This is a genomic window from Seonamhaeicola sp. ML3, assembly GCF_023273855.1.
GTDB lineage: Bacteria > Bacteroidota > Bacteroidia > Flavobacteriales > Flavobacteriaceae > Seonamhaeicola.
Map to the genome: position 1 here is coordinate 1,095,758 of NZ_CP096884.1, position 115,343 is coordinate 1,211,100.

A 115,343-nucleotide genomic window follows, 5' to 3' on the forward strand; every position below is an offset into this window, starting at 1 on the left:
TTTGCAGGATTTGGAATCGCTCCACCTGAAGGAGGAATGACTCCTGAATATGCAGATGGTGGTTATACCTGGTGGACAGATTTCCTTTTTCAAGGTATGTTTGCTGCAACCGCAGCAACCATTGTATCTGGAGCTGTTGCTGAACGTATGAAAATTGGACCATTTATGTTATTTACTGTTCTTTATGTAGGTATCGTATATCCGCTTGCCGGTTCTTGGAAATGGGGTGGTGGTTTCTTAGATATGAGAGAAACTCCTTTTTATGACTTTGCTGGCTCTACTTTAGTACACTCTGTTGGAGGTTGGGCTGCTTTAGTAGCTGTTTGGTTATTAGGATCTAGAATTGGAAAATTCAAAGACGGTAAACCTCAGGCTATACCAGGACATAGTATTCCTATGGCGACTGCTGGTGTACTAATACTTTGGTTAGGATGGTTTGGTTTTAATGGAGGTTCTGTACTATCTGCAGATCCAGAATTGACTTCATTAACCTTAGTAACAACATGTTTAGCTGCTGCCGCAGGTGGTGTTGTATCTGCTTTTGTTTCTTTCCTAAAATATAAAAACCTGGACCTTACCATGTTCTTAAATGGTATTTTGGGAGGATTAGTTGGAATCACGGCTGGAGCAGATCAAATGAGCCCTGAAAATGCTATTGTAATTGGTGCCATTGCAGGTGCTCTAATTGTATTCGCAGTAGCTTTTATTGATGCTATTAAACTAGATGATCCTGTTGGTGCTATTGCTGTACACCTAATTTGTGGAATCTGGGGTACTTTAGCAGTAGGTCTATTTGGAAAATTAGCTGGTGTAGACCAATTTGTAAGCCAGTTGGTAGGCGTTTTATCTTATGCTGCTATTTGCGTGCCTTCTGCTTTTATCATTTTCTTTTTAATGAAGAAAACAGTAGGAATACGTGTTTCTGAAAAAGAAGAACTAGAAGGTTTAGATGCACACGAACATGGTATGGATGCATATCCTGATTTCCGTTTGAATGAGCATTAAAATATAAAACAAATACTTTTAAGTAAAGTTTTAAAGGGCGTCTGATTTAGACGCCCTTTTTTTATACAAAGCCAACGTCCAATTGAACTTCTATAAACTTTCATGAAGTCGGTTTACCTTTTACAATACCATAATTTAAAGTGAGTTAGATCTAATTTTTTTATTGAACTTTAGGCTATTCTTTGATATGGATTTATACTGAACTCACGCTAATTTATTTGCTCCTGAAAACTAAAACACATAAAAAAACCAGTTATACATTATATAACTGGTTTTAAGTATATCGATAAAATATATTTTAAGCCGAGTTTCGACTCGCATTGATATTTCCAAATAACGAACGTGTTACTATCTTTTCAAAAATCAATCGTTCTGGATCATCTTTCGCCACGCCTGCTTTATCAAATTCCTGAACCTTTTTAAGGGCGTATTGCTGGATAGTCAATAATGGCAACACTATAGATTCTCTAACTTGAATAGACGCTTTGCCAGCTGGCTCGTTTTCCATTAACTCTTTGTAACCTGTTAGTTTAAGAAGCAGTCTTTGCGTTACTTCATATTCATTGAAAATAATCTGCCAGAACTCACCAAATTCTTCGTCTTTCGCCATGTATTTGGTTAAATCGAAGAACGATTTAGTCAAGGACATCATACTATTTTCCAGTAATGTTTTAAAGAACTTAGAATTGTTGTAAAGTTGAACAACTTTGTCCCACTCTCCTCTATCCTCATACATCTTTAATGCTGTACCTACACCATAGAAACCAGGAACGTTTTGCTTTAACTGACTCCAAGATCCTACAAAAGGAATCGCTCTTAAATCTGAAAATACTAGTTTATCAGATTTACCACGCTTAGATGGTCTACTTCCAATATTGGTTTTAGCATAGTATTTCAAGGTACTCATGCGTTCCAAATATGGAATAAAGCATTCATGACTCTTAAAATCTTTATACGTTTGGTAACTGGTTTCAGCCAAATCATTCATTACCGCTCTATCTTCATCAGACAATAGATTCTTTTCGCCATCAATTCTGTTTTTTATTCCAGAACTAATTAATTGCTCTAAGTTATATTGCGAAGAATCGTTGGTTCCAAAATTAGAACTTACGGTCTGACCTTGAATAGTAATTTGTACTTCCTTGTCTTCTATTGTTGGCCCTAAAGAAGAATAGAAGTTATGTGTTTTTCCACCGCCACGTGCTGGTGGTCCACCACGACCATCAAAGAATATTACTGTGATATCATATTTTCTAGACATCGCTGTAAGCAATTCCTTTGCCTTGTATATTCCCCAGTTAGCCATTAAGTAACCACCATCTTTTGTTCCATCTGAAAACCCTAACATGATGTGTTGTTTGTTACCTCTAGCTTCTAAATGGGCTCTATATTGTGGGTTTTGGTACAACTGTTCCATAACACCGGGAGCATTTTCTAAATCTGGAATGGTCTCAAATAGCGGTGCGATATCAACGGTTAAATCGTCTTTAAAAGACACCATTTTTAGCATACCATACAACTGCATTACGTTTAATGCTGTTTGGTTATTACTAATTATGTAACGATTCGCTCCACGTTCTCCGTTAGCTTTTTGAATATCCTTGATAATAGAAATAGTCTTAAGGGTATTCCTTACCATTTCATCTTCAAAATCATCTAAATCGCCAACATCATCGGTTGCTTTAGAAAGAATCTCAATTTGCTCTGCTTCGCTTAAATCATGGTAATTATCTGGGAAGGACGAACCCCCTTTAGCAATTAAAGAGTCTATTACCGTTGTAAAAACACTATGGTGTATTCTACTGTCTTGTCTAATATCTAAAGACGCAAATCTGTAATCGAAAAGGTGAATTCTGTTAATTAAATCATTTATTTCGTTTACATATAAAGACTGGTGTTGTTCTATAATAAGATCCCTAATACTTAAAAGCTCTTTTCTAAGCTCTCTAGCACTAATAGCCTTTTTGGTCTTTAAGTTTATACTGTAATCGTACATCATGGTTTCAAGACGAATAATACGATCTTCAACACCTCTAAAAGTCAATTTCTTTCTTAAATCCCTTAAATCTTGATAGTATTTTTTAAGAATGGCCTTTTTAAGTTTTTTAGCAACTTTTAAAGTTGTTTCTGGCTTAACAAATGGGTTTCCATCTCGGTCTCCTCCAGGCCAGAATCCGATATTTATAATATCGTTATGTCTTTTGCCATCATCAAAAATATTAGACTGAATGTAATTGTATATATCGCCAAACGTTTTGTAGAATACATTCTCTAAATACCAGATTAAACTTTTCGCTTCTTGGTAAGGCGTTGGTTTCTTGTGTTTAAAGAACGGAGTTTTACCTAATTGGCCAAATAGATTATTAATGCCATTAAGGTCGTTTTTCTTAATCGCTTCTGTTAAATTGGTAATGATACCTAAAACCGATCCAGGATAAAACTGTGTAGGGTGCGCCGTTAAAACAATACGAACCTTAAATTCTTCAAGAAATTCTTTAAGTTCATCTAATTTACCTTCAGATCTTGCATTACCCTTAAGGTTTCTTAAAGTACCTACACCATCCATATTATTCACAATAGGGAAGGCGGCATCTTCTATAGCATCAAACAATACAACTTGTCTTTCGATGTATTGAATAAATCTGAATAATAAATTTATTTGACTTTGTTTATTTCGACGTGCCTGATATTTTTCAAAAAATGTATTTACAATGGTTGTTGGGTCATCTCCGTTTTCAAATCCTTTTTCACATGTTTCATGAAACAACGGAAGTAAAACTCCAGTTTTAGTAACAGCATCAAAAGGCAAAGTCATGAATATACTATTGTATATTTGGTATTTTGACAAAACCGTTTGATTGAATCGAGTTAACTTAGGTTCTACAGACATAATTTTGCTTTAGTATAAATTAGACGTAAAAATACTAAAGGATTATGAAAGCCCCTAAGCAGTTTAAAGATTTATTAATTTTTGTGCTTTGCTAAGTCCTAATTATGAAAAATTAAAGAAACCACAGGTATCGTTCAATTATTATAACCTTACACCTTGCCAAATCAACATCGTAACTTTTAGAGTCAAACAAACAATCTTTAATTCACTATGATAAATGTCATGTTCTAAAAAGTACATTAAAGATATGTTTACCCTTTTTTTATGCAACAACCTCATTCTTTTCACATCCCGGTAATGGGTATTGGATTCACCATAGACACGCCATTAAAAGTAGCACAATACGGTATTGATTCAGCAATTTCTTTAGTAGATGATATTTTAATTGAAAAACTACGGAAAATGTACTGCGATAAATTTGAAATCCCGTATACCGAAATCACCAATAAAATAGAAGATTTTAGGTCAAAACGAATTACTTCTTACCTAAACTTATTACAAGATTTAGCACACGAAAAGTTCGAGGCGCTTAAAAATATTTCTATTGATAAAGGTGATGCAATTAAAGCCTATCTCCATATGCTACCCAATGGGGAATTTCTAAAAAAGGAGTTCATCAAACTTACAGAAAACGGTTTTAATACGTTTGAAATTAAGAACTGGCTTAACAAAACATTGCGTATGGGCAATATTGATGTTAACATTATGACCAAGGTGGACAAGGACAACTATTTTAAAAAAGAAAAGTTGCCAACCGAGTATAATGATGCTCATGCAGCGCTTAGAGGCTTTGCAGAAAGTAATGTAAATGCATCGGTCATTCTTTCGGCAGGATTAAACCCTAGGTTATATTCTTATATGGCAGAATTCGATGACTTTTATCCTGATGAAAATGGAACTTTTAAAAAGAAAATTATCTTAAAAGTAAGCGATTATAGGTCGGCATTAATTCAGGGTAAATTTCTTGCCAAACGCGGATTATGGGTTTCGGAATACCGTATAGAATCTGGATTAAATTGCGGTGGACACGCCTTTGCCACAGAAGGACATCTTTTGGGCCCCGTTTTAGCTGAATTTAAAGACAAACGAGAGGAATTAAGAAAATCTATTGAATCTTTATTAATCAAAGCACTTGAAAGTTCCGACAAAGTTATTCCACGTGAACCATTAGAACTAAAGATTTCGGCTCAAGGTGGTGTTGGCACAAACGAAGAACACGATTTTCTGTTAAATACATTTAGTCTAGACTCTGTGGGTTGGGGCAGCCCTTTTTTATTGGTTCCAGAAGCTACCACCGTAGACGAGGATACTTTAAAAACACTAGTTAAAGCAAAAGAACAGGATTTATATCTCAGTAATATTTCTCCCCTGGGCGTTCCTTTTAACAGTATAAAAAACAATACCAAAGACCTTGAAAAAGAGGTGTACATTAAAAAAGGAAGACCGGGCAGTTCTTGTCCCAAAAAGTTTGTTGCACTCAATAAAGAATTTAATGATAAAGGCATGTGTACTGCCTCTAGAGAATATCAACACTTAAAACTAAAGGAACTCGAATTAAAAAACCTGCCTAAAGAAGAATATCAAAATCAATTCAATATTATAACCGAGAAATCCTGCACCTGTGTTGGTTTGGGTACTTCGGCATTGCTCAAGTATAATTTAGACACCAAAACAGAGGGCGAGGGTGTTTCTGTATGCCCAGGGCCAAATATGGCTTATTACTCTAAAATAATGACTCTTAAAAATATCACTGACCATATTTATGGTAGGGATAACGTGATATCTCGAACAGACAGACCAAACATGTTTGTAAAGGAACTTAATATCTACATCGATCATTTAAAAAATAAAATAGATGGCCTAAAACTTCCCTTTAGTGAAAGAGACATAAAACAACTCTTTTCATTTTCAAAAAATATGCTTTCGGGAATAGACTTCTACACAAACCTTTTCAGTGAAACCTATGATTTTTTCAATGATACAAAAACAGAAATCTTAAATCATTTAAAACAAGGAGAAGCTCGAATTAAAAGTCTTCAAACAAGAATAGAATATCTCTCAATACCTGTTGGCGTTTAATTTCTTGCATCTTGGCGTTTCCTTTTTGTTAATTAATTAAGTAATTGCTTAACAAAAGTTTAATGAATTAATAAAAAGATTATTGGTTTTCAATTCGGTTTCTTTTTTTAAGGTAATCCTATTTCAATAATAATTTTAATTAGGATATTTGTACGGCAAAAATTGTGTTGAATATAACCAATAGTTGCTTTTTGATTATTTAAAAGACGGGAGTTGTAATGGATTTAGTAAAAGAAATAAACCGATTAAGAAAAGAAAAGAACGCTGTGATTTTGGCCCACTACTACCAAGAGGGTGCCATTCAGGATATTGCAGACTATGTTGGTGATAGTTTAGGTTTATCTCAAAAAGCTGCTGAAACCGATGCCGACATTATTGTATTTGCCGGTGTTCATTTTATGGCAGAAACAGCAAAAATTTTAAATCCAACCAAAAAAGTAGTTTTACCAGATTTAGACGCAGGATGCTCATTAGCAGACTCCTGTCCTCCAGAGTCATTCAAAGCCTTTAGAGAACAACATCCAGACCACGTGGTGATTACCTATGTAAACTGTTCTGCCGAGATAAAAGCCTTGAGCGATATAGTTTGTACATCATCTAATGCCTTAAAAATTGTAAACTCTATCCCAAAGGAAACACCTATCATTTTTGCTCCTGACAAAAACTTAGGACGATACATCATAAAAGAAACCGGAAGGGATATGTTATTATGGGACGGTAGTTGTGTGGTTCATGAAGCCTTCTCTATGGATAAGTTAATTGAGCTTCATAAAAAACACCCCGAATACAAGATTATTGCGCACCCAGAGTCTGAAGAACACATTTTAAATACGGCTACGTACATAGGGTCTACTTCGGGAATGATCAATTACGTAAAGGAGCATCAGGATGAGAAATTCATTGTTGCAACCGAAGCTGGTATTCTTCACAAAATGCAATTGGAAATGCCAAATACAGAATTGATTCCTGCTCCTGCGGTAGAAGACAATACCTGTGCCTGTAGCGAATGCCATTTCATGAAAATGAACACCATGCAAAAACTTTATGAGTGTTTATTAAATGAAAGTCCAAGCATAGATGTACCTGAGCCATTACGATCTAAAGCGTTATTACCAATAGAGCGTATGTTAGAATTATCTAAGTAAGACATGCTAGATACCAATTACTTAGTTATAGGATCGGGTGTCGCTGGTTTAACCTTCGCTGTTAAAATAGCCGAAACCTTTCCCGAACGTAATGTTGTTATTGTAACTAAGGACAGTGAAGACGAATCTAACACCAAATACGCCCAAGGCGGTATGGCGGTGGTTCTCAACAAAGAAGAAGATTCTTTTAAAAAACACATTCAGGACACTTTAATCGCCGGTGATGGTTTATGCGATAAAGACGTTGTAGAAATGGTTATAGAAGAAGGTCCGCAACGCCTTAGCGAACTTATCGAGTGGGGTGCAAATTTTGACGAAGACCATGATGGAAATTTAGACCTCGGGAAAGAAGGCGGTCACTCAGAATATCGTATTGTACACCATAAAGATTTAACGGGAGCAGAAATTGAACGCACGCTTATAAAACGTGTTCATCAACTCCAAAATATCACTTTATTACCGCATCATTTTGCCATAGACTTAGTAACTAATCACCATATTGAAGGTGTAGATGAAACCGAGTTGGTATGTTATGGTGCCTACGTTCTTAATGAAAAATCGGGTGATATTTTTACCATAAAAGCAGATGCGACCCTGCTGGCATCTGGTGGTATTGGCTGTGTATATGGACATACTACAAATCCAATTATTGCCACTGGAGATGGTATTGCTATGGCTTACAGAGCCAAAGCAAGAATTAGAGATATGGAATTTGTGCAATTCCACCCAACAGCGCTTTATCAAAGAAAAGGAGAATCGGCATTTTTAATCTCTGAAGCCGTGAGGGGCTATGGTGCATACCTTAGAACTAGAAAAGGTAAACGCTTTATGCTAGATTACGACGATAGAGCAGAATTGGCCTCGAGAGATATTGTATCTCAAAGTATAGATGCCGAAATGAAAAAGGCTGGAGATAGCCATGTATTTCTAGACTGCACCCATTTAGATATTGAAGGATTTAAAAAACACTTTCCAACAATCTACAATAAGTGTTTATCCCTTCATATAGATGTTGAAAAAGATTGGATACCAGTAGTACCAGCTTCACATTATTTATGTGGTGGTGTTGAAGTTGATAAAAACGGAAAAACTACCGTAGAAAACCTATTTGCTTGTGGGGAATGTTCTAAAACAGGTTTACATGGTGCCAATAGGCTTGCTTCGAATTCGTTGTTAGAAGCCTTGGTCTATGCCCACAATATTTACAAGCACCTATCTTTAAACAACTACAAAAAGCAAGATGTGGTTATTCCAGAATGGAATGATGAAGGTACGACCATTACCGAAGAGCATATTCTTATAAGACATAGTCTTAAAAGTTTACAAGCCTTAATGCGCGATTATGTGGGTATTGTACGCAGCAATAAACGTTTAAAGCGCGCTATAAGACACCTAGACCTCATCTATAAAGAAGTTGAAGATTTATATCGCGAATCTAAGATTACGGCATCGCTCTGCGAACTTCGCAATATGGTAAATATCGCTCACCTTATCATTGGCCAATCTTTAGAACGCAAAGAAAATAAGGGTGGGTATTTTAACAAGGATAATGTTAAAAAACATTAATATAATTAAAATTATTCTTTTAGAATATAAAGTTCCTACAATCAAAAGATAATAAACTACAAATAATCTGGTATTTCAATTTTTTACTTAAAATTAAAATCAGAAATTTAAAAATATGACCATTTATTACATCAATCTAGTCAAACAATTATAAATAAAGCACTTTTAGTCCTTAAGAAATAAGGATGACAATACATAATAAAATTTTTTTGAGACTTTTATCAACTTATAGTACCTTTTTGATTTTCAGTTGCACACCAAAGAATATTCAAGCGAATGATGAATATAGTATCAATCTGTCTTTAACAAAAGAGAATGACTGGAAAATGTCTAGAGGAGTATTCGAATTGATTAATGATTACCGAAACAGTAAGAATAAATTACAGCTTAAAATAGATAGTTCTTATGCCTCTGCACTAGCTGTAAAACATAGCAAATATATGATGTCTAATAATATAGTCAATCATAATAACTTCTTTTGGAGAAAAGAAATTCTACAAGAAAAAGGAGCTATTAAAATAGCAGAAAACATCGCATACGGATATACAACGCCAAACACAGTTGTAGAAGCTTGGCTTAAAAGCGAAGAACACGTATCAGTTATCCTTGGGGATTATACACACATTGGCTTCGGAATATTAACCAATGCTAATAATAATCGAAAATATTACACTACTATTTATTACAAATAAAGTTATCTGAATTTTTAATAAGAACACTTTTTCTTTGTCAAATTAATTTCATACAATATACCATCCCATAGCTCCACTCTCTTAATCAGAGCTTGCTTTGAGACTTCTAAAGCTTCATCCCATTTTTTATCAGAACTCCCACATAGTTCAGAAAGTAATTCTATTGCGATAGGTCCGTGAAAATCTCCGTCTAACTCAACATGACGCTCCAAGTAATATTGGAATTTTGGATAGGAAACACCTCTTTGCCTTTTAATTTTATCAAGAACATGTAAAAAAATATCAGGCAATAAATCTTCCCTACCAAATGTAAAAATGGCGGCTATTTTATGAATTTCATTAGTATTGATAACATTAAAAGTAAAATTAAGAAAGCTCTTTAACCAATTTCTTAACTTTGATTTATTAATATGGGCATGTATACTATTCATGTCTGATACACCATTTACAAATCTTAAAATTTTCGTAGTATCAGCCCCAACCTCAAGCATAGCTTCAATGTACATTTCGTAATGACTTAATGGAGTTGATTTATTCCCAATATCACTTTCTTCTGCTAGAACCAATTCATTTATAAATCGTACTGTTTTTGCGTTTGATAAAGGTTTCCAGGGAACTACAATATTAGTAAGGTTTGTTTGTAGTCCCTTCAATATCGACATGAAGTCCCACACAGAAAAAACATGATTTTCCATAAATATTTTAACATTGTTGACATCATCTAGCATTGAGTATACCGGGTGATTTTTCAATGTCATTTTCAGACCCTTTAGTTCTTCATGTATTAACTCAATTTTTGCTTTCTTTTCCAAAATAATTATTTAAATGTTTAAATCGAACAGCTTTAAAAAAGACAGTTCTAAATCAATATAAAAACTTAATATTTTTTTTTTAAATTCTAATCTTACATTCTCGGCATCATATATATTATCAAGACTTTTTATTTCCTCAATTATGCAACTTGAATGCTTACTTAATGTTTTTTTATTGGTGACATTATCTAAATCTAGTGCAGATAGATAGTGAATATTAAAAAAAAAAATCGCAGAGTTAAAACTATTTTCAGCTCTACAAAAACCCTTTACTTTTGTCTCAATAGTTTTATATCCGTCTTTAAAATAAGATGATTTATTACTCACAAAAAACTGGTTATCTTCTTGTAATTTTTGATATAAACAGGAAAAATAAGCTTCTCCTATTCTATTGGTCTTTTTGAAATTCATATTTTGATTTGACTCTTTCAAAAAACTACATAGAATGTTTTGTACTTCATAATATGATAAACCACCTTTGTTTTTTAGAATATTATATAATCTTTTACCATATTTGTCGGCGTTTCGCTTTATACTTAAATGAAGAAAATCTTGCATTTTAAGAATTCCCAAATCAAAAGACTTTATTAAAGCCTGATATAAAGTTTTGACATTTAATTCACAATTTATTCTGTTGGCCAGAAAATCGTAAGCAGACAAATCTAAATTAAGAAATTCCTCTACTTCAGATTTGGAGTAATTTAGGGCATGTAACCTTAAAAAGTATATAGATTCATTACAAAGGCTAATAGTATTCTTGTAATTTGATACTTTTTTAGTCTGTTTAAACTCATTGCTTATCATAAACACCAAACTTTAGGAATTCTAATTTTATAACCATTTCTAATATTTCATGATATATAGACAGTTTTATATCTGAATTTACTGCTTGCTTATCAGACAGAAATTCAAAAAGTTTTGCTTTAGCTTCATTGATATGTAACTGTATTAGATTCCCACCACTCTTTTTGTCTGCTATTAATTTATACTGCAATGCCTTCCTTAAAGTACCAAACCAATTATTTGCTCCTACTTTCCCAAATATACTGTACTCCATAATCTTGAAAGCCTGAAAAGGGAAAGCTCGTTCTAGCTCTTTTGTTGAAATTTCTCCAAGCACATAATCATAATGTAGTTGGATTAATTCTAATTCAGAATCGCTCAAAACATCTTTATCTAAGCAATCGTAGTACTTGTGAAAAGCTGTTATTTCATTAGAAAAATGAAAATTCCTCAATAAATCTGAAATCTTTTCATCTCTTAAATTCAAATCCTTATCAGCTTCTATAGCTTGAAAAAAAGAATCGATAAATTGGACAGTTTTTGATTTAAGGTTACAGTTTACATAGTCCTCATACTTTATCAACCCCCTAGCAGTTAAAACCTCAAATAATTTAAACCAATTATTTGTTCCAAAGAGGGCGTGGATTCGATTTTTGATTTCATGCAACTGGGGCTCACTAACATTTAGAAATCTTAATATCTCAGCATCGCTAAAATCGAGTAGATATATTCTTGCATATATGATGTCAATATTGTGGGGTGTAATTATTTCACTCTCATTGTTCTTTTCTGTAAATGTCCTTGGCATTTTTTTTTGTAAATTTCACAGTTGCAAATTCAAAAACCAATTATTATGTAATAAGTGAAAAAAATTTGATAATAGTGTGCTCTAGACACGATAAGTGGATTAATAATGTTTTTTTCTTAAATGGATAAGGCGCTACTTGATTTGCTTTAGCCTAGAAATAAGTGTTTGAGTTTAATAAGATAGACAAAGTAAATCTTGTAATTTTCTTAGCCTTCGCTTTGCGACTGGAAGAGTAATGTTATTAACAATTAACTCGCAATAAAACCCACTTGATTTATTAATAGCTTTAATATAAACTACATTAACTAAATACTTATGGTGTATTCTAAAAAAAACATTGGAGCCTTCTAACCTTTTCTCATATTCTCCAATATTTGTAGAAGCTACCTTTTTTTGTTTGTTTCTAAGATGAAAAGTTGTATACCTGCCTTCGGCCTCTAAGTAAAGTATGTCTACGAATTTAATAAGTTCAATCTTTTCCATTCCAACAACAGCAATAGCTTCAATATTCAATTGCTCATATCCCCCCTTAATATTCGTGTTTGTCTCAACGCACTTCTTAACTGCTCTTACTAAATCAACATAACCAATTGGCTTTACTAAATAACTTGAAATATTGTAATTATTTACCGCTGGAATAGCATATTGGGGATATGCAGTACAGAAGATTATTTTCGTATTGGATGGTTTTATAATATCTAAAAAATCAAACGTTGTATCTTTCCCCTCCAAATGTATATCTAATATGAATATGTCTACTTGGGTTTTTAAATGATAACTTAAAGCCTGCTCAATATTCACAGCTTTAAAAATCTCTCCAATAGTGTCGCAGTATTTTTTTATGTAAAGACTTAATAAATCTAAATTATCTAAGTCGTCATCTAAAATCAAAACATTAAACTTTTTCATTTACCAAACAAATTTTGTTAACATTTAAATTGTTCTCTTGTATAGTCATGGAGTTGTTTTATTAATTCGGATTTCTACCTGATGGATTCGATTTTCAATATTTTTGAAGACAAATTTGACTTTTAGTGTTTGCAAGAGTTTCTTTGATATACCAATACCAAAGCCATAACTTTCTTGATTTAAAATGTTACTCTTGGAGTTTTCTTTGTTAGAATATGGTAAGATATTTTTACTTCCAAATGTATTACTTATCACTAACAAATGGTGACTAGGATTATCACAAACAATTATTTCTATTGTACCACCAGGGTTTGTATATTTCATGGCGTTTTCAATAAGATTTTTTATTATGATTCTGAAAAAATTCAAATCAGAAAAAACGACAGTATTGATATCTCCTGAAATTTTAAGATTTTGATTGTTTTTTTTAATGAATATTTGTAGAGAATCAACAACCTCATGAACAAGTTTTACAATATGAAAAAAATTATTTTCGACTTCATAACCTTCTCGATTCAATTTAACCCACACCAATACATTGTTCAATAAATTATGACTTTTTGTTAACTTGTATAGTAAAATCTCCAGATACTCCAGTCTTTCTTCATCTTTGAGAGTATGATAATTTTCTAAAAACTCATTACCAAAACCTAACATAACACTATATGGGCCTATTAAGTCGTGTGCTAGCACGGTTAACAATTCATTTTTTACTGCAGATTCCTTTTTAGCATTAATCTCACTTTTTTTTGATATTGAAAATACAACAGCATTAAGTACAATACAAATAGCAAAAAGAATAACCAGTATATCCATTAAGTTTTTTGGTTTTTAGGCTTAGGAAACAAAATAGATTTTGAGGAGGTAAATGAACGCACGAAATTAGGTTTTTAAATTTTTCATTTCAATTGGTGTAGACCATACCCTTATAAGTATAGATGAACTGCAATTACATATCGACTTCAGGTCTTTTAAGAAAATAGGGGCAATAAATGCCCCTATCAGTCCCCAAATCTTAAATCAATAGTATAAGTAAGCTATTAATCATTTTAAGATGAAACAAATGTATTTAAAGAAAGTCTGTATGCAAGAACTCATTAAATAAGTGGTAACAATTTATACATAAACGTAGTTCATTAAGCAATACTAAAAGTAACTATGTGAATTTTAAAATTTTCTATCTTTAATTGTAAGACTTATACTAAATACTTACCACTTTTAATCAAAAAACACCAATTATTACATAAAGATTTACACACAGTAACGGTTTTTGTTATTTGTGTTGTGAAGATAAATAGTTTGCACATTTTGTTCCTCAAACCAAGATCCTGAGCAAACAATAACAACAAATAAGTAATAATGAAAATAAAAAGAAATAAACTTGAACACTGCTGGCAAGTTTCTTGCAGTATAACTGAATTGATTGTTTTTCTCTTATCTGTAGCAGCCCTTACTCTAGTATTATTTGCTTTCTGTTATTAATGCTGTTAAGTAAACAATCTCTCTACTCGACAATGTTGTTATGTTTGTAACAAATTTGTCTTTATTTTTCATTGTAATAACAAGTAAATCTTTACCAATAGTTTCACAGTTCTCAATATCACACCTTCTTAATTTTATACATTTTTCATCTATTAGTTTTAAATAGATAGCTCTTCTAGAGAAAGTTATTACATTGGGCAACCTAAAATTTACTGCTTTTGTGTAAAAAAAAAGATATAAAATTAACAGGATGAACATATATCCTATGAAAATTAATCTTGACGGAAGTAGCAGATAACCAATAATTGAATTAAGCAGAAAAATAATCAAATTAAAGGGAGATATTTCCTTAACTATAAGTTTTTTCATTTAATGAAATTAACTTAGTTATTCGCAATAAACAGAAAAGACGTAATAACTGGTTGGTTTTGTCAATAAATGAATAATAATTTTTTATTTCACAAGGACTTTCCTCTTATTTCCTTTAAGGTTCAATAATTCAAAAAATCTATAACTTAGAAAATTCGCTATTACAATCCTTTGAATATTAACTTAGTTTAAGATTCGTAAAAACACATGCATATTGTTTATTATCAATATCCTTTTGTAATGATCATAAAGATGTTTAAACTTAAGGTTACTAAGAATTTCTAACAACATTTTGTTAATGATATTAATACAGAATTACAGCAGTCGCAAAAATTTCGGTAAGGTTAATATCCCATACATAAACATCATAATAATTACTCACATATTATAGCCTTACTGTTTTCTTAATAAAAAATCTATTCAATACCCGAAATATATTAAATTAACAATCTAGTTGTGAGAAACTATAAAGTGAACCACAGCACTGTAATGTTATGTTAAAAAATAAGCTCTCGAGGTTTTTTTCAAATTGATTTTAAGAATAGTAGTCTGCTAAAAAGGATTTACCACATAAATAAGATACTCTCTTTTTTTAATCACTTACTAAGCATTAATAATTCATTACAAAGTATTTCGGTTACATAGCGCTTCTCTCCTGCTTTGGTTTCGTAACTTCTATTGGTCAATTTACCTTCTACAGCAATTTCTTTTCCTTTGGAAATATAGTTTTCCACGACATTTACCAATCCGCCTTTAACGATAATGTTGTGCCAATAGGCGCGTTCTACTTTATTACCGTTTTTGTCTTTGTAACTATCGTCTGTGGCAAGTGTAAATTTTGCCATTTTGTTACCATCAGAGAAGTTAATAATTTCTGGGTCTTGCCCTAATCTACCAATCAACTGTACTTTGTTTCTAAGTGCGTTCATAATTTTAAATTTTTGTGTTAAACAATTGATACTATCGAGTTCTTTATTACTGAAACGAGTCCAGCATTAATTCGACACTGCAAATATGAAACAGCTTCCAAATATTATTCGGTTATTACTTATTTAAAATCGTTTGTAAATGTTTGTAGTCGTTTGTAAATGGATAAATTCTTATATTAGCATTCTAACATGTTTGAATAAATGAAGAAATTCATATTAATAATTACAATTCTATTTTTCAATCTGACTTTCGGACAGGATAAAAATGACCCAACGGAATCAATAATCACAGAATTTAAGTCAAAAATGAAAGAGAATAATGTTACTGACTTTTTTATGGTTAAACACGTAACTTATGGAACTGCTAGAGTAATTGACTTGAAAGACCCTGATAGCTGTATCGGTAATGGAAATTATTTCTGGATGTACGGATTTTGGAAAAATGGTAATGAAACTTGGGTTAAGAAATATGATAATTGTGGTGGATTCAACGCCGTAAAGCTGACCAATTCAAAACCTATAAAATTTTTCAAAAAAAATATTGAGACTTTAAAAAAAGACAAAGTTGAGATATATAAGGTTAAACCAGATAGAATTGTAAACGGAAGAAAATTATCATACTTCTCAGGTCAGTCTCATACTCCTCAAAGGTATTTTTGGTTTTTCCAAAATTATACTCTGTTTGAGAACTATTTTGACAAATATAATTTGGAAACAGAAGAGGACAATAAAAACCTTAATTACACATCAAATAATAATCTATCAATCGTGAAATTAAATTCTCTTTGTGAAGAGATAATTTATGAATTGGAAGAAAAGAAAAGTTTTAACCGATTGAAATAAAAAGCCTGATAGAACCAGAAATTACTTTTGTACGAACCAACATGAATACTTTAGAAATAATAAACAAACTGAATCAAAACCAATCCGTTTTCAAATCTCTTTTAGAAAGTAAAACAGAATCCGAATATTCTTGGCGACCAAGTCCAGAGAAATGGAATCTAAAAGAAATTGTCTGCCATTTGTTAGATGAAGAAATTCTCGATTTCGGGTTTAGAACCAATCACACCTTAGATACTCCTCTTGAGACCTTACCACCTATAGACCCCGAAGGTTGGGTTATCTCCCATGATTATGCTTCAAAAGATTATCATAAAACGCTAAGCGAATTTTTAGAAGCCCGTTCAAAATCGGTATCATGGTTAAAACATCAAACTCATAGTAATTGGAATAACGTATGCAAACATCCTACACTAGGCGATATTTCTGCAAAAGCATTTTTAAATAATTGGTTAGCGCACGATTACTTACACCTTAGACAAATAATACGATATGAATACCAGTATTTACAAACTAAAACAGATACAAGTTTAAATTACGCTGGGAACTGGTAAAACATAAAACTATGGAAAAACAATGTTTAGAATGCGGTGCAAAAATTGTTGGTAGAATAGATAAAAAGTTCTGTAGCGATGCCTGCCGAAATGCTTACAACAATAAAATAAATAAGGATAGTAAAAATTTAATACGAAACACCAATAACAGGCTCAGGAAAAATTACAGGATTTTAGAAAGCCTCAATCCCAATGAAAAAACAAAAGTTTCTCGGGCTAAACTTATAGAAAAAGGTTTCGACTTTAATTATTTCACCAGTATTTACAAAACTAAAGTCGGTACTGTTTATTATTTCATTTACGACCAAGGTTACCTCCCTTTAGAAGGTGATTTTTATGCACTGGTAAAACGAAAAAGTTAGACTGTAACAAAATACATATTTTGTAAACTCATATTATACACCTAATTATTCTTATCACACTCAACTTAATGGATACACTCATTCCCTTTCTTATTATTGCTGGACTTATAATCTTCGGAATATCAAGTTATTACTTTGGCAGAAAACAAACCTTGCTAAGAAAACTTTCGAAGTTTAATTTTAAACATATCACACAATTCCGTTCTAATGAGTTAACAAAAATTACTGGTAAAGTACTCCATGTTCATGAGCCTTTTGTAGCTCCCTTTAGCAAAAGAAAATGCGTAGCTTATGTTATTAAAATAGAACAGAAGAAAAGCACAGGTAAAAACTCCTACTGGAAAACCCTGGTGGAACAAGAAAACATTCAAGATTTCTTTATCGAAGACAAAGGCGAAGTAGCTATTATAAAACCTGTTAAAGTACCCAAAAACTATTTTAACTATTTTGAGGAAGATAAAAGTGTGTCATCAGGATTTTTAAACGACCCCTCACCTGAATTTAAAAAAGTATTGGACTACTATAATATCAATAGCGAAAACTTTTTGGGTTTTAATAAAAAACTGCGCTATTCTGAGCGTATAATTGAAGTAGGCGAAACCATTACAGTAGCAGGCATAGCCAAATGGAAATCGGTTAAAGAACCCATTTCTGGCTATAACTATTCTAAGATTGCGGCGCTAGAAAGTAGTCCGGAACACAAACTTATAATTACAGATTTACCCAAAGCTAGAAGAAGCAGGGCTTAAATTACTTCCACCAATTCCTGCCCTTTAAAGTCATTGCAGCTTTAAGAACATCTTTTTGGCTAATTTGCCCTACCAACTTACCATTTTCTATAATTGGAAAACGACGGCGTTTGGCATTTAAGAATTTGTTGGCCGCATCAAAAATATTCATGTTTCCATCTATAGTTTCGATATCTGTAGCCATATGTTTGCCTATAGTCTTATCCTGCATAGGCATATTGTAGTATCGGCTTTCGCTTATTTGCTTAATACAATCTCCTTCAGAAATAATACCTACCAACTCATGCTTTTCATTGACCACCGGGCCACCCGAAATTCTGTTTTTTATCAAAGCCTGCATAACGCTTTCTATCGTTTGGTCTGGAGTAAACGTTATTAAGTTTCGGGTCATATAGTCACTTACCTTTAATGGTGTACTGTCTGCTGTATTTGCTTGCTGCCTTCTGGCTCCTTGAAAACTCTTTATTCCCATAGTTCTTTCGTTTAGTTTAAACTAAATGTAAAAATTTTTTTTGAGTTTTCCTAAAAGTAACAACGGTAACCAAGCAATAATCTGTCACATAGTTTTGGCTCGATTTATGTATTAATGCAAAACAACTACGGTCTGAACATAAAATAATTAGCATTCTTTTAAGACTTTAGATGTTAATTTTTTATAGTTTTAGGCCCATTAAAATTTAAGATAATGCAAAGATTACTTTTAGGATTGGTTTTATTGTGCAGCGGTTTTGCTGTGCACGCTCAAACCAACGAGACATTAATTGCTCATTACGAAGCGTATTATAAACAAATGAAAAAACAAGGGGATGTTCAGGGCATCATAAATGCCATGACACACCTAAATGTCTTAGCGCCTTCGCAAGCAAGAAAAGACACCCTTGCCTATTTATACCTAGACCAAGGCAGAAATAACCAAGCTATAAACACTATAGGTTTCGAACAAAATGCTAACGATTCTGACGTTGCCATACAAGTAAAGGCTTTAGGACTAAAAGCGTTGAAGCAACCTGCAATGGCCATTCCCTTTTTCGAGGAAATGTTTAAAAGAACACCTAGTCCGCATATTGCTTACGAGCTGGCCGAACTAAACTTGCAAACCTCAAAATTAGCAGAAGCAGAGAAACATATTATATATGGTCTTGCAAATTCTAAAGAAGATATGAAGAAAGCATTTTTTGAAAGACAGACCCCTTATGAGGTTGCTCTAAAATCTGCTTTTATGTATCTAAATGCCCTTACCATTTACAACAAAGACCCTAAAGCGAATATCGACGCCGCTGTTGATATTTTAGACGCTGCCTTAAAAGCTTCGCCTAACTTTAATATGATTCAAATTACCAAAACCGAGTTATTAAGACAAAAACAGGCATTGCAACAAGTAGAAGCCTCACAAACAAAAAACTAAAAAAAAAGCGCTTAAAGCGCTTTTTTTAGTTTTTAAGGTTTATTGACATTTTGATTGTCGAATTCTACTTTCTTGTTGATTTGAAGATTGAGATAAGAAAATGCCACCAAAACATCTTTGGTTAATTGTAATAGCTCCTCTTTTGATGGGGCGTTTAAGTTATAGTAGCTTTCAAGTTTAAGAAACTTGGTTTCAAAGGCTAACATCCTAGCTTGTATTGCGGGCGAATTTATCACTTCTGGTATCTCTTCCTTAAGATTTTCTAAGGTTAGTTTTGTAGCTTCCTTATTGTCGATAAGATAACTAAAATCACCTTTTCTCATATTACCCAATTCCTCGCTCAATTCTTTGTATTCTGGCCAATCGGAAACATAGGTCTCACTCTTTTCGTCTAGCAAGAACTCGGTATAATCAATTTTAGAAATATCTTTTTCTGTTATCTGTTGCGCTTCACTACCCTTAGTCTCTGTACTGTCGTTTTCTACTTTTTTACAAGAAATCACTAGGAATGAAAAACATAAAAGCCCTAAAAACAATCTTTTCATAAAATGGTTTTTATTGTAACGCAAATATATGCGAATAGTTTATTTTTTAATGAACTAATAAAAAAATCCTGTACTTTTGGTAACACCCCTAAAACCTAATTTAAATGCTAGAAGATTTTTGGTTTAACGTTGAGTACGGCATGAATCACGTACTTGATATTAACGCTTACGACCATGTTTTATTTCTAATTGTTTTAACTGTTCCTTATCTTTTCAATAACTGGAAAAGGGTATTAATATTAGTGTCTACCTTTACCTTAGGGCATACTTTATCACTGGTTTTGGCTGCTTACGGCGTTGTAAAAGTTAATCCTCAAATTGTTGAATTCTTAATTCCTGTTACCATTTTAATTGTTGCTGTTTTTAATGTTTTTACTGCAGGAAAAAATAGCCAAAAAGAAAAAATCGGAATCGTATTTCTATCAACCTTAAGTTTTGGTTTAATACATGGGCTGGGTTTTGCCCGCGAATTCCATATGATGTTTGGAGACTCTGATAACAAATTATTGTTACTGTTGGAATTTGCACTGGGAATAGAAGTTGCACAGGTGGTTGTTGTTTTCGTTGTACTCTTCCTAGGATACCTATCGCAAACCATATTCAGGTTTTCTAAAAGAGATTGGGTTATGGTAGTTTCTGCTATAGTTATTGGTTTGGTTATTCCTATGATACTTAATAGTGATCTGCTGGCTTATTAAGCCTTAACTTTTATAAAACTTTTAACTTCCAACGGTTGTAATTAAAATACCAAGCAATTATCTTCGTTAATAGGTTTTAGCGTGATATTAAGCTCTTGAAACATAAGAATAGAATGAATGCGTAGATTCTTTCCTTAAATTTATTAGCCCATATTATTATCCAATACATTAAAATGCCAAAAGAAAAACAACTAAAATACGACAAAGCCTATCTAAGAATGGCTCAAGAATGGGGCAAACTATCTTATTGTAAACGTAGGCAGGTAGGTGCTATTATTGTTAAGGATAGGATGATTATATCTGATGGATATAATGGTACACCAACGGGTTTTGAAAATTTTTGCGAAGACGACGAGGGTTACACAAAATGGTATGTGTTACATGCCGAGGCCAATGCCATATTAAAGGTTGCCGCATCTACACAGTCTTGCAAAGGCGCTACCCTTTATGTTACACTTTCCCCTTGTAAGGAGTGTAGCAAATTAATTCACCAATCTGGTATAGTTAGGGTTGTTTTTTTAACCCGCTACAAAGATGACTCTGGACTTAAATTTCTCGAAAAGGCCGGAGTTAAAGTTGAACACATTGAGAATCTAACAGCCTAGTGTCTTATCAAAAAAAATATCTGCCATTAATTTTGGGCGTAGCTATAGCCGCAGGTATTTTTATTGGCGGTAAATTAAATTTTAGCGATACACCAGACCGATTGTTTTCTACAAATAGCAAAAAAGACAAACTCAACAGACTTATAGACTACATAGATTACGATTATGTTGAAGATATAAATACCGATAGTATTGTTGATGTAACCGTTAATGGTATTTTAAATAATCTAGACCCACATTCGGTTTACATCCCCAAGGAAGACCTACAGCGTGTAACCGAAAATATGAAGGGGGACTTTGTTGGTATTGGAGTAAGTTTCTATACTTATAGAGATACCATTACGGTAATTAAAACTATAGAGGGTGGTCCTAGCGAAAAAGCGGGCATAAAAGGTGGCGATAGAATATTAATGGCCAACGGAGACTCCCTTTACGGAAAAGGTTTTAATGATAACGAACTCGTAAAAAGCCTAAAGGGTCCAATAAATTCTAAAGTAGATTTAACCATTTACAGAAAAGGAGAGCCTAAGCTCTTAAACTTTACGCTAAAACGCGGCATTATTCCTATAAAAAGTGTGGATGCTTGCTACATGTTAACCGAAAAATTGGGTTACATTAAAGTAAATCGATTTGCCGAATCCACCTATAAAGAATTTAAAAAAGGTTTGGATAAATTAGTGGATTTAGGAGCCACCGAAATCGCCCTTGACTTAAGGGGCAACCCCGGAGGTTTTTTATCTATAGCCGAACAAATAGTAGATGAATTTTTAGGCAAAGGCAAACTCATATTATTCACAAAAAACAAACGCGGTGATATTGAGGAAAGTTATGCCACTCGAAAAGGAGATTTTGAAGACAACAAAGTCTATGTCTTAATAGACGAAAACTCGGCCTCTGCAAGTGAGATTGTTGCTGGAGCACTTCAAGATAATGATAAAGGTACTATTGTAGGTAGACGTTCTTACGGCAAAGGACTCGTACAACGCGAAATGGATTTAGGCGATGGCAGTGCTGTTCGACTAACCGTATCTCGTTACTTTACCCCTACAGGGCGTTCCATACAGCGTCCCTATAAAAAGAATGGGCATAAAGATTATTACGACGAGTATTCCGATAGGCTAGATAGCGGTGAGCTACTAGACCCATCTAAAATAGAAGTTGCTGATTCTCTCAAATTTACAACGCCAAATGGAAAGGTTGTTTACGGTGGTGGCGGTATAATACCAGATGTTTTTGTTCCAATAGATAATAGCCTTCATAATGAAACATTACGCTATATAGAACAATATCAATTCTTCGATAATTTTATTTTCAGACAATTAGATTTCGACCGCCATGCTTACGACGGTATTTCTAGAAGAGAATTCATAGACAGTTTTGAACTCGACGATAGTATGGTCATTCAGTTTCAAGATTACGTAAACACACAAACACGCTCTCAAGTTACCTTTGTGGCTTACCACGACGAAGTAAAACAATACCTTAAAGCAAGTCTGGCCGATCAACTTTTTGGCAATGGCGCTTTCGAAGAAGTCTTTAACCAAACCGATATCATGATTGATGAGGTTATTAAGTTGAGTGACGGCAGGTAGTCTTTTCTTTCATTTTTATGAGATTTGTCATTTTTTATTTCGAAAGAAAAAAATTACCTTGCTATGCGTTTTTTTCTTAAAGACATCAATATGAAGGACAAAATCTTATTATTTTTAGCCATATTATCTTCAATTTATCTAGTCCACTCTCAAAACTTTATAAAAGATTTTTATTCCATTACAGATTTCACTTCCTCAAATAATCAAGTTTTTTTTGTTGCCAATGATGTTACACACGGTGATGAAATTTGGGTTTCAGATGGAACAAAACAAGGCACCCATATTGTTAAGGATATATTCACTGGCCCCTTCAGTAGTAGCCCTAAGAATTTATTTGTGTTTAAAAACGAACTTTATTTTTCAGCTAATAATGGATTTACAGGAAATGAATTATGGAAAACTGATGGTACACAAGCGGGCACAAGTTTAGTTAAGAATATTTATGAGAAATTAAGAGCTAGTTCGTCAATTAATAGTTTTACTATATTTAATGATGAGTTATTTTTCTTGGCTTCAAATAATAGAGGTAATAGTACGCAAATTTGGAAAACAAATGGAACAGCCGAAGGAACTTTAATGGTTTATGATGCTAATACTCAGATAAAAAATCTAATTGTAGCTAACGATAAAATGTATTTCGTTGCTTCAAATAAGTTATGGGAATTTGAAAATTCGAATAACGTTAACCAACTTAATATAGACGAGTATTATTTCATAGACGAACTTAATTCGTTTAACAATGAATTGTATTTTATAACAAACACCTCTTCCCGTCAAAGTATTAGATTTTATAGGAGAGATGTTAGCGGAAATAATATTATGCTTAAAGAGTTTAATCAACCGCAATATGGAGATATAGATATCCATAATTTTACTCAAGTAGGAAGTCTAGTTTACTTTTCAATCACTACAGACTTTAATTCTGATAATGACACAGACGTTTTATGGAAAACAGATGGAACGCCATCGGGAACTGTACCCGTTAAGAGTTTCTACTGGGATAGACATTGGTCTAAATCCAATATTTCAGACTTCATTGACTTCAACGGAAATCTTTACTTCAATGGAGGGAGACAAAATGAATCTAAGCTATGGAAATCTGACGGCTCAGAACAAGGGACAATACAAGCACTCAATATTTCAGAAAGCGGATTAACCAATTTAATGAAACTAGAAGGTTTGCTTTATTTTTTTAGTAACGAGAAACTATGGATTTTTAATGGTTCTGACAGTAACCCTCAAGAATTTTCAGAATTTATGGTTACTAGTAAAGAGTCGCAAGATTTATTTAACGCTGAAAAGGGTCTAGGAAAAATATTCTATGAGGGAGTAAAAGGAGACAAAAAAGGATTATACACATCAGATTTAAAACCTGTTTTAGAGGTTAAGTATGATAATTATAGTGTAGGAAATAATAAAAAAATATATTTAGAAGCAAAAAAAGATAGTGTTCTAAGAACAACTGTAAAGCTAAAAAATTCAGGTAATTCAAATCTGTTTTTCACTAAGATTTCAATTTCTGGTAAAGACTATTATTTAGATGGTGTTCAGGATAATAACATTAATATTGAAAACCCTGGTGGAAATTTTCAACAAGTATTATCTCCCAATGAAGAGTCGGAGTTTGAAATTTTATTCTTCCCAAGTTCATTAGAAACAAAATCTTCCCAACTTGAAATTTTAAGTAATGATGTGTTTTCTTCAATATTTAATTTAGAATTTCTTGGTAGTGTAGAGGAAGAGGCCATCCCACTGCTTGAAGAAGATGTGGTTCTTAGTAAAGAAATTTTGTTTACAAATGAAAGTTATTCGATTGTATTGGATAAAAATACGATAGTTGAGAACCAAAGCATAAACGAAATAATTGGAAATTTAAGAGTAGAAGGTAGTATCTTGAGTTACAACTTTGAGTTAGTTCCAGGAGAAGGCGATACAAATAATAAAGATTTTAAAATTGAAGATAATAAAGTTGTCGCTAATGCAATTTTTGATTATGAAACAGCAAATAGCTTTTCGATAAGAATAAGAGCTACAAATAATGAGAGTAGTGAAGTTGTGGAAAATCAGGTTTTTATTTCTGTTCTAAATGAAACCGAAAACAAACCACTAGTTTCATGTCGAGCTGAAGTTTTCAGTATGCCAATAGGATTTTTAGATGTAGAATTTATAAATGACGACACTGCTATTGCGGTAGGTACACATGGTGTAATTTTAAAATCTTCTGATAAAGGTAAAAATTGGAAAATAATTAGGCGTGAATCTGTCAACAGGCCAATTTATTATTCAAACGTGCAATTCATTACTTCAGAAATAGGTTATGTTACTGGTTACAAAGACCTATTAAAGACCGAAGACGGAGGAGTAACATGGTTTTCGTTATCTCTTCCAGATGAATCATACCCATTTCCAAATAATTTATTATTTCTAAATGAAGAGGTTGGTTTTGTTTTTGGGGAAGATGGTAAAATATTTAAAACTAAAGATGGTGGTGTTTTTTGGGAAAAACAGGTATTAAGTTTTGATGATATTAGCGATGCGCATTTTTTTGACGACTTAAATGGTATTATTTCACTAGATGAAACACTATGGCAAACTAATGATGGTGGAGAAACTTGGACAGAAAGAAGTTTAGGTGTAGATGGTCTTAGGTACAGTTTTAAAATAACTAATATTGAGTTTATAAGTACTGAAATAGGATTTTTAACAGGTAATAGAGGTGAAATCATAAAAACTGAAGATGGTGGAGATACTTGGAACTTAATTTCGACTATTGAAACAAATTATTCACTAAATGACATACTTTTTATAGATACTAATCATGGCTATGTTACAGCAAATGGTATTTATGAGACGGTTGATGGTGGGGTGAATTGGACTCGCCTACAATCTTCAATTCCTTTAGAAAACTATAATAGTATCAAAAAGAATAATAACGGTGATTTAATAGTTGTGGGGATGGTAGATTATGGGGCATTGTTTGATAAAGGCGGTATTATAAAAACAAAAGAAGCAAACGGTAATTGGGAATTGATATCTTCATTTAATGGCGGTAATTATACTAAACACGATTTTTATTTTAAAGGGGATATAGGCTATGTTTTTGGGGAAAACGAGTCTAAAAAAACGATTGATGGAGGTATTACTTGGCAAAATTTTAGTATTCCCGATATAACCGTAAAACAATTTGAAGTTGTAGACAATAGTATGTTTCTATTTGGCATAAATACCCAATATCAGAATGTGCTTTTTAAAAGTATAGATAACGGTACTACATGGCAAAACATAACTAATTTAGAATATGTCAATAATATTTATTTTGTAAATGATTTAATAATGTTCACTACTAAAGAAACTGGAATATTCAAATCTGTAGATGGTGGTGTAAACTGGAAAAATGTGGACACGAGCCATAACCCTTATGATTTGTTCATTATAAACGAAAGTAAATTATTTGCAGCAGGTGTATTTGGTGTCATTAAAACAGAAGACGGAGGAGAGACTTGGGAATCTGCCGATTTAGAATTGGAAAACGGAAATTCTTTTGTGTATTCGATAAGTTTTTTTGACGACAAAATAGGTTTGGCCGGTTCAAATGATGGAATAATTTATAAAACAACAAACGGAGGAGAGACTTGGGAAAAAATATACACATTAATTCATAGAAATGTAAAACACATACATGCTATTAGTGAAGAGGAATGGTTTGCCACAGGAGATGGTTATTTTTTGTACAAAAGTTATGATGCAGGAAATACATGGAACATAATTAGTTCTAGTTCAAATGATTTGAAGATTGTCCATAAGGACAACAATACTTTTTACGGCTTAGGTAATGGAAGTTTTATAAAACTAGATTTCAAAGACATCAGAGGTATTATCCCATCAAAGGTTTCTGGCAATGAATACCCCAATAGCAAAAATAAAGAAAGATATAAGGTTTTAAATGAATCAGGTGTTCATTATAAATGGAGTGTTTCTGGAGATAATGAGATAAATTACAATAATGAATCAGCAGAAGTATTTTGGAAAACCCCTGGGAATTATACGCTTTCGGTCACAGCATATAATGAATGTAGCCAAGGCAAAACCAGGACAATAAATGTTATTGTTGAGGATGTTGAAGAATCGCCTGTAATCATCGAAGGTAATACTGAAGTTTCTGAGTATAGTTTGAATAATTCCTATACTACTATTCTAGAATCTAATTATAGTTATAATTGGTTTCTACAAGGTCATCAAAGCGCTAGCGCCAATAACAATAATATCAAAATTGATTGGGATAAATCCGGAAACGGAATAGTGAAAGTCATTAAAACCAATACAGTAACTGGTCAAAGAAGAACAGGAAATCTTGACATAACCATTTCTCCTATTGCTGTCTCTCATAATAATTTTACAATTCAGGCTGTTGGTGAGACCTGCCCTGATACAAATAATGCAAAGATTTTGATTTCAGCATTAGAAAATCATAATTATACAGTAACTATAAATGGACAAGATTACGAATTTTCTTCTGATTTAGTTATTGAGAACTTAACTCCTGATTCATATGATTTTTGTGTAGAGATTTTAGATTCTTCATTCAGTCAATGTTTTTCGGTTAACTTGGCAGAAAGCACTACCATTTCAGGAAAAACATCAAATGACAGGAAAGGAAAAGTCTCTGTAAACATACAAGAAGGAACTGCACCTTATTCTGTCTATAGAAACGGTAAAGAAGTCCTAAAAACATCTTCAAAATCATTTGAGGTTGTCGCTTCTCATGGCGATTTAATTGATGTAACTACAAGTAAATCATGTGAAGGTAAACTATCCAATAGGATTGATACCATAAACAATATAGTTGCTTACCCCAATCCAACCAGTGGTCGTTTTGAAATTGCTTTACCCATTTTAGATGAGGAAATAAAATTAGAGGTTTTTACTATTCAGTCTCAACTAATTTCTTCTTCTATTTACAAAGCTAATAATGGCAAAATAGAACTGGACTTTCAAGAACAACCCAACGGTGTTTATTTCTTAAAAGTCAACTTAAAAAAACCTATTACCGTTAAAATAATTAAGAATTAGTTATAAAATCCAAGTTGAAAGAGATTAATCGCTGTAAGGCAAACCTACGATTAATCATGTTTTTAGCTGTTATTATCCATATTTAATTTCTTAAATACACATTAGTTTTGCTTCTGTTAAATTCAAACAAAACCAATCTATGGAAGCCAAAACCATCGAATTAGTACAAGGAACATTTAAAGAAGTTGTTCCTATCGCAGATAAAGCTGCAGAAATATTTTATGATAAACTATTTGATTTAGACCCAAGCCTTAAGCCTTTATTTAAAGGGGACATGAAAGAACAGGGAAAAAAATTAATGACCATGATAGGCACCGCCGTAAATGGCTTAAATAACTTGGATGCTATTGTTCCAGCCGTTCAAAACCTTGGAAGAAACCACGTAGGTTATGGTGTTAAAGACAGCCATTACGATACTGTTGGTTCTGCCCTTATTTATACATTAGAAACTGGACTAGGAAAACTTTTTACTCCTGATGTAAAAGCGGCCTGGGTAGAAGTATACACTGTCTTAGCAACCACTATGAAAGACGCTGCAAACCAAGCAGAAGCTGTAGCTGTAGCTGATGAAAAGCCGTGGTGGAAATTTTGGTAAAATCCATTTACATGGTCTTAAGAACATGAAGAAGCAGGTTTAACAGACCTGCTTTTTTATTGTATTTTATCATGTACCTTGGTATGCTTCCCTTTGTTCCAAAGGGTAAGAATATCGGTCGCAACATGAGCACCACTTCCCGATGCAATTGCAAACTGGCTTCGCCATCCCGCCAAAGTTCCAGCTACGTATAGGTTGTCACGTATTAAATGATTAGTGTTTTTTAACCAAATACGTTCCTTTTCGGGAACATCTCTTGGGTGTGGTTCAATATAATTCTCGAGGCCTTTTATCCGCATTAAATTGGTGTAACCAACAGCTATAACCACAAGTTTTGATTTGTAGGTGTTTTTATTAGTTTTCACCTCAAACCCATAATCTGTTTCATTAATTTCAGAGACCTTTTCCTTATTAATCTGTTCCACATGTGGGTATAGATCCGATAACTGCTTTTTACCAGTTTCCAGAATAGAGGCTCCTGTGGTTCCTGGGGCTAAACCCAGAACATTATTGAATAAAGCAGTCTGTAAATGCGAGGTTTTTTGATGCGCTATAATACCAATGTACTTGTCTTTAGCAAAAGCCTTGTCTTTGGCCGACCCAAGAACTAAAGCACAAGATAAGCCCGCAGCACCTCCACCTACTATCAATGCATCGAACATACTATTTTCCCTTTTTTACTTTTTCCTCAATACGCTTAGATACTCTTAAAATAGCCATTAACAATATGGCACACAGCGCTGCTACAACCGTGATAACAGCAACCATACTTTCACCTTCTAAAGGTGCCTTAAAATCTATCTTAGTGAAATTGAAAATGGCCATAATCACAGCCAGAACAATAATTACAACAGAAGCAATTTTCATTTTTTAAAAATTTTTGTTTTTGGATTTAGCTCCATTCAACTACTCAAATAATCAAACAACTTTGTGTTTTAGTTAATTGAACAAAACTTTAATGTTTTCGGCAAATAATTTAACCGCAATAGCAAGGAGTACAACTCCAAATACCTTTCGTATTATACTTATCCCGTTCGAACCTAAAAAACTTTCAATCCTTTTAGATGTTTTGAGAACAATATAAATGAATATGACATTTAAAATAATAGCAACGATAATATTCTCTACTTCAAATTCCGCCCGCAACGACAGTAAGGTTGTTAAACTACCAGGGCCCGCTATTAAGGGGAAAGCCAAAGGGAATATAGATGCCGTCATTACACTATTCTCTTCTTCTTTGTAAAGCGTTATCCCTAAAATCATTTCAAGGGCAATGAAAAATAAAATAAACGCACCGGCAACTGCGAACGAATTAACATCAATACCAATTAAATTTAAAATGCTCTTTCCCAAAAAAAGAAAGGTAATCATAATGGCACCCGCAATTAGCGAAGCTTTTTCACTTTGAATATGCCCTACTTTCTTTCTTAAATCTATTATAATTGGAATGTTTCCAACAACATCAATAACGGCAAATAAAACCATAAAAGCGGTAAAAATTTCTTTTGGTACGAGCTTCATATTGATCATTAATTATTTTGACAAAGGTCGGTATTTAAATTTAAAGTTTATCTATTTTTACACCGCTTAAGATTACAGAATAATGTTTCAACTCGGAAAAACCATTGTTTCAGATGATATTGTAAAAAAAGACTTTCTATGCAATCTGTCTGCCTGCAAAGGCGCCTGTTGTATAGACGGTGATGCTGGAGCGCCTCTAGAGAAAGATGAAATAAACATACTAGAGGACATCTACCCAAAGGTAAAACCCTTTTTGCGACAAAAAGGTATCGATGCCATTGAAGCACAAGGCACTTCCATTTCAACCGAAGAAGGAGAACTTGAGACCCCCTTAATAAACAATGCCGAATGTGCCTATGTGATTTATGATGAAAATGACGTAGCGCTTTGTGCCATCGAAGAAGCCTACAACCAAGGAGAGATTTCCTGGAAAAAACCGGTCTCTTGTCATTTATACCCTATTCGGGTTACGGATTATTCTGAATTCTCGGCAGTTAACTATCACAAATGGCAAATTTGTGATGATGCTTGCACGCTTGGTGAAGAACTTAAAGTACCTATCTACAAATTTGTTAAAGAAGCACTCATAAGAAAATTTGGAGAAGATTGGTATTTAGAACTAGAAAAAGTTGCTAAAACGTTATAAACATCCTAAAATTTCATCGAAAAAAAAGTATAAAACCCTTTGTTTAAAAGGCGTTTAGAAAGTTAATCGTATATTATTTTTTTGTAAACTTTTTGATTTCCAAAAAAAGTTATTTACTTCATTTTCAATATTTTAACCTATTTTTCTTGTAAACTTTATTATTTTACTCCTGTTTTTTCTTTGTTAAAAACTTGTTGAAAACGTTTTTTTAACTGCATAAAAATGTATTAATCATTTTGCAATCTTTGTGAAACTCAATTCTGAGTAAAAAATACAATTATCAATACATAGCCTTTGTTGAATTCCTTTTATTAAGAATTATTTCATCAAAGTTTTTTAAAAATATACCAAATAATTTGGTGTGTTTTCAGGATGTTCCTGTAGCAATCGGTGTGTCAAAATTTAACTAACCAATAAATGGAAATAACTCATATTATTAAGCGTGATTACGAAACTAGTCCTTTCGTTTTAGACAAAATTACCAACGCTGTAGAGAAAGCCATGCTCTCAGTAAATCACGGGTCAAGGCAAGATGCCAGTGAAATCTCAGACCGCGTTTTCGAATCGCTTCTAGCTAGAAAAGCTATGGATGCAAGATATGTCCCTACTGTAGAACAAGTACAGGATATTGTAGAAGACAAGCTAATGGGTAGTGCCTTTCATGATGCTGCCAAGGCTTACATTCTTTACAGAGATGAGCAGAACAGGAAAAGACAGACCAACATCTTTGAAAAACGTATTAACCTTAAACCTTATGAATATCCAGATTTATATGAGTATGTAAATGCCATTAGACATTCTTATTGGATCCACACTGAATTTAATTTTACTAGCGATATTCAAGATTTTAAAGCGCAACTAAATTCAGTAGAAAAATCGGCCATAAAAAATACCATGTTGGCGATTTCTCAAATTGAAGTCGCTGTTAAAACCTTTTGGGGCGATATTTACCAAAAAATGCCAAAGCCTGAGATTGGTTCTGTTGGAGCAACTTTTGCCGAGAGTGAAGTACGTCACCATGACGCCTATTCACATTTATTGGAGATTTTAGGATTGAATGCGGAATTCAAAGCGCTAAAAAAGAAGCCCGTTATCATGAGGCGTGTGCACTATTTAGAAACCGCACTAAAAAATTCTAAAAGTGAAAACATACAAGAGTACGCAGAATCGATTTTATTATTCTCATTATTTATTGAACACGTATCGTTATTCTCTCAGTTCTTGATCATTATGGCTTTCAATAAGCACAAAAATATGCTTAAGGGTATTTCTAATGTGGTTGAGGCAACATCGAAAGAAGAGCAAATTCATGGCGACTTTGGTATTGATGTTATCAAAATCATCAAGAAAGAGAACCCATCTTGGTTTGGAGACGATTATAACGTAAAAATTCAAGAAATCTGTAAAGAAGCCTTTAAAGCTGAAAGTGATATTGTAGACTGGATTTTTGAAGAAGGCGAATTAGACTTCTTGCCTAAAAACGTTGTAAACGAGTTTATTAAAAACAGATTCAACAATTCTTTGGAAAGTATAGGAATTGACAAAGTCTTTGATATTGACCAGGAATTAGTAGCCCAAACAGAATGGTTTGATGATGAAATCATTGGAACCAAACATGGCGATTTCTTTGTAAAAAGATCCATTAACTATAGTAAAAGAACAAAAAGTATAACTAGCGACGACCTTTTTTAAAATATGAAACTTAACACACAGCAACAAGACAACCAAACCACAGAACAACAATCTAATTACAACGATTTAATTAATGCTCGTAAAGAGCAAATTAAAAATGTAAATAGCAAAGAAGAGTTAAATTTTGAATGGCTAACCGAAAACAGCCGTAAATTCTTGGCATCTGGATACCTAACAGAAGGTGCTACTCCAGAAGAAAGAATACGTGAGATAGCCGAAAGAGCCGAACAAATTCTTAAAATTGATGGCTACGCAGACAAGTTTTACAAATACATGTCTGAAGGCTTCTATTCTTTAGCTTCGCCTGTTTGGTCTAATTTTGGAAAAAAACGAGGCTTACCAATTAGTTGTTTTGGTTCTAACATTGCAGATGATATGGGTAACATCCTGTACACGCAATCTGAAGTTGGAATGATGTCTAAATTAGGCGGTGGAACTTCTGGTTATTTTGGGAATCTTAGACATAGAGGGGCGCCTGTAAAAAATAACGGTTCATCTTCGGGTGCAGTTCATATCATGCAGCTTTTCGAGAAAATGGTAGATGTTGTTAGTCAAGGCTCTGTAAGACGCGGACGATTCTCGCCATATTTACCTGTTGAACACCAAGATATCAATGAATTTTTAGAAATTGGTACTGAAGGAAACTCTATCCAAGAGCTAACACACGGTGTTACTGTTAGCGACAAGTGGATGCAAGAAATGATAGATGGCGATGTTGATAAGCGTTCTATTTGGGCAAAAGTTATACAACGTAGAGGTGAAATAGGATATCCATACATTTTCTTTAATGATCATGCCAATAACCAAGCGCCTGAAGTATATAAGGAGAATAAGCATAAAATTGTTGCTAGCAATTTATGTACTGAAATCATGCTACCATCCAATGAAAAATGGTCGTTTGTATGTGTGTTATCATCTGTGAATTTATTACACTACGATAAATGGAAAGATACCGATGCTGTTGAAACCATGGTATACTTTTTAGATGCTGTAATTACTGAATTTATCGATAAACTTGAAGAGTTTAGAGATTCTGATGATTTAGACGACAGACAAACATTCATGTTTATGGAGCGCGCCTATAATTTTGCGAAAGATAATAGAGCGTTAGGTTTAGGCGCTCTAGGATGGCACTCTTTATTACAGTCTAAAATGTTACCGTTTGACAGTGCTGAAGCTTATGACTTGAATAGTGAAATATTTAGAGTGATTAAAGAGAAGTCGTATAAGGCATCTGAAGAATTGGCTGAACGCTTTGGAGAACCAGAAGTTTTAAAAGGCTACGGAAGACGTAACGCTACATTAAACGCTATTGCGCCTACAACCTCTTCGGCGTTTATTCTTGGTCAGGTTTCTCAAGGCATCGAACCTATTTGGTCTAATATTTATGTTAAGGATATTGCTAAGATTAAAACCACAATAAAAAATCCGTACTTATTAAACCTTCTTGAAGAAAAAGGAATGAATACACCAGAAGTATGGAAAAGTATAAGAGATCACGATGGTTCTGTTCAACATCTTGAATTCTTAACTGAGCTTGAACGTGATGTATTTAAAACATACTCGGAGATTGACCAGTTAACAATTGTATACCAAGCAGCGAACAGACAAAACCATATCGATCAGGGACAGTCAGTAAATATTATTGTGCACCCAGATATGCCTGTAAAAGACATTAATAAAATCTACGTTACAGCGTGGCAATTAGGGTTAAAGTCTTTATACTATCAGCATAGTATGAATGCAGCTCAAAAGTTTAAACAGAAAAAAGAGTGCACTAGCTGCGAAGGATAATTAAAAAGAGACATGATTGGTTTCTTGTGGGTTCCCTCGAGAGAGGGAACCCCAAATTTATAAAGCACCTCCCAGGAGGTGCTTTTAAAATTAACAGATAATATGTTAAAAACTAGTTGAAAAGCTTTTTTTAAAATTTATCTAAAAGAAATAAGTTAAAAGTAAATTTGAGTATTAAATTAAAACATAAGTAGAGTTTTAAAAGCAAAAAAAAAGGGACATTTGAAATATCCCTCTTGATTTTATTTTTTTACAAATTTGGTTTGGACCCCTTTATTGTAAAAATACAGAAGTGAGATTAACTCATCTCCTATTTTGTTCTTCAAACGTACAAAATTAGCCTCTTCTGACCAAGTTAAATATTTCTGTGATTTAATTAAAACCTGAAAACAGTTGTAAAATAAGAATTTATGACCCTTATTTTTTATCAACCGATTTTAGGGTTATTAACAATTAGAGCGAAAATATCTTACAAAAGCTCTATAAAATATTTAAAAAATGACAAAAGAAATTAAAATTTCTATAAATCAGTTTGCGGATTTTTCTAAAGCAAGCGATTCTAAAAAAAGAACAATTATAAAGCAACAAAAAAATCCTAATAAATTTTTGGTTTCATGGTATCAATTAAGCAAATCTAGAATAAAAAAGTCAATAGAAAACAATGGTGATTTAGATCCAATTATAAAAGGGATAGAGGAATTAAAAGGTAGAATTCCTAAAAAACCGAGACAAGTCCTAGACCGAATAGTTTCAATTGAAGCATTACAGAGATATATACATATAAAACTTCCTGATATGCTGAAAACGATTCCTTATGAAACTATAAAAAAAGTGGAATCGAAATCTGTTTATATCAATGGCGTAGAAATCATTGTATCACCAGATGTAATTATTAGGATAAAGGTAAACGGAAAAACTTATTTAGGAGCTGTAAAAATACATGTTTCGAAAAGTAATATCTTTGATAATATTCAATCTCGATATATATCAGTATTGATAAAAAAATATTTAGAAGAAGTTGTTGCTAAAGATGGAGATAAGGTTCTAGATGATCTTTGTCTATCCATAGATATATTTGGAGAAAGGATAATTTCTGCTCCAAATAATATATCTAAAGCGATTACAGAGATTAATGTAATCTGTAATGAAGTAAAATCCTTTTGGAATGCAGCTTAAAATTAAAAAAGCACCTCTGTTGAGGTGCTTTTTTTTAATTATGAGATAAAATTCTAGTCTAAAATTTTATTCTCTGCCAATGTGGTATCCTCATCTGCCATTAATGCAAAAAACTTATCAATGTTAGGAAGAATCACTATACGTGTTCTACGGTTTCTAGCTCTGTTTTTCCAAGTTTTATTATCTGTTATCGGTTGGTAACTGCTTCTTCCTGCAGCAATCAACTGTTCTGGAGCTACTTTAAATCTGTGTTGCAACCTTCTTACAACCGAGGTAGCTCTTAAAACACTTAAATCCCAGTTATCTGTAATTTTTTCGGTATGGATTCCTCTAGAATCTGTATGGCCTTCAACCATAACATCTAAACTTGGTTCAGACTTTATAACATCGGCTAATTTTGCTAAAATTCTATCTGCTTTAGAACTTACTACATAGCTACCACTATTAAACAACATTTTATCAGAAATAGAAATCATAACAACAGTTTCGTTAATATTAACAGCTATGTCCTCGTCTTCATCAATATCATTAGAATCTATTACTTTTTCTAAATTATAAGCCACCGCTAAATTCATAGAATCTTTAAGTGTCTTGGCATTACTTAATTTGGCAGGGTCAACTTTTGCCAAAGTAGCTCTCATTTGTTCTTTAGCCTTATTAGAGATTACAGCACCGCTTTTAAGCGTTTCAAACTTAGAATCACTTTCTTCAGTTAAGACATCGACGTCTTCTTTTAAAGATTCTATTTTGGTATTGTATTCAGTCACTCTAGTTTGAATTTTAGCAAACTTAGTTTCTAAGTCTTCTTTAGCTACTCTTGTTTTAAGCAGTTCACTTTTAATCTGCCCATTTTCTTGTTCTATAGCCACATACTTCTTTTTAGAGACACACGAAAAAGTGAGGGCAACTACTAATAAAATTGAAATTTTCTTCATAATTAAATGGATTTGGTTTACCTCATTTACGTAAGGAAAACAAAATCAGATCATGAAGCATTAAAATCTTTTTAATTCAAAATGTCGGTTCCTAAAAGCTGATCATTTTTATTATAATACCAGGCTCTATTCTTTGGCATTCTAATACCATTTACTAACTCTTCTTCAGTTAAGAGAATATACTCTCCGGAGTTGTTTTCTTGAACACTATTTTTGTCTGTTTTGTAGAATTGATAGACTTCCATGGCATAGGTTTCAGGATTAAAATAAAAGTACCAGATATCGTTACCTACTTCTGAATTATAGGTTACCCTTAAAACCAAATAATCCTTTCCTTTAAACGACTTTCTCTTAACGTTTGGGTGAATGATAGTTCCTGGATCTCTAAGTTTCATTGGTAAACCATACAAATACGTGTAGTAATTCTTTAATAATTCTGCACGCTTACAGTTTAAGTTATATTTTTTTAGGTCTACTTCCGAAATATTTTCTGAATCGTTTAAAGCGAAAGAACACGCTTTTTTACTAATTATCATTTCTATCTTTAAGGAATCTCTTTTCGTAATCGACTTAAAGTATTGGTTCGGTAAATCGATAGTTATAAAACTTTGACGAGGTAATTTGTTGGGAATTTGCATCGTTATATCAAGAGTTCCCTCGAAGTCTTGCCAATTATTATGTGGGTCATGATAGAGAATAGCTTTTTCTAGCAATTCTTTACCAGTTATTTGCTGCGAATACACTTGCAATGAAATGGCCAGCATAACAAAAAGTAAACTGTTTATTTTCATAATGATATTTTCTTATAAGATACAAAACAAAAAGACACCTTAACCAAGGTGTCTTTGTATCGTTTTTTAATCTTTATCCTTAAATATTTTCGGTTTTACTCTTCCTCTTCTACATTGTTGCTAGCTGCAGCTGTTGCGGGTTCTACTGTAGCATCATGCGAATTATAATATTCTTCCAAAAGGCTTATAGTTGCTGTTAACAGGTCTTTTGTTTCCAATAAAACGCCAAAATAAAGCGTCGTGTTTTTTGGACTGGATTCTTCAGTTCTTGTGCGCTCAACTTGCTTTTGGATTTTACGTGATATCGAATTAAATATGTCGTGTTTTTTCTCTAATACTGCTCCAATCTCGTCAAAAGAGCCCGACATGAATGCATTCTTCGTATTGGCAAATAATTCTTCTAAAGTAATGTCTATATCCTTTAATTCCCTTATTTGACTAAACTTTAATTTTTTGTGGTTATTGTTTACGTGCTTATAACTTGTATTCGATATATAGCCTAAAGATTGAGCCATATCTTGCAAGTACCTTAAAATACTTAAGTAGAAATTACTGGCATTAACACTTGGCTCATCAAGATTTTTAATAAAATAATAGATATTATCCTTTAAGTCCTCTATTTCATCCGTTAGTTTTTCAACTTGGGCTTTGTTCTTTTTTAATTTTTTTAAATCGTGTGTTGCCAGTCCTGCAACAGCATTAGTATATATTCTGTTACTTCTATTAATGACGTTGGCAATATTGCTAGCACTCTCTAAAATTACACCTTGTGTAGAACTGCTCTCTGCTCTTTGTAGGCTATCCTCTTCTTTAAGTTCTTTAGATTTCTTCCTGTGGCTTAAATAATTTCTAACCAGTACCAATATGGCAAAAGCAATTAAAGCCGCTAAAGCATAACCTCTACCATAATATAAAATCAAGGCCATTATGGCGGCAGCAACAAAAGCACATAGAGCTGTCATGAACCATCCACCAATAACATTAAGTACACCAGCTACTCTATATACAGCACTTTCACTTCCCCATGCTCTATCTGCTAAAGAAGTACCCATGGCGACCATAAAAGTAACGTAAGTGGTAGATAAAGGTAATTTCATTGAAGTTGCAATCGAAATAAGTACACTCGCTACCATTAAATTTACCGCAGCTCTCACCATATCGAAAGCCGGCATATCTTCTTTTTTTATAGCAGCCGAAATTACAGGTTTTTGAAACTGCTTTGAAATAACGCGTTTAGCAGCATTAGGCAACATACTGTTAATACTATCAGATGCTGCTATGGTCATTCTTACAATACTTCTGGATAGAAAATTTGGTTCAAAACGTTCTTTCACATCATCTTGACGTGATAAATCTACCGATGTTTTTACAACCGCTTTAGCTTTACTGGAAAACCAAAGCGTTAATACCATAATTAATCCAGCAATGAGCAGAATATAGGTAGGTGTGTGAATTTTGTTTGCCAAACTATCCATTCTGAACTCAGTAGCTAAAACACCTAATGTATTATGTGCTTCAGTATAATCTTGAAATGCCTGGTATGCTCCAGTTGTTGGTCCAATAAAATTCACCAAATCGTTCCCAGCAAAAGCCACTGCCAAAGCAAATGTTCCTATAATAATTATAATCTTATAGATGTTCGTCTTTAAGAATAGAATCAATGCAAAAGAGGCTAGCGTGAAAAATAAAAAGCCTCCCACCAAAACTATTTCAGTATTACCCGATATAAAGGCTTTTATACTATCGTTCATGAAGGTTGCATTCTTTATACCCTTTATAAGGATAAAATACATTATTGAAGTTACCGCAAAACCACTAAAAATTGCGCCATAAAACTTTGGCTTCTCATTAAAGTTGAATGATAACAGAAGTCGCGCCACGTACTGAATTAATGCACCAATAGAAAAGGCCACAACCACCGAGAGCAAGATTCCCAAAATGATTTCTATGGCTTTTTCATTATTAATGTAGTTGCCTAAGTCTAATAAAGACTGGCTGTTATCGGCAGAAATCTTTAAAATCGCCATACACACAGAGGCGCCTAAAAGTTCAAAAACAATCGATACAGTTGTAGATGTAGGTAAACCGAGTGTATTGAAAAAGTCTAATAATAATATATCGGTTATCATCACGGCCATAAAAATGATCATGATTTCATCGAAGACAAATTCTCCTGGAACAAAAATACCTTTACGGGCAATTTCCATCATGCCACTAGAAGATAGTGCCCCAAAAGCAACACCTACACTAGCAACAATCATAAGCGTTTTAAAAGAAACGGCCTTAGAACCAATAGCTGAATTCAAGAAGTTTACAGCATCATTACTTACACCAACTACCAAATCTGCAATTGCCAAAACAGCAAGTGCAACGATCATAAAAGTATAAATATCCATTCAGGAAAAAGTAAAATTATAAAGAGCAAATGTCAGATATTTTATTAAACCTAATGTTATGCTAATGTTATGTTCTTTACTCTAAATAATAAAAACTACGGTTAATAATGCTCAACAAACCAATATACACTTATGTTAACTTAATGTTACTAATTTTAAAAATATTAAAATATTGTTATTCAATTAGTTACAGTTTTAATGTTAATTTAATGTTATGTAAACGTTGTCTACTTGTAAATTTATACATATATTTGTTATGTAATTATTAATTAAAAACCCCACATATTATGAAAAAATATATCTTTATCCTTACAGTTTTATTTATAGGCACCTCTGTTTTTGCACAAGAAGATAAAAAAGTAACACACAAAACTATAGGAGACTTAATTGAAACCACCTACTTCTACGCAGATGGTAGCATACAACAACAAGGTACTTTTAATAAAGAAGGAAAACTACATGGCACCTGGACCAGTTTTGATACTAAAGGCAATAAAATAGCTGTTGGTAACTACGAAAATGGAAAAAAAGAAGGTAAATGGACTTTTTTAGTAAATGGTGAAATTAAAGAGGTTGACTATGTTAACTCTAAAGTGACTAAAATTTCTAAAGTAGACAAAGCTGTATCGCTTTAACTACAATAAAAAGCATAAAAAAGCCGATGCAATGCATCGGCTTTTTTTTATCTAAAATTTAAGCTATTAGAACTTAAGAGAGTATCCTATGGAAAACTCGGTTCCAGGCTGTCTCAAAGAAAAGATTCTATCTTGTGCCTGAAAAGATTGATAAACACTTTCCACCTCGGCACCTAAAATATTACTTACCTTAATATCTATAGCAGATTTTTTATTTTCTCCAAAAACCTTGTTTAAGGTAAAGTTTAAGCTTTCAAATGGAAGCGTAAACACATCTGGAACACCACCTAAACCAACAACTTCAAGTGTTTTCCCTTGCATGTTAAAGAATAAACCTGTTTGCAATCCAATATCAGAATTGGTATAGTTTAAACTTGTGTTGATTAAGAAAGGTGACTGCCCTTGTAGATTACGTTTTCTATCAATAGTCTCTCCTGTTCTGGCATTTTGAGATCTAGAGAAAAACTCCCCTTCAGACATGGTTAACTCAGACTCTGTTACAGAGGCATTTAATGAGAACTTCAAATTTCTTAAACCTTCTGCAATGAAGCCTAAATTTTGTCTAAACTCAATTTCAGCACCGTAAACATCGGCACTACCTAAGTTTGCGACCGTAAGTTGCGTTGGAGCTGATGCAAAGAAGGATTTTTCGATAGGATCATCAAACTTCTTATAGAAACCACTTATAGCAAACATTTGTCCAGCTTCACCAAAACGCTCAAACCTTAAATCGAAATTATCAACATAGGTAGGATTCAGGTTAATATTACCAATAAACAATCTATCTGTAATAGGATCGAAAATCTGTACAAAAGAAGCTTCCTTGAATGAAGGACGAGCGGTTGTTTTGTAATAAGATGTTCTTATGTTCGATTCCTCTCCTACAGCATAAATAAGATTTGCCGATGGGAAGAAATCATGTTTATCAAGTACTTTAAACCTTAAAAAGTCATCACCTGTTGTATTGTTTCTACCAGTATAATACGATGTAAAAATCTCGGCACGTAACCCTAAAATAGCTTTAAGTTTTTCACTAACGTTAAACTCGTTAGAGATGTACGTAGATGCTATGTTTTGTTCACCTTCATAGGCATCACCAGGGTTGAAAATATCACCAGAGATTAAGAATGTACCATTTACACTATTATCTCTACTCCAAATATTTTCTGGAGCAAGTAAATTATTTGGATTACCATCTACAACCTCTGCACCATTATTGTTAAAGGTATAATCATCGATGTTAAAATCCCTAAACTTATAAGTGTAGCCACCTCCAAATTTTACTTTAGCAGGTCTACCACCTAATTGGTACTTCTTGCTAAAATCGAACTTTGAAGCCCAGTTTTCTTCTTGTAACCATCTCCAGATTCGAATAGGAAATGTTGCAGCCGATGGCGATATAAAAAACTCACCGTTATCAGCCTCTTGTAAAGGTGTTACTCTATGGTCTTTATCGTAAACCTTTGCAAAAGTTGGTGAAAATTTCCAATCAAAATCCCAATCATTTTCAGCACCGAAAGAGTGATCACCACTTACTAAAAGATTAGTTACCGAACGCTCTGTATAGGTAATAGCGTCTTTTGTTAAAGGCTCAAAACCAGAACCAGAACCAGAACCTCCCTGAGCGATAAGCTGATCGAAGAAACCACCAGCAGACTCTCCGTTTTGGATATGTAGTACGTTTACTTTGTATTTTGATCTTTCACTTTTATACGTTAGACCAACCAGACCATTAAGGAGAATGTTATTGATACCCTCGCTACCCTCAGAAATTCTATCGATTACAAGTTCTGTGTTAGCTGGATTATTCGCGTCTATAGAGAAAGCACCATCTACACGATTCTCGTAAAAAGTAGTTGAGTTCTTATAAGAGAAAGATGCTTGATAACCGAACTTATCTTCTCCAATTTCAAATTGGTCACCTAGCGTAAATCCGAAGTCAAAATTAGGATTACTAGTTTGTTGTTTAGCTCTTAATTCGCTATCAAAACGACCAGTTAAAGATGTTAAAAGTCCACGATTTTCAAATCTTCCCGGTATAGGTTGATACCTGTTTATTTGCAGGTTTCTAGTACCATCATCATATCCCCAAAAATCGGTATCACCGCCAGTTCCAATAAGAAAGTTGTCATTAAAATGCATATCGGGGTTGTAACCTGTTCCCAAAGAAATAGAAGCCTCAAATTTTGTTGGGAAATCTTTGGTAACAATATCTACAACACCTCCAGTAAAATCTGCCGGATACTCTGCAGCAGCAGACTTAACTACTATAATGTTATCTAAAATATTGGTAGGGAAAATATCCATCTGAATTGTGTTTCTATCAGGATCTAATCCTGGAATATCCACACCATTCAAAGTAGATTTCGTATAACGGTCTCCTAGACCTCTAACGTATACATATTTACCCCCAACCACAGAAACTCCAGGAACACTTTTTACGGCAGTAGCTAAATTACTTGCTCCACTCGATTTTATACTCTGAGCAGATAACCCATCTAGTAACGTTACCGATTTTTTCTGGATGTCTAATACTGCACTTTCAGTATTTCTTTTAATACTTGTAGTGATAACAATCTCATCTAAAGAGTTTGATGACAAGGTTACATCTAAATCTACAACTTGTCCACTCTGTATAACTACATCGCTTATTTCTTTGGTTTGATAACCTACAAATGAGAAAATAACGGTATAAGTACCAGTCTCTAAGTTTAACTGATACTTACCATCAAAATCTGATGTTGTACCAATGGTAGTTCCTTTTACTATTACATTGGCAAAGGCCATAGGCTCATTGTTATACTCGCCATCAAGGATATTTCCAGCAAGAGTTCCAGTTTGAGAGGAAGCAGCTAAAACAGAACCTAAGAACAGTAAGAGAAATACATAAATATTTTTCATATAAATTATTTATGTACTTCTGCCTAATTAAAAGGCAGAAGTACTTTTTTGTTTTGTAATTCTTTTTGAATTTAGAAGCCTAAACCTCCAGCTGAATTTGCGTAAGTCCAGCTAAGGTTTGTAGTATTTGCACCTACAGTTTGTGAACCGTCGTTTACTTGAGTAGCCCATCCTGCCGCTCTTGTTGTAAAGTCTGGGTTTAAGATGATTTTATCTTCATCGATATCATTATCTTCATCGGTATCATCACAGTTTTGTGCACAACCTACTTTTTCAACAAAAATACTGTTATCAAAACCTACTATTTGCCAGTTAGAAAAAGTAATTAACCCATCAAGGAAGTTTTGAGAAACACCATTGTTATCTAACTCTACATCTTTACCTGCAGGGAAACCTTTAGCAAAAACATTAGAAGTAGTTCCTCTTGCTTTACTTCTGTAATCGGCATACTCACCATTACTAGTGCTAGAGTTACCAATAATAGTAGCGTTAGTTAATGTAAATGAACCTTCGCTTCCGTTTGGAGTACTACCTTCAGGACCATCAATTTCGAAAGCGTGATCTGAGGCAGAACCTAAAACAACTACAGCATTATCTATAGTTCCAGAATATGCTTGATCAATATCGATAGCATCGTCACCTTGTGCCCACACTAATAAATTAGAAGCGTTTACAGTTCCACCAAAAAACTCAATGCCATCATCTACATTGGCGACAACTTCAACGTTGTTTATAACTGTACCTGAACCTACTCCTCCAAGTGTTAAACCATTAATTTCGTTTCCTTCACCTATTAAAGCTCCACCGTGACGGATAGAAACATACTCTAATCTACCTGAATCATCTGCAGCATCACTACCTCCATAAAGACCGAAAGTATCATCAGCAGGAATTCCTTCTATTTGTGCTTCAGCTAAATCTCCTTTTAAAGAACAAGGCGCATTTCCAAGAATGATTAAACCACCCCAAAGTCCTCTGTTATCTTGATTTAAATTAGTACCAGCAGTTTCTCCAGCATCAATATTATCACTTGTAGAAGTGAATATGATTGGAGCAGAAGCTGTACCAACAGCGTTTATTTTACCACCTCTAGCAACAATTAATGCAGAAGCTAAAGATCCTGTACCTGCTCTACCTTTAATTATTGTACCAGCCTCAATGGTTAAAGTAACACCATCTTGAACCACAACTCTTCTGTCTAATTCATATATGTTATCACTTGTCCAAGTTTCGTCTAAAGCAATACCACCAGCTTTTACAATTACAGGAGTCCCTGTTGGTGTGTTACCTCCTCCTTCATTAATAATTGTCACCTCCTCTATAATTATAGGAGTGTCATCATCTTTAAAACATCCCGTAAATACTAAGGTAGATGCTACTAAAAGAGTTAAAAATATTTTTTTCATTGTGTTTAAATTTTAGATGTATTTTTTTGTTTCCATTTACGCTGCAAAGAAATACACATTATGTAAACATGATGTTACTTAAGCATTAAAGAACAGTAATAAAAGGGTTATCTTAATGTTATGGGATTTCACAGTGTAATTTGCGTTGGAAACAATTTGTTAACATTAAAAACTATATAGTTTTAAAAAAGCATATATTATCTTCTAGAACATAATACATGTGATAAATCAACAATCGCTCTAGTCTACGATTAAATCAAAATCAAGAGTGACTAATAATTAGAAAAAAAGTTGTTGTGAGTAGTTCGAACCTCTAGTTAAGAGAGGATGATGTAGATGCCTGACTCTCTAAAGTATGAGACTGCTTGGTAGTTTCGGCCGAAGCTATATCTGTTTGGGGAAGCGTAAAAGCACCTAAAGCCAACTTAACCTCTGAAGGATTAATAGCATCTACTTTTACTTTAACTTCCTTAGACTCATATCCTGGGAAATTAAAAACTAAAACGTAATCTCCAGCTTCTAAATTTTCAAGAAGAAACATTCCCGAAAAATCTGAAGAAACACTAATAGAAGTTCCTTTAATGGAAACGTTTGCAAACGCCATGGGCGTATTATCGGCTTCTTTATCCAACACTTTACCAACAACCATACCCGTGTTTTGAGCAAAAGAGATTGCGGCAAATAAAAAGAAGAATAAAGTTATAATACGTTTCACTTTCAATATGAATTTTGTGTGGTACAAATAACCGACATTAATTAAACTACAATGTTACCTAATTGTTAATGGTATTTCATTTTTACGTTACCCTAATGTTAAGGAATTTGAGATTTCATTTTTATTTAAATTATTTATCTTGCCAAGGCTTTAAACAATGACTATGAACTGGGAACAATTACTATCCTTAAAGCGCTTTGGCGACACCAATAAAAGACTTAGAAAAGAACAGGACGAAACGCGTGTTGGTTTCGAAGTAGATTACGACCGTATCATTTTTTCTTCAGAATTTAGAAGCCTACAGGATAAAACCCAGGTTATACCACTTTCTCAAACCGATTTTGTACATACCAGACTTACCCATAGTTTAGAGGTGAGTGTTGTTGGGCGGTCTTTGGGACGTAAAGTTGGTCAAAAAATACTGGAAAAATATCCGCATTTAAAAGAAATACACGGCTACCAGATAAACGATTTTGGTGCTATTGTTGCTGCTGCTGCTTTGGCTCACGATATAGGCAATCCGCCATTTGGGCATTCTGGTGAAAAATCTATTGGAGAATTTTTTAAAACGGGTGAGGGTTTACACTACAAGAATCAATTAACCGATAAAGAATACCAAGACCTTTGCGATTTTGAAGGTAATGCTAACGGTTTTAAAATTATTACCCAAAAAAACCTAAGGTTAAGCTACGCAACACTGGGTGCTTTTATGAAATACCCTAAAGAATCTTTACCTAAGAAACCATCTTCCCATATTGCTGATAAAAAATATGGTTTTTTTCAATCTGAAAAAGCCTTGTTTACTAATGTGGCTAACGAACTGGGACTTCTGGAACGTAGCAAATCTAACATAAGCTATTCGCGACACCCATTGGCATATTTGGTCGAAGCGGCCGATGACATCTGTTACACCATAATAGATTTTGAGGACGGTATTAACCTCGGACTCATTGAAGAAGAATTTGCTTTAGAATATTTGTCGAAAATCATTAGAAATACGATCATCCCAGAAAACTATTATAATTTATCTAGTAAACAAGAACGAATAGGTTACTTAAGGGCTCTGGCTATAGGTACTTTAATCGATGAGGCTGTAGCCATTTTTATGGAACACGAAGAAGCCATTTTAAATGGCACATTCAACTATGCTTTATTGGATAAGAGCAAATACGAGGCACAGATTAATGATATTATTAAAATAAGTATTGAAAAGATTTATCATTCTGAAGAAGTTATAGACAAAGAAATTGCTGGCTACCAAATAATAAATAAACTTTTAGGTATTTATACAAAGGCCGTAAACAACAATTTTGATGGTACCGCATCTAACTACGATAAACTTGTTCTTAAACGACTTCCCAAAACCATAGACTTTTCAAGTGAAAACTTATACGACCGCCTCCTAGCGGTTTGCCATTATGTTTCGTTACTATCGGACAGCAAAGCTATTTTGAATTTTAAGACTATTGAGGGGGTTACTTTTTAAAAGTTTCAATATTACCTTAAAAAGTAGTGTTTTATATTCTGGTTGCTAAAACAAATTTTTGTTGGTTGTTCTAGAACTATGTGTATTGTTTATAATTTAGTTCGCAGTAATTACTGCCTCTGGTGGTGCTTCAAGGTAACCTAACGCAACTAAAAACTCATCCATTTTATGTACAGTATCAACGAATAATGCATTAGATTTTCTTCCGTAATTAAAAAACCCATGTCCCTCGCCATTATACGCAACCATTGTACAAGTGTTGCCAAACTTATGCATTTGCTGAGTGAATAATTCTACCGATACAAAAGGCACGGTTTTATCGTTTGTTCCATGAAAAATAATGGTTGGAGACAATGCGCTTACCACGTGATGATAAGGAGACATATTCTCTGGTTTTGTTCCCATTCTTTTTTCTAAACGGGCCAGTCTTTCATTCGATGGCGTTTCAATACCATCTATTGGCGCAAGTACAAGAGCTGGATTAAAGAGGACTAAGGCGTTTGGTTTAGAACTGATTGATTTATCTTCATTTTCATCATCAAAATTAGGTAAAATAGCAGATGCCGCTGCTAAATGACCTCCTGCAGAACCACCTCCTGCAGCAATTCTGTTGCTATCAATACCCAAATCTCCGGCATGCTCGCGAACCCAGCGAATGGCCGATTTAGCATCCGAAACACAGTCTTTTACGAGAACACCATGCCTACTTTTAACACGATAGTCTGCAACAATCGCGACCATTCCCCTTGCCGACAAATATTCGCAATGTTTTACAAATTGAGTAGGGCTTCCTGCACTCCAACCGCCTCCAAAGAAAAATACAATGGCAGGTACAGTATGGGTTGATTTATGATTTTCTGGACTGAATACCCACAAACTTAATTCTGATCCATTAATAGTTTTATAAGTGACTTCATTTGCTCCATCTATATCTGGAGGATATCCTGCCTGTCCTTTCGCTTCAAAACTCAAACTTAAACAGCATATTAATGCTACTAACGCTATTTTTTTCATGTCTTATTTATATTAAAATAGTTTGCTGTGTTGTGTTTAAGATAAGCAAAAAAAACAAGTTCAGGTTCAAAGAACTTTGAAGACAGTTGTAAAATGTTAGCAGAAAGTTTTAATGAGTCAACTATACCTGTTAAAGACACTTTTCAAGCTTTCTACATCCAAGCCAATCAATTTTTGTAATTCATCAACTTTACCATGTTCAACAAAATTATCTGGAACGCCTAAAGTTTTGATTATTTTGTTGTAATCATGCTCTGAAGCAAACTCGAGAATAGCACTCCCAAAACCTCCTTTTACAGTACCATCTTCAACGGTAATAATGGTATGATATGTCTTGAATATATTATGAAGTAAAACCTCATCTAAGGGTTTTACAAACCGCATATCGTAATGAGAAACATTTAAATCTGCTATTATGGCTTCAGTAACATTTTTAGCGATAGCTCCAATACTTAAAACAGCAAGGTTTTCACCTTGTTGTAATTGGTCGCCTTTACCAATCTCTATGGTATTAAATGGTTGTTTCCAGTTTAAAGTCACTCCTTTTCCTCTTGGGTAACGAATGGCTATAGGGTGTTCTAATCCCAACTGCGCCGTATACATAATATTGCGTAACTCAATTTCGTTTCTCGGAGTAAAAATAATTAGGTTAGGGATGCATCTTAAATAAGCCAAATCGAAAACACCGTGATGTGTAGCCCCATCCTCACCAACCAAACCAGCTCTATCTAAACAAAAAACTACTGGCAAATTTTGTATGGCCACATCGTGTATTACTTGGTCGTAAGCACGCTGTAGAAACGTAGAGTAAATATTGCAAAACGGTATTAAACCTTGGGTGGCCATACCTGCTGATAAAGTTACTGCGTGTTGTTCTGCTATACCAACATCGAAAGCACGATCTGGCATTTCATCCATCATATATTTAAGGGAACTTCCAGTAGGCATTGCTGGTGTAATTCCAATAATTTTTTCATTTTGTTTGGCTAATTCTACGATGGTATGACCAAACACATCCTGATACTTTGGAGGCTGTTGTAAACCAGATTTCGGTAACAAATCGCCTGTAGAGGCATCAAATTTACCTGGTGCATGATATTTTACTTGGTCGTGTTCGGCTTGTTTTAACCCTTTGCCTTTTGTAGTAATGATGTGTAATAATTTAGGCCCTTTAACCGATTTTAATCGCTCTAATTCTGAAATAATTTTATTGATATCATGCCCATCAATGGGTCCAGAATAATCAAAGTTTAAAGCCTCTATAATATTATTACGCCTTTGCGTCCCTTTTTTAACGTTGGTTAAATATTGTTTTAAGGCGCCTACACTTGGATCAATTCCTATGGCATTATCATTTAACACTACCAATACGTTGGCATCGGTTACTCCTGCGTGATTCAAACCTTCAAAAGCCATACCGCTAGCAATAGAAGCATCGCCAATAACGGCAATGTGATGTTTGTATTCTCCTTTCAGTTTAGATGCAATAGCCATTCCTAATGCCGCTGAAATGGATGTAGATGAGTGTCCAACACCAAAAGCATCATACTCGCTTTCCTCTCGTTTTGGAAATCCGCTTATACCGCCTAATTGCCTATTGGTATCAAAAATATCTTTTCTTCCTGTTAGGATTTTATGGCCATAGGCTTGATGCCCCACATCCCAAATCAATAAATCTTCTGGGGTATTAAATACATAATGCAATGCAATAGTGAGTTCTACAACCCCTAAACTGGCACCAAGATGTCCTTCTTTAGTTGCCACAATGTTGATGATAAACTCCCGTAACTCTTTGGCCAAAAGAGGCAACTGGTCCTCTTTCAAATTACGTAAATCTACAGGTGAGTTTATATGTTTTAACAATTGCACTTGCACGGCACAAAAGTACAAGAATTATTATTCTTCAACATTAAAAACGATTGGTAAGGTATAAGCTATTTTTATAGGTTTTCCCCTTTGCTTGGCAGGAATAAATTTTGGTAATAGCCCAAAGACTCTTTTCGCTTCTTTTTCAAGAGCTGGATGAGGAGCTCTTACTTGGATTTTAGAAATACGCCCAGTATTATCGATTTCAAAACGGACAACTATTTTTTGCTTGCCTTTTAAGCCCGAGCACACATCTGTTTTGAAATTTTCTGACACAAATTCTGTCATTCGCTTCTGAAAATAATCTCGCTTTTCTTTGATGGAAAAATCTACAGCTGTGCCTTTAAACTCTGGTGGATTCTCAACAGCTACAAAACCCATAATCACATCTCCTTTAATCTCATGTTCTGCTTCAGGACACCATGTCGGCACTACCATTTTGTTAATTAATGAGTCTGTGTTAGGTTCTGAATAGTCTATATCTCCAACTATAGGAATGGCTATCTCTCCATCAATTGGAATTTCCTCAATGTCATCTGCTTTTTTAGACTTTGGTCTTTGTTCTGGTATTGAATCCATTTGCTCGATTATGGGTAAACCCCCTAAAACATCAACAGTCTCTTTACTTAAAGAATCTATAACCTCTACACTATCAATTTTTTGGTGTTCGCCCCTTTTATTGGTGCAATTCATCAAACTGGTTCCCATAGTAATTAGTAATGCTAGTAAAAACAGTTTATGAAAGCTATGTTGTCTCTGCAAAACTTCTGATGGCACACGAATATTTATACTGTCTAATTGCGTTGGTTTAAAATGTCCGCAAATGCGCTTTCCCATATTCAGATTAACAAAATCCTGAATTTCATTGGTGTTCATTTTAGTAAAATCGATTACCGTTTTAGAACAAGCGTCGCAATAACGACCTTTTTCCTTAGGTGTCATGGTATTCCAATCTTCATGACAAGGTTCTGGAATTTTGATAGAAAAATATTTCATAATGGTAAGTGATTTGTAAATATTTTCATCAAACTCCTTGCCGAAATATTTAATATCATCTGAAATCGTAAATTTGCTCTTATGGAGAACATTTTTGATGATGCTTATTTCATGCGGAAGGCTTTACAAGAGGCTGAAATGGCTTTTGAAAAAGGCGAGATTCCTGTTGGTGCAGTCATTGTAATTGACGATAAAATTATTGCCCGCGGACATAACCTTACCGAAACTCTAAACGATGTTACTGCGCATGCTGAAATGCAAGCTATAACAGCAGCAGCAAACTTTCTAGGAGGAAAATATCTTAAAAATTGCACATTATACGTAACGCTAGAACCTTGCCAAATGTGTGCTGGAGCCTTGTACTGGAGTCAAATTTCTAGAGTAGTTTACGGTGCTAGGGATTTAGAACGCGGATGTATCAATATGAAAACCAAACTGCACCCAAAAACAAAAATTGAAGGAGGGGTCTTGGCCGATGAAGCCAGTGAAATATTAAAACGCTTTTTTATTATTAAGCGGAATTTGAATTAGTGCTTATTCTCTTTCTGAGACGCCTTCATTTTATCCAAATTCTCCTTAGTTAGCATATAGTCTTTTATGTCCTTATCTTTCCAACGGTAATAAGAAAAAAGGGGAAATACGACAAGAAATAATCCTGCTGTACCAAATCCAATAAGCTTTTGCGAGTATTCTAAATCCAATAAAAAACCCGTTAGAATTAGACCTATTGAAACTATTAAAAATATAAGAACGATATGCTTCATTTAATGTGTAACGTTTATTAATTGTCGGCGATAAGCAGTTAATAGTTTAGATTTAGATATATACCCATAGTATTTGCCCTTTTTAATAACGGGTAAATTCCAAGCACCACTGGTTTTGAATTTTTTCATAATGTCGCTCATGGAGTCTTCATCATAATTAATGATTCCTGCATCGGCGTGCATTAAACTTTCGGCGGTCACTTTATCATAAAGATCGGTATTAAACATCATATGCCTTATATCGTCAAGTCTAATCACCCCTAAAAATTCATGATTCTCGCTTACGACAGGAAAATGGTTTCTAGAAGATTTTGCTACAGCATTTTTAAGAATCTTACCAAGGCTCATATCTGGTGTTAGTATAACGAAATTGGTTTCTATAACCTTATCGATTTCAAGCATCATCAATACATTTTGATCCTTGTTATGAGTAATAAGCTCTCCTCGTTTTGCCAATTTGAATGTATAAATTGAATGCGATACGTAGTATTTTGTAATGGCAAATGAAATCGCAGATACTAACATTAGTGGTACAAATAACTCATAGCCTCCTGTAATTTCTGCTATAAGGAAAATAGCAGTTAAAGGGGCATGTAATACTCCTGCCATTAACCCTGTCATACCAATAAGGGTGAAGTTAGACTCTGATACATTAACATCTAAGCCCAAATTATTAATAATCTTAGCAAAGGCATTTCCCAAGGCGCTGCCCATAACCAGTGTTGGAATAAAAACACCACCAACACCACCAGCTCCAAAGGTAGTGGTCATAGCAATGGCTTTAAACAGTGTAATTCCAATAAGAAGGGCGATAACAATCCAAATATTCTCTAAATCAAAATTAAAAGGGGTATTGCCTATAGCTGCGATATGATCACCTTTTAAAAGGTTGTTCATAATACCATAACCTTCACCATAGAGTGGAGGAATAACGTATAACATTGTACCTATTGCCAGACCTCCAATGACTAGGCGTTTCGCTCTACTTTCGAACGACTTGAAAAAGTCTGTTATACTAAAAAAAACTTTTGAAAAATAAACCGACATAAGCCCAGTTACCAAACCTAAAAGCACATAAAACAGAATATCGTTAATCTCGAATTTGTCTATCAATTCAAAACGAAGCAATACGTCTGTTCCAAGAAAAAAATAAGAAGTAACAACTGCAGAAACTGAAGCCAAAAGTAAAGGCACTAAAGAAGCAAAAGCGATATCTAAGCTAAAAATTTCTATAGCAAATACAATGGCGGCAATTGGCGCCTTAAACATCGATGCCATAGCACCTGCAGAGGCACAACCAATAAGTAGCATTCGTGTTTTTGTGTTCATATGGAATAGCCTGGCGGTATTAGACCCCAATGCTGAACCAATACTTACCGCAGGCCCTTGCAACCCCACAGAACCACCAAAACCAGCAGTTAACGGTGCCGTAATCAATCCCGCATAGATATTGTATCTAGGTATGATTCCATTAAGCTTGGATATGGCATGTAATGTCGTGGATATACCATGGCCAATATGCTTTTTTAGCCAAGTTTGCTTTATAATATAGACCAGTAAAAGACCAATAATAGGAAGTATAAAATAAAGGGTGCTTTGGTAATCTTTAAAGATATATAGATTAAAAAAATACCTAATGTAGTAGGTGAGGTTTTTTAGTACCACTGTCCCCATACCTGCCAAAAAACCAACAAGAATACTAAGCATGTAAACGAATTGTCGCTCTGAAATATGCTTGTATTTCCAGATTAGAAATTTTCTTAAAAGACTCTTGACGCTTAAAGGCATTTTTAAAATTAATAAAAAATCCCGCACAAAGCAGGATTTTTATAGGTTATGATTTTAAGTTTAGTTTTAAACTTAGTTCTTCAAGTTGTTCATCATCTATAGGTGCTGGTGCATCTATCATTACATCGCGTCCAGAATTATTCTTAGGGAAAGCGATAAAATCCCTTATGGTTTCTTGTCCGCCTAAAATGGCCACCAATCTATCCAGTCCAAATGCTAATCCACCATGTGGTGGCGCGCCGTATTGGAAGGCATCCATTAAGAATCCGAACTGCGCTTTAGCTTCTTCTTCAGAAAACCCTAAATAATCAAACATTAATGCCTGCGTTTCTTTATCATGAATTCTAATAGAACCTCCTCCAATTTCGTTACCGTTTAATACTAAATCGTAGGCATTAGCTTTAACAGCGCCTGGATCTGTCTTTAATAGTTCAATCTGTCCAGGTTTCGGTGAAGTAAATGGATGGTGCATGGCATGGTAACGTTCTGTTTCCTCGTCCCATTCCAATAATGGGAAATCCATGACCCAAAGTGGAGCGAACTCGTCCGGCTTACGTAAACCTAGACGCTCGGCCAATTCCATTCTTAAAGCACTCAGTTGTGTACGTACTTTATTGGTATCTCCAGAAAGTACACAAATTAAATCGCCAGCCTTAGCTCCAGTAACCTCAGCCCACTTGGCTAAATCGTCTTGGTCGTAAAATTTATCTACAGACGATTTAAATGAACCATCGTCATTACAACGACAGTAAACCATTCCTAGAGCACCAACTTGCGGACGTTTCACCCAATCTATTAATTTATCTATTTCCTTTCTAGTATAACTGTTTCCACCTGGTACGGCAATACCAACTACCAATTCGGCTTTATTAAATACGTTGAAACCTTTATGTTGAGCTACTGCATTCAACTCCCCGAATTCCATTCCAAAACGAATATCTGGCTTGTCGTTGCCATATAAGCGCATGGCGTCGTCATACTGAATTCTCGGGAACTTATCTATTTCAACTCCATTAATTTCTTTTAACAAGTGACGTGTTAACCCTTCGAAAGCATTCAATATATCCTCTTGCTCAATAAACGCCATTTCACAGTCTATCTGTGTAAACTCTGGCTGCCTATCGGCACGTAAATCTTCATCTCTAAAACATTTTACAATCTGGAAATACTTATCCATACCGCCTACCATAAGCAATTGCTTAAAGGTTTGTGGCGATTGTGGTAAGGCGTAAAACTCACCTTCGTTCATTCTAGATGGCACTACGAAATCACGAGCACCTTCTGGTGTAGATTTGATTAAATATGGTGTTTCAACCTCAACAAAACCATCTTTTGATAGGTAGTTTCTAACTTCTTGAGTTACTTTATGCCTAAAGATTAAACTATCTCTAACCGGATTACGACGAATATCTAAGTAACGATATTTCATACGTAATTCTTCTCCACCATCAGTTTCATCTTCAATTGTAAAAGGAGGGACTATGGCTTCATTTAAAACATTAAGTTCAGAAACCAAAATTTCAATATCCCCCGTTTGGATATTTGGGTTTTTAGAAGCACGCTCTACAACTGTTCCCCTAGCCTGAACTACAAATTCTCTTCCAAGGCTTTGGGCCTTTTCTATAATTTCTTTTGAAGTACGCTCTTCATCAAAAACCAATTGAGTAATGCCGTATCTGTCTCGCAAATCTACCCAAACAATAAACCCTTTATCGCGAGATTTTTGCACCCAACCGGCTAGGGTAACCTCTTCATTTATATTTGCAGCCCTTAACTCGCCACAATTATGACTTCTATACATGCTTATGATTTTGAGGTGCAAATTTAATGAAGTTTGTTGACTCTACATCAAAATTCCAAACTCAAAATTCCAAATCCCAAAAACTGAATAAAACTAATATAAATGGCTCGCCAAGTCGTTAAGAGACAAATCTTAAATCTCAAGTTCTAAATCGAAAAAACTGTTGACTGCATTATACTTTCTGCCAACTGAAACCTACTCAATAAATTCTGTTTCCAAAAAATAGTTTACAATGGCTTCTTTCATCAATATACTTTGCTCACCAGCTTTTAAGTGGGGAAGTGCTTCTAGCATTTTATAATGAGGCCAACCCTCTGAATCCACAAAGTCTAATTCATAATAACCATATGGCACAAGTAACTTGCAAATTGCTATGTGCATAAGATCCAATTTTTGATCCTTTTTAAATGCTCTATCAAGCTGCCCAAGTTCCTGTACACCAATTAAATAAATGATGGCATCTAAATCCAATTCATCACCATCTGCAAACTGATTGGATAATTTTTCAACCACCTGCTCCCATCTCGCCTTTAATTGTTCGTCTCTGGACATACTAATTTTTAAGTTGCAAAGTTAATAAACTAGGAACTTTTTAAAGAGTTGATCTATATTTGTTTAAATTCAAATTTTATGGGTGTTATCGATATTGTTTTGGGAGCTTTAATCCTTTTCGGATTAATTCGTGGATTAATGAAAGGGCTTTTTGTTGAAGTCGCCTCTCTAGTTGCCCTAATCGCTGGTGTTTATGGCGCCATTCATTTTAGTAATTATGCCGCCGATTTTTTAGTTGAAAAAGTTGAATGGGACCAAAAATATATAAATATCGTTGCCTTTGCAGTAACCTTTATTGTTATTGTACTTGCCATTGCACTTGCTGGTAAAGCACTAACTAAAATTGCCGATTTTGCTGCCTTAGGCTTTATTAATAAAATTTTAGGGGGCGTATTTGGGGCAGCAAAAATAGCTATGATTTTAAGTATTGTTTTAATTATTTTCGATAAGTTTAATAAAACGATCCCTTTTGCAGATGAAGCAGACCTAGAAGCCTCTGTACTTTATCGCCCTGTTAAATCTCTTGTCCCTACTATCTTTCCCTATATATTAGAATTTGAAAATAAAGAACCTTTAGATTCTGAAGAAGAAAACAAAACAACCTAAGCCTCTTTAATAACTCAGTTTTAAATATTTACAAATGCTATTACATTAACCTGATCCCTTCCGGAGGTTTCAAAAAATTGGTTCATGTATCCTAATTCTAATCTCAACGACTTGGAAACGGTATAGCCTAAGCCACCATAAACACGATTTCGGTCAAAAATTGAAGATTTAGTATTAAGAAATATTTCATTGTAAGCCGATATATAAAACTTACTGTCTTCTTGCGCTTTGGTTTTAAAAGGAACTTTTATTGCCAAAAAATACCTGAACCTCATTTTAAAAACGTCCTCTATAAAACGCTGCTCAAAACGGTATCTATGTGTTAAACCAATACTTCCTACGTTTTGCTTAGATATAAACTGCTGGAAAATTCTGTGTTCATTTACAGATACTTTAGTATCCAAATTATCGAGATAATTTTCCGAAAGAATATAGCCATACCCCAACAGGACATTACTCTTACCTTCATTAAAAGTGTAACCTAAACCTGTTCTTAATAATAATTGTTCTAAATCACCAATGGCATCGTAATTTCTGTATTGAACTTCGTGGTGCAAATCCCATTTATTATTCAATTTCTTATTACCAATATATATCAACCAATTCCCCAAGTCGCTATCTTGACTAAAGCCCATTGACGAGAAACATAACAAAATCGCTAGAACTATATTTCGGGTATATAAAAACACGTCTATTTTTCTAATAATGATAATTAAACGCTTTCTTTAAGCAGGGTATTTTTCCTTGATTTCTTTTTTAAAAAACTTAATGTAGCTTGTTGGGTTTTCCTCTTCACCTCTTTGAGAAACCAATTTAACTTTAATATTTCTCTCCCTGGCTTTTAGACCGAAATCTTCAAGAATTTCGATGATATCATTATCTAGATATTTTGTGTTTTTAACATCTAATTCTAAAAAGGAATTTGGTGGAATATTATCCAACTCTTTTAAAATAGCACCCTTATTGAAGAACGTTACCTCTTCTGCTAAAGTCATTTTTATTTTTCCGTCATCAACATCTTCTCCTTCTTTATGTAAGAAATGAGAATTTTGGTAACTCTTTATCATAATAATTAAAATACCAACAACTAGCCCAAGACCTATTCCCCATAATAAATCGATAAAGACAATACCTAATATGGTTACTATAAAAGGCACCCATTGTTTCCAACCTAATCTAAACATAGTCTTAAATGTAGAGGGTTTTGCCAGTTTAAAACCAACAATAAAAAGTACAGCTGCCAAGACAGATAATGGAATCATGTTTAATAGTTTTGGAATCACTATTACTGTAATGAGTAAGAAGAAACCATGAATAATGGCAGACATTTTAGACACACCTCCAGATTGAATATTGGCAGAACTTCTAACAATTACTTGTGTGATAGGTAATCCGCCTATAAACCCGGATATCATATTCCCAGTACCTTGGGCAAAAAGCTCTCTATTGGTTGGTGTTACATTTTTATGTGGATCTAACTTATCTGTAGCTTCAACACAAAGTAACGTTTCAAGAGATGCCACTAAAGCAATTGTAAAACCAGTTAGCCAAACTTCACCATTAGCGATGGCACTAAAATTCGGAAAACTAAACTGACCCAAAAACATATCAAAGTTTTCTGGAACAGGAACATTTACAAGGTGATTATCTTCTAGGTTTAGGGAACTATCTTGTGTAATGATGTAATAAACAATACCCAAAACAACAGCAACCAAAGGCCCTTGCACTAATTGAAATATCCTACCTTTCTTAGAAAGTACATTAGACCACAATATCAATATACCCATAGCAACTATGGCAATTACTGTTGCGCCAACACTAAAATTTCCACTTATTAAAGCATTAATTGCATTTAAAAGCTCTGTTAAGGTGTTTTTTCCATCAACTTGTAAAAAAGCAAAATCCCCTTGTGGGTTTTTATCCATACCAAAGAAATAAGGAATTTCTTTTAGTATGATTATTATACCTATACCTGTTAACATGCCCTTGATGACAGATGAAGGAAAGAAATATCCAATAATACCCAAACGTAAAACACCAAACAATAACTGAATAGCGCCACCAATAACAACAGCCACCAAAAAGTTCTCATAACCTAGCGATGAAATTGCAGCCAAAACAATAGCTGCTAAACCTGCAGCAGGACCACTTACACCAATTTTAGACCCACTAATTGCACCAACTACGATTCCTCCAATAATACCGGCTATTAAACCTGAAAAAAGTGGTGCGCCACTTGCCAAAGCAATACCCAAACAAAGTGGTAGAGCTACAAAAAATACGACAATACTTGCCGGTAAATCATTTCTTAACGTCTTAAACATAAAATAAAAATTAGTGCCCTTAGGGCGTTGAATATTAATTAGAGGAGCTTTTAAACTCAAAAAAAGATATTAGAATAAGGCGATGTATTCTGGAGGTGGCGAAACGAGATTTAAATGCGGTTTCGAATATTTTTTATGAATGTACCCTAGTTCGTCCGTAGGGTTTACAGCAGCTATATAAATAGAAGCAAAATGAGGATTGAAAACAATCTTTTCTACATCTTTATTTTTTTCATTACCCTTTTCTTCTTCTTCGGCTGAGGTATAGAAAATAGAAATATCGACAGAATCATCAACCAATACAATGATTGTTGGCCCTGCTATAAAAGCCAAAAAAACGATTGAAAATAAAACTGAAATAAATTGTCTTGACACTTAATTTTGATGCTTATCAAAACAAATATATGTTTTTAATTGATATGTAAGCGTTAAAATTCTTTCAGCAGTTTGATGTCATCAGAAATTATCCAACCTGTTTTACCATCAGATAGTTTGATTTTTTTCCAATCATCATAGGCATCAATAACCTGAACTTTAGTGCCTTCATGCAATCGAAAAGCTTCATCACTTCTAAGGTTAGGATTACTCATAACCTTAGATTCTTGTACAAAAACAATTGCAGGATTGTCTTTTTTGTCTAAATTATATTTATGAAAAGCAAAGGCTAAGGCGACACATACAAGAAAAAGCGACACTAGGCTACTTACAAAGGTAAAACGCTTCACTAAGGTTGAATACGCAAAGTAGTATACTAAAAACAAGATTACAAAACAAAACACTAAGGCTACTGTGAGCTTAGCCCAACTGTCAAACGAAAGGGTGTTGGTAGTGTTCTTAACAATTTTGGAAAGCCCAACTTCTGGTATTACATCAATAGCATCTATAGTCATATTTTTAGCAAATGCTATGTTGTTCTCAATATCTGTATCGTCTGGATTTAACAATATCGCCTTTTCGTAATAATAAATACTTGGGGCAATATGATTTAACTTATAATGGGCGTTCGCCAGATTATAATACAGTCCAGCAGAGTGGTTGCCCGTTTCTAAAATAGCGGTATATTTATCAATAGCTTCAGCATATTTACCTTCATTGTACAAGGTGTTGCCTTCCTCAAATAAATTTTGATTTTGAGCAAAAAGCATCGTACTAAACAAAAACGAAACTATGTAAATAAACTTCTTCATTTATCGTGCTTGTTTGTCTATTAATGAAATGGTTTTTGCCGCTTTATCATAGTCCTCTTGCATGGTTACATTATCAATAGGTGTGTATCTGGCTAATTCACAACTTTCAATGATAGCTACAAAATCATTTATAACAACTTCTTCAACTTGTTTTCCTTTGAGCAAATCTATAATTTTACCCTTACTCATATCGCTGGTTTCAATATGCAGTTTTGCCTTTAGATAATTGTGTAATGCTTTTTCTAAGGCGATATAAAAGTCCACTTTATTTCCTGAAGATTTCTTGGCGTTGCTCAAATATTTTCTAGCTAATTTATCTGCCTTTCTAATGCGGTTTCCATAAACATCGGCATCTCTATTTGCTTTTTTCTTTCTCACAAAAACCGCTAAAGGAATTACTAAAAACGGTGCTAATAATAATCCCCAAAATAATTTTGTTTTGAAGAAATACGATGTATTGGTCGAAGTGAAATTTGTCTTTGTTTTAATAAAAGAAAATTGGTCGCTATTAAGTACTACGGCTTGTTTGTTTGTAGTAAGTGCAGTGTTGTTTGAATTCGAGGTGCTGGAAGACGACGGGCCATTTAACACGTTAATTACAATTTCATCAGAGGATAATCTCTTATAGCTTTCTGTTTTTAAATCGAAGTATGAAAATGAAATGCTAGGAATAGGATATTTTCCTTTGTACTGAGGCACCACGGTATAACTATCTGAAATAGTCCCTTGCATACCTCCTAAATTCGTCTTTACACGTTCTGTATGTTCTGGCTCATAAACTTCTAAAGAACTAGGTAATGATACTTTAGGAAGTTTAAAAAGTTTTAAATTTCCTTTACCATTAACACTTACTTTAACCTGAAGTGATTCTGTGGCATCTAATTCTTTTTTTGAGGCTACAACGTCTAAATCGAACACACCTACAGCTCCTGTAAAATCAATAGGTTTTCCTGCTTCTGGCAATGCTTTTACGTTTATTGTTTTGCTGCCTGCAGATATTGTTCTGTTAACACCAGTCATAATACGACTCCCAAAAATATCACGCCTGTTTGTTGGCACTCTTAAAGACACATCTAGTGTTAACGGTTCTATTTTAAGTTTTCCTGTTTTTTGTGGATACAAGACTGTTTTCCTTAGAATTAAAAGTCGGTAATCCTCACCTTTATAAGTAACGTTTTCCACTTTTTGACCTTGAACATCTATATTTTGACTCCAGAAATCGTTATATCTTGGGCTATCTAGTTCGTTATAATTTGTAACACCAATTTTTGGAGATATGTATAGTTTGTAAACCAGGGTGAGTGCCTCGTTTAAATACGGATTGGTTTTAGACACTTCAGCAACCAAATGAATACTCTCAGAAGCAACATAGTTTGGATCGTTAGGGTCTTTTGGGATTTCAACTGCTGCAGTTACTTCAACCTTAACCGGAGTTGTTTTATAAATCTCACCTTTAATCTCTATGGTAGCTTGAGAAATTGTGAATGTCCCTCTTTTTTTTGGCGCCAAAAAGTAGGTATACGTTTTCTTGTAGGTTCTTACACCATTTATCCAAGAATTACTAACCGATTGATTTGGGCCACCCACAACGGTAAAATTTTTAAAATCTGGAGATGTAAAATTATCGCCATCCTCGTTCATTTCAAAAACTACCCTTAAACGTTCATTAACTCCGAGTTTATTCTTACTCACTTTGGCTTCGAACTTTACTTGAGCCAAAGCAAAACCGGAAACTAACAACAGTACAATTAACGATATGTGTTTTCTAAACTTCATAACTATGAGTTACGATTTACAGAGTTACGATTTACGAGACTTTATAATCTACAATCGTAATTCATTATTCGTAATTCGTTTTACCAATCTTTATCAGTTTTTACTTTAATACCTTTTTGCTTTTCGGCATTCATTTTTTCTTGAACCTTTTGTTCTTGGTTATTCATAGCCTCTAACAAATTCTTGATTTGTTGAGGAGACATTTTTCCCTGTTGTGGTTTTGGAGGGCTTTTTTCTTTACCATCTTTTTGGTCTTCTGGCTTACCCTTATCGTCTTTCTCGTCATTAGGCTTGCCATCTTTATCTTCATCTTTATCACCTTCCTTGTCTTTCTCTTCGCCTTTGTCTTCGTTTTCCTTATCGTTTTTATTATCGCCTTCCTTATCGTCGTTCTCCTTGTTTTTGTCGTCCTTGTCTTCTTGGTTTTCGTTGTCCTTCTCCTGTTCGTTATTTTTATCGTCTTGGTTCTGATCTTTATTTTCCTGCTCGTCTTTTGCACAGTCTTTTGCAAGAGCTAGGTTATACCGTGTTTCATCATCGGTTGGATCATTTCTTAGTGCACTTTTGAACGCCTCTACGGCTTCGCGACACTTTTTATTCTGCATTAAAATATTACCTATATTGTGGAATGCTTTATGTTTTTCGGCTTTTGTTTTTGCATTGGTAGCCGCTTTTTGATGCCTATATAATGCTTCTTCAAAATTACCTTCTTGGTAATAGGCATTTCCTAAATTATACTGCGCTTCAACAGAATTGTTGTTTTCAGAAAGGGCTTTTCTATAGGCCATTTCACTAGAAATAAAATCGTCTTCTATCAATTTATTTCCTTGATAAACATAATTATTAGCCTTCTTTAAAGCCAATAGTTGTTCTTTATCTTTTTTGTCTTGCGCAAAAGAGACCGATACACATAAGGTTAATAATAGGAGTAATAAACGTTTCATTTTCTTTCTACATTCTAATATATAAAACCCTGTTTTTTTAGTTCGTTAAAGAACTTATAAATTCTCATTAAATAAATTCAGCTTTTTTAACCAGGCTGTTTTACGTTCCAACAAAAATATATCTAACAACAAAAAGAATATCCCAAAGCCCAAAAACCATTGAAACTGATCTTTAAAGTCGGCAAATTGTTTGGCCTCGAATTCGGTTTTATTCATTTTGCTAAGAATATCCTTGATTTCCTCTACTACATCTTTGGTACTCTTACCATTAATGTAAGCGCCATTAGCTTCTTCTGCAATGGCTTTTAGGGTTTCTTCATCTAAGCGGGTAATTACGGTTTCACCTTCCTGATCTTTTTTGTAATTTAAAACAACACCGTTTCGCTTTATTGGAATTGGTCCACCTTTAACATCGCCAACACCAATAGTGAATATTCTAACCCCCTCTTCACTGGCCTGTTCTGCGACTAAAGCAGCTTCTTCACTGTGGTCTTCGCCATCTGAGATTATAATAAGCACCCTATTGGTTTGCTCATCATCATTGAAATACGTCGTTGCTAACTTTATGGCTTCGCTGATTGCAGTGCCTTGAGAAGACAACATGTTTGTATTCATACCCTGTAAAAACATTTTTGCCGATGCATAATCGGTTGTTATGGGTAACTGCGGAAAAGCTCTTCCCGCATAGGCGATTATGCCTATGCGATCACTTGCCAAATTATTGATGATTTGTGTAACAAGCTGTTTAGACTTCTCAATACGGTTTGGCGCAATATCTTCAGCAAGCATACTTTTAGAAACATCTACTGCGAAAACAATATCTACGCCTTCTCGTTTTACGGTTTCTAATTTGGTTCCATTTTTAGGGTTTACCAGTGCAATTACCAAACAAGTAAATGCGAGGCACAATAATATCATTTTAAAAACCGATTTGAACAATGACTTATCAGGGCTTAATCTGTTCATCATTTTTTTGTCGGCAAATTTATTTTGCGCATTTCGCTTCCAGAGTTGAAGTAATAGAAATAGAATTACAATAACCGGTACGATTAGCAATCCCCAAAACCATATTTTTTCTTCTAATAAATCAAACATAATGCTCTATACAAAACTTCTAAAAACCGTAGATTTTAGTACTAATTCCAGTAATAAAAGTATTCCAGCTAAAAGCACGAGTGCTCTGTACTTTTCTTCGTAATTGTAAAATTTGAATTCCTCTACTTCTGTTTTTTCTAATTTGTTTATCTCTTCGTAAATCTCGGCTAATTTCTTGTTGTTGGTTGCTCTAAAATACTTACCACCTGTGGCCTTCGCTATTTCCTTTAACAGCTCTTCATCAATTTCAACTTGAATACGTCCGTATTGAAAGTTACCATTAGGTAATATACCTACTGGCGATAGTGCCATACCATTGGTTCCAAGACCTATAGTATAGGTTTTAATACCATATTCTACAGCAAGTTCACTGGCTGTTAGTGGATCAATAAAACCTGCATTGTTTACACCATCGGTTAACAGGATAATTACCTTGCTTTTTGCCTTGCTGTCTTTAAGCCGGTTTACAGAAGTCGCTAAACCCATTCCTATGGCTGTGCCTCCTTCTATAATGTTGTTATACCTAATACTTTTTAATGATCTTAGAACAATAGATTTATCGCTTGTTATTGGTGTTTTTGTATAACTCTCGCCTGCATATTCCACCAAACCAATTCTATCGTTAGGCCTCCCTTTAATAAATTCTGCTGCCACTTTTTTTAGGGCTTCTAATCTATTTGGTGATAGGTCTTTGGCCAACATACTTGCCGAAACATCTATCGCCATAACAATATCTATACCCCTTGTAGTCTTGGTTTTAGACGATACATCTACCGTTTGTGGCCTTGCCAAAGCGGTGATTAAGAGGGCCAATGCCAATAATCTCAACACAAATAAGAAGTGCCTTAATTTAGGCAACCATGAATTGGTGACTTTAAACCCTTTTAAACTCGATATTTTGAGTTCGGCTGTTTGTTTTCTATGCTTAAATACATACCATACTATGGCAAGTGGGATTACCAACAGCGCCCAAAACCATTGTTTATTTAAAAACTCAATTCCCTCCAACATTAGCTTCTTCTTTTTTAAGTTCAATTGAATTTAAAATGCGGTCTATCATTTGATCGGCATAAACATCATTATCTGGATAAGTAATGATTACCTGCTGCATAACATTTTCTGCAGCAAATTGCAATAACACGTATTTACCTTTTATTTCATTTTGGGTAAGTGGATTTTTAACCTTGAGTGTGCCATAGGTCTTCAACCCCTCAGCTCCATTGGGTGTTTCAAACTTATCCCTTAGCACTACGACATCTTTTGCACCTTGAGCTTCCATTTGTTTTATACTGCCTTCGGAAGCTTGATCTAAGTTTATTTTATTCTCTCCCATGTCTGGAAACCTCGTGGTGTTTACCATAACACTGAACGCGTCCAGCAATGTACCATACATAAACGTCGTCATTTTCACTTTGCCTTTTAGCTGGTCTGGTACTGGAAGCTCAAAACGTTTTAAAACCTTTGGTGTTGCTATGTGCAGTGGTGGAAATCCGTAAGAACTATACACCCATTCATCTTCTAGTAATTCTTTACTATCGTGACCAATAATGGTGTCCTTAACATAGTCGAAACCATATTTAATAGAGAATCCAGCCACGGTTACCATTAATAGAAAAACACTAACAGCAATTGTAATAATTACTTTTTTACGCTTCTTTTTACGTTCTAGTTCATTCCTATAGGCTTCGTCCAGAAGCTTTTCCTCTTCAGAAGGTTCGGGCAGTACTTCTTTAACATGATCAATTTCAGAGCCTATTGTTTTTCTATCTAACTCTGCTAAAGCAATATCAGGAGCAGATTTTGCGAACTTCACCAAATCAGCTCGCTTTAAAATACTTTCAATGTTTTTAATAGTGTCTTTACTAAGGTCGATTTGATTGCCGTCTTTTAACAGTCTAAGTTTAGAAATGAGTTCATCGGTTGTACTTTCCAAAGAGTGATCATAAACCTTTTCATCAAGGTACTTCCTAATGATTAAGGTTAATTCTGAGTAATACGCTTTTATCTCTTCGTATTCCAAATAATGACTTTCATCTAATTTCTGTAAAGCCAATTTAGCTCTATCATAGGGTGGCAAAAGCGCAATTTGTTCATCTTCGGAAAGTGGTTTTTTACGCCAAATAAACCACCATAACACAGCCGCTATAACGGTTAAGATAATTAGAGTAATTAACACATATTTCCACCAGTTTCCTCCTTGTTTCTTTACCTCAATTATTGGTTTAATATCGAACAACCCTTGTTTTGTGGTATCAACTAGAATATTATTCACCTCAACCTTTAAGGAATCTGTTAGGAACACTTTATCTCCTACAACAATTTTTTGCCTCGGAATAGTGTAAGCTCCAGAATCGAATTGTGTTAAACCATATTTTTTAATCAGGTTGTATTTATCCTTCTTTTTTAGGGTATCAATATCATACGATTCAATCATTTCCAGAGGCGCAAATGTTTGTCCCTTTGGAAACACCACTAGATTGGTTGTATCTGTTTCAACTTGGATTTTGTATGTTATCTGCTCACCAATTTTAATGGAAGTTGAATCTATTGATGAAGTGACTTGAGCTGATAAGGCATTAGAAAAAAGGCATAAGGTTATTGTTAGGCTTGCCAACAAACACTTATTCTTAAACATAATTCTATGAAACTTATCCCTTGTCACTTTTAACTTTTAGCTTTTAACTTAAATTATCCTCTTCGTTTAAAATAGCCCAACAGCTTTTTTACATAGCTTTCGTCTACTCTACAATCTATAGTTCCAGCGCCAGACCTTTTAAAACTTTCCTTATAGTAATTCACTTTTTCACTGTAAAACTTACCATAGTTGAGCCTCACTTTTTTAGATGATGTATTTACCAACATCAACTCACCAGTTTCTTCATCTAACATTTGCACCATTCCTAAATTGGGTATGTCTTCCTCTCGTTTATCGTAAACTCTAATACCCGTAACATCATGCTTTCCTGAAACTATTTTCATGGTATGCTCATAGTCGTCTGCGATGAAATCTGACATCACGAAAACAATAGCTTTCTTTTTCATCACGTTCGATAAGAACTTCAAAGCCTCTGCGATATTAGTTTGTTTACTTTCTGGTTCGAACTCTATAAGTTCACGAATAATTCTAAGTACGTGAGAGCGCCCTTTTTTTGGCGGAATGTAAAGTTCTATTTGATCTGAAAATAAAATGAGTCCAATCTTATCATTGTTCTGGGTGGCTGAAAATGCCAATGTTGCAGCAATTTCGGTAATGACTTCATTTTTAAATTGCTGTTCTGTACCAAAAAGCTCCGAGCCCGAAACATCAACCATAAGCATCATGGTTAATTCGCGTTCTTCTTCAAATACTTTTACATAGGGCTCATTGGTACGCGCCGTAACATTCCAATCTATATTTCTTACATCATCGCCAAACTGATACTGGCGTACCTCACTAAAAGTCATACCGCGCCCCTTGAAGGTAGAATGATATTCACCTCCAAAGATATGATTGGACAACCTACGTGTCTTGATCTCAATTTTCCGTACTTTTTTTAGTAATTCCTTAGTATCCATTTATTCAGTTCGCAGTATTCAGTCTTCAGTAAACAGTCAGCAGTAATTACAAATCAAGAATTCAGTAAGTTACTGCCTACTGAATACTGATTTACTGTTGACTATTCTATGGTACTTCTATTTCGTTTACTATTTTGTTGATGATATCTACTGAAGTGACATTTTCGGCTTCAGCTTCATAGGTAATACCAATTCTATGACGTAATACATCATAAACCACTGCTCTAACATCTTCTGGAATAACGTATCCGCGACGCTTGATAAAGGCGTAGCACTTAGCTGCAGTTGCCAAATTGATACTTCCACGGGGAGATGCTCCAAATGAGATTAATGGTTTTAAATCGGCTAGTTTATATTTTTCGGGATATCTAGTGGCAAAAATGATATCCAAAATGTATTTTTCAATTTTCTCATCCATATAAACCTCTCTAACTGCTTGTTGAGCGGTTAAAATCTGTTGGATTGAAACGACTGGATTAACCTTTTCAAATGCCCCTTTTAAGTTAGCTCTAATAATAAGCTGCTCTTCATCAATTTTAGGATAATCAATAACTGTTTTCAACATGAAACGGTCTACCTGAGCTTCTGGTAACGGATAGGTTCCTTCTTGTTCAACAGGGTTTTGCGTAGCCATAACCAAAAAGGGTTTATCTAAAATAAACGTTTCGTCACCAATAGTTACTTGTTTCTCCTGCATAGCCTCTAACAAAGCAGATTGTACTTTCGCAGGTGCTCTGTTAATCTCATCTGCTAACACAAAGTTTGCAAAAATTGGACCCTTCTTAATAGAGAAGTCGTTCTCTTTTATGTTGTAGATTAATGTACCAACCACATCGGCCGGTAATAAATCTGGTGTAAACTGTATTCTACTAAAACTACCATCTACAGCTTGAGACAAGGTATTTATGGCTAATGTTTTTGCAAGCCCAGGAACACCTTCTAGTAATATGTGTCCTTGTCCTAGTAAGCCAATAAGTAAACGTTCTACCATACCTTTTTGGCCAACGATTACTTTATTCATTTCCAGCATCAGTAAATCAACAAAAGCACTTTCCTTTTCAATCTTCTCGTTAATGGTCTTAATATCAATTGTACCTGTTTCTTCCATCATTTTTTATTTTTTAAAAGCCCGAATATAGTGAGCTTCATTGAAGGTTGCAAATTGTTAAAATTTTTATTGATATGGTGTTAAAGGAAGGTTAAAAATAAAAGCTGTAATTCCAATAAATTCAGCAGCTAACAAATGTTAATAGATCATTTAAAAACTATAAAAACTGAGTATAAAATGTAGCCTTGTTTTAAGTATTTTTATACTAAATCAAAGAACGATAAATGAAGAAAACAGCTTTAATAACAGGAGCAACTAGTGGTATTGGTTATGCTACAGCTTTCGAATTTGCAAAACATGGTATAAACTTGATTCTTTGTGGCCGACGATTGGAAAGATTACAAACCATACAGAAAGATTTAAGCAAGCTCACCGATATACACATACTTAACTTTGACGTAAGAGATAAAGAAGCTGCTTTTAGTGCTATTGAATCTCTACCAGAACATTTCAAAACTATTGATATATTGATTAACAATGCCGGTAATGCTCATGGCCTAGACCCCATTAACAAAGGCAGTATTGACGATTGGGATGCCATGATGGATATTAATGTTAAGGGCTTATTGTATGTAAGCAAAGCTGTAATTCCGGGAATGACAGAACGCCAATCTGGCCATATCATAAACATTGGGTCTTCTGCAGGAAAAGAAGTTTATCCTAAAGGTAATGTGTACTGTGGAAGTAAGCATGCTGTGTTGGCTATTACGGAAGGTATGCGTATTGATTTAAATCCCTATGGAATCAAAGTAGGTGCCGTAAACCCCGGGTTGGTAGAAACCGAGTTTTCTCAAGTACGATTTAAAGGCGATAAAATTGCCGATACTGTATATAAGGGTTTTAAAGCATTACAAGCAGAAGATGTGGCCGAAGTGATTTATTTTGCTGTATCCAGACCGCCTCATGTTAATATTGCCGATGTGCTCATGTTCTGTACCGCTCAAGCTAATAGTACTATTGTGAAAAAGGAAATCGAATTACTATAACAATGATTCCTGCTTTCGCAGGAAGTAGTCTATGATTAACAAACGCCTTCTTATTAAACACCTTTTAGCTCATAACGATGAGAACAGTTTTTATGATAAAAAACGTAAGGTCGATATAAGTCATAAAGAAGGCAAAGGCAAATTTTTGAAACACATTTGCGCACTTTCAAACAGTAACCCTAAGAACAATTCATATATCGTTATTGGGGTTCAAGATGAAGACAACAACATTATTGGTGTAGATTTTTTTGATGATAGTAAAATTCAAAATCTAATTAATGCTTATCTCACCAATCCGCCTATTGTGCAATACGAAAACATCCCTTTTCCGCATTTGCCTGAAGATAAAGTTGTTGGATTAGTAACCATTAGACCAACCGGAAAAATTACATCATTAAGAAAAAACATTTGGAAATATTATGGTGGCTCCGTCTTTTTTAGAGACGGCAGTATGAGTATGCCCAAAGTCTTTGATATTGAAATAAAAGACGTGAATTCTAAAATTGTTGCCGCCATTGAAAAAAATGCACAAAACAACATTGAGCATACCCTAAATGGCGTTTTTGATTTTATGAATAATCGTAAAGACTTTAACGCTCAATACAAAGTTTTTAAGGAATATTTTGTGCTTTGTTGGTCTGGACAAAAAAAGCAGGTTAAAGATGAAGTCTTCTATTCTCGCGTTGACATTGAATTAATAAACGAACAAGTACGTTTGTTCTTCTCTGCACTAGATGAAGTTTCTATTTTTTTTGATAACAATAGTTTTAAAATTATTGAATATGTAAATCTTGGTCTTCAAAATACCGATAAGTATTATAAACTAGAGGAAACCATAATAAGGTTTGAAGACAATGCCAATTATAATATTGATACCAAACTCTTGTTTGAGCCACCTCAATTCAACAAAAAGGTATTACACCACATCTACAACACCAATAATATCCTTTTGGAAAAATTAAAAAAGGGGCTAACGCTTACAAAAAATGAGGAGGTTGATTTACAAAACCTACCGCACACCTACTTAATCTGTTATCTTAACTTGTTTCATGAAGCCATTGATAAACTCAAAGAAGCAAAGCCACATTTGAAACAGCACAGTACCGAGGTATATCAATATTATAAGGAGACCATGCGCATTTTAAGAAAAGTAAAATATAGTTAACTCTTAACCTTAAATTAACATATGTTAATTTATTTTTCTTACATTTGTATTGCTATTAATCTTTTTAAGATACAACCTTGTTTCTCCCATATAAATTGGCATTGAAGCAAGGTTTTTCTTTTTTATTTGCATTACCTGAAGGGATAATTATCCTCAATCAATAAACTATGGAAAAATGCATGCCTCTTATATTCAATATAATAGAGCGAACTTTTCTAAATAAAATTTAACTGCTTGAATGATTTATTTAAAATCTTTTCGTCATCTGCTTCCAACCATTTGCTTAAAACAGTTGCGTAAATAGTCCTAAAATCTATTTCGAATTTTAAGTCGCCATTATCATCCAGATTATCCAAATTTGCCAATTTGTTATAAATACCAGGCTTCTTTAATTGGTTACCAATAACAAAAAGATTATTTGCAGTACCATGATCGGTTCCTGAGCTTGCATTTTGTTTTACACGACGCCCAAACTCAGAAAAAGTTAATATCAAAGTATCATTAAAAGTGCCTCCAGCTTTTAAATCTTCAACAAATGTTTCTACACTTTGAGCATATTGGTTCAATAGTCGTTTCTGGGTTGGCATTTGGTTAACATGAGTATCAAAACCATTTAATGAAGCATAATATACCTTGGTATCGAGATGAGAATTAATAAAACGTGCTGCCGTTTTTAACTGTTTGCCAAATTTATTATTTGGGTATTCCCGTTTTGCAGAAACCGTTTTACTGGTCTCAAAAATATATTTTGAAGAGGAGTGCGACTCAATCATAGACTTATAGAGATAGCCTAAATTATGTTCACTGAGATGTGTGTCTTTGTTGTGCTTATTAAGATTTTCAAAATAAGGATCTCTAGATAAATTGTACAAGGATTTTGGGTCTTGTGTGGCAATAGCATTTTTAGTTTCTCCTTTCATGGCTAACGATAAACTTTCATCGATTTGTATAGCCGAATAGGGAGCTTCTCCATAATGGTCTAGATACCTACCTATCCAACCACTTTGAGAATATTCGTTGGAGTCTACCGCAGTTTGCCATATATCCATTGACCTAAAGTGAGAACGATTGGGGTTAGGGTACCCCACATTATTGATTATGGTCAACAAACCTTGGTCATAAAGCCTATTTAAAGGTGCCAAACTTGGGTGTAAACCAACCTCATCGGTTAACTTTAGAACATTACTTTTTGGGATGCTAAGCGAAGTTCTTTCTTTGTAATAAATATCATTATGAAATGGGATAACGGTATTTAATCCGTCGTTTCCTCCCGATAATTGTATAATTACCAAACGCTTGTAACCTAAACGACTAGCAGCTATATTTTCGAAAGCCTTGACAAAACTTGGAACGAAAAACAAACTACTTGCTAACGACGATTGTTTTAAAAATTTTCTTCTGTCCATGATCAACACATTTGATATTCGGGTAACGACATTAATTGAATACAATACTCTTGTTTAGATATCTTTTCTAAGGAATCTAAATAGTGTTTTGCTGTTAGTGATAAATCACAAGCTAATATATGTTCCTTTAAATCATCAATGGAGACGTTGCTAAACTTATCTGTAAAATAGGCCCAATTGTTTTCTACGTTAAATCGCTTTCCGTAGTTCTTCTTGAAAAATTGCTTCTTCTGTTCTAACCTAGAGTCTTCATTACCTTTTTTTGTATTGGATATGTAGGCACTATTTAAAAGTAAAGATGGAAGTTTAAGTCTCAAGGCCACAGTGTTACTATCTATCCAATTTCGCCCGCCTTTCCATCCGGCAACATTGGGCGGATCCAATAAAACTTGTCCCAGTAATCGTTGCAAGTTTATAAGTTGTCTTTTGTTTATGAATTCTACAGGTACAACCGTTTTAATACCTACCAGAAACTCTATGGGCGATTTAATTTTTGTTCCCATATTTTGGTCGTCATAAAACCAAGCGGAAGTACAAATAAAACGCATTAGTTTGTCGATATCATAATCTTTATAGAACACATCGGTCATTGCACTAACATGACTTTCATTAAGGTTGTCATTAACAAAATACTTGTATAGTTTTTCACAGATATACTCCGCACATCGTCTCTGTTCTAAAATAATATCTATAATATCTTCACCATCAAAATTACCTGTTTTACCAAAAAAGTTCTTTTCCCCATAGTCGTGAATTCTACCCCTAAAAACAAAATCTCCCTGCATGTTATGGCTGTAACCTGTAAAGGCTTTGGCACTCTCTTTTATGTCCTGTTCAGTGTAATTACCAACACCCAAGGTAAAGAGTTCCATGAGCTCTCTGGCAAAATTTTCGTTGGGCTTTTGCTTTTTATTTTGCTTGGTATTTAAATACTTTGTCATGGCCGCTTCCTTAGAAATCGCCACAACAAAATCTTTAAAATTACCCAAAGCATGGCGCCTAAGCGTATTGTGATAATTCTGTGTGTATAGAAAATTGTTGTCTTCACAAACAAAGTGATTGGCCCAAAACAGCGTCATTTTTTCTCTTAACAATTCTTCAGGACTGGCAAGTCTCTCTATCCAAGCGTGGTTTAATTTTAGAGTTAATGACCGGCTTAGTTTTTGAATTTTCTGAATATTGGGCTTCGCCGTTATGTAAGAATCGCCCATTAAGCTTTTTAACTCAGAAGTATCAAGCGTAAGTGGCGTTGTGTTTTTAGACGCATTAAAAAGGGTGTTTACAACTTCCTTCGTTTTTTTACTACTAAGCCTGCTTAACTCGTCTGGTAATATTCCAAATCCCAGACGTCTGTATAAATGCTGAATATGCTTTTTTTCCATTATTACAGGGTTTCTTGTTAGTTAAAAAGCTATAATCCTTTAGACTTTAATGAGTTAAAAAGGTTTAATTGTAAAAAGGTACAAAAAAAACTAATTTAATATATCATGTTTATACTGCTACTCCTTATAGGGTGGTGGTGGAAGAATTGGGTACAAAAACGCTTTAGGTATTTTCTCTACATACTCGCTATGATAAAAACTAAATACATGTCTCCACCAATCTTTTAAACTTTCTTTTTCAGTAAATAAATAAGAGTTATTAACTTCAAAAGGTGTTTTGTTAGTATTAATACTAATTACTGCAACTAAGTAATAGGGTTCTTTTTTATTTACATCGTAAACAAAAAAATTATATGCAAAAAATCCTTCTTCTAAAATAGATTCCTCGATAAAACTTCCAAAAGTAAGCCTATCTCTGTTTTCATTTAAAACGTTCTTGTAAGCCTCTAACTTAGAATACACCCAAGTCCCTACTGGTGGTTTTACATTTTTCAATCCATCGATTTTGCCTTCCCTAAGTTGCCCAGTGTATAATTCTCCTAGAGTCTTTATTTTATTGAAGAAAATATCATCCTTTTGCCCAAAGCTTTGCTTGCTAAATATGAAAAAGCTGATAATCAAAAATAACCTAGAGTACTTCATTACTATAAATCAAACTTTATCCCTTGTGCCAAAGGTAACTCTGTGGTGTAATTAATGGTATTGGTTTGTCTGCGCATATAAATTTTCCAGGCGTCGGAACCTGATTCCCTACCGCCTCCGGTATCCTTTTCGCCTCCAAAAGCACCGCCTATTTCGGCTCCAGAAGTTCCTATATTTACATTAGCTATACCACAATCGCTTCCGGCATGAGATAAGAATTGTTCGGCTTCGCGAAGGTTATTGGTCATGATTGCAGAACTTAGGCCCTGTGCCACGTTATTCTGAATATCTATAGCGTTTTCAACATCTCCAGAATACTTCAACAAGTATAAAATAGGCGCAAAGGTTTCATGCTGTACAATTTTAAAATTAGGCTCAGCTTCGGCAATAGCTGGTTTTACATAACAACTACTTTCATAACCTGCACCTGAAAACACTTTACCCTCAACAATAATATTCCCGCCTTCTTTAACAACTTCTTCTAAAGTTTTATTGTACATATTCACTGCATCGTAATCAATTAAAGGCCCCACATGATTATTCTCATCTAGCGGGTTACCAATTTTTAACTGCTTATATGCATCAACAATAGCTTGTTTTACTTTGTCATAAATAGCTTCGTGTATAATGAGTCTGCGGGTACTTGTACAACGCTGTCCTGCGGTGCCAACAGCTCCAAAAACAGCTCCAATAACCGTCATTTTAATATCGGCACCAGGTGTTACAATAATAGCATTGTTCCCCCCAAGTTCGAGTAACGAGCGTCCTAATCTACCTGCGACTTCTTGTGCTACAATCTTCCCCATTCTAGTAGATCCTGTAGCAGAAACCAATGGAATTCTAGTATCTTTGGTCATGAATTCACCAACCTTATAATCGCCATTTATTAAACACGAAATGCCTTCGGGTAAATCGTTCTCCTGCAAAACTTCAGCAATGATATTTTGGCAAGCCACACCACATAATGGGGTTTTCTCACTGGGTTTCCATACACACACATCACCACACACCCAGGCCAAAGCGGTGTTCCAGCACCAAACCGCAACCGGAAAATTAAACGCAGAAATGATTCCCACAACTCCTAACGGGTGATACTGCTCGTACATGCGGTGACCAGGTCTTTCACTGTGCATTGTAAAACCATGTAGTTGTCTCGATAGACCAACGGCAAAATCGCAGATATCAATCATTTCTTGAACTTCACCTAATCCCTCTTGGTAGCTTTTCCCCATTTCGTAAGACACCAATTTTCCCAGTGCCTTTTTCTTTTTCCTTAGTTTATCTCCAAACTGACGTACAATGTCACCACGTTGGGGCGCAGGCAATAAACGCCATGTCTTAAAGGCCGAAATCGCACTCACCATTACGGTTTCATAATCCGATTTTGTAGTTGTCGTTACAGATGCTATTCGGTTGCCATCAACCGGAGAGGTACTCTCAATGGGGGCTCCATCTCCAAAGTTTTTTATACCTGTAGAGGTTCCTGCATTTAAATCTTTTATGCCTAATTCGTTTAAAGCGTCTTGAATACCGAATTCAACTGCTATCGATTTCATAGTCTATTGATTATTTAGTGATATTTACGAATATACCATTTAAAAGTCATTTTTATCGACATTTCAAAACACCGAAATTAGTACCTTTATGGACCAACTGTTTGTCGCTACCTATGAAAAAATCCATACGCGCTCTTTGTATTCTATTGATAATTACATCCTGTAAAAATGAATTAAAAACAGAGGGCAGACCCTTGGAAAAGCAAACTGAAAAAACCGATTTTGCTATCGTAATTCATGGCGGTGCAGGTTTTATGAGAAGAGATAACATCTCTAAAGAAAAAGAAGAAGCTTACCGAAACAAACTTGAAGAAGCTATTCGTGTTGGTTATGATATTCTAAAAGACGGTGGCTCTAGCGTAGACGCGGTACAAAAAACGATTAATATCCTCGAAGACTCTCCCCTTTTTAATGCTGGCAAAGGAGCTGTCTACACAAACGAAGGCAGCTGTGAACACGATGCCTCTATCATGGATGGCAAGAGCTTAAATGCTGGGGCATCGGCGGGAACCAAAACCGTTAAAAACCCGATTAATTTAGCACGTGCTGTTATGGAAAAATCACCTCACGTCATGCTGGCAAGGGAAGGCGCCGAAAGCTTTGCCAAAACAAAAGGTTTACAAATTGTTAGTCCCGAGTATTTTTTAACCGAAAATAGTGCTAAAGCGCTGGAACGTGCTAAATCTTCTGAGCAGAATAAAACGGCCTCTTATTACGACAACCGCATTCAAAATTCAAAATTTGGCACCGTTGGCTGCGTTGCACTGGATAAAAATGGCAACCTAGCCGCTGGCACCTCTACGGGTGGTATGACCAACAAACGCTGGGGACGCATTGGCGACTCTCCAATTATTGGCGCTGGAACCTATGCCAATAATAAAACATGTGCTGTTTCTTGTACAGGTTGGGGCGAATATTTTATGAGAGGGATGGTCGCTTACGATATTTCTGCTCTTATGGAATATAAACATTTGAGTCTAGAAGATGCGGCAAAAGATGTTATTCAAAATAAATTACCTAAGCTAGGTGACGGTAAAGGTAACGGTGGTATTATTGCTGTTGACCATTCTGGTAATATGGTTATGGAATTTAATACGCCTGGAATGTTTCGCGCTACCATGAATGACAAAGGCGAACTTTATATTGGCGTTTTTGGTGATTTGGCATTCGGACTCTCCTTTTTCAAGAATAGTTGTGTAAAGTAATAGGTTCCCGAACTATTCTTTATAGCGGCTATACCAATGTGTGTAAAATCGCCTTCAATATTTCTACGGTGACCAGGACTGTTAAGCCAAGCATCCATAACGGCTTGGGCAGTACGTTGCCCAAAAGCAACATTCTCTCCTGTTTTTGTGGCATTTTCTTCAGCAAATAATCTGTCGGAACGCTGGTTGAAATCATCGTGACTAATATCATTTTCATCAATCATATACAAGGTATGTTCTACAGCCAAACTATTCGCCAAGACATTGAATGCCAGCTCTTGTTTACCAATACTTTTTCTATGTGCGTTTACTAACTGGAATATTTCTTCTACAAAAGTTAGTGTTTCAGAAGACTCTGTAATCTCATTATCTTTCGAGCACGAGCTACCAAAAAGGATTATAAAGCAAAAACATAAAATGGAGTAGGTTTTTAAGTGAAGTGTTTTCATGGTTTTAAAAATTTGGGAAATTAAATATAGGTTTCTAAACGTTTATTTGGTGTCTATTATTGAACAATTCGTTGACTTTCATGCTAAAACCCCCGTTTATCGATTCCTTTTTTAAAAACTAAACAAAAATCTTAAGACTTATTTAACGTTTCAATAAAAACTATAATACGAAACTTAAACGTAACTTTATTAACAAGAATCATCGTACGTGTTTCCTTTTTTCCATTTTAAACCATTAATCTCATGTATTTTAAAAATCTTTCTTTCTTCATTCTAGCCATTTTTCTAGTTACATCATGTAAAAAGAAAATTGTTGAAACCGATAATATTTTTAAGTACAGAGATTACATAAGCTACACCACTTCTGGAATGACTTCGGTTGCCAAACCAATTCAAATCAATTTGGCGAAAGAAGTTGAAAGTTGGGAAATGAACCAAAACATTAAAGACAACATTGTTTCTATTACGCCTCATGTTGAAGGTACATTAGAAGCCCTAAACAAGCATACCTTAATCTTTACGCCCGATGAACATTTAGAACCTTCAACCGAATACACCGTAGTTGTTAAATTATCTGAAATCTATAACGATGTGCCTTCCGATTTTAAAGACTACACGTTTCAATTTAAAACCATTACACCAAACTTTAATATTGTGACCAACAACTTGCAATCGTATAGCAAAAACTGGCAATATCTAGAAGGCGTAATTAAATCTGCAGATCTCATTTCCTTAGAAAATGCCAAACAACTGGTTACTGCCGAGCAGAGTGGCAATAGTTTAAATATTGTATTTAATGAAGGGGATACAAACAGCAATATTTTTGAATTTAAAATTGACAGTATCCACAGATTAATTGAAGACAGTAAGATTGAAGTATCCTGGAACGGAAAACCTATAAAATCAGATAACAAAGGCAAAAACACGATTACTATCCCTGGAATTAACAACTTTACCATCACGAAAACCGAAGTGATTCAAGCGCCTGAACAGTATCTTTCTATCAACTTTTCAGACCCCTTGAAAAAACAACAAAATTTCGATGGGTTGGTATCACTTCAAAAAGCCAATAAACCAAAATACATTATTGACGGGAATATTTTAAAAGTGTATCCCAACGGTAAATTAGTCGGCAATATTAGGGTAGATGTGTTTCAAGGCATCAAAAACACAGACGGTTTTAAACTTAAGAAACCATATTCTGAAACCATTGCCTTCGAATCCCTAAAACCGCAAGTGCGTCTTACAAACAACGGTGTTATTCTTCCAAATTCCCAAGAATTAAAATTCAATTTTGAGGCAGTGAATTTGAGCGCAGTAGACGTTAGAATCATCAAAATTTTTGAAGACAATATACTTCAGTTTTTACAAGACAACAATTTAAATAGTAATGATCAATATGATATCAAAAAAGTAGGCCGACGAATAGCCAAACAAACCATTCAGTTACAAACAGCTACCGAAAACACCGGAAAATGGAAAGCCTACAGCATCGATTTATCTAAGTTTTTTAATGCCGATACGGGGTCTATCTATCGTGTAGAAGTGAGCTATGACAAAAGCTATTCTTTATATGATTGCGAAGCAAATTCAGATAGTTCTGTCTCTGAAGAAGACGATTATTACGAGGAAGATTTTTATGAAGGCGACTATGATACCTTATCTGAAGAAGACCAAGAATTACGCGAAGAGGAATATTGGGACAACTTACAATATCAATACAAGGACTATGTTTACAATTGGCACCAAGAAAAGAACCCATGTCATGATGCCTATTACAATCGTCGTAAAATAGTTTCTCAAAATCTAATTGCCTCAAATTTGGGGGTAATTGCTAAACGTGGCACGAACAATTCTTACTTCTTCGCGGTGACAAATATTTTAAGTACAGAGCCTGAAGCTAACGCAAAAATTGCATTGTATAATTTCCAAAAACAAGAAATGGAAAGCACGGTTACCGATAAAGATGGATTGGCCATTATCGATGCTGAAAAGCACGCCAATTTTGCCATAGTTTCAAAAGGAAATAATACTACTTATATACGACTTTATGATGGCAATGCCTTATCCTTAAGCAAGTTTGATGTGTCTGGAAGCAGACTGCAACGTGGACTTAAGGGTTACATTTATGGCGAGCGTGGTGTTTGGAGACCCGGCGATTCCTTGCATTTAACTTTTATGCTAAATGACAAAGCCAATAAACTGCCTAAGGGTCACCCTGTGAAAATGGAAATCACAGACCCCAACGGTAAATTGGTTTACAAAAATGTTACCAGCGAGCATGTCAATAATTTCTATAAATATACCGTCCCTACCTCTACAGAAGATAAAACCGGAAACTATAATGCTAGGGTATCCGTTGGAGGTGCATCTTTTAGCAAAACCTTAAAAATTGAAACGGTTAAACCAAATCGTTTAAAAATTAAAATTGATTTTGATGACGAGGTATTAACAGCTAAAAAAGCTCTTACCGGAGATTTAGATGTAAAGTGGTTACACGGTGCTCCAGGCAAAAATTTAAAAGCTGAAGTAAAAGCGAAATTCAGCACCTCATATTCGGGATTTGAAAACTACAAAGACTATGTGTTTACAGACCCTTCAAGAAAATTTACCACCGAAGAATTCAATGTTTTTGAAGGCAAGGTCAATGAAGCTGGAATAGCCAAAATAAACAGTAAAATCAATGTAAAAAAGAACGCTCCGGGGATGTTAAACGTTCAATTCTTGGTTCGTGCATTTGAAAATGGTGGCGATTTCTCAATAGATGCTTTTACAAAAAAATATGCGCCTTATAAATCGTTTGTTGGTTTGCGTTCACCTAAAGGAAATGCTTATGGGTCTTATTATACAGACGAAAACCAAACCTTTGATGTTGCTGTTGTAGATGCCAACGGAAAACCTGTAAAACGCAACGGACTTCAAGTAAAAGTATACAAAGTACAATGGCGCTGGTGGTGGAATTCATCTTATGATAATTTGTCTAGTTATGTGTCAAGTAGGTATCATCGTCCTTATTCTACCTCAAAAATAAATACGGATGTTAACGGAAAAGCAAGTTTTAAAATAAAAGTGCCAGACCATGATAGGGGCCGTTATTTAATAAGAGTTTACGACCCCGAAAGCGGGCATGCTACAGGTAGAACGGCATACTTCTATAAAAACTGGTGGTCAAACTCAGGCTCTGGAGATAAGGAAGCTGCAAAAATGCTCATTTTCTCAAGTGATAAAGAAACCTATAATGTGGGTGAAACAGCTAAAGTGACTTTCCAATCTGGGAATAAAGGTCGTGCTTTAGTAAGTATTGAAAACGGCACCGAGGTTTTAGAGCATAAATGGGTAAAAACCCAAAAAGGAGAGACTTCTGTCGATATTCCTGTAACCTCTGAAATGGCTCCAAATGTGTTCATCAATATTTCATTATTACAACCACATGCCATTACTGCCAATGATTTACCTATAAGATTATACGGTGTCATTCCGATGATGGTGGAAGACCCTAATACCAGATTGGAACCCCAAATAAATATGCCAGATGTATTACGTCCAGAGCAGGAATTTAAAGTAACTGTTTCAGAAACAAACAAAAAACCAATGACATATACTATTGCCATGGTGGAAGAAGGTTTATTAGACTTAACCCGCTTTAAAACGCCTAACGCATGGAACAGCTTTTATGCCCGTGAAGCTTTGGGTGTAAAAACATGGGACATTTTTGATGATGTTGTAGGTGCCTATTCAGGAAGCATAGACCAAGTATTCGCAATTGGTGGAGACGGTAGTGCCGCTGATGGCAAAAAGAAAAAAGCCAATAGATTTAAACCGGTCGTGAAATACTTTGGGCCATTCAGTTTAAAATCTGGTCAAAAGAAATCACATACCATTAAAATGCCTAATTACATAGGTTCGGTGAGAACCATGGTGGTTGCAGGAGACTATACAAAGGAAGCTTACGGAAGCACTGATAAAGCGGTTCAGGTTAAAAAGCCATTAATGGTATTGGCAACCCTTCCGCGGAAGTTAAGCCCTGGTGAAAAGGTAACCTTACCGGTAACCGTTTTCGCTATGGAACCTAAAGTAAAAAATGTAAATATCAGTCTAAAGTTAAGCAATGGTATTAAGGTTGAAGGCAATCCAACACAATCATTGTCCTTCCCAAAACCAGATGAAAAAATGGCTTATTTCACATTAGATGTTAGCAAAGCAAAAGGCATCAATACTGTAGAGGTCATTGCCAGTGGTAATGGTGAAAAATCGACTTATAAAGTGGAGCTGGACGTAGTAAATCCTAATCCATTCACTTCAAAGTCTATCGATAAAACCTTAGCTGCAAACACTACTGAAAATATAACTTTTGAAACCTTTGGAGTTGTAGGAACTAATTCGGCTACAGTGGAGTTTTCAACCTTACCTCCAATGGATTTCTCGAGAAGACTTCAGTATTTGATTCGTTATCCCCATGGGTGCGTAGAGCAAACTACATCTAGCCTGTTTCCGCAGTTATTTTTAGGTGATATTTTCGATTTAACTGCCGATAAAAAACAGGCCATACAAGACAACATCAAAAACGGCATAAAACGTCTTGGTCACTTCCAAAGACCTCATGGTGGTTTAAGTTATTGGCTAGGTGAAAATAGTGCCAATGACTGGGGAACGAGTTACGCAGGGCATTTCATGATAGAAGCCGAAAAGAAAGGATATGTTTTACCACTTACTTTTAAAAGCAATTGGATTAAATACCAAAAACAAACCGCACGCGATTGGAGACCAAGTTACAGACGTTATAATTCAGACCTGGCTCAAGCGTATAGATTATACACTTTGGCTCTTGCCGGAAGTCCTGATTTGGCATCCATGAACAGATTACGTGAGTTTTCAGAATTATCAAATGAAGCTAAATGGCGATTGGCTGCGGCATACGCCTTAGCAGGTCAAAAAGAAGCTAGTGAAAGCATTTCTAAATCTGCTAATATCAATTTTGTTCCAAACAAATATGATTATTACTCCTACGGTTCGGTAGATAGAAATAGAGCGATGGCTTTAGAAACCATGGTGCTGACCAAAAATGAAAAAACTAGGGAACTGGCCGAATATATTGCTAAAGATTTGTCAACAGACCGATGGATGAGCACACAAACCACGGCCTACAGCTTATTGGCTATGGCAAAAATGGTGGATGCTAATGGTGGAAAAGCCATGAAACTAAACTACACCCTCAATGGAAAAACCAATACCATTGACACCAAAAACGCCATTGCTCAACGCGAATTAAACGTGGTTGATGGCAGCAATAGTTTATCGTTCAAAAATACCAATAGCAATGTGGTTTACCTTCGGGTTTTAAACTCTGGAAAACTTCCGTTAGGACAAGAAATTGCAGAACAACGCGGATTGAGCATTAGCTATTCTTATAAAGATTTACAAGGTAACCGGGTAAATGTTGCCGAACTGCAACAAGGGCAAGATTTTATTGTAACCGTTAAGGTAAGTAACCTTAAAAGCTCTGAAGTAAAAGATGTTGCTCTAACCCAAATATTCCCTTCGGGTTGGGAAATAGTAAATACCCGATTTACCGATTTTGGAAATACAACCTCTAGTCAAGCGCGCTACACAGACATAAGAGATGACCGTGTGAATTTCTATTTTGACTTAAGCAGAAACGGAAATTCCAATAGCACCAAAACATTTTCGGTGATGTTGAATGCTTCCTATTTAGGACGCTATTACTTACCGGGAATCCAAGCGGAAGCTATGTATGATAATAACTTTTTAGTGAGAACTAAAGGAAAATGGATTAATGTAATTAAATAACGTTACTTAAAACCTGAACTGTCATTCTGAACTGTCACACTGAGCGGAGTCGAAGTGTTGTTTCAGAATCTCACCCTCTTATAAATTGCTTTGAGAACCTGAAATAAATTCAGGTTGACAAAACATAGGTTTATAGTAACATCAAAAAACTTAAAAAAATGACAAAATATATTTATATAGTGGTGGTATTGATGGTATTCAATATGGCCCAAGCTCAAGAAATTAGATACGTAAACGCCGATAACGGATTGTTTTTAAGAGACAAACCTAGTCAAGATTCCAAACGCATAAGTAAGTTAGTTTATGGTACAGAACTGGAAGTAACACATCGTACCAATTTAAAATTGGATGTTAGAGACCGTGAAGAAATCATCTCTGGTGAATGGGTAAAAGTGACCTGCAATGAAGACATTTACAATCACAGAACGGGCTATGTATTTAATGGTTTTTTAACCGAAGAAAAACTTGAAAAACATTTTAGGGTAGGGTTTGAAGAATTTACTTTGGAGTTTGAGAATTTAAGTGCCGAAATGATCGATAATCCTCAGTTTTCTGTTCATGCTTCAAATGCTGTCGATGCTATTATTGAATTGGGTGAAACCATTGAAGACAAGACCTTACTAATCAGGCATCATTCAAAATATAAAAAGATAGAAGTCTATCAAAGACATGAAAACAGTATCTCCATTTTGAATGAAGGTCCGCATTGCGACCTCAACGATTGGAAACACTATTACTCGGCTTGGCAACCATTAAAAATCGCAGGTAAAAGCAATGTTTTTACAACTGTTTCCTACAGCCCTAAAGCTTGGAGCAAATTTGTAAAGGTAGACTTAGCGGAGTTCAAAAATGCCGTAAAAGAGCATTGTGGTGAAGAATGGTACAACCTCGTAAAAGACTCTAAAGACATTAAGAAAGGTGCCTCTACTGTTTCCATCAGTAAAATCTATTTCAAGGTCATTTTCACTACCATGAATGATGAAAAAATAGAGAAAACAGTTGCTTTTGATGTCCCCATGGGATGCTAAAAATTCCTGTGAAAACAGGAATCCATTAATGGGGTGGATTCATTAATAATATCTTAAACAGACCTGTCAGGTTTTAGAAACCTTACAGGTCTAAATCTTGGCACTAAAAAAGTTAATATTCTGTATACCTTCTGGTTACAGCATTATAGCCATATTTAGCCTTAGTATAAACCGTTTCGTTTACCACAACATACCCTTCGGGGTGTCCTTGCTTTAGAATTTCCTCACTGGTTTGTACAAACTTGCCCAAGGCGCCATCAATCCAAACTTTATCGAAACAAACTTTAGTACCCTGCTTTACAATAATGACACGTTTGTAGGTTTTAGCAAGTTCTGTTCTATCTATAGAAATAGAAACTAACTTTATAATTGGATTTTGCATAGCTATCTCTATACCTTGTAATCCCTTTTTTTCTAAGTTGGTTATACCTCTAACCGCTGGCCTTTTTACTACAATAGGTTTGTCTTTCGAAATACTAATTTCATAAAAGTCTGAATACGAATAACACAAAGCATTTGTTAAATTTAGCTGGTTTTCGGCGACTTTAGTTCTGTAAAAAACTCGAGTACTTGTTGGTACTATTTTGTAGGTCTCATTTTGAGCTCCAGGAATATCATCCCAATTAATACCATCTTCACTCTTTTGCCACTGGTAAAAATGATTTGAAAAAACAGCATAGTCTGGCTTAACCTTTAAAGTGGTTGAAAATGGCAAATAACCTCTATTCACAGAGATATGGCTTTCATTATTTTTATCTTCAATAACTACAGTATCACCACACGGTTTAAAGGCAATATCATCTAATGCTAAATCGTTTCCGCAGCCACCTTTTCCATTATTTCTGATTTTTAAAATAACCGATGTTTCTTCCGGCCTAGTTTGAAAGACCAGTGCAAATTGCCTCCAAGTGGGCTTATTACCTCCGTATATTGATCCTGTACTTCCGCTAGCTAGCAATCTTTTATTCGATTTGTTCCATATTTCAAAGGTAACATCAATGGGGATACCTCGACCACAGGCTTTTGTATACTCTCTGGTTAAATTAACCATCCATGACGAAAATTCATAAGATGTATTTTCGCAAAGTCCAGAAACAGGTACCCTAAAAAACTCACCGGGTTTGTAACCCGCATTGACTATAAGCATTCTTCCATTTACATCACCGGGAGTATGGTCTTTAAGTTTATACCAATTAAAATGCTTGTGTGTATTTGAAACCACGTAACAGCCATCTTTTGGTCTGTTCTTTGTAAACTTGTATGTGGTAGTTCCAAAGGGTAATTTTACATTACCTACGCCGCTGCCAAAATCTTCTTCAAAAATAGGATCGCCCGTATTCCCTTTACAAAAACCTAATTGAGCTTCTGCACTTAAAAGACCTAAAAAAAACAGCAAAGCTGTGATTGTTTTTGTAGTTTTTGATAAAACTAATTGCATGAATTTTATATTGATTGATGAAAGTTTATTTGTATGTAATTTTTATCAACATTTTGTTACACGTTTTGTACCGTTAATTTTGAAAAAGCCCATATATTAAACTCATAAACTTATCTTAAAATACATCCAAACACCTATTTTAGTGAGTACATACCTTAGATGAACGATATAATTGGCTACATAAAAAAAAGAAAACTTAGGTTCTCAATATTAACCATACTATTATTAGGCTATTGCTTTTGTTTACCAAAACAGCTGTTTAACGACCCTACCTCGACCGTAATTACAAGTTCAAACAATGAACTTATAGGAGCTAAAATTGCTCCAGATGGACAATGGCGATTTCCGCATAACGATAGCATTCCAAAAAAGTTCAAAACCTGTATCATTCAGTTTGAAGACGAATACTTTTATAAGCACCCTGGTTTTAACCCTATTTCTATTTTTAAAGCCATAAAGAAAAACATGTCTTCGGGTACCGTAAAACGTGGTGGAAGTACCATTACACAACAAGTCATTCGCTTATCCAGAAAAGGAAAACCCAGAACGTATTTCGAAAAACTTAAAGAACTTATTTTGGCTACACGATTAGAACTTCGCGATTCTAAAGACGATATTCTGGCTTATTATTCAAGTAATGCACCTTTTGGCGGAAATGTAGTTGGGCTAGACGCTGCCTCCTGGCGTTACTTTAATAGAAGTGCAAACAATTTATCATGGGCAGAAAGTGCGACTCTAGCAGTTTTACCCAATGCACCAAGCTTGATTTACCCCGGAAAAAATGAAATTCATTTAAGAAACAAACGTAACAGACTGCTTAAAAAACTTCTTAAAAACACGATAATTGATTCCTTGACGTACAATTTGTCTATTGCCGAAAACCTTCCAAAAAAACCTTATCCACTTCCTCAAATAGCACCGCATTTATTACAAAAACTGTCCAAATCGCATCGAGGGCAATCCCTAACAACCACCATTGATGCCACTTTGCAAAGACAAGTTAACAACATTGTAAAACAACATCATTCAATTTCAAGTCAGAACGAAATACACAATGCTGCAGTCCTCGTTTTAGATGTAAAAACAAGGCAGGTCTTAACTTACGTAGGCAATACACCAACTAGCAACAAACACCAAAAAGATGTAGATATCATTGATAAACCAAGAAGTACCGGTAGTATATTAAAACCTTTTTTATACGCCGCCATGTTAGATACCGGAGATAAGCTACCCAACACTTTGGTAGCCGATGTGCCAACACAATTTGGCAGCTACAATCCAGAGAATTTCAATAAAACTTATGATGGCGCCGTGCCTGCCAGTAAAGCCTTATCGCGTTCTTTAAATGTACCATCGGTTAGGATGTTGCAAGACTTTGGGTTAGATAGATTTCATCATTATCTCAAGGCCTTGAGATTAAAAGACCTCAAATACAATGCTAATCATTACGGCTTATCCTTGATTTTAGGCGGTGCCGAAAGCAACCTATGGGACTTGTGTAAAAGTTATGCAGCGATGGCATCTACCGTAAATCATTTCTCTGAAACATCTAGTGCATATTACTCCAAAGAATTTTGCGAACCTACTTTATTGACTTCTGAAAACGTTGACTTCGGAAAAATACAACCTGAAAAAACCTTATTTGATGCCGCCTCCATATACCTCACTTTTGAAAGTCTCAAAAAAGTAAACAGACCTGAAGGTGATGAAAATTGGGAGTTTTTTGACGGTTCCAAACAAATTGCCTGGAAAACCGGTACCAGTTTTGGCTTTAGGGATGCTTGGGCAATTGGTGCAACCAAAGATTTTGTAGTTGGAGTTTGGGTTGGTAATGCTGATGGTGAAGGCAGACCGGGGTTAGTAGGTGTTCAAACAGCTGCACCAATCCTCTTCGAGGTCTTCGATTTGTTACCAAAAAGCGAATGGTTTGCCAAACCTTTTGACGAAATGCATGAAGCAACCATATGCAAACAAAGTGGCCATAGAGCTTCACAACATTGTGATGATACCGAAGCAACTTTTGTTCAGTTAAGCGGATTAAAAACAAGACCTTGCCCATATCATAGGCTTATTCATGTCGATAAAACCGAAACTTACCAAGTCAATACGTCTTGCGAAGATGTTAGTAATATAAAACATAAATCGTGGTTTGTACTGCCACCACTTATGGCGCATTACTACCAAAATAAAAATCCGTTTTATAAACCGCTCCCCAAGTTTAGAACAGACTGTTTAGGTGAACAAGCCATTTCTATGGAATTTATTTACCCTAGGGAAAATAACAGCATCTTTTTACCAAAAGATTTTGATGGCAACACCAATGAAATGATTTTAAAAATGGCCCATTCAAAACCCGAAAGCACATTGTTTTGGTATTTAAACAACATATTTATTGGGAGTACCAAAGACATTCACGAAATCGCTGTTTTACCTAAACAAGGCAAACATACACTCACTGTTGTAGATGAATTTGGTAATGAAGCCAAGCAGTTTTTCGAGGTAAGTAAATAATTATTTTTCAGTTTTTTTGAACCTATCAAAAAATGAAGTGTATCTAAAGATATAATCAATAACAAAGCATATGAAAACATTATCATCAAAATCATTAAACGTTCTAGTTATCGTATTAGCATTTTCTCTTGTGTCATTTACAAGCAAGGAAAAACAAACCATTAAAGGTTGGTTCTTAGCTGGTAGTAGTCCTGAATCCTATGAAATAGGAGTCGTTCACGATTCTGAAAGGAATAGTAAAATAGCCTTTTTAAAATCAAAAGATTCTAAAATAAAAGGTTTCGGTACTATTATGCAGAGCTTTGAACCAAAAAAATTTTTAGGAAAAAAAGTTAAGTTAACAGCATATATAAAATCTAAAGACATAAAAGATTGGGCAGGTATGTGGATGCGAATAGACGGCCCCAACAAAAAATCACTTGGCTTTGACAATATGCAAAATAGACCCATTAAAGGAACTACATCTTGGACTAAATATGAGATTGTACTTAAAGTACCTAAAGAGGCCGTTAATTTAGCTTACGGAGTCCTAACTTCGAAGACAGGAGAAATTTATATTGATAGTTTTAAGTTTGAAATAGTTGATGAAAGCGTTAAAAACACTGGACACCAAGGTAGCGTAAAATTGACCGAACCAACCAACACCGACTTTGAGGAATCTTTTTAAATTTAAAAGAAACTAATTGGATTTTAAATTTAGGACCTCTTGTAAATACAAGTCAGATGAAGAACTAATGGTTCTAATCGCTAGAGGTAAAGAAAAAGCTTTTAACGAAATTTATCAACGTTATTCAAAAAAGCTTTTTCTTTTTTTCTACCGAAAGCTATATCAGGATAAGGATTATGCTGAAGATTTTTTACAAAACTTATTCTTAAAAATTATAGAAAAGGCTCATCTTTTCGATACAGAGAAGAGCTTTTCTTCTTGGATTTATAGTATTGCTTACAATATGTGCAAAAATGAATATAGAAAAAATGGAAGCACTAAAGAAATAAGTTTAAACATTGAAGAATTAAAACATAACCTTACTTTTCCTAGTAATTTGAGCGATAAAACCGATTTAACTCTGTTCAAAAAGAAACTTGACATCGAACTTAATAAATTAGATGAAAAACATAACTTAACATTCACACTAAGACACTTAGATAATTTATCTATCAAAGAAATAAGCGAAGTCATGGATTGTTCTGAAGGCACCGTAAAGTCGAGATTATTTTATACTACAAAAAAACTATCTGAAAAATTGAAAAACTTTAAAGCTATAAAGATTTAATATTATGGATTCTACTGTCGAAAAATTAGTATTACTAAAAGATTTTTCAAAACTATCGTTAAAAGAAAAACAACTCGTGTTATCCCAAATAACAGAAACCGAATACAATGACATTAGGTCACTTTTAACAAAATCTAAACAAGTCTACAAAAAAGACTTAGAGCTATTACAGGTTAACAGTGATATAGAGAATAAGCTCTTAATTGCTTTTAAGCAAAAACATGAACAACATAACACGCAAAAGGGTTATGCTTCGTTATGGAACAATCACAAAAAGATTTTAAGACCAGTTTTTTCAATAGCGGCAACTATAGTTTTAGCAACATTTATCATAAAGAATAAACAAAAAGAAGAATTTGAAGTCGATCACGTATCACTTTACTTGAACGAAAAAAAAGAACTTTTAAAAGTTAACCTAGACCATTCTTCCGATTTAATAGACAGTAATAAGTACAACAAAGACTCTATCTTAGAAATGAATAATTATTTACGCATAAATACCAATGGTTTATATACTAATTGATTTATCCTTAGAAATAAACACGAATTTTTGAAGCAACCTCAATCAAAAAATCGCATCTTGTAAAGAAAATAAATATGCGAATTCTAACACTACTTTTTTGTTTAGTACTTGTGCAATCTTGTAAGAATGATGATGATATTATTTGCCACGGTGACCCTATCCCCCTTAATATCATGTTTATTAATTTAACCGATAGCAACGGAAACAACTTAATTGAAAATGGCACTTTTATTAAAGACGATATAAAGACATCGTTTAATGGCTTTTACAATACAAGTCCTTTTTTTGAAAATGAACCGGGGTTACAAAACCTCATAGCAATTACTGTTGTTGGAAACCCAGGTGATAATACCTACGAAATAGAGCTATCTAATTCTATAACTGATACACTTATATTAAATTTAACTGAGGAAATTTTTGGTGAAGCACCATGCATATCTTCTAGGTTTAATGTGAATACAGCAAACTATAATGGTTTCGATGAAAATTTTGAACTAGTGGACGATTGGGGCTATCGATTAACTATTGTTAAAGACCTATAAACAAAGCACCCGCAAATAATTACGGGTGCTTTCTAATTCCTATCCATTCTAACAATCTTTGGCGTAAAAGTTCCAACGACTTCAACCAGTTCAGATTGATTGGCCATGACTTTATGAATATTTTTATATGCCATAGGCGCTTCATCTTTTCCGCCACCAATTAAAGTAACACCAAAGTCTTTTAGAACTTTATTAATCTCACTTTGGGTTAACTGTTCCTTAGCTTTTCTTCTGGAAAGCAATCTGCCCGCACCATGAGATGCCGAGTTCAACGAAGCTTCAAACCCCTTGCCACGAACAATAAAACCGGGAGCGGTCATAGAACCTGGAATGATTCCGAGCACACCTTTTTGAGCTGGTGTAGCTCCTTTTCTATGTACTATCAATTCCTCACCGTTTACTTGCTCCTTCCAAGCAAAATTATGATGGTTTTCTACCATAGCCAATGGTCGTTTTCCAAGAGCTTTTGCAAGCCTTCGGTGGATATCATGATGGCAAGCCGACGCATAATCGCCTGCCAAATTCATTGCCAACCAATATTCCTGACCATCATGCGTATTCAAATCTAACCATGCTAAATGTTTTGCTTCATTAGGTAATGGTGTTTGTTGCATCGCCAATTTGGTATAGTGTTTTGCAATATTAGCACCCAATCCGCGTGAGCCGCTATGTGATAAGACCCCTACGTATTCACCAACCGGAATATTGAATTCGTTATGTTCATCCTGAATTTTAATAATACCAAATTCCACAAAATGATTACCACCTCCAGAACTTCCCAATTGTTTATAAGCCTTGTCTTTTAGTTTTTTAACCATCGGAATGTTCCTAAATTCTTCACGTTCAAAAATGGGGTTGTCCACGTGCTGCTTATGTGTTTCATAACTTCCAAATTTAGTGTGGTCCTGTAGCATTTGTACATATTTGTCTTTGCTTCCGGTTAAGTAAGAAGGTGCTATATCGTAAATAGACAAGCACATTCTACAACCAATATCTACACCAACTCCATAAGGGATAACAGCATTATCGGTTGCTAGCACACCACCAATAGGCAAACCGTAGCCGTGATGCCCATCTGGCATCAAAGCGCCGGCTTTCGCTATTGGAAGTTTTAAAGCTGTAAATAATTGATGCTTCGCTTCATCTTGAATGTTGTTTTCTCCAAAAATGGTAAATGGCGCTCGCGTATTATTCAGTTTATGTGCTTCTACTTTAACAGGTTGGACTAGGGCTTCGGCAATCTTTCCAAAAACCCCATCATTTAAATATTTCTCAGGATTTTTTAAAACGGTTTTTAATCGCTGAAGCACTTTGTCCTTTCGCTCTCTCTTAAAATTGGTGAGCATACTATTTACTGCAATACCTATAACTTTTCCTTGAGGATACCCTATCGCTATAAGGTCTTTTCCTCTTAATTTAAGTTTTGCCATTTTTCTTCTAATACTTTTAAATTAATTTTCAAACTATCATCAGGCCAGTTAACTTGGTAACTGGCCTTTAGGATAGAATCTATTTTAGGAGTTTCAAGCTCCCATTCATGCCATGCCTGAGGGCTAACAGAATAATTATTGGACTGAGATTTATAGGATCTAGTTACCACGAATAGTATGTAGAATATCCAAAAAATCAGTTTAATAATCCAAACGATATTTGCATCCCAATTATAATTGTTCATCTGCTCGCGTTCAGCCAACCTTTGATAAACGACTGGCTCGTATGGTTCTTGTACTTGAGCAACATGAGCAACCGTTTGCGAATACCGTTTTACTGATTCATTATTAACCCAACTATCAATCAAAGTCAAGGCTTTGCTGCAAGGCTCTTCATTGTACTTTGCTTTAGCCTGAACAATGTGTCTGTCTGGTAAGCCAATTTCAAGTGTTGCCAAACGCTCTGCTGGCTGCCCCATAACCTCTTTTTGCAAAGAGAATATAGCACTTTGCTTGTTAAAACAATCGTCATCATAGTCTGCAACACAGTGTTTCATGGCTTCACCTTCTTCATACAACTCATAAGAGTTTTTCAACTCAATGGTTTTGTAAACTACTTTACAACCGTTAAGTTCTTCCTCTATAAAAAGAGGCGGGATTCCAGAAGCCTCCCATTGCAATACATTACCGTTTTCAAAATGCTTTTTTCTATGCCATTCATTGGCTTGGTTAAGCAACGCATTGAACGTTCTACCTTTCATAGAAAAAGATTGGTCTTCATAATACTTCACCGCCAAGTATTCTTGGATATGATTTATCTCATTACTTTCCAAACATTCTACTTTTGCAAAAAACTGAACTACAGAACTCCAAAACACTTCATGGTTTTCGTTTGTATTAGCCAAATCTGAATGGGCAATCACTTTTGCCGCTGCTTCTTTAGCCCCAAAACCAACAGCTTGAGCATAACGTATAGCCTGATTTACATAAAAATATGGGGGTGCACTTCTAAAAACGTGCGCCATTTTATGGGTAAACGTTACGGGAAACTGAGACAAACTCAATACACTAGCACCTTTACCCAATTGAACGTACCATAACATATGCAAATTATTAAATCCATAGAATGTGTTCTCCAAAAATTTTGGAGCTTCATACTTAGCAAAACAGTGCGTAATTAAGCTACTTATTTGCTCCGTTGGATCTAACCTTTTGTTTTCCCATGCCTCTACAGGTCTTACTAATTTGTTACCAAACGAACTTATATTATGCAATACCTTCACATAATTATAGTTTCTCAAAACAGCATAGCATTTATCACTGTGTGCTTGTAGCAATAGTGCTCTAAACGTTTTTCTTTTCCAAGTGTATTTCTTTTTACTGGTTTTAGAAAAGAATTCTCGAAGCATAGATTCTACTGTGCCTTTGTAGCGTTGTGGTTTATTCTCTTCGTTGTACACTTGTTCTACCAAGGCTACATAAGTGCTATGTTTTGTGTTTTCGCTTTTTGTATTCCATATAGTTTTCATTTTAAAGTTCTTTACAAGATTAATGTCTACGTAAAGCCACTTAACGGTTCTCTTTGATTACCGTAATTGAATTGATATTTAATCATTTTGTTTTTGGCTTCTTCAGATTAAAAAAAAAGCCCAGTTCTAATTAAAGAACCGGACTTTTCTAAGCATAAACATCCTCCTTTCTACAAAGGGATGTTCGGTTCAAATTCTTTTAATATTCTATTTGTAACTAGGATAATTCCTGTGTGATATAATGATTTCATTGTTTTATTTTTAGACATAAAAAAACCCGAGTTTTATGGACTCGGGCTCTGTTATATTTGTTAATACTTGTTTTATCGTCTATAGATACAATTAACAAAACCCAAATCTAACCATAGCAAATTTGCTAGGTCATTGATTCTATATGTCGATTTTGTAAATTGCATGTTATTCGTTTTAAATTTTATTTTACAGGTTGCAAATATATTGCCAGAATTTTATTAATTCCAAATAAAAATTGAAATCAGGGTTTATTTAAAGTCGTTCTAAGAATAGCATGATCAGATTTCCAGGTACTTATTTTTTCTGTTTTAAGTATCTCTAAATCTCTAGAAACCCAGATATGATCTAGAGAAAGCAGAGGAATGTTCCAAAACCAAGTCTCTCTAAACCCATTACCTTTTTCGTTAAATGCATGATTGAAATTTTGTTTTATTGGCTTTAGGTATTTTGACTCGAAGGGCATATTAAAATCTCCCATTAAAACTGCGTTGTTGTAATCTGTAAGTGCTTCTTCTATTACATCAACACCCCATTTACGAGGCACATCTATACTCCCTGCTATATCAACCGCATAAAAATCCAATCCAAAAGTCTCGAAATGAATTACATAAGAACTAAAATTTCTAAGCGTTGTATTCCTAATAATTATTTTATCCTTAGAAAAAATCCCAATTTCCTTTGATGGGTGTTTATAAAAATGATAGCTTGGATATTTTGCTTTTACCTCTTCTAGATTGTTTCCTTTATATTCAACTAAAACTATAACATCTGGGACACTTTCTGTTTCCTCAAAAACATCTTTGAACCCTTTTTCATGTGAAGTATTCCAAAAAACTACCTCTAAATCATGTTCGCCTCCATCTTTGGTAAAATTAACTTTAAAACTTCTACTTAACCATACCGCCAGAAGAATAGCAGATAATAGTAAGTTGAACTTTCTAAACCTTTTACTCAGAAAAATTGAGAGCACTAAAATAATCGAAATAATTACCGGTAAAGGAAAGGTATAATACAATAAAGAGGATTGAAATGTATGCTCTTTAACAACAAAATGAATTGCTATTAAGCCAATTATAATGACTGCATTAACAATACTAAAAACTAAACGGAAAACTTTTGGCATTATCTCAACGGAAAACCTTTTGCAGCCCACCAAGGATGCATTTCTATCTCTAATCTTCCGGCTTTAACTGCAGGATCAGCGTTTGCTAAACTATCGGCCATTTTAAGGGTTGGCACATTGTAAATAGTCACGCCCTTAATGGTACTTTTATCATCAAAAGGCCCCGAAATATCGGCATAACCCAAATCATACATCTTACCTAAATGCTCCAAATGCCCTTTTTGGATAAGAGCAGCTTCTTCTTCGTTTTGGGTTCTTATAGCGCCTTCTTTGAGAAAGGCTATAAAATATTTTTGCATTATTACAGTGTCCTTCAAATTTTCATCATAGTAGCTTTCGGCAGCAAAACCTTGCTCTTTTAATTCTGCCAATAATGCTTTTGTACTTTTCTTTTCGGGTTCTTTTATAATTTCAACCGGTACCGAATCTATTACTTCTTCAGCAATTGTATCAACTGTACTTGGAAGATTATCTTGGTTCTCTTTCTTGCATGAAACTAGTAAGATTGCAACAAATAGTACTAATAGTTGTGTTCTCATTTTTATATTTTTTACCAATCACAGTAAGGCTTCTTACTCAATTGGGAGTTGTAATATTTTATGTCTCCAGTTACTTCTTCACCCAACCACGATGGTTTATCAAAAACCTCATCTACAGAATTAAGCTCTACCTCGGCAATTACCAAACCTTCATTACTACCAAAAAACTGGTCTATCTCAAAAGTATGGTTTTTTACGGGCACCTCATAACGCATTTTATCAATAACCCCTGATTCGCAGATATTTAACAAACTTTTAGCGTCTTCATCGGTAATTTCGGTTTCCCATTCAAAACGTTTTAAACCGTCATCGGTCGATTTTCCTTTTACAGTTAAAAAACCTGTATCGCCTTTAAGTCTTACCCTAACTGTTCGCTCCTCATGGGTATTTAAAAACCCCTGAATGATTCTTGTTTTCTTATTGGCTTCTGCTTTATAAGCATCAGATTTTACTAAAAATTTACGTTCTATTTCTATCATACTCTATAAAATTCCAAAAAATTCAATTTCTAAATTCCAAAATAAAAACTGGTTAAATATTGCCTTTGGCTTTTGGAATTTAAGTTTTTGTTATTCAAAATTAGTATAATTTTGTTCTTATGTCTATTGATTTACCAATACGAAAAATTATTCATGTGGATATGGATGCTTTTTATGCTTCCGTAGAACAAATGGACAACCCGAAATTAAAAGGAAAACCTATTGCGGTTGGCGGCGGTGGAAAACGTGGCGTGGTTAGTGCCGCCAGTTACGAGGCAAGAAAATTTGGTGTTAAGAGTGCTATGGCTGGCAACTTGGCCCAAAAGTTATGCCCCGAAATTATTTTTGTACGCCCCAATTTTGAACGCTACTCAGAAATCTCAAAAAGAATAAGAGCCATTTTTTTTGATTATACAGATTTGGTAGAACCGTTATCTCTGGACGAAGCCTATCTTGATGTTACCAAAAACAAAAAAGGGAACCCTAGCGCTTCATTGATTGCCAAAGAGATTAGAGATCGTATTTTGAATGAGGTTGGGCTTACAGCCTCTGCAGGTATCTCAATCAATAAATTTATTGCTAAAATAGCTAGCGATTACAACAAACCTAATGGGCAAAAAACTGTGAATCCAGAAGAAGTTCTAGAATTTTTAGAACAATTGGACATTAGAAAATTCTACGGCGTGGGAAAGGTAACTGCCGAAAAAATGTACCAGAAAGGTATTTTTACTGGACTGGATTTAAAACAAAAATCGTTAGAGTATTTAGATAAGAACTTTGGAAAATCAGGCCGCTATTACTATTACGTCGTAAGAGGTATTCATAATAGTGAAGTAAAACCACATCGCATTAGAAAATCGTTAGCAGCTGAACGCACCTTTAGCGAAAATCTATCCAGTGAAGTATTTATGCTTGAAAAACTAGAACATATTGCACAAGAAGTTTCTAAACGATTAAACAAAAGCAAGGTGGCCGGTAAAACAGTGACCTTAAAAATTAAATACAGTGACTTTACGCTACAAACGCGAAGTAAAACATTGCCTTATTTTATTAATGATAAAGCTATAATTTTAGAAACTGCCAAAGACTTGTTATATCAAGAAAAACTGAATAATTCGGTGAGATTATTAGGAATTTCGCTGTCCAATTTAAATACAGAAAAAAAGAAAAAACCAGTTGAAAAAGAAGCAATAAGTGTACAGTTGAAATTTGAGTTTTAATATTTACTACCTTTAGGTGTATGATAAATAAAGTCATCATATCTTTCAGAATCCTTCTTTTAGCTATTACTTTCTTCTGTTTTTTCCCATCATCTATTTTTTCCCAAGAACAAACGATTAAAGATTCCCAGAGACCTATTGACGACATGGTCTCGAAAATAAAAACACATGTTGACCCTGAATTTGTTTATGAATATGCCCAAACAAAATTTGTTCCACCAAATGGAAAAACACTACTTATCATGGGGCAAACGGTTGAAAGTATTACTGAATATCAGAATCATTTTTCTAATGAAAAAGCACCTGGTGGGTGGTCTGCTTATTGGGCGATAACAGAATTTAAAGGTGTTACAGAAAGACATAAAAATGACACCGGCAGCTCTCAAAACCACCAAATGTTGGTTGACAAATTTCCAAATACGGTAATACAAAGTGCTATGTGGATGGTTGGTAAATGGGGTATTACTGAAAATGCCACTTTGGGTTATTATGATAAGGTCATTGAAAAGTATGCTGCTTGGGCAAAATCTCTAAACCGACCGATATATCTAAGAATAGGTTACGAATTTGATGGACCTCATAACGAATTAGAACCTAAACAATACAAAAGAATATACAAGCGTATTGTGGATATATTAAGAAATAAAGGTGTAAATAACATTGCTTTTGTATGGCATTCTTATGCTTCTAAACCATTTAAAGATTACAAATTGTCTGATTGGTATCCTGGGGATGAATATGTAGATTGGGTGGCTATATCTGTTTTCGGGCATGCCTACAATTCGCACTTTGGTTCTTATTGCGATAGGGTTTTAGAATTTGCCAAGCAACATAAAAAACCGGTTATGATTGCAGAATCTAACCCTGTAAATGGTATTGAGAAAAGTAACCTCAACGTTTGGGATGACTGGTTTGTTAATTACTTCAGCTTCATCTACAACAAGAATATTAAAGCGGTTAGTTTTATAAATGAAAATTGGCAAAACCTCAATATTCCTGGGATTCAAGAGTGGCAAGATGCTCGACTCCAGAATAATGAAAAAATATCTGAAGCATGGTTTATGGAAACCGATAAAGACTATTACTTAAAGCAGTCTCCTCAACTATTTGAATTATTAGGCTACAAAGAATAGATTAATTTATTTTGTAAAAATAGCCATGGAAATATTCCAGAATGATGAGAATACCACAACCTAAACTCAAACAAAGGGGATTTGAAATCTATAGTTTTAACTTTCGCTTGAAAATAAAAAAAAGCGTTTCCAAAAATACTTGAAAACGCTTTAGTGATATATCTCTTTTCGTTTTTAGAAACTACAACTTGTTATTTCTGTAACTCTTAAAGTATTTACCATACCCTTTTCTTGAATAGGCATAGCCGCTAAACTTACTAACATATCTCCTGCCTCTACAAAACCTTTTTCGCAGGCAATTTTGTTCACATCTTCGATAGTTTCATCGGTGCTTACAAAACGCTCATAATGAAATGTTTGAACTCCCCAAAGCAAACTTAAACGTGTTAAAATACGCTTGTTGGAAGTAAATACCAAAATATGACACGATGGTCTCCAAGCAGATATCTGGAATGCTGTATAACCACTATTAGTAAGAGTAGAAATAGCTTTGGCATCGATTTCATTTGCCATGTTCGCTGCATGATAACATATGGATTTTGTGATGTAACGATTGGTACGTATATGAGGTGGTAATTGAGGTACTTTAATTAGTTTAGAATCTTCAACACTAGTTAAAATACTGGCCATCTGTCTTATAACTTGTACAGGATAATTACCAACCGAAGTTTCTCCAGATAACATAACTGCATCTGCACCATCCATAACCGAGTTTGCAACGTCGTTAACCTCTGCTCTGGTAGGCGTTAAACTGGAAATCATAGTTTCCATCATTTGAGTTGCAATAATTACCGGAATTCTGGCTTTTTTAGCTCGTAATACCAATTGCTTTTGAATTAACGGTACGTCTGCTGCAGGAATTTCCACTCCCAAATCACCACGCGCTACCATAATCCCATCACAATGAGTTACGATTTTATCAATGTTCTCTATAGCCTCAGGTTTTTCAATCTTAGCTACAATAGGAATTTTATAATCGCTGTGCTTATTAATTAAATCTCGTAATTGCATTAAATCTTCGGCATGACGCACAAAAGACAACGCTATCCAATCTACATTTTGAGAAATAGCAAACTCAGCATCTTTAATATCCTTTTCTGTAAGTGCAGGCTGAGAAATGTTGGTATTTGGTAGGTTTACCCCTTTTTTAGATTTAAGAGGCCCACCTTGAATTACCTTTGCTACAACTTCACTTTTCTGATCCGTAGAAACAACCTCAAAAATTAATTTACCGTCATCTAAAAGAATGCGCTCTCCAGGTTTAGCATCTTGAGGAAATCTGTCGTAGGTCATGTAAACACGTTCTTTGGTACCTTCAAAACGTTCTCCTGTGGCAAAAATGATTTCGTCACCAGGATTAACAACTACTTCTTCCTTCATTACTCCGACACGAAGTTTTGGCCCTTGTAAATCTGCTAATATTGCGGCAGTATAACCGTACTCTTCATTGAGCTCTCTAATCATTTCAATACGTTCGGTTACATCGGTATAATCGGCATGGGAAAAATTTATTCTGAAAACATTAACGCCTTCTTCAAGCATTCCTTTAAGTACTTCCTTGGTGCTTGTCGCAGGTCCTAATGTCGCTACTATTTTAGTTTTCTTTGTTAATGGCATTAGCTAAAAAATTAAATGGTCCTTAAATTTTAATTGATCGGGTTGAATACTGTAAGCAGTGGCTACTTGAGGTATTTTTAATATACTATTCAGAATGTACTTTTCTTTAGTGAAATTAAAGTCGCTATTTATCTTTATAAAATAATTAACGGTTTTGCGTTCTGGTATTAGGTAATCGGTCCTTGTTATTTTTTCTTGAACATTGAATAAAGAACCTTGATTAGCTTGTCTGTAATATTCTGTTTTGCAGATATTAGAGACCAAATTCCAAATAGTTTGTTGTCTGCAATCTTCCCATTCGTATATGGAATAGAACGATTTTGAGTTTGGAAAATCTAAATCTTTAGATTTTCTGGTAAGTGTTATGCCTAAAAACTTGTTTAAAAGAAATGCTAACCTATAGTCTTCAAGATTGCAGTGAACTGCAACTAAAGTAAATAGGTCTTCATCAATAGCATCTAAAACGAGTTTATGAACTGCCATACCCTAATTTTAGGCGTAAATATAATATTTAAAATGCTGAATAGTAAAGGGTTTTAACTAATCTTGAGGATAAAGCTAACTAAAACGTTATAGTTTATATGGTTTGAATCACAAAAAACAGGAATCCCTAAAAGGAGTAAAATAGTGAAGGCTACTTATTACCAACGGTATACTGCATACCTGGCACGATATTATAACATCTTTGATATCTTGTTTTGAAAAACAAAAAAAGCACGTTTAGACGCTTTTTCCTCGGCTTTTTTCTTTGAAGTGGCTCTGGCTTTTGAAACTATTTTATTGTCTATGGAAAGTTTAACCGAAAAATGTCTTACCTCGTCATTTCCAGTATCTTCGTAAACATTATAGCCAAAAGTTTTCTTTTCTTTTTGGCACCACTCAATGAGCAAACTCTTATAACTTATTACCTTTCCTTCAAGTTTTTCTATATCAACATAAGGAATAATAACACGTTTAAAAATAAACTTTTCACAGTATTTATAACCTCTATCTAAAAAAATGGCGCCAACAAGTGCCTCGAATAAATTACCGTGAATATTATCACCAAACTGCCCTGCCGGAATTTTACTCTTTACTAAATCGATAAGCTTGAGTTCCTTGCCTAGTTCGTTTAAATGTTCCCTACTTACTACTTTAGATCGCATTTTGGTAAGATAACCTTCATCGCCACTGGGCACCTCTTGATATAGGTGTGATGCAATAACGGCACTTAACATAGCATCGCCCAAAAATTCTAATCGCTCGTAGTTTATAGCATTACCTAAATCGTCCTTAAGGTTCATAGAACGATGCGTAAAAGCCGTTTTAAAATAAATGACATCTAAAGGTTTGAATCCAAGAATTTTAGTTAATTCCATAAAAAAATTCCCGTTACGTTTAAAACGGGAATTTAGTATGTTACGAATGTTTTTCATTCGGGATTCTGTCTATATTTTCTTGAATAATACACAAGCGTTATGTCCGCCAAATCCAAATGTATTACTCATTGCTACGTTTACTTCGCGTTTTTGAGCCTTGTTTAAAGTTAAATTTAATTCTGGATCAATATTCTCATCAACCGTAGTGTGATTGATGGTAGGAGGCACAATTCCGTGTTCAATTGCTAAAATACTAGCAATAGCTTCAATGGCCCCAGCAGCACCTAATAGATGCCCTGTCATTGATTTTGTAGAATTAATATTTATGTTTTTTGCATGACCGCCAAACACCTTAGATATAGCTTTAAGTTCTGCTACATCTCCTAATGGTGTAGATGTTCCATGTGTATTAATATGGTCTACATCTTCGGGGTTAAGCCCTGCATTCTCTAAACAATTCTTCATTACCTCAACAACACCAATTCCTTCTGGGTGAGGTGCCGTCATGTGATAAGCATCAGAAGATAATCCACCTCCTGCTACCTCAGCATAAATCTTAGCCCCTCTAGCCTTAGCATGTTCATACTCCTCTAAAATTAAAGCGCCAGCACCTTCACCTAAAACAAAACCATCTCTAGTTCCGTCGAAAGGTCTTGAAGCTGATTCTGGACTTTCATTTCTTGTGGACAATGCATGCATGGCGTTAAAACCACCCATTCCAGCAATAGTCACTGCAGCTTCACTTCCTCCAGTAACAACTACATCGGTATACCCCAAACGTATAGAGTTTAGAGCATCGAACATAGCGTTTGCTGAAGACGCACAAGCAGAAACTGTTGTATAGTTAGGTCCCATAAAACCATGTTTTATGGAAATGTTTGCCGGTGCAATATCGGCAATCATTTTAGGAATAAAGAAAGGGTTAAATCTTGGTGTGCCATCACCTCCAGCATAGTTTAAAACTTCTTGCTGAAACGTTTCTAAACCACCAATACCAGCTCCCCATATAACACCAACACGCAACTTGTTTACCTCGTCTAGATTAAGGTTGGCATCCGCAATTGCTTCGTCTGCAGCCACCATGGCATACTGAGCAAACTTATCCATTTTACGGGCCTCCTTTCTGTCAAGGAAATCTGTTGGGTTAAAGTTCTTAATTTCGCAAGCGAATTTAGTCTTGAACTTTTCGGTATCATAATATGTTATAGGCGCAGCACCGCTTTTACCATTAATTAGACCATCCCAATATTCATCTTTGGTATTGCCTATAGGTGTTAAAGCCCCTAAGCCTGTGACTACAACTCTCTTTATATCCATAAAGTAATGTGCTTATTTTGCAGCTTCTATATAAGATATAGCTTGACCAACTGTTGCAATGTTTTCAGCTTGATCGTCTGGTATTTGAATATCGAATTCTTTTTCGAATTCCATAATTAGTTCTACAGTATCCAATGAGTCCGCTCCTAAATCGTTAGTGAAGCTAGCTTCTGCAACTACTTCATTTTCATCTACTCCTAATTTGTCTACGATAATCGCTTTTACTCTTGATGCAATGTCTGACATAATCTTTTAATTTTAATTTTTAATTCAGTTGGCAAAAATAAAAAACTTTATTTTAAAACACATCATTACTAGAAAAATGTGTTTGTAATTTACTAAAATAACTTTTAAGTATTTTATTTTTACCTCCTAATTGTTAATAATTATTCTTTTTTTTGTTCGAACAATCTTATCATTACAGTCTGTAATATGAAACGCGTAGTAATTTTTGCGTCCGGAAGTGGATCTAATGCTGAAAATCTAATAAGTTTTTTTCAAAACAGCGATAATGTATCTGTTATTCAAATACTTACTAACAATCCTCATGCCAAAGTTTTAGATCGCGCAAAACGGCTTAAAGTAAGTGCATTATCATTTAATAGAGTAGCATTTACCAAGACCAATGATGTTTTGAATATCTTAAAAACTACTAATCCAGACATTATCATATTAGCTGGGTTTTTATGGAAATTCCCAGAGCATATTTTAGATGAATTCCCTAATAAAGTGATTAATGTACACCCTGCTTTACTTCCAAAGTTTGGAGGAAAAGGCATGTATGGCATGCATGTACACAGGGCTGTGGTTGAAAATAAGGAAACCGAAACGGGTATTACCATACATTATGTAAATGAAAATTACGATGAAGGCGCAACCATATTTCAGGCAAAATGTGACGTATTACCGACTGATACCGCCGAGGACGTAGCTGCTAAAATTCATGAATTGGAAATGGAACATTTTCCAAAGGTGGTTAAAAAACTATTGGATAATGATTAATTAAATACTCAATAACGAGATCCTGAAACAAGTTCAGGATGACAAAAATGAGTAAAAAGAAAAAGAAATATTACACTGTTTGGAAAGGGCACAAAACCGGGGTCTTCGAGTCTTGGGAGGATTGTAAAGCCATGATTAAAAATTTTCAAGGTGCCCAATATAAATCGTTTTCAACTTTTGAGGCTGCAAAAAAAGCATTAAAGGAGAACTATAAGGACTATATAGGTAAAACTGCAACATTTAAAAGTGAGCTTACCCAAGAACAACTAAAAAAAATAGGGCAACCTAACTATAAATCCATTTCGGTTGATGCTGCCGTAAGTGGCAACCCTGGTAAAATGGAATACCGTGGTGTTGATACCAAAACAAAAAAACAATTGTTCATTCAAGGGCCTTTTGAGGAAGGTACCAATAACATAGGTGAGTTTTTAGCCATTGTACACGGCTTGGCATTTTTGAAAAAGCATAACAGTAATCTTATTATGTATACTGACTCCAGAACTGCTATAAGTTGGGTTAAAAAGAAAAAATGCAATACCAAACTAGAACGTACCGTTAAAAACAAACCGCTTTTCGAGTTAGTTGATAGAGCCGAAAACTGGTTAAAAACAAACACTTACAACACCGTAATTGTAAAATGGGAAACTAAGGCCTGGGGTGAAATTCCAGCCGATTTTGGACGAAAATAACTCATTTTAAAGCCTACGCTTACAGTCTAAAAAATATTCTTGAATACCTACTTAAAAGACTTATATTTGCACAGAATCATCAATCCTTTTTATGGGTAAATTAGTTATTGTAGGTACTATAGCTTTTGATGCTATTGAAACGCCTTTCGGGAAAACCGATAAAATCCTAGGGGGAGCAGCTACATTTATAAGTCTGGCTGCCTCACATTTCAATGTAAACGCTACAGCAGTTTCAATTGTTGGAGGCGACTTTCCTCAAGAATACTTAGATCTCTTAACAGAACGAAATATAGATTTGTCTGGAGTAGAAATAGTAAAAGATGGTAAAACATTCTTTTGGAGCGGTCGCTACCATAACGACATGAACTCCAGAGACACTTTAGTTACAGAACTAAACACACTCGCCGATTTTAATCCTGTTGTCCCTGAAGACTACAGAGATGCCAACGTTGTTATGTTAGGTAACTTACATCCTATAGTTCAAGCTGGTGTATTAGATCAAATGACAGAAAAACCAGGTTTAGTTGTTTTAGATACAATGAATTTCTGGATGGATACCGCTCTAGAGGATTTGCACAACGTTATAAAACGTGTAGACGTAATTACTATAAATGACGAAGAAGCAAGACAACTTACTGGTGAATACTCTTTGGTAGTTGCTGCTAGAAAGATTCAGGATATGGGCCCAAAATACGTGGTCATAAAAAAAGGAGAACATGGCGCGTTGCTGTTTAACGATGACAATGTGTTTTATGCGCCAGCGCTTCCGTTAGAAGAAGTATTCGACCCAACTGGCGCTGGAGATACCTTCGCTGGAGGGTTTGCCGGTTATTTAGCGAAGACGAACGACATATCATTCGAAAACATGAAGAATGCAATTATTTACGGATCCACATTGGCTTCTTTCTGTGTTGAAAAATTTGGAACAGAACGCATGGTAAATTTATCGAGCGAAGAAGTACATAAACGATTACTGCAGTTTAAACAACTAACGCAGTTTGAAATAGAATTAGAATAAACCGACGCGCTCAAATTTGGGCGCGTTTTTATTTAAAAATAAAACTCCAAAATGATGTCATTTTGGAATCAATAATTTGTCATTCCTGCGAAAGCAGGAAACTAAAACTAGAAATATCTAGATAAGCTATTTTATTATTTCCGTACGTCTAACTAAAGACTGTTAGAGGCGAAAAAAAATTAAATATGAGTGATATCTTAAAACATGAATGTGGTATAGCTGTAATTAGACTGTTAAAACCACTGGAATACTACAAAGAAAAATACGGTAGTGCATTTTATGGGGTTAATAAAATGTACCTCATGATGGAAAAACAACATAACCGCGGCCAAGACGGTGCCGGTTTTGCAAGTATTAAATTAGATACAAAACCAGGAGAGCGATACATAAGTAGGGTGCGTTCTATTCAACAACAGCCTATTCAAGATATTTTTGGTCAAATTAATGACAGAATTAACTCTTCGTTTAAAGAAAACCCAGAATATGTTGATGATGTTGCGGCTCAAAAAAAGAATATCCCTTACATAGGCGAGGTCCTTTTGGGTCATGTTCGCTACGGTACATTTGGTAAAAATAGTGTAGAAAGTGTACATCCTTTTTTAAGACAAAACAACTGGATGCACCGTAACCTCATCATGGCAGGAAACTTTAACATGACTAATGTTAAGGAGTTATTCGGAAACCTCATAGAGTTAGGTCAGCACCCTAAAGAGTATACAGATACGATTACGGTGATGGAGAAAATTGGTCACTTTTTAGATGACGCCGTAAGCAAAATATATAAAGACTTGAAACGCGAGGGGTACAATAAACGTGAAGCTTCTCCATTAATTGCAGAACGATTAAAGCTTTCTAAATTACTAAAACGTGCCGCTAAAAACTGGGATGGCGGTTATGCTATGGCCGGACTTATAGGTCATGGCGACATGTTTGTATTGAGAGACCCTGCTGGTATTCGCCCAGCCTACTATTACCAAGATGATGAAGTGGTAGTGGTGGCTTCAGAGCGCCCTGTAATTCAAACCGTATTTAACGTGCCTTTTGAGTCGGTACACGAACTACCTCCAGGAAATGCCATCATCGCCAAAAAATCTGGTGCGGTAAAAATAAAACAGATTTTAGAACCTTTAGAAAGGAAAGCATGTTCATTTGAGCGCATATACTTCTCTCGCGGAAGTGATGCCGAAATTTATCAGGAACGAAAAACACTAGGTAAATTGTTAATGCCAAAAGTAATGGAGGCCATTAATAATGATACAAAAAATACGGTATTCTCATACATACCAAATACTGCAGAAACATCGTTTTATGGTATGGTTGAAACTGCTGAAAATGAACTAAACAAAACTAAAACCAAAACCATACTTAACGGACAACGCAATATCTCTGCCGAAAAGGTTACCGAAATTCTTTCTGAAAGAATTAGAACAGAAAAAATTGCTATTAAAGATGTTAAACTGAGAACATTTATTACTGAAGATAGCAGTAGAGATGATTTAGTTGCTCACGTATACGATATTACCTATGGTGTTGTAAAACCCGATGATAATCTTGTTATTATTGATGATAGTATTGTAAGAGGTACTACTTTAAAGAAAAGTATTTTAAAAATGCTTGATCGATTAAGTCCAAAGAAGATTATAGTAGTGTCTTCAGCACCTCAAATACGTTATCCAGATTGTTATGGTATAGACATGGCTAACCTAGAAAGCCTTGTTGCTTTTAGAGCTGCTTTAGCTTTACATAAAGACAATAATACTTATGATACTATAGAAACTGTTTACAAAAAGTGTAAAGCTCAAATTAATTTAGCCGATAAAGAGGTAAAAAACTTTGTAAAGGAAATTTACGATCCATTTACAGACAAACAGATATCAAACAAAATTGCTGAGTTACTTAGTGATGAGACCATAAAAGCTGAAGTAAAAATTATTTTCCAACCTGTAGAGAATTTACATAAAGCATGTCCGAAAAATTTAGGAGATTGGTATTTTACAGGAAACTATCCTACCGTTGGAGGAAATAGGGTTGTGAATAAGGCATTCATCAATTTTTATGAAGGTAATAAAGAACGGGCCTATTAATTACGAAATTCATAACGTTTTTTACGGTTAATCCGCAAACATTGCGTTTTGTCCGATAAATATGTATTTTATCTAATAAATAAGTTGGTTAACTAAAATACATCTAATTTAGACTCACCATAACATAAGTAGGTTAAGTTCATGGTAGATTTGGGGCAAAAAAAGGTGAACTCTCGTTCGCCTTTTTTTATACACTTTTGTGAACCAAAAACACTTTTCTCTTCAAAATAAGTGTTTACTTTCTCTTTTTATATTTTCTACTTTCTAAATAAAACTGTTAAGCCAATTTATAGGTAGTTCAGCCAAAAAAATTCTTAAGTCCTTTTAACGAACATACATTTGGAGGACCATAACATAAGTAGGTTAAGTTTATGGTAGATTTGGGGCAAAAAAGGTGAACTCTCGTTCACCTTTTTTATTTTCTATACTTTACAAAGAATTTATTGAAATCAACTTTCCACTGGTGTAGTTCACTGATTTCATTTTGACTTTAAGATAAAAGCCGAAATTCTGTATTTTGATTCTCGTTTTCAAGGAATGACAATCCTGGCTATCTGGAGGTAAGCAGGCAGGTTCAAAGGAAACCAGTTGCAAGCATACTAGGAATTCTTTTCGATTAACCGCATTTTTTTGCCATAGCTCTATTAAGCCAATTTATAGGCAGTTCAGCCAAAAAATTTCACCAGTTCTCATAACAAATATACATTTGAAGAACCATAACATAAGTAGGTTAAGTTTATGGTAGATTTGGGGCAAAAAGGTGAGCGTTCTAGCTCACCTTTTTCATTTTTAATTCCCATGAAAATGGAATTCTCTTCTCTTATTTTTAAATTAAAAGTTTGCAAACCTAAGTGCTTAGTGCAAGTATTCTTAAGTTGAATACATTATAAGAATATTTAATCACAACAGGGATTGAAAGCATGAGCCCTTGTGGTAACCTGTCTACTTTCGTTAATGTTTGCAGGCTGTATAAAAAAATCGCTTAGGAAAACTCCTAAACGATTCTTTATAACACTTAAAATTGTAATCGATTATTTTGCCTCAGCGTAACGTCTTTCTACCTCGTTCCAGTTAATTACATTGAAGAACGCACTAATGTAATCAGGACGTCTATTTTGGTAGTTTAAGTAGTAAGCATGCTCCCATACATCTAATCCTAAAATCGGTGTTCCTCCACAACCAACTTCTGGCATTAATGGATTATCTTGATTTGGAGTAGAGCAAATTTCTAACTTACCGCCTTCATGAACACATAACCATGCCCAACCAGACCCAAAACGTGTTGCAGCAGCTTTACTAAAAGCAGCAATAAAATCATCTTTAGAACCAAATTCTGCTTCTATAGCATCTTTTAACTCTCCAGACAAATACCCTCTGTCTTCAGGGTTCATTACAGTCCAGAATAAAGAGTGGTTGTAAAAACCACCTCCATTGTTTCGTACTGCGCCATTACTCAAATCTAAATTTGTAAGGATATCTTCGATAGATTGTCCTTCTAAATCGGTTCCAGCTATAGCGTTGTTTAAGTTATTTGTATATCCAGCATGATGTTTAGAATGGTGGATCTCCATTGTACGAGCGTCCATATGTGGTTCTAACGCATCATAAGCATACCCTAATTCAGGTAATTCAAAAGCCATAATTTCTTGTTTTATCTATTAGTAATTAATTTCATCCCAAATTTACATATAATAGGCTTCAATTAAAAATAATATATTACTATGAAACCATTGATAGTTTTTATCTTGTAACAAATTCTTTAACATGGTTCAAAACCGCTCTTTTATTATCTACAACGCTTCTGCCGGGAGCGGAAAAACCTTTACCCTGGTAAAAGAATATCTAAAGATTTTACTGGAGTCTAAACATCCCGAAAAATTCAAACATATTCTAGCCATAACCTTCACCAATAAGGCTGTTGCCGAAATGAAAGAACGTATTATTGAAATGCTGAAGTTGTTTTCAGAAGACAACATTTTAAGCAACCCAAATAGTATGTTCGAGGCCATATGTAAAGAACTAGAACTAGAACCAAAAACCATTCATAAAAAATCGAAACGTATTCTTGATAGTATTCTATTTAACTATGCTGCTTTTGATATTTCTACGATAGATGGCTTTACCCATAAGCTCATAAGAACTTTTGCATACGATCTTAAGCTGCCTTTAAATTTTGAAGTTGAATTAGACCAGGATGCCCTTTTAGCAGAAGCTGTTGATAGTCTCATTGCAAAGGCAGGTACTGATGATGCACTTACCAAGGTGTTAGTTGAATTTGCTATAGAAAAAGCAGATGATGATAAGAGTTGGGATGTCGCCTTAGACCTGAACAATATTTCTAAATTGTTGATCAACGAAAATGATATTCCTTTCACAGACAATTTAAAAGATAAAACCCTCAGCGATTTTAAAGCACTAAAAACCTATTTAGGCAAACAAATCGTAGCCACGCAAAGTACTATTAAGGAATTAGCTAGTGGCGCACTTCAATTAATCGACGAAGCAGGAGTAGCACATAACGATTTTACAAGATCAACCCTCCCTAACCATTTTAAAAAGGCTTTAGAATTAAATTTAGATGGCCTATATAATAATAAACTCGAAGAGAATATTATACAAAGAAAAGGGCTTTACAAGAAAAATCTAGATATTTCTGTAGCTAACACAATTGAAGCCATTTTACCAGAAATGGAGATTACTTTTAAAACTTTAAAAGCTCAAGTTTATCATTATAAATTTTTAAAAACCTTTTATAAAAACATAACACCATTATCTGTTCTAAACGCTATAAATAATGAGTTGATGTTAGTAAAAGAAGCGCAGAATAAAATGCTCATTTCTGAATTCAACACTATTATAAGCAAAGAGATTAAGGAGCAACCAACGCCTTTTATTTACGAGCGCTTGGGTGAAAAATTTAAAAATTATTTCATCGATGAATTTCAAGACACTTCTGTTAAGCAATGGGAAAATTTAATCCCCTTACTAAGCAACTCATTATCTGCAGAACAAGGAAGTGCCATGCTAGTTGGCGATGCCAAACAAGCTATTTACAGGTGGCGAGGCGGAAAAGCAGAACAGTTTATAGGGCTCTTTAATGAGGACAACCCCTTCTTTATCGAAAAGAGTATTAAGAACCTTCCTGTAAATTACAGAAGTCATAAGGAGATTGTTTTCTTCAATAATAATTTTTTTAAGTTTATATCAGATACCCTTTTTACCAATAAGAAATACAAAGATTTATATCGTTTTGGGCAGCAAGAAACCTCTCTCGAGGATACAGGTTATCTAGAGATCTCATTCTTAGATTTTAATGGTACTACCGAAAGGGATGAACAATTTTGTGAAGCCACTCTCAATACTGTAAATAATTGCTTAAAAATAGGTTATAGCCTCAAAGATATTTGTGTTCTGGTAAGGAAGAAAAAAGAAGGTGTCGCCATAGCTAATTTCTTGAGCAAACACGAAATCCCCATAATATCCTCAGAAACATTATTGTTGCAAAATGCTCCAGAAGTTAATTTCATTAGAGATGTTTTACAACTCTTAACTCAACCTGAAAATAAAGAAATTAAGGTGTTTGTACTTAATTACTTGGCCAACAGCCTTGAGGTTGAGGACAAACATGCATTTCTTGCTTTACATTTAAACTTACCGCTCTATCAACTATTTAATGCTCTTGAGCGTTTTGATATATTCATTGAAAAGAATTTGCTTCAGCTTCCGTTATATGATTTAACTGAAAGTATAGTTAGGGACTTCAATCTCTTAAAAACATCTAACGCTTACATACAATTCTTTTTAGATTTGGTTTTGGATTTTTCACAAAAAAAAGGCTCAGACATTTCAGCATTCCTGGAATATTTCGAAAAGAAAAAAGAATCTTTCAGCATTGTGTCTCCAAAAGGTCAAGATGCCGTAAGTATTATGACCATACACAAATCCAAAGGCTTAGAATTTCCTGTGGTTGTTTTTCCTTATGCAGATTTGGATATTTATAGAGAAAAAGAACCAAAAGCTTGGTTTAAATTAAATCCTGAAATTTATCATGGGTTTTCATATGCATTACTAAACTACAACAAAGATTTTGAATATTTTGGCAATGAAGGTCGAGACATTTATACCGAACGTAAATCTCAACTAGAATTAGATAACATCAACCTAATGTACGTTGCACTCACTAGGGCAGCAGAACATCTTTATATTATTTCTGCTAAAGATATATCGTCTAACGGTACTGTTAATGATAAAAAATATTCTGGTCTATTAATAAATTACCTAAAGCATAAATCTATTTGGAACGAGAACAAAACAACCTACCACTTTGGTTCCAAAACCAGAACTTTTAGCATTGAAAGAGAAACGGATAAAACATTGTTCCAATCTGAATTTATATCTACATCTAAGGCAAGCCACAACATCAACATCCTAACAAACTCAGGCCTTCTGTGGAGTACCAATCAAGAAAAAGCCATAGAAAAGGGTAACCTTATTCATGATATTATGGCTAAAATAAAAACCGAAGAAGATATAGATTTCGCCTTAAGCGAGTTTGTAAATACATCCACAATCAATAACGAACAGGCCGAAAACTTAAAACAAACCGTTTTAGAAATAGTAGAACATGCTATGTTGTCAAAATACTTCAACGTTAGTGATTACATTTACAATGAACGTGATATTATTACAGAAGAAGGTCTTATTATTCGCCCTGACAGGGTGAACATTAACGATAAAAGAGAAGCAACGATTATAGACTACAAGACAGGAGTAGAACGAGAACACCATTACCATCAGCTATCGCAATACAAAGATGTTTTTGAAAAAATGGGGTTTAAAGTAACCCAAGCTATACTTATTTACGTTAATGAAAATGTTCTAATTAAAGCACTTTAATTAGTGACCTAAATAAATTTAAAGGGTCTATACTATTTGAAAAGACGAAAATATTATAATCATAAATCCTTTCGTGTTATCGATGAACAGCACATTTGTAGGTTTTTTTTATATATTTGTCTTTGTTAATAACATTTAACAACTTACTTTTGTTTACAATTAACACTTAAAAATTAAACTTTTGAATATGAAAAATCTTAGCAGATTATTGTTAGCATTTGTGTTAGTACTTGGTTACAATTTCGCAGATGCACAAGACAAAAACAACCCATGGCAAATTACCATAGGTACAAATGCAGTAGATGCATATCCTTCTGGAGACGGAGGCTTATTTAGTGAAACCATTTTTGATGAGTTCGTAAACGTTGAAGACCACTGGAATATTTTACCATCGTTATCAACTATTTCCGTATCTAAATACCTAGGTGATGGTTTCTCTTTTGGCGTTGCTGGATCTTTAAACAAAATTGATAAGTGGGGGGATGTTCCTACTCCAAACGGACCAGATCAAACTAATAATGTAGACGACTTAGCTTATTATGGAATTGATGGTACAATTAAATATAACTTCCTACAAAACACTACTGTAGACCCTTATTTAGGTGTTGGTGGTGGTTACACTTGGATAGACGATATTGGTGCTGGAACTTTAAACGGTACTTTAGGTTTAAACATTTGGTTTAGCGAAAACATCGGTTTTACATTACAAACAGCATACAAACACGCTTTCGAAGACTATTTAAATACTCATTTCCAACATTCTGCAGGTATTTCTATCAAATTTGGAGGTACTGATACAGACGGTGATGGTATCTACGACAAAGACGATGCTTGTCCAGACGTTGCAGGTGTAGAAGCGTTCCAAGGTTGTCCTGATACTGATAGTGATGGTATTCAAGATAGCGAAGATGATTGTCCTAACGAAGCTGGTTCTGCCGAATTAAACGGATGTCCTGATTCTGACGGTGACGGTGTTGCTGATAAAGATGACAAATGTCCTACTGTTGCTGGATTAAAAGCTTTAGCTGGTTGTCCTGACGCAGACGGCGATGGTGTTACCGATGGTGATGATAAATGTCCAGATACTGCTGGTCCTGCTGCTAACAACGGATGCCCTTGGCCAGATACTGATGGTGACGGTGTGTTAGATAAAGATGATAAGTGTCCAGATGTAAAAGGAACAGTTGCAAATAGCGGTTGTCCTGAAGTTACTGAAGAAGTTCAAAAAACTTTAAATGAGTACGCTAAAACTATCAACTTCGATACTGGTAAATCTTCTATCAAATCTAAATCTGAAGAAGTACTTAAAGATATCGTTGAAATCTTAAACGAGTATCCTACATCTAAGTTTACAGTTGAAGGTCATACTGATAGTGTAGGTAGTGAAAAACTTAACCAAAAACTTTCTGAGTCTAGAGCTAATGCTGTTAAAGATTACTTAACATCTCACGGTGTTGATGCAACTAGACTATCTTCTAAAGGTTATGGTGAGTCAACTCCAGTAGCTTCTAATAAAACAAGAGCTGGAAGAGCACAAAACAGAAGAGTAGAAATTAACTTAGCAAAATAAGAAGGTAAGTTAACAGTCTTAATAATGTAAAAAAACGCTTCGGGAATCCCGAAGCGTTTTTTATTTTTATAGAATGACGACATTCATTTTTGATGTTCTAAAAGACCTCCAAAAACAGGGTATAGATTTCACCGAGGTTACATTTATACTGCCCAGTAAAAGAGCCGGTGTTTTTTTAAAGCACGAACTATCTAAAATAACTCACGAGCCTATATTTGCACCCGCTGTAATTAGTATAGAAGAGTTTGTTGAAGACCTGTCTGAATTGCGACATATTGGCAATACAGAACTGCTGTTTGAGTTTTACAGTACTTACCTGTATATCACCGCTAAAAAAGATAGAGATACCTTTGAATCTTTCTCTAAATGGGGGCAAATACTATTACAGGATTTTAATGAAATAGACCGATATCTTATTCCCCAAAAACAAATTTTTGAATATTTGGGGGCTATTAAAGCCATTGAAAATCACCATTGGTCACTGGAACAGAACCAAACCGATTTTATCAAGAAATACTTATCCTTTTGGAACAAATTACCGCTTTACTATAATCGTTTTACAGAAAACTTAATCAATAAAAACTTAGGATATCAAGGCTTAATATATAGAGAGGCAGTAGAAAATATAGAATCCTATATTCAAAATACAACATGTAAACATCATGTTTTCTTAGGTTTTAACGCCCTAAATACTGCAGAAGAAACGCTAATACAAGAATTACTGCAAAACGACTTGGCTAAAATTTACTGGGACATAGACAAATGCTTTTTAGACCATCCCAAACACGATGCGGCGCTGTTTACAAGACAGCATAAATCAAACTGGTCTTACTTTCATAAGCACCCTTTTAATTGGATTACAAACAATTATACCAAAAATAAAGACATTTCGGTTTTTGGTATTCCGAAACAAATCGGGCAAGCAAAACATATTGGCTCTTTATTAAAAACGCTAGAGCGAGATAACCCTACTTTAGAAAAAACTGCTGTTGTTTTAGGAGATGAAAACCTACTCCTTCCTACTTTAAACTCTCTTCCGGAGAGTATAAAAAACCTAAATATTACCATGGGATTTCCTTTGAAATCCATTCCGTTAAGTTCGTTATTCGAAAGCCTTTTTCAGTTGCATAAAACTGCCACAGCTTCATTTTATTACAAAGATGTGGTTAAAATCATTTCCCATCAATTCGTGGTGCCACTTTTAAATGGTAGTGATACTAAAATCATCGAATCTATTCAAACCAACAATCTAACCTACTTAAGTGTAAAACGTTTGCAAAATATAGCTCCGGATTGTTCTAATCTTATAGAGCTATTATTTTTAGGTTGGGAAAACGTAAATCAAGCCATCGAAAATTGCTTTCAACTAATTCATACCATAAAAGTGTTTTTAGATGAGGATAAATCCAATAACTTACTATCCCTGGAATATCTTTTTAGATTCAACACACTATTTAATGAACTGGTTCGCTTAAATTCAGAATACCATCATATTAATGATATTAGCACTCTTTTTGGGGTTTATAAAGAACTACTGGCTTCAGAAACCCTAGACTTTCAAGGAGAACCCCTAAAAGGCCTTCAAATAATGGGTATGCTCGAATCACGTGTTTTAGATTTCGAAACCATAATCATTTCGGGAGTAAACGAAGGTATTTTACCCTCAGGAAAGAGTCATAATTCTTTTATTCCTTTTGATGTAAAATTAGAAAATAACCTGCCCACCTATAAAGAAAAAGACGCCGTATACACCTATCATTTTTACAGACTGCTCCAACGTGCAAAAAAGGTATTCATTCTTTACAATACAGAGGCAGATGCTTTGACTGGCGGCGAAAAAAGTAGATTTATAACGCAGTTGGAACTGGAAGGTATACACCACATAAAACACCAAATTGTTGCACCTAAAGTTCCTGTAATACCAAAAGAACTTAATGTTGTAAAAAAAACCACTAAAGTTACAGAAGCTATAAAAACTCTGGCAAGAAAAGGGTTTTCGCCTTCATCACTTACCAATTACATTAGAAACCCCATAGATTTCTATTATCAAAAAATATTGGGCATAAAGGCGTTTAACGAAGTAGAAGAAACCGTGGCTGCAAATACCTTAGGTACTGTTGTTCATAATACCCTCGAAGATTTTTACAAGCCTCTGGTAGGCACTTACCTTTCTGTAGACAACATAAAAGAACTTAAAAAGGAGATTCCCAAAAGAGTG

At 34.6% G+C, this 115,343-nt stretch carries 96 protein-coding genes (2 of these 96 running past the window's edge); 42 read left to right on the forward strand and 54 right to left on the reverse strand.

What is annotated here, in order from left to right; translation table 11 throughout:
• A protein-coding gene (locus M0214_RS04990) for an ammonium transporter (protein WP_248724369.1) crosses the window boundary here: on the forward strand, nucleotides 1-1,005 show its 3' portion. 234 nt of this gene lie to the left of the window's left edge; 1,005 of the gene's 1,239 nt are visible here — the last part of the coding sequence; the start codon falls outside the window, past its left edge; the stop codon is at nucleotides 1,003-1,005.
• A gap of 298 nt (nucleotides 1,006-1,303) precedes the next feature.
• Here the strand turns inward: M0214_RS04990 and M0214_RS04995 are convergent, their stop codons facing one another.
• Nucleotides 1,304-3,895, reverse strand: coding sequence for a phosphoenolpyruvate carboxylase (locus tag M0214_RS04995; RefSeq protein WP_248724370.1), 2,592 nt, complete (start codon nucleotides 3,893-3,895; stop codon nucleotides 1,304-1,306).
• Between the two features lie 264 nt (nucleotides 3,896-4,159).
• Here M0214_RS04995 and M0214_RS05000 point away from each other — a divergent pair, with 264 nt between their 5' ends.
• From M0214_RS05000 to M0214_RS05015, 4 genes are all read left to right on the forward strand, one after another.
• On the forward strand, nucleotides 4,160-5,974 hold the full coding sequence (locus tag M0214_RS05000; RefSeq protein WP_248724371.1) for a hypothetical protein: 1,815 nt from the start codon (nucleotides 4,160-4,162) through the stop codon (nucleotides 5,972-5,974).
• A gap of 218 nt (nucleotides 5,975-6,192) precedes the next feature.
• Nucleotides 6,193-7,119, forward strand: coding sequence for a quinolinate synthase NadA (gene nadA / locus M0214_RS05005; RefSeq protein ID WP_248724372.1), 927 nt, complete (start codon nucleotides 6,193-6,195; stop codon nucleotides 7,117-7,119).
• A gap of 3 nt (nucleotides 7,120-7,122) precedes the next feature.
• Nucleotides 7,123-8,685 carry an L-aspartate oxidase gene (gene nadB / locus M0214_RS05010; RefSeq protein ID WP_248724373.1) on the forward strand — a complete coding sequence of 521 codons (1,563 nt, stop codon included), beginning with the start codon at nucleotides 7,123-7,125 and terminating at the stop codon, nucleotides 8,683-8,685.
• 209 nt (nucleotides 8,686-8,894) lie between these two features.
• Nucleotides 8,895-9,377: a CAP domain-containing protein gene (locus M0214_RS05015; RefSeq protein ID WP_248724374.1), complete on the forward strand. Its 483-nt coding sequence runs from the start codon at nucleotides 8,895-8,897 to the stop codon at nucleotides 9,375-9,377.
• Nucleotides 9,378-9,391: 14 nt separating this feature from the next.
• Here the strand turns inward: M0214_RS05015 and M0214_RS05020 are convergent, their stop codons facing one another.
• The 7 genes from M0214_RS05020 to M0214_RS05050 all read right to left on the reverse strand — a co-directional run bounded on the left by M0214_RS05020 (nucleotide 9,392) and on the right by M0214_RS05050 (nucleotide 15,469).
• Nucleotides 9,392-10,189: a DUF3050 domain-containing protein gene (locus tag M0214_RS05020; RefSeq protein ID WP_248724375.1), complete on the reverse strand. Its 798-nt coding sequence runs from the start codon at nucleotides 10,187-10,189 to the stop codon at nucleotides 9,392-9,394.
• A 9-nt stretch (nucleotides 10,190-10,198) separates the two neighbouring features.
• The gene (locus M0214_RS05025; protein ID WP_248724376.1) at nucleotides 10,199-10,849 is read right to left on the reverse strand and encodes a hypothetical protein; all 651 of its coding nucleotides are present in this window, start codon (nucleotides 10,847-10,849) and stop codon (nucleotides 10,199-10,201) included.
• 130 nt (nucleotides 10,850-10,979) lie between these two features.
• A complete protein-coding gene (locus M0214_RS05030; RefSeq protein ID WP_248724377.1) occupies nucleotides 10,980-11,780 on the reverse strand; it encodes a hypothetical protein in 801 nt (266 codons plus the stop codon).
• Between the two features lie 171 nt (nucleotides 11,781-11,951).
• Nucleotides 11,952-12,689: a LytTR family DNA-binding domain-containing protein gene (locus M0214_RS05035; RefSeq protein ID WP_248724378.1), complete on the reverse strand. Its 738-nt coding sequence runs from the start codon at nucleotides 12,687-12,689 to the stop codon at nucleotides 11,952-11,954.
• A gap of 45 nt (nucleotides 12,690-12,734) precedes the next feature.
• Nucleotides 12,735-13,505 carry a sensor histidine kinase gene (locus M0214_RS05040; protein ID WP_248724379.1) on the reverse strand — a complete coding sequence of 257 codons (771 nt, stop codon included), beginning with the start codon at nucleotides 13,503-13,505 and terminating at the stop codon, nucleotides 12,735-12,737.
• A 645-nt stretch (nucleotides 13,506-14,150) separates the two neighbouring features.
• The gene (locus M0214_RS05045; protein WP_248724380.1) at nucleotides 14,151-14,540 is read right to left on the reverse strand and encodes a hypothetical protein; all 390 of its coding nucleotides are present in this window, start codon (nucleotides 14,538-14,540) and stop codon (nucleotides 14,151-14,153) included.
• Nucleotides 14,541-15,136: 596 nt separating this feature from the next.
• The gene (locus M0214_RS05050) at nucleotides 15,137-15,469 is read right to left on the reverse strand and encodes a single-stranded DNA-binding protein (RefSeq protein WP_248724381.1); all 333 of its coding nucleotides are present in this window, start codon (nucleotides 15,467-15,469) and stop codon (nucleotides 15,137-15,139) included.
• 201 nt (nucleotides 15,470-15,670) lie between these two features.
• Between M0214_RS05050 and M0214_RS05055 the strand changes: the two genes are divergently transcribed.
• The 4 genes from M0214_RS05055 (at nucleotide 15,671) to M0214_RS05070 (ending at nucleotide 17,974) form a co-directional block, all read left to right on the forward strand.
• Nucleotides 15,671-16,312, forward strand: a complete 642-nt coding sequence (locus tag M0214_RS05055) for a hypothetical protein (protein ID WP_248724382.1) — start codon at nucleotides 15,671-15,673, stop codon at nucleotides 16,310-16,312.
• Nucleotides 16,313-16,353: 41 nt separating this feature from the next.
• Nucleotides 16,354-16,863, forward strand: a complete 510-nt coding sequence (locus M0214_RS05060) for a DinB family protein (RefSeq protein WP_248724383.1) — start codon at nucleotides 16,354-16,356, stop codon at nucleotides 16,861-16,863.
• A gap of 11 nt (nucleotides 16,864-16,874) precedes the next feature.
• On the forward strand, nucleotides 16,875-17,225 hold the full coding sequence (locus M0214_RS05065) for a hypothetical protein (RefSeq protein WP_248724384.1): 351 nt from the start codon (nucleotides 16,875-16,877) through the stop codon (nucleotides 17,223-17,225).
• 68 nt (nucleotides 17,226-17,293) lie between these two features.
• Nucleotides 17,294-17,974 carry an E3 ubiquitin ligase family protein gene (locus tag M0214_RS05070; protein ID WP_248724385.1) on the forward strand — a complete coding sequence of 227 codons (681 nt, stop codon included), beginning with the start codon at nucleotides 17,294-17,296 and terminating at the stop codon, nucleotides 17,972-17,974.
• Between the two features lies 1 nt (nucleotide 17,975).
• Here M0214_RS05070 and M0214_RS05075 read toward each other — a convergent pair whose 3' ends face one another.
• Complete coding sequence (locus M0214_RS05075; protein ID WP_248724386.1) at nucleotides 17,976-18,446, reverse strand: CBS domain-containing protein; 471 nt, start codon at nucleotides 18,444-18,446, stop codon at nucleotides 17,976-17,978.
• Nucleotides 18,447-18,659: 213 nt separating this feature from the next.
• On the opposite strand from M0214_RS05075, the gene M0214_RS05080 reads away from it, so the two are divergent.
• Entirely contained in the window at nucleotides 18,660-19,379 is a 720-nt protein-coding gene (locus tag M0214_RS05080) for a hypothetical protein (RefSeq protein WP_248724387.1), read from the forward strand.
• Between the two features lie 32 nt (nucleotides 19,380-19,411).
• On the opposite strand, the gene M0214_RS05085 is transcribed toward M0214_RS05080, so the two are convergent.
• Nucleotides 19,412-19,924 (reverse strand): hypothetical protein, encoded by a 513-nt coding sequence (locus M0214_RS05085; RefSeq protein ID WP_248724388.1) that lies wholly within the window; start codon nucleotides 19,922-19,924, stop codon nucleotides 19,412-19,414.
• Nucleotides 19,925-20,028: 104 nt separating this feature from the next.
• On the opposite strand from M0214_RS05085, the gene M0214_RS05090 reads away from it, so the two are divergent.
• The 5 genes from M0214_RS05090 (at nucleotide 20,029) to M0214_RS05110 (ending at nucleotide 28,484) form a co-directional block, all read left to right on the forward strand.
• On the forward strand, nucleotides 20,029-20,622 hold the full coding sequence (locus M0214_RS05090) for a HupE/UreJ family protein (RefSeq protein ID WP_248724389.1): 594 nt from the start codon (nucleotides 20,029-20,031) through the stop codon (nucleotides 20,620-20,622).
• Between the two features lie 173 nt (nucleotides 20,623-20,795).
• Nucleotides 20,796-21,227 carry a dCMP deaminase family protein gene (locus M0214_RS05095; protein WP_248724390.1) on the forward strand — a complete coding sequence of 144 codons (432 nt, stop codon included), beginning with the start codon at nucleotides 20,796-20,798 and terminating at the stop codon, nucleotides 21,225-21,227.
• Nucleotides 21,227-22,819 carry a S41 family peptidase gene (locus M0214_RS05100; protein WP_248724391.1) on the forward strand — a complete coding sequence of 531 codons (1,593 nt, stop codon included), beginning with the start codon at nucleotides 21,227-21,229 and terminating at the stop codon, nucleotides 22,817-22,819. The genes M0214_RS05095 and M0214_RS05100 overlap by 1 nt, the downstream gene beginning before the upstream one ends.
• 90 nt (nucleotides 22,820-22,909) lie before the next feature.
• A complete protein-coding gene (locus M0214_RS05105; protein WP_248724392.1) occupies nucleotides 22,910-27,889 on the forward strand; it encodes a YCF48-related protein in 4,980 nt (1,659 codons plus the stop codon).
• 139 nt (nucleotides 27,890-28,028) lie between these two features.
• Complete coding sequence (locus M0214_RS05110; RefSeq protein ID WP_248724393.1) at nucleotides 28,029-28,484, forward strand: globin family protein; 456 nt, start codon at nucleotides 28,029-28,031, stop codon at nucleotides 28,482-28,484.
• Nucleotides 28,485-28,540: 56 nt separating this feature from the next.
• Here M0214_RS05110 and M0214_RS05115 read toward each other — a convergent pair whose 3' ends face one another.
• The 3 genes from M0214_RS05115 to M0214_RS05125 form a co-directional block, all read right to left on the reverse strand.
• Entirely contained in the window at nucleotides 28,541-29,146 is a 606-nt protein-coding gene (locus M0214_RS05115; RefSeq protein WP_248724394.1) for an NAD(P)/FAD-dependent oxidoreductase, read from the reverse strand.
• A gap of 1 nt (nucleotide 29,147) precedes the next feature.
• A complete protein-coding gene (locus M0214_RS05120) occupies nucleotides 29,148-29,351 on the reverse strand; it encodes a hypothetical protein (RefSeq protein ID WP_248724395.1) in 204 nt (67 codons plus the stop codon).
• Nucleotides 29,352-29,423: 72 nt separating this feature from the next.
• The gene (locus M0214_RS05125) at nucleotides 29,424-30,005 is read right to left on the reverse strand and encodes a MarC family protein (protein ID WP_248724396.1); all 582 of its coding nucleotides are present in this window, start codon (nucleotides 30,003-30,005) and stop codon (nucleotides 29,424-29,426) included.
• A gap of 82 nt (nucleotides 30,006-30,087) precedes the next feature.
• On the opposite strand from M0214_RS05125, the gene M0214_RS05130 reads away from it, so the two are divergent.
• The 4 genes from M0214_RS05130 (at nucleotide 30,088) to M0214_RS05145 (ending at nucleotide 35,313) form a co-directional block, all read left to right on the forward strand.
• Nucleotides 30,088-30,651, forward strand: a complete 564-nt coding sequence (locus tag M0214_RS05130; RefSeq protein WP_248724397.1) for a DUF3109 family protein — start codon at nucleotides 30,088-30,090, stop codon at nucleotides 30,649-30,651.
• 417 nt (nucleotides 30,652-31,068) lie between these two features.
• Complete coding sequence (locus tag M0214_RS05135; protein ID WP_248724398.1) at nucleotides 31,069-32,343, forward strand: ribonucleotide-diphosphate reductase subunit beta; 1,275 nt, start codon at nucleotides 31,069-31,071, stop codon at nucleotides 32,341-32,343.
• 3 nt (nucleotides 32,344-32,346) lie between these two features.
• Entirely contained in the window at nucleotides 32,347-34,137 is a 1,791-nt protein-coding gene (locus M0214_RS05140; protein WP_248724399.1) for a ribonucleoside-diphosphate reductase subunit alpha, read from the forward strand.
• A gap of 498 nt (nucleotides 34,138-34,635) precedes the next feature.
• Entirely contained in the window at nucleotides 34,636-35,313 is a 678-nt protein-coding gene (locus tag M0214_RS05145) for a hypothetical protein (RefSeq protein ID WP_248724400.1), read from the forward strand.
• 53 nt (nucleotides 35,314-35,366) lie between these two features.
• Here the strand turns inward: M0214_RS05145 and M0214_RS05150 are convergent, their stop codons facing one another.
• The 3 genes from M0214_RS05150 to M0214_RS05160 form a co-directional block, all read right to left on the reverse strand.
• Nucleotides 35,367-36,248: an OmpA family protein gene (locus M0214_RS05150; protein ID WP_248724401.1), complete on the reverse strand. Its 882-nt coding sequence runs from the start codon at nucleotides 36,246-36,248 to the stop codon at nucleotides 35,367-35,369.
• A gap of 71 nt (nucleotides 36,249-36,319) precedes the next feature.
• Nucleotides 36,320-37,039 carry a DUF6503 family protein gene (locus M0214_RS05155; protein ID WP_248724402.1) on the reverse strand — a complete coding sequence of 240 codons (720 nt, stop codon included), beginning with the start codon at nucleotides 37,037-37,039 and terminating at the stop codon, nucleotides 36,320-36,322.
• A gap of 95 nt (nucleotides 37,040-37,134) precedes the next feature.
• Complete coding sequence (locus M0214_RS05160) at nucleotides 37,135-39,435, reverse strand: inorganic phosphate transporter (protein ID WP_248724403.1); 2,301 nt, start codon at nucleotides 39,433-39,435, stop codon at nucleotides 37,135-37,137.
• Between the two features lie 287 nt (nucleotides 39,436-39,722).
• On the opposite strand from M0214_RS05160, the gene M0214_RS05165 reads away from it, so the two are divergent.
• Complete coding sequence (locus M0214_RS05165) at nucleotides 39,723-40,070, forward strand: toxin-antitoxin system YwqK family antitoxin (RefSeq protein WP_248724404.1); 348 nt, start codon at nucleotides 39,723-39,725, stop codon at nucleotides 40,068-40,070.
• Between the two features lie 66 nt (nucleotides 40,071-40,136).
• Here the strand turns inward: M0214_RS05165 and M0214_RS05170 are convergent, their stop codons facing one another.
• From M0214_RS05170 to M0214_RS05180, 3 genes are all read right to left on the reverse strand, one after another.
• Nucleotides 40,137-42,971 (reverse strand): TonB-dependent receptor, encoded by a 2,835-nt coding sequence (locus tag M0214_RS05170; RefSeq protein ID WP_248724405.1) that lies wholly within the window; start codon nucleotides 42,969-42,971, stop codon nucleotides 40,137-40,139.
• A 71-nt stretch (nucleotides 42,972-43,042) separates the two neighbouring features.
• On the reverse strand, nucleotides 43,043-44,377 hold the full coding sequence (locus M0214_RS05175) for a hypothetical protein (protein WP_248724406.1): 1,335 nt from the start codon (nucleotides 44,375-44,377) through the stop codon (nucleotides 43,043-43,045).
• A gap of 313 nt (nucleotides 44,378-44,690) precedes the next feature.
• A complete protein-coding gene (locus M0214_RS05180; protein WP_248724407.1) occupies nucleotides 44,691-45,092 on the reverse strand; it encodes a carboxypeptidase-like regulatory domain-containing protein in 402 nt (133 codons plus the stop codon).
• A gap of 163 nt (nucleotides 45,093-45,255) precedes the next feature.
• Between M0214_RS05180 and dgt the strand changes: the two genes are divergently transcribed.
• Nucleotides 45,256-46,578, forward strand: coding sequence for a dGTP triphosphohydrolase (gene dgt / locus M0214_RS05185; RefSeq protein ID WP_248724408.1), 1,323 nt, complete (start codon nucleotides 45,256-45,258; stop codon nucleotides 46,576-46,578).
• A gap of 96 nt (nucleotides 46,579-46,674) precedes the next feature.
• Here dgt and M0214_RS05190 read toward each other — a convergent pair whose 3' ends face one another.
• The 3 genes from M0214_RS05190 to M0214_RS05200 form a co-directional block, all read right to left on the reverse strand.
• On the reverse strand, nucleotides 46,675-47,592 hold the full coding sequence (locus M0214_RS05190; protein WP_248724409.1) for an alpha/beta hydrolase: 918 nt from the start codon (nucleotides 47,590-47,592) through the stop codon (nucleotides 46,675-46,677).
• Between the two features lie 117 nt (nucleotides 47,593-47,709).
• On the reverse strand, nucleotides 47,710-49,467 hold the full coding sequence (gene dxs / locus M0214_RS05195) for a 1-deoxy-D-xylulose-5-phosphate synthase (protein WP_248724410.1): 1,758 nt from the start codon (nucleotides 49,465-49,467) through the stop codon (nucleotides 47,710-47,712).
• 21 nt (nucleotides 49,468-49,488) lie between these two features.
• Nucleotides 49,489-50,454, reverse strand: coding sequence for an energy transducer TonB (locus M0214_RS05200; protein ID WP_248724411.1), 966 nt, complete (start codon nucleotides 50,452-50,454; stop codon nucleotides 49,489-49,491).
• Nucleotides 50,455-50,535: 81 nt separating this feature from the next.
• On the opposite strand from M0214_RS05200, the gene M0214_RS05205 reads away from it, so the two are divergent.
• On the forward strand, nucleotides 50,536-50,985 hold the full coding sequence (locus tag M0214_RS05205; protein ID WP_248724412.1) for a nucleoside deaminase: 450 nt from the start codon (nucleotides 50,536-50,538) through the stop codon (nucleotides 50,983-50,985).
• On the opposite strand, the gene M0214_RS05210 is transcribed toward M0214_RS05205, so the two are convergent.
• The 4 genes from M0214_RS05210 to M0214_RS05225 all read right to left on the reverse strand — a co-directional run bounded on the left by M0214_RS05210 (nucleotide 50,982) and on the right by M0214_RS05225 (nucleotide 55,359).
• On the reverse strand, nucleotides 50,982-51,218 hold the full coding sequence (locus M0214_RS05210) for a hypothetical protein (RefSeq protein WP_248724413.1): 237 nt from the start codon (nucleotides 51,216-51,218) through the stop codon (nucleotides 50,982-50,984). The two genes, M0214_RS05205 and M0214_RS05210, sit on opposite strands and share 4 nt — an antisense overlap.
• Nucleotides 51,219-53,006 carry a chloride channel protein gene (locus tag M0214_RS05215; protein ID WP_248724414.1) on the reverse strand — a complete coding sequence of 596 codons (1,788 nt, stop codon included), beginning with the start codon at nucleotides 53,004-53,006 and terminating at the stop codon, nucleotides 51,219-51,221.
• Between the two features lie 46 nt (nucleotides 53,007-53,052).
• On the reverse strand, nucleotides 53,053-54,807 hold the full coding sequence (gene aspS / locus M0214_RS05220; protein WP_248724415.1) for an aspartate--tRNA ligase: 1,755 nt from the start codon (nucleotides 54,805-54,807) through the stop codon (nucleotides 53,053-53,055).
• A 195-nt stretch (nucleotides 54,808-55,002) separates the two neighbouring features.
• A complete protein-coding gene (locus M0214_RS05225; protein WP_248724416.1) occupies nucleotides 55,003-55,359 on the reverse strand; it encodes a hypothetical protein in 357 nt (118 codons plus the stop codon).
• 78 nt (nucleotides 55,360-55,437) lie between these two features.
• Here M0214_RS05225 and M0214_RS05230 point away from each other — a divergent pair, with 78 nt between their 5' ends.
• A complete protein-coding gene (locus M0214_RS05230) occupies nucleotides 55,438-55,965 on the forward strand; it encodes a CvpA family protein (RefSeq protein ID WP_248724417.1) in 528 nt (175 codons plus the stop codon).
• A 20-nt stretch (nucleotides 55,966-55,985) separates the two neighbouring features.
• Here M0214_RS05230 and M0214_RS05235 read toward each other — a convergent pair whose 3' ends face one another.
• From M0214_RS05235 to M0214_RS05285, 11 genes are all read right to left on the reverse strand, one after another.
• Nucleotides 55,986-56,600 carry a DUF2490 domain-containing protein gene (locus M0214_RS05235; protein WP_248724418.1) on the reverse strand — a complete coding sequence of 205 codons (615 nt, stop codon included), beginning with the start codon at nucleotides 56,598-56,600 and terminating at the stop codon, nucleotides 55,986-55,988.
• 90 nt (nucleotides 56,601-56,690) lie between these two features.
• Nucleotides 56,691-58,289, reverse strand: a complete 1,599-nt coding sequence (locus M0214_RS05240) for a SulP family inorganic anion transporter (RefSeq protein ID WP_248724419.1) — start codon at nucleotides 58,287-58,289, stop codon at nucleotides 56,691-56,693.
• A gap of 69 nt (nucleotides 58,290-58,358) precedes the next feature.
• Nucleotides 58,359-58,622 (reverse strand): hypothetical protein, encoded by a 264-nt coding sequence (locus M0214_RS05245; protein WP_248724420.1) that lies wholly within the window; start codon nucleotides 58,620-58,622, stop codon nucleotides 58,359-58,361.
• Nucleotides 58,623-58,717: 95 nt separating this feature from the next.
• Nucleotides 58,718-59,476, reverse strand: a complete 759-nt coding sequence (locus tag M0214_RS05250; protein ID WP_248724421.1) for a tetratricopeptide repeat protein — start codon at nucleotides 59,474-59,476, stop codon at nucleotides 58,718-58,720.
• The gene (locus tag M0214_RS05255; protein ID WP_248724422.1) at nucleotides 59,477-61,252 is read right to left on the reverse strand and encodes a BatD family protein; all 1,776 of its coding nucleotides are present in this window, start codon (nucleotides 61,250-61,252) and stop codon (nucleotides 59,477-59,479) included.
• A gap of 80 nt (nucleotides 61,253-61,332) precedes the next feature.
• Nucleotides 61,333-62,196 carry a tetratricopeptide repeat protein gene (locus M0214_RS05260; RefSeq protein WP_248724423.1) on the reverse strand — a complete coding sequence of 288 codons (864 nt, stop codon included), beginning with the start codon at nucleotides 62,194-62,196 and terminating at the stop codon, nucleotides 61,333-61,335.
• A 54-nt stretch (nucleotides 62,197-62,250) separates the two neighbouring features.
• Nucleotides 62,251-63,291: a VWA domain-containing protein gene (locus M0214_RS05265; RefSeq protein ID WP_248724424.1), complete on the reverse strand. Its 1,041-nt coding sequence runs from the start codon at nucleotides 63,289-63,291 to the stop codon at nucleotides 62,251-62,253.
• Nucleotides 63,292-63,297: 6 nt separating this feature from the next.
• On the reverse strand, nucleotides 63,298-64,302 hold the full coding sequence (locus M0214_RS05270) for a VWA domain-containing protein (RefSeq protein WP_248724425.1): 1,005 nt from the start codon (nucleotides 64,300-64,302) through the stop codon (nucleotides 63,298-63,300).
• Nucleotides 64,286-65,953, reverse strand: a complete 1,668-nt coding sequence (locus tag M0214_RS05275; RefSeq protein ID WP_248724426.1) for a BatD family protein — start codon at nucleotides 65,951-65,953, stop codon at nucleotides 64,286-64,288. The genes M0214_RS05270 and M0214_RS05275 overlap by 17 nt, the downstream gene beginning before the upstream one ends.
• A gap of 26 nt (nucleotides 65,954-65,979) precedes the next feature.
• A complete protein-coding gene (locus M0214_RS05280) occupies nucleotides 65,980-66,846 on the reverse strand; it encodes a DUF58 domain-containing protein (protein ID WP_248724427.1) in 867 nt (288 codons plus the stop codon).
• 106 nt (nucleotides 66,847-66,952) lie between these two features.
• The gene (locus M0214_RS05285; protein WP_248724934.1) at nucleotides 66,953-67,954 is read right to left on the reverse strand and encodes a MoxR family ATPase; all 1,002 of its coding nucleotides are present in this window, start codon (nucleotides 67,952-67,954) and stop codon (nucleotides 66,953-66,955) included.
• Nucleotides 67,955-68,178: 224 nt separating this feature from the next.
• Here M0214_RS05285 and M0214_RS05290 point away from each other — a divergent pair, with 224 nt between their 5' ends.
• Entirely contained in the window at nucleotides 68,179-68,940 is a 762-nt protein-coding gene (locus tag M0214_RS05290) for an SDR family NAD(P)-dependent oxidoreductase (protein WP_248724428.1), read from the forward strand.
• 31 nt (nucleotides 68,941-68,971) lie between these two features.
• Nucleotides 68,972-70,105 carry an ATP-binding protein gene (locus M0214_RS05295; RefSeq protein ID WP_248724429.1) on the forward strand — a complete coding sequence of 378 codons (1,134 nt, stop codon included), beginning with the start codon at nucleotides 68,972-68,974 and terminating at the stop codon, nucleotides 70,103-70,105.
• Nucleotides 70,106-70,320: 215 nt separating this feature from the next.
• Here the strand turns inward: M0214_RS05295 and M0214_RS05300 are convergent, their stop codons facing one another.
• The 4 genes from M0214_RS05300 to M0214_RS05315 form a co-directional block, all read right to left on the reverse strand.
• Nucleotides 70,321-71,511 carry a DUF1501 domain-containing protein gene (locus M0214_RS05300; RefSeq protein WP_248724430.1) on the reverse strand — a complete coding sequence of 397 codons (1,191 nt, stop codon included), beginning with the start codon at nucleotides 71,509-71,511 and terminating at the stop codon, nucleotides 70,321-70,323.
• 2 nt (nucleotides 71,512-71,513) lie between these two features.
• On the reverse strand, nucleotides 71,514-72,893 hold the full coding sequence (locus M0214_RS05305) for a DUF1800 family protein (RefSeq protein ID WP_248724431.1): 1,380 nt from the start codon (nucleotides 72,891-72,893) through the stop codon (nucleotides 71,514-71,516).
• A gap of 117 nt (nucleotides 72,894-73,010) precedes the next feature.
• Complete coding sequence (locus M0214_RS05310) at nucleotides 73,011-73,535, reverse strand: hypothetical protein (RefSeq protein ID WP_248724432.1); 525 nt, start codon at nucleotides 73,533-73,535, stop codon at nucleotides 73,011-73,013.
• Between the two features lie 2 nt (nucleotides 73,536-73,537).
• A complete protein-coding gene (locus M0214_RS05315) occupies nucleotides 73,538-75,091 on the reverse strand; it encodes an aldehyde dehydrogenase family protein (RefSeq protein WP_248724433.1) in 1,554 nt (517 codons plus the stop codon).
• A gap of 113 nt (nucleotides 75,092-75,204) precedes the next feature.
• On the opposite strand from M0214_RS05315, the gene M0214_RS05320 reads away from it, so the two are divergent.
• Nucleotides 75,205-76,296 (forward strand): isoaspartyl peptidase/L-asparaginase family protein, encoded by a 1,092-nt coding sequence (locus M0214_RS05320; protein ID WP_248724434.1) that lies wholly within the window; start codon nucleotides 75,205-75,207, stop codon nucleotides 76,294-76,296.
• Here M0214_RS05320 and M0214_RS05325 read toward each other — a convergent pair.
• Nucleotides 76,230-76,745 (reverse strand): CAP domain-containing protein, encoded by a 516-nt coding sequence (locus tag M0214_RS05325; protein ID WP_248724435.1) that lies wholly within the window; start codon nucleotides 76,743-76,745, stop codon nucleotides 76,230-76,232. The two genes, M0214_RS05320 and M0214_RS05325, sit on opposite strands and share 67 nt — an antisense overlap.
• 243 nt (nucleotides 76,746-76,988) lie before the next feature.
• Between M0214_RS05325 and M0214_RS05330 the strand changes: the two genes are divergently transcribed.
• Together M0214_RS05330 and M0214_RS05335 are read left to right on the forward strand one after the other, a co-directional pair.
• Nucleotides 76,989-82,553, forward strand: a complete 5,565-nt coding sequence (locus M0214_RS05330) for an alpha-2-macroglobulin (protein WP_248724436.1) — start codon at nucleotides 76,989-76,991, stop codon at nucleotides 82,551-82,553.
• Nucleotides 82,554-82,711: 158 nt separating this feature from the next.
• On the forward strand, nucleotides 82,712-83,581 hold the full coding sequence (locus M0214_RS05335) for an SH3 domain-containing protein (protein ID WP_248724437.1): 870 nt from the start codon (nucleotides 82,712-82,714) through the stop codon (nucleotides 83,579-83,581).
• 112 nt (nucleotides 83,582-83,693) lie between these two features.
• Here the strand turns inward: M0214_RS05335 and M0214_RS05340 are convergent, their stop codons facing one another.
• The gene (locus M0214_RS05340) at nucleotides 83,694-85,019 is read right to left on the reverse strand and encodes a hypothetical protein (protein ID WP_248724438.1); all 1,326 of its coding nucleotides are present in this window, start codon (nucleotides 85,017-85,019) and stop codon (nucleotides 83,694-83,696) included.
• A 159-nt stretch (nucleotides 85,020-85,178) separates the two neighbouring features.
• Here M0214_RS05340 and pbpC point away from each other — a divergent pair, with 159 nt between their 5' ends.
• The 5 genes from pbpC to M0214_RS05365 all read left to right on the forward strand — a co-directional run bounded on the left by pbpC (nucleotide 85,179) and on the right by M0214_RS05365 (nucleotide 89,869).
• Nucleotides 85,179-87,530, forward strand: a complete 2,352-nt coding sequence (gene pbpC / locus M0214_RS05345) for a penicillin-binding protein 1C (RefSeq protein ID WP_248724439.1) — start codon at nucleotides 85,179-85,181, stop codon at nucleotides 87,528-87,530.
• Between the two features lie 70 nt (nucleotides 87,531-87,600).
• The gene (locus M0214_RS05350) at nucleotides 87,601-88,197 is read left to right on the forward strand and encodes a hypothetical protein (RefSeq protein ID WP_248724440.1); all 597 of its coding nucleotides are present in this window, start codon (nucleotides 87,601-87,603) and stop codon (nucleotides 88,195-88,197) included.
• 16 nt (nucleotides 88,198-88,213) lie between these two features.
• On the forward strand, nucleotides 88,214-88,804 hold the full coding sequence (locus M0214_RS05355) for an RNA polymerase sigma factor (protein ID WP_248724441.1): 591 nt from the start codon (nucleotides 88,214-88,216) through the stop codon (nucleotides 88,802-88,804).
• A gap of 4 nt (nucleotides 88,805-88,808) precedes the next feature.
• Complete coding sequence (locus M0214_RS05360; RefSeq protein ID WP_248724442.1) at nucleotides 88,809-89,327, forward strand: hypothetical protein; 519 nt, start codon at nucleotides 88,809-88,811, stop codon at nucleotides 89,325-89,327.
• A gap of 74 nt (nucleotides 89,328-89,401) precedes the next feature.
• Entirely contained in the window at nucleotides 89,402-89,869 is a 468-nt protein-coding gene (locus M0214_RS05365) for a hypothetical protein (RefSeq protein WP_248724443.1), read from the forward strand.
• Between the two features lie 32 nt (nucleotides 89,870-89,901).
• On the opposite strand, the gene M0214_RS05370 is transcribed toward M0214_RS05365, so the two are convergent.
• From M0214_RS05370 to M0214_RS05390, 5 genes are all read right to left on the reverse strand, one after another.
• A complete protein-coding gene (locus M0214_RS05370; protein ID WP_248724444.1) occupies nucleotides 89,902-91,299 on the reverse strand; it encodes an RtcB family protein in 1,398 nt (465 codons plus the stop codon).
• On the reverse strand, nucleotides 91,281-92,828 hold the full coding sequence (locus M0214_RS05375; RefSeq protein ID WP_248724445.1) for a PcfJ domain-containing protein: 1,548 nt from the start codon (nucleotides 92,826-92,828) through the stop codon (nucleotides 91,281-91,283). The genes M0214_RS05370 and M0214_RS05375 overlap by 19 nt, the downstream gene beginning before the upstream one ends.
• A gap of 493 nt (nucleotides 92,829-93,321) precedes the next feature.
• Nucleotides 93,322-94,203: an endonuclease/exonuclease/phosphatase family protein gene (locus tag M0214_RS05380; RefSeq protein WP_248724446.1), complete on the reverse strand. Its 882-nt coding sequence runs from the start codon at nucleotides 94,201-94,203 to the stop codon at nucleotides 93,322-93,324.
• The gene (locus M0214_RS05385; protein ID WP_248724447.1) at nucleotides 94,203-94,742 is read right to left on the reverse strand and encodes a YciI family protein; all 540 of its coding nucleotides are present in this window, start codon (nucleotides 94,740-94,742) and stop codon (nucleotides 94,203-94,205) included. The genes M0214_RS05380 and M0214_RS05385 overlap by 1 nt, the downstream gene beginning before the upstream one ends.
• Nucleotides 94,743-94,753: 11 nt before the next feature.
• Entirely contained in the window at nucleotides 94,754-95,221 is a 468-nt protein-coding gene (locus tag M0214_RS05390; protein WP_248724448.1) for a CYTH domain-containing protein, read from the reverse strand.
• A gap of 119 nt (nucleotides 95,222-95,340) precedes the next feature.
• On the opposite strand from M0214_RS05390, the gene dinB reads away from it, so the two are divergent.
• Nucleotides 95,341-96,441, forward strand: coding sequence for a DNA polymerase IV (dinB, locus tag M0214_RS05395; RefSeq protein WP_248724449.1), 1,101 nt, complete (start codon nucleotides 95,341-95,343; stop codon nucleotides 96,439-96,441).
• 20 nt (nucleotides 96,442-96,461) lie between these two features.
• Entirely contained in the window at nucleotides 96,462-97,574 is a 1,113-nt protein-coding gene (locus M0214_RS05400; protein ID WP_248724450.1) for a glycoside hydrolase family 26 protein, read from the forward strand.
• Between the two features lie 174 nt (nucleotides 97,575-97,748).
• Here the strand turns inward: M0214_RS05400 and pyk are convergent, their stop codons facing one another.
• From pyk to M0214_RS05425, 5 genes are all read right to left on the reverse strand, one after another.
• Nucleotides 97,749-99,191 carry a pyruvate kinase gene (gene pyk, locus M0214_RS05405; protein ID WP_248724451.1) on the reverse strand — a complete coding sequence of 481 codons (1,443 nt, stop codon included), beginning with the start codon at nucleotides 99,189-99,191 and terminating at the stop codon, nucleotides 97,749-97,751.
• A 3-nt stretch (nucleotides 99,192-99,194) separates the two neighbouring features.
• Nucleotides 99,195-99,674 carry an IPExxxVDY family protein gene (locus M0214_RS05410; protein ID WP_248724452.1) on the reverse strand — a complete coding sequence of 160 codons (480 nt, stop codon included), beginning with the start codon at nucleotides 99,672-99,674 and terminating at the stop codon, nucleotides 99,195-99,197.
• 191 nt (nucleotides 99,675-99,865) lie between these two features.
• A complete protein-coding gene (gene rnc, locus M0214_RS05415) occupies nucleotides 99,866-100,606 on the reverse strand; it encodes a ribonuclease III (protein ID WP_248724453.1) in 741 nt (246 codons plus the stop codon).
• A 12-nt stretch (nucleotides 100,607-100,618) separates the two neighbouring features.
• Nucleotides 100,619-101,866 carry a beta-ketoacyl-ACP synthase II gene (gene fabF / locus M0214_RS05420; RefSeq protein WP_248724454.1) on the reverse strand — a complete coding sequence of 416 codons (1,248 nt, stop codon included), beginning with the start codon at nucleotides 101,864-101,866 and terminating at the stop codon, nucleotides 100,619-100,621.
• Nucleotides 101,867-101,878: 12 nt separating this feature from the next.
• Nucleotides 101,879-102,112 (reverse strand): acyl carrier protein, encoded by a 234-nt coding sequence (locus tag M0214_RS05425; protein WP_076698750.1) that lies wholly within the window; start codon nucleotides 102,110-102,112, stop codon nucleotides 101,879-101,881.
• A gap of 186 nt (nucleotides 102,113-102,298) precedes the next feature.
• On the opposite strand from M0214_RS05425, the gene M0214_RS05430 reads away from it, so the two are divergent.
• The 4 genes from M0214_RS05430 (at nucleotide 102,299) to M0214_RS05445 (ending at nucleotide 106,659) form a co-directional block, all read left to right on the forward strand.
• Nucleotides 102,299-102,868 (forward strand): phosphoribosylglycinamide formyltransferase, encoded by a 570-nt coding sequence (locus M0214_RS05430; protein ID WP_248724455.1) that lies wholly within the window; start codon nucleotides 102,299-102,301, stop codon nucleotides 102,866-102,868.
• A 47-nt stretch (nucleotides 102,869-102,915) separates the two neighbouring features.
• Nucleotides 102,916-103,557, forward strand: a complete 642-nt coding sequence (locus M0214_RS05435) for a viroplasmin family protein (RefSeq protein ID WP_248724456.1) — start codon at nucleotides 102,916-102,918, stop codon at nucleotides 103,555-103,557.
• Nucleotides 103,558-103,648: 91 nt separating this feature from the next.
• Nucleotides 103,649-104,575, forward strand: a complete 927-nt coding sequence (locus tag M0214_RS05440) for a PfkB family carbohydrate kinase (RefSeq protein ID WP_248724457.1) — start codon at nucleotides 103,649-103,651, stop codon at nucleotides 104,573-104,575.
• Between the two features lie 185 nt (nucleotides 104,576-104,760).
• Nucleotides 104,761-106,659: an amidophosphoribosyltransferase gene (locus M0214_RS05445; RefSeq protein WP_248724458.1), complete on the forward strand. Its 1,899-nt coding sequence runs from the start codon at nucleotides 104,761-104,763 to the stop codon at nucleotides 106,657-106,659.
• 1,031 nt (nucleotides 106,660-107,690) lie between these two features.
• Here M0214_RS05445 and M0214_RS05450 read toward each other — a convergent pair.
• Nucleotides 107,691-108,299: a superoxide dismutase gene (locus tag M0214_RS05450; RefSeq protein WP_248724459.1), complete on the reverse strand. Its 609-nt coding sequence runs from the start codon at nucleotides 108,297-108,299 to the stop codon at nucleotides 107,691-107,693.
• Between the two features lie 124 nt (nucleotides 108,300-108,423).
• On the opposite strand from M0214_RS05450, the gene M0214_RS05455 reads away from it, so the two are divergent.
• The 3 genes from M0214_RS05455 to M0214_RS05465 all read left to right on the forward strand — a co-directional run.
• Entirely contained in the window at nucleotides 108,424-111,555 is a 3,132-nt protein-coding gene (locus M0214_RS05455) for an exodeoxyribonuclease V subunit beta (protein WP_248724460.1), read from the forward strand.
• A gap of 187 nt (nucleotides 111,556-111,742) precedes the next feature.
• Nucleotides 111,743-113,125, forward strand: coding sequence for an OmpA family protein (locus M0214_RS05460; RefSeq protein WP_248724461.1), 1,383 nt, complete (start codon nucleotides 111,743-111,745; stop codon nucleotides 113,123-113,125).
• A 73-nt stretch (nucleotides 113,126-113,198) separates the two neighbouring features.
• On the forward strand, nucleotides 113,199-115,343 hold the 5' portion of the coding sequence (locus M0214_RS05465) for a PD-(D/E)XK nuclease family protein (protein WP_248724462.1). The gene runs 606 nt beyond the window's last position; the window shows 2,145 of its 2,751 coding nt (coding positions 1-2,145); it begins with the start codon at nucleotides 113,199-113,201; its stop codon lies off the right edge, out of view.

Coding starts and splice junctions, on each gene's coding strand:
- M0214_RS05250 (WP_248724421.1), bottom strand. CDS start 59,476: ATGAAGAAGTTTATTTACATAGTTTCGTTTTTGTTTAGTACGATGCTT.
- pbpC (WP_248724439.1), top strand. CDS start 85,179: ATGAACGATATAATTGGCTACATAAAAAAAAGAAAACTTAGGTTCTCA.
- M0214_RS05075 (WP_248724386.1), bottom strand. CDS start 18,446: ATGGGAATAAAGAGTTTTCAAGGAGCCAGAAGGCAGCAAGCAAATACA.
- M0214_RS05300 (WP_248724430.1), bottom strand. CDS start 71,511: ATGGACAGAAGAAAATTTTTAAAACAATCGTCGTTAGCAAGTAGTTTG.
- M0214_RS05050 (WP_248724381.1), bottom strand. CDS start 15,469: ATGAACGCACTTAGAAACAAAGTACAGTTGATTGGTAGATTAGGGCAA.
- M0214_RS05150 (WP_248724401.1), bottom strand. CDS start 36,248: ATGAAGAAAATTTCAATTTTATTAGTAGTTGCCCTCACTTTTTCGTGT.
- M0214_RS05270 (WP_248724425.1), bottom strand. CDS start 64,302: ATGTTGGAGGGAATTGAGTTTTTAAATAAACAATGGTTTTGGGCGCTG.
- M0214_RS05265 (WP_248724424.1), bottom strand. CDS start 63,291: ATGTTTGATTTATTAGAAGAAAAAATATGGTTTTGGGGATTGCTAATC.
- M0214_RS05060 (WP_248724383.1), top strand. CDS start 16,354: ATGAATACTTTAGAAATAATAAACAAACTGAATCAAAACCAATCCGTT.
- M0214_RS05425 (WP_076698750.1), bottom strand. CDS start 102,112: ATGTCAGACATTGCATCAAGAGTAAAAGCGATTATCGTAGACAAATTA.
- M0214_RS05320 (WP_248724434.1), top strand. CDS start 75,205: ATGAAAAAATCCATACGCGCTCTTTGTATTCTATTGATAATTACATCC.
- M0214_RS05330 (WP_248724436.1), top strand. CDS start 76,989: ATGTATTTTAAAAATCTTTCTTTCTTCATTCTAGCCATTTTTCTAGTT.
- M0214_RS05430 (WP_248724455.1), top strand. CDS start 102,299: ATGAAACGCGTAGTAATTTTTGCGTCCGGAAGTGGATCTAATGCTGAA.
- aspS (WP_248724415.1), bottom strand. CDS start 54,807: ATGTATAGAAGTCATAATTGTGGCGAGTTAAGGGCTGCAAATATAAAT.
- M0214_RS05280 (WP_248724427.1), bottom strand. CDS start 66,846: ATGGATACTAAGGAATTACTAAAAAAAGTACGGAAAATTGAGATCAAG.
- dgt (WP_248724408.1), top strand. CDS start 45,256: ATGAACTGGGAACAATTACTATCCTTAAAGCGCTTTGGCGACACCAAT.
- M0214_RS05360 (WP_248724442.1), top strand. CDS start 88,809: ATGGATTCTACTGTCGAAAAATTAGTATTACTAAAAGATTTTTCAAAA.
- M0214_RS05295 (WP_248724429.1), top strand. CDS start 68,972: ATGATTAACAAACGCCTTCTTATTAAACACCTTTTAGCTCATAACGAT.
- M0214_RS05385 (WP_248724447.1), bottom strand. CDS start 94,742: ATGAGAACACAACTATTAGTACTATTTGTTGCAATCTTACTAGTTTCA.
- M0214_RS05045 (WP_248724380.1), bottom strand. CDS start 14,540: ATGAAAAAACTTATAGTTAAGGAAATATCTCCCTTTAATTTGATTATT.
- M0214_RS05105 (WP_248724392.1), top strand. CDS start 22,910: ATGAAGGACAAAATCTTATTATTTTTAGCCATATTATCTTCAATTTAT.
- M0214_RS05340 (WP_248724438.1), bottom strand. CDS start 85,019: ATGCAATTAGTTTTATCAAAAACTACAAAAACAATCACAGCTTTGCTG.
- M0214_RS05125 (WP_248724396.1), bottom strand. CDS start 30,005: ATGAAGCTCGTACCAAAAGAAATTTTTACCGCTTTTATGGTTTTATTT.
- M0214_RS05085 (WP_248724388.1), bottom strand. CDS start 19,924: ATGAAAAGATTGTTTTTAGGGCTTTTATGTTTTTCATTCCTAGTGATT.
- M0214_RS05380 (WP_248724446.1), bottom strand. CDS start 94,203: ATGCCAAAAGTTTTCCGTTTAGTTTTTAGTATTGTTAATGCAGTCATT.
- M0214_RS05365 (WP_248724443.1), top strand. CDS start 89,402: ATGCGAATTCTAACACTACTTTTTTGTTTAGTACTTGTGCAATCTTGT.
- M0214_RS05235 (WP_248724418.1), bottom strand. CDS start 56,600: ATGGGCTTTAGTCAAGATAGCGACTTGGGGAATTGGTTGATATATATT.
- M0214_RS05310 (WP_248724432.1), bottom strand. CDS start 73,535: ATGAAGTACTCTAGGTTATTTTTGATTATCAGCTTTTTCATATTTAGC.
- M0214_RS05225 (WP_248724416.1), bottom strand. CDS start 55,359: ATGTCCAGAGACGAACAATTAAAGGCGAGATGGGAGCAGGTGGTTGAA.
- M0214_RS05240 (WP_248724419.1), bottom strand. CDS start 58,289: ATGTTTAAGACGTTAAGAAATGATTTACCGGCAAGTATTGTCGTATTT.
- M0214_RS05350 (WP_248724440.1), top strand. CDS start 87,601: ATGAAAACATTATCATCAAAATCATTAAACGTTCTAGTTATCGTATTA.
- M0214_RS05445 (WP_248724458.1), top strand. CDS start 104,761: ATGAGTGATATCTTAAAACATGAATGTGGTATAGCTGTAATTAGACTG.
- M0214_RS05110 (WP_248724393.1), top strand. CDS start 28,029: ATGGAAGCCAAAACCATCGAATTAGTACAAGGAACATTTAAAGAAGTT.
- M0214_RS05030 (WP_248724377.1), bottom strand. CDS start 11,780: ATGCCAAGGACATTTACAGAAAAGAACAATGAGAGTGAAATAATTACA.
- M0214_RS05135 (WP_248724398.1), top strand. CDS start 31,069: ATGGAAATAACTCATATTATTAAGCGTGATTACGAAACTAGTCCTTTC.
- M0214_RS05160 (WP_248724403.1), bottom strand. CDS start 39,435: ATGGATATTTATACTTTTATGATCGTTGCACTTGCTGTTTTGGCAATT.
- M0214_RS05140 (WP_248724399.1), top strand. CDS start 32,347: ATGAAACTTAACACACAGCAACAAGACAACCAAACCACAGAACAACAA.
- M0214_RS05455 (WP_248724460.1), top strand. CDS start 108,424: ATGGTTCAAAACCGCTCTTTTATTATCTACAACGCTTCTGCCGGGAGC.
- dinB (WP_248724449.1), top strand. CDS start 95,341: ATGTCTATTGATTTACCAATACGAAAAATTATTCATGTGGATATGGAT.
- M0214_RS05170 (WP_248724405.1), bottom strand. CDS start 42,971: ATGAAAAATATTTATGTATTTCTCTTACTGTTCTTAGGTTCTGTTTTA.
- M0214_RS05255 (WP_248724422.1), bottom strand. CDS start 61,252: ATGAAGTTTAGAAAACACATATCGTTAATTGTACTGTTGTTAGTTTCC.
- M0214_RS05200 (WP_248724411.1), bottom strand. CDS start 50,454: ATGAAATATTTTTCTATCAAAATTCCAGAACCTTGTCATGAAGATTGG.
- M0214_RS05285 (WP_248724934.1), bottom strand. CDS start 67,954: ATGGAAGAAACAGGTACAATTGATATTAAGACCATTAACGAGAAGATT.
- M0214_RS05065 (WP_248724384.1), top strand. CDS start 16,875: ATGGAAAAACAATGTTTAGAATGCGGTGCAAAAATTGTTGGTAGAATA.
- M0214_RS05145 (WP_248724400.1), top strand. CDS start 34,636: ATGACAAAAGAAATTAAAATTTCTATAAATCAGTTTGCGGATTTTTCT.
- M0214_RS05390 (WP_248724448.1), bottom strand. CDS start 95,221: ATGATAGAAATAGAACGTAAATTTTTAGTAAAATCTGATGCTTATAAA.
- M0214_RS05120 (WP_248724395.1), bottom strand. CDS start 29,351: ATGAAAATTGCTTCTGTTGTAATTATTGTTCTGGCTGTGATTATGGCC.
- M0214_RS05325 (WP_248724435.1), bottom strand. CDS start 76,745: ATGAAAACACTTCACTTAAAAACCTACTCCATTTTATGTTTTTGCTTT.
- M0214_RS05035 (WP_248724378.1), bottom strand. CDS start 12,689: ATGAAAAAGTTTAATGTTTTGATTTTAGATGACGACTTAGATAATTTA.
- M0214_RS05410 (WP_248724452.1), bottom strand. CDS start 99,674: ATGGCAGTTCATAAACTCGTTTTAGATGCTATTGATGAAGACCTATTT.
- M0214_RS05440 (WP_248724457.1), top strand. CDS start 103,649: ATGGGTAAATTAGTTATTGTAGGTACTATAGCTTTTGATGCTATTGAA.
- M0214_RS05040 (WP_248724379.1), bottom strand. CDS start 13,505: ATGGATATACTGGTTATTCTTTTTGCTATTTGTATTGTACTTAATGCT.
- M0214_RS05260 (WP_248724423.1), bottom strand. CDS start 62,196: ATGAAACGTTTATTACTCCTATTATTAACCTTATGTGTATCGGTCTCT.
- M0214_RS05130 (WP_248724397.1), top strand. CDS start 30,088: ATGTTTCAACTCGGAAAAACCATTGTTTCAGATGATATTGTAAAAAAA.
- M0214_RS05090 (WP_248724389.1), top strand. CDS start 20,029: ATGCTAGAAGATTTTTGGTTTAACGTTGAGTACGGCATGAATCACGTA.
- M0214_RS05080 (WP_248724387.1), top strand. CDS start 18,660: ATGCAAAGATTACTTTTAGGATTGGTTTTATTGTGCAGCGGTTTTGCT.
- M0214_RS05375 (WP_248724445.1), bottom strand. CDS start 92,828: ATGAAAACTATATGGAATACAAAAAGCGAAAACACAAAACATAGCACT.
- M0214_RS05095 (WP_248724390.1), top strand. CDS start 20,796: ATGCCAAAAGAAAAACAACTAAAATACGACAAAGCCTATCTAAGAATG.
- M0214_RS05370 (WP_248724444.1), bottom strand. CDS start 91,299: ATGGCAAAACTTAAATTAAGAGGAAAAGACCTTATAGCGATAGGGTAT.
- M0214_RS05290 (WP_248724428.1), top strand. CDS start 68,179: ATGAAGAAAACAGCTTTAATAACAGGAGCAACTAGTGGTATTGGTTAT.
- M0214_RS05215 (WP_248724414.1), bottom strand. CDS start 53,006: ATGCCTTTAAGCGTCAAGAGTCTTTTAAGAAAATTTCTAATCTGGAAA.
- M0214_RS05305 (WP_248724431.1), bottom strand. CDS start 72,893: ATGGAAAAAAAGCATATTCAGCATTTATACAGACGTCTGGGATTTGGA.
- M0214_RS05165 (WP_248724404.1), top strand. CDS start 39,723: ATGAAAAAATATATCTTTATCCTTACAGTTTTATTTATAGGCACCTCT.
- nadA (WP_248724372.1), top strand. CDS start 6,193: ATGGATTTAGTAAAAGAAATAAACCGATTAAGAAAAGAAAAGAACGCT.
- M0214_RS05460 (WP_248724461.1), top strand. CDS start 111,743: ATGAAAAATCTTAGCAGATTATTGTTAGCATTTGTGTTAGTACTTGGT.
- M0214_RS05335 (WP_248724437.1), top strand. CDS start 82,712: ATGACAAAATATATTTATATAGTGGTGGTATTGATGGTATTCAATATG.
- M0214_RS05205 (WP_248724412.1), top strand. CDS start 50,536: ATGGAGAACATTTTTGATGATGCTTATTTCATGCGGAAGGCTTTACAA.
- nadB (WP_248724373.1), top strand. CDS start 7,123: ATGCTAGATACCAATTACTTAGTTATAGGATCGGGTGTCGCTGGTTTA.
- M0214_RS05000 (WP_248724371.1), top strand. CDS start 4,160: ATGCAACAACCTCATTCTTTTCACATCCCGGTAATGGGTATTGGATTC.
- M0214_RS05155 (WP_248724402.1), bottom strand. CDS start 37,039: ATGAAAATAAACAGTTTACTTTTTGTTATGCTGGCCATTTCATTGCAA.
- M0214_RS05115 (WP_248724394.1), bottom strand. CDS start 29,146: ATGTTCGATGCATTGATAGTAGGTGGAGGTGCTGCGGGCTTATCTTGT.
- M0214_RS05400 (WP_248724450.1), top strand. CDS start 96,462: ATGATAAATAAAGTCATCATATCTTTCAGAATCCTTCTTTTAGCTATT.
- M0214_RS05175 (WP_248724406.1), bottom strand. CDS start 44,377: ATGAAAAAAATATTTTTAACTCTTTTAGTAGCATCTACCTTAGTATTT.
- M0214_RS05210 (WP_248724413.1), bottom strand. CDS start 51,218: ATGAAGCATATCGTTCTTATATTTTTAATAGTTTCAATAGGTCTAATT.
- M0214_RS05450 (WP_248724459.1), bottom strand. CDS start 108,299: ATGGCTTTTGAATTACCTGAATTAGGGTATGCTTATGATGCGTTAGAA.
- M0214_RS05315 (WP_248724433.1), bottom strand. CDS start 75,091: ATGAAATCGATAGCAGTTGAATTCGGTATTCAAGACGCTTTAAACGAA.
- M0214_RS05190 (WP_248724409.1), bottom strand. CDS start 47,592: ATGAAAAAAATAGCGTTAGTAGCATTAATATGCTGTTTAAGTTTGAGT.
- M0214_RS05070 (WP_248724385.1), top strand. CDS start 17,294: ATGGATACACTCATTCCCTTTCTTATTATTGCTGGACTTATAATCTTC.
- M0214_RS04995 (WP_248724370.1), bottom strand. CDS start 3,895: ATGTCTGTAGAACCTAAGTTAACTCGATTCAATCAAACGGTTTTGTCA.
- M0214_RS05435 (WP_248724456.1), top strand. CDS start 102,916: ATGAGTAAAAAGAAAAAGAAATATTACACTGTTTGGAAAGGGCACAAA.
- rnc (WP_248724453.1), bottom strand. CDS start 100,606: ATGAAAAACATTCGTAACATACTAAATTCCCGTTTTAAACGTAACGGG.
- M0214_RS05055 (WP_248724382.1), top strand. CDS start 15,671: ATGAAGAAATTCATATTAATAATTACAATTCTATTTTTCAATCTGACT.
- M0214_RS05230 (WP_248724417.1), top strand. CDS start 55,438: ATGGGTGTTATCGATATTGTTTTGGGAGCTTTAATCCTTTTCGGATTA.
- pyk (WP_248724451.1), bottom strand. CDS start 99,191: ATGCCATTAACAAAGAAAACTAAAATAGTAGCGACATTAGGACCTGCG.
- fabF (WP_248724454.1), bottom strand. CDS start 101,866: ATGGATATAAAGAGAGTTGTAGTCACAGGCTTAGGGGCTTTAACACCT.